The organism is Agrobacterium sp. MCAB5, from assembly GCF_052114365.1.
Classification (GTDB): Bacteria; Pseudomonadota; Alphaproteobacteria; order Rhizobiales; family Rhizobiaceae; genus Agrobacterium; species Agrobacterium tumefaciens.
Genome location: NZ_JBFREP010000007.1, coordinates 115,344 through 229,747 on the forward strand (window position 1 = coordinate 115,344; position 114,404 = coordinate 229,747).

104 protein-coding genes, 1 pseudogene and 1 riboswitch (2 of these 106 cut by a window edge) are annotated in these 114,404 nt (G+C 58.5%); of the genes and pseudogenes, 40 read left to right on the plus strand and 65 right to left on the minus strand.

Annotated features, from left to right (window positions below; genetic code table 11):
* Nucleotides 1–316, plus strand: the final stretch of a protein-coding gene (locus AB4Z23_RS16895) for an NAD(P)/FAD-dependent oxidoreductase (protein ID WP_421415124.1). The gene continues 788 nt to the left of window position 1, outside the view; only the last 316 of its 1,104 coding nucleotides appear in the window; its start codon lies off the left edge, out of view; its stop codon occupies nt 314–316.
* 12 nt (nt 317–328) lie between these two features.
* Here AB4Z23_RS16895 and AB4Z23_RS16900 read toward each other — a convergent pair whose 3' ends face one another.
* The 4 genes from AB4Z23_RS16900 to denD form a co-directional block, all read right to left on the minus strand.
* Complete coding sequence (locus AB4Z23_RS16900) at nt 329–1,303, minus strand: threonine ammonia-lyase (RefSeq protein WP_019566004.1); 975 nt, start codon at nt 1,301–1,303, stop codon at nt 329–331.
* A gap of 127 nt (nt 1,304–1,430) precedes the next feature.
* On the minus strand, nt 1,431–3,215 hold the full coding sequence (locus tag AB4Z23_RS16905) for an IlvD/Edd family dehydratase (protein WP_003516539.1): 1,785 nt from the start codon (nt 3,213–3,215) through the stop codon (nt 1,431–1,433).
* Nucleotides 3,216–3,224: 9 nt separating this feature from the next.
* The gene (locus AB4Z23_RS16910) at nt 3,225–4,127 is read right to left on the minus strand and encodes an NAD(P)-dependent oxidoreductase (protein WP_065662961.1); all 903 of its coding nucleotides are present in this window, start codon (nt 4,125–4,127) and stop codon (nt 3,225–3,227) included.
* Nucleotides 4,124–5,110 carry a D-erythronate dehydrogenase gene (denD, locus tag AB4Z23_RS16915; RefSeq protein WP_003516536.1) on the minus strand — a complete coding sequence of 329 codons (987 nt, stop codon included), beginning with the start codon at nt 5,108–5,110 and terminating at the stop codon, nt 4,124–4,126. The genes AB4Z23_RS16910 and denD overlap by 4 nt, the downstream gene beginning before the upstream one ends.
* 200 nt (nt 5,111–5,310) lie before the next feature.
* Here denD and AB4Z23_RS16920 point away from each other — a divergent pair, with 200 nt between their 5' ends.
* The 6 genes from AB4Z23_RS16920 to AB4Z23_RS16945 all read left to right on the plus strand — a co-directional run bounded on the left by AB4Z23_RS16920 (nt 5,311) and on the right by AB4Z23_RS16945 (nt 11,931).
* Nucleotides 5,311–6,756 (plus strand): FAD-binding oxidoreductase, encoded by a 1,446-nt coding sequence (locus AB4Z23_RS16920; RefSeq protein ID WP_038492498.1) that lies wholly within the window; start codon nt 5,311–5,313, stop codon nt 6,754–6,756.
* Between the two features lie 119 nt (nt 6,757–6,875).
* Entirely contained in the window at nt 6,876–7,592 is a 717-nt protein-coding gene (locus AB4Z23_RS16925; RefSeq protein WP_003516533.1) for a FadR/GntR family transcriptional regulator, read from the plus strand.
* Nucleotides 7,593–7,797: 205 nt separating this feature from the next.
* A complete protein-coding gene (locus AB4Z23_RS16930; protein ID WP_421415128.1) occupies nt 7,798–8,958 on the plus strand; it encodes a fumarylacetoacetate hydrolase family protein in 1,161 nt (386 codons plus the stop codon).
* Nucleotides 8,959–9,074: 116 nt separating this feature from the next.
* Nucleotides 9,075–9,605, plus strand: coding sequence for a TRAP transporter small permease (locus AB4Z23_RS16935; RefSeq protein ID WP_003516529.1), 531 nt, complete (start codon nt 9,075–9,077; stop codon nt 9,603–9,605).
* A gap of 4 nt (nt 9,606–9,609) precedes the next feature.
* Nucleotides 9,610–10,887 carry a TRAP transporter large permease gene (locus AB4Z23_RS16940; RefSeq protein WP_019566002.1) on the plus strand — a complete coding sequence of 426 codons (1,278 nt, stop codon included), beginning with the start codon at nt 9,610–9,612 and terminating at the stop codon, nt 10,885–10,887.
* 36 nt (nt 10,888–10,923) lie between these two features.
* On the plus strand, nt 10,924–11,931 hold the full coding sequence (locus AB4Z23_RS16945) for a TRAP transporter substrate-binding protein (RefSeq protein WP_003516523.1): 1,008 nt from the start codon (nt 10,924–10,926) through the stop codon (nt 11,929–11,931).
* Between the two features lie 105 nt (nt 11,932–12,036).
* Here AB4Z23_RS16945 and acs read toward each other — a convergent pair whose 3' ends face one another.
* Complete coding sequence (acs, locus tag AB4Z23_RS16950) at nt 12,037–13,992, minus strand: acetate--CoA ligase (protein WP_003516521.1); 1,956 nt, start codon at nt 13,990–13,992, stop codon at nt 12,037–12,039.
* 232 nt (nt 13,993–14,224) lie between these two features.
* Between acs and AB4Z23_RS16955 the strand changes: the two genes are divergently transcribed.
* Nucleotides 14,225–14,929, plus strand: a complete 705-nt coding sequence (locus AB4Z23_RS16955; RefSeq protein WP_003516519.1) for a DUF1013 domain-containing protein — start codon at nt 14,225–14,227, stop codon at nt 14,927–14,929.
* A gap of 108 nt (nt 14,930–15,037) precedes the next feature.
* Here the strand turns inward: AB4Z23_RS16955 and AB4Z23_RS16960 are convergent, their stop codons facing one another.
* On the minus strand, nt 15,038–15,697 hold the full coding sequence (locus AB4Z23_RS16960; RefSeq protein WP_421476960.1) for a YggS family pyridoxal phosphate-dependent enzyme: 660 nt from the start codon (nt 15,695–15,697) through the stop codon (nt 15,038–15,040).
* 193 nt (nt 15,698–15,890) lie between these two features.
* Between AB4Z23_RS16960 and leuS the strand changes: the two genes are divergently transcribed.
* From leuS to holA, 3 genes are read left to right on the plus strand one after another with little or no spacing between them, the layout of a single operon-like run.
* Complete coding sequence (gene leuS / locus AB4Z23_RS16965; RefSeq protein ID WP_421476958.1) at nt 15,891–18,521, plus strand: leucine--tRNA ligase; 2,631 nt, start codon at nt 15,891–15,893, stop codon at nt 18,519–18,521.
* A gap of 46 nt (nt 18,522–18,567) precedes the next feature.
* Nucleotides 18,568–19,059 carry an LPS assembly lipoprotein LptE gene (gene lptE, locus AB4Z23_RS16970; protein ID WP_003516512.1) on the plus strand — a complete coding sequence of 164 codons (492 nt, stop codon included), beginning with the start codon at nt 18,568–18,570 and terminating at the stop codon, nt 19,057–19,059.
* An 11-nt stretch (nt 19,060–19,070) separates the two neighbouring features.
* On the plus strand, nt 19,071–20,108 hold the full coding sequence (holA, locus tag AB4Z23_RS16975; RefSeq protein ID WP_003516510.1) for a DNA polymerase III subunit delta: 1,038 nt from the start codon (nt 19,071–19,073) through the stop codon (nt 20,106–20,108).
* Between the two features lie 86 nt (nt 20,109–20,194).
* On the opposite strand, the gene fdxA is transcribed toward holA, so the two are convergent.
* The 4 genes from fdxA to AB4Z23_RS16995 all read right to left on the minus strand — a co-directional run bounded on the left by fdxA (nt 20,195) and on the right by AB4Z23_RS16995 (nt 26,012).
* Nucleotides 20,195–20,533, minus strand: coding sequence for a ferredoxin FdxA (gene fdxA / locus AB4Z23_RS16980; RefSeq protein ID WP_003516508.1), 339 nt, complete (start codon nt 20,531–20,533; stop codon nt 20,195–20,197).
* Between the two features lie 158 nt (nt 20,534–20,691).
* Entirely contained in the window at nt 20,692–21,108 is a 417-nt protein-coding gene (locus AB4Z23_RS16985; protein WP_003516506.1) for an RNA-binding S4 domain-containing protein, read from the minus strand.
* A 3-nt stretch (nt 21,109–21,111) separates the two neighbouring features.
* On the minus strand, nt 21,112–24,198 hold the full coding sequence (locus AB4Z23_RS16990; RefSeq protein ID WP_421476956.1) for a helicase-related protein: 3,087 nt from the start codon (nt 24,196–24,198) through the stop codon (nt 21,112–21,114).
* Between the two features lie 461 nt (nt 24,199–24,659).
* Nucleotides 24,660–26,012, minus strand: a complete 1,353-nt coding sequence (locus AB4Z23_RS16995; protein WP_421476954.1) for a ubiquinone biosynthesis hydroxylase — start codon at nt 26,010–26,012, stop codon at nt 24,660–24,662.
* Between AB4Z23_RS16995 and tesB the strand changes: the two genes are divergently transcribed.
* The 6 genes from tesB to AB4Z23_RS17025 all read left to right on the plus strand — a co-directional run bounded on the left by tesB (nt 25,961) and on the right by AB4Z23_RS17025 (nt 33,476).
* Nucleotides 25,961–26,845 carry an acyl-CoA thioesterase II gene (tesB, locus tag AB4Z23_RS17000; protein ID WP_003516499.1) on the plus strand — a complete coding sequence of 295 codons (885 nt, stop codon included), beginning with the start codon at nt 25,961–25,963 and terminating at the stop codon, nt 26,843–26,845. The genes AB4Z23_RS16995 and tesB overlap by 52 nt on opposite strands.
* A 211-nt stretch (nt 26,846–27,056) precedes the next feature.
* The gene (locus AB4Z23_RS17005) at nt 27,057–27,407 is read left to right on the plus strand and encodes a P-II family nitrogen regulator (RefSeq protein WP_019565993.1); all 351 of its coding nucleotides are present in this window, start codon (nt 27,057–27,059) and stop codon (nt 27,405–27,407) included.
* A gap of 28 nt (nt 27,408–27,435) precedes the next feature.
* Nucleotides 27,436–28,785, plus strand: coding sequence for an ammonium transporter (locus AB4Z23_RS17010; RefSeq protein WP_003516494.1), 1,350 nt, complete (start codon nt 27,436–27,438; stop codon nt 28,783–28,785).
* Between the two features lie 217 nt (nt 28,786–29,002).
* Complete coding sequence (locus tag AB4Z23_RS17015) at nt 29,003–31,678, plus strand: DNA translocase FtsK (protein ID WP_421476950.1); 2,676 nt, start codon at nt 29,003–29,005, stop codon at nt 31,676–31,678.
* Between the two features lie 155 nt (nt 31,679–31,833).
* Nucleotides 31,834–32,508, plus strand: a complete 675-nt coding sequence (locus tag AB4Z23_RS17020; RefSeq protein ID WP_013636963.1) for an outer membrane lipoprotein carrier protein LolA — start codon at nt 31,834–31,836, stop codon at nt 32,506–32,508.
* Between the two features lie 164 nt (nt 32,509–32,672).
* Nucleotides 32,673–33,476: an exodeoxyribonuclease III gene (locus AB4Z23_RS17025; RefSeq protein ID WP_013636964.1), complete on the plus strand. Its 804-nt coding sequence runs from the start codon at nt 32,673–32,675 to the stop codon at nt 33,474–33,476.
* An 18-nt stretch (nt 33,477–33,494) separates the two neighbouring features.
* Here the strand turns inward: AB4Z23_RS17025 and AB4Z23_RS17030 are convergent, their stop codons facing one another.
* Nucleotides 33,495–33,950 (minus strand): cyclic nucleotide-binding domain-containing protein, encoded by a 456-nt coding sequence (locus AB4Z23_RS17030; protein WP_003516486.1) that lies wholly within the window; start codon nt 33,948–33,950, stop codon nt 33,495–33,497.
* A gap of 117 nt (nt 33,951–34,067) precedes the next feature.
* Nucleotides 34,068–34,751: a response regulator transcription factor gene (locus AB4Z23_RS17035; protein WP_003492637.1), complete on the minus strand. Its 684-nt coding sequence runs from the start codon at nt 34,749–34,751 to the stop codon at nt 34,068–34,070.
* A 286-nt stretch (nt 34,752–35,037) separates the two neighbouring features.
* On the opposite strand from AB4Z23_RS17035, the gene AB4Z23_RS17040 reads away from it, so the two are divergent.
* On the plus strand, nt 35,038–35,541 hold the full coding sequence (locus AB4Z23_RS17040) for a L,D-transpeptidase family protein (protein ID WP_041694570.1): 504 nt from the start codon (nt 35,038–35,040) through the stop codon (nt 35,539–35,541).
* 62 nt (nt 35,542–35,603) lie between these two features.
* Here the strand turns inward: AB4Z23_RS17040 and AB4Z23_RS17045 are convergent, their stop codons facing one another.
* Complete coding sequence (locus AB4Z23_RS17045; protein WP_003492641.1) at nt 35,604–36,173, minus strand: CarD family transcriptional regulator; 570 nt, start codon at nt 36,171–36,173, stop codon at nt 35,604–35,606.
* A gap of 541 nt (nt 36,174–36,714) precedes the next feature.
* Between AB4Z23_RS17045 and AB4Z23_RS17050 the strand changes: the two genes are divergently transcribed.
* Together AB4Z23_RS17050 and AB4Z23_RS17055 are read left to right on the plus strand one after the other, a co-directional pair.
* Entirely contained in the window at nt 36,715–41,475 is a 4,761-nt protein-coding gene (locus AB4Z23_RS17050) for an NAD-glutamate dehydrogenase (RefSeq protein WP_441360356.1), read from the plus strand.
* A gap of 106 nt (nt 41,476–41,581) precedes the next feature.
* Entirely contained in the window at nt 41,582–42,958 is a 1,377-nt protein-coding gene (locus AB4Z23_RS17055) for an MFS transporter (RefSeq protein ID WP_121556842.1), read from the plus strand.
* Between the two features lie 51 nt (nt 42,959–43,009).
* Here the strand turns inward: AB4Z23_RS17055 and phaR are convergent, their stop codons facing one another.
* A complete protein-coding gene (phaR, locus tag AB4Z23_RS17060) occupies nt 43,010–43,585 on the minus strand; it encodes a polyhydroxyalkanoate synthesis repressor PhaR (protein ID WP_003516476.1) in 576 nt (191 codons plus the stop codon).
* A 241-nt stretch (nt 43,586–43,826) separates the two neighbouring features.
* Here phaR and AB4Z23_RS17065 point away from each other — a divergent pair, with 241 nt between their 5' ends.
* The 4 genes from AB4Z23_RS17065 (at nt 43,827) to bfr (ending at nt 46,883) form a co-directional block, all read left to right on the plus strand.
* A complete protein-coding gene (locus AB4Z23_RS17065; protein WP_421476945.1) occupies nt 43,827–45,005 on the plus strand; it encodes an acetyl-CoA C-acetyltransferase in 1,179 nt (392 codons plus the stop codon).
* 127 nt (nt 45,006–45,132) lie between these two features.
* Nucleotides 45,133–45,858 (plus strand): acetoacetyl-CoA reductase, encoded by a 726-nt coding sequence (gene phbB / locus AB4Z23_RS17070; RefSeq protein WP_013636970.1) that lies wholly within the window; start codon nt 45,133–45,135, stop codon nt 45,856–45,858.
* 262 nt (nt 45,859–46,120) lie between these two features.
* Entirely contained in the window at nt 46,121–46,432 is a 312-nt protein-coding gene (locus AB4Z23_RS17075; protein WP_013636971.1) for a (2Fe-2S)-binding protein, read from the plus strand.
* Nucleotides 46,398–46,883 carry a bacterioferritin gene (gene bfr / locus AB4Z23_RS17080; RefSeq protein WP_003516472.1) on the plus strand — a complete coding sequence of 162 codons (486 nt, stop codon included), beginning with the start codon at nt 46,398–46,400 and terminating at the stop codon, nt 46,881–46,883. Before AB4Z23_RS17075 ends, bfr begins: the two co-directional genes overlap by 35 nt.
* A gap of 48 nt (nt 46,884–46,931) precedes the next feature.
* Here the strand turns inward: bfr and AB4Z23_RS17085 are convergent, their stop codons facing one another.
* The 14 genes and pseudogenes from AB4Z23_RS17085 to rplU all read right to left on the minus strand — a co-directional run bounded on the left by AB4Z23_RS17085 (nt 46,932) and on the right by rplU (nt 59,110).
* Nucleotides 46,932–47,444 (minus strand): RNA pyrophosphohydrolase, encoded by a 513-nt coding sequence (locus AB4Z23_RS17085; RefSeq protein ID WP_441360357.1) that lies wholly within the window; start codon nt 47,442–47,444, stop codon nt 46,932–46,934.
* A gap of 58 nt (nt 47,445–47,502) precedes the next feature.
* Nucleotides 47,503–48,702: a divergent polysaccharide deacetylase family protein gene (locus tag AB4Z23_RS17090; protein ID WP_025594653.1), complete on the minus strand. Its 1,200-nt coding sequence runs from the start codon at nt 48,700–48,702 to the stop codon at nt 47,503–47,505.
* Between the two features lie 63 nt (nt 48,703–48,765).
* On the minus strand, nt 48,766–50,091 hold the full coding sequence (locus AB4Z23_RS17095; protein WP_441360358.1) for a S41 family peptidase: 1,326 nt from the start codon (nt 50,089–50,091) through the stop codon (nt 48,766–48,768).
* The gene (locus AB4Z23_RS17100) at nt 50,081–51,487 is read right to left on the minus strand and encodes a murein hydrolase activator EnvC family protein (RefSeq protein ID WP_065660031.1); all 1,407 of its coding nucleotides are present in this window, start codon (nt 51,485–51,487) and stop codon (nt 50,081–50,083) included. The genes AB4Z23_RS17095 and AB4Z23_RS17100 overlap by 11 nt, the downstream gene beginning before the upstream one ends.
* A gap of 159 nt (nt 51,488–51,646) precedes the next feature.
* On the minus strand, nt 51,647–52,129 hold the full coding sequence (gene rlmH, locus AB4Z23_RS17105) for a 23S rRNA (pseudouridine(1915)-N(3))-methyltransferase RlmH (protein ID WP_003516464.1): 483 nt from the start codon (nt 52,127–52,129) through the stop codon (nt 51,647–51,649).
* A 158-nt stretch (nt 52,130–52,287) separates the two neighbouring features.
* Nucleotides 52,288–52,732, minus strand: a pseudogene (gene rsfS / locus AB4Z23_RS17110) (ribosome silencing factor).
* Between the two features lie 94 nt (nt 52,733–52,826).
* Nucleotides 52,827–53,411, minus strand: coding sequence for a nicotinate-nucleotide adenylyltransferase (locus tag AB4Z23_RS17115; RefSeq protein WP_075807713.1), 585 nt, complete (start codon nt 53,409–53,411; stop codon nt 52,827–52,829).
* A gap of 42 nt (nt 53,412–53,453) precedes the next feature.
* Complete coding sequence (locus AB4Z23_RS17120; RefSeq protein ID WP_421476943.1) at nt 53,454–54,740, minus strand: glutamate-5-semialdehyde dehydrogenase; 1,287 nt, start codon at nt 54,738–54,740, stop codon at nt 53,454–53,456.
* A complete protein-coding gene (proB, locus tag AB4Z23_RS17125) occupies nt 54,733–55,902 on the minus strand; it encodes a glutamate 5-kinase (protein WP_003516458.1) in 1,170 nt (389 codons plus the stop codon). Before proB ends, AB4Z23_RS17120 begins: the two co-directional genes overlap by 8 nt.
* Nucleotides 55,899–56,966 carry a GTPase ObgE gene (gene obgE / locus AB4Z23_RS17130; RefSeq protein WP_003516456.1) on the minus strand — a complete coding sequence of 356 codons (1,068 nt, stop codon included), beginning with the start codon at nt 56,964–56,966 and terminating at the stop codon, nt 55,899–55,901. The genes proB and obgE overlap by 4 nt, the downstream gene beginning before the upstream one ends.
* Before the next feature lie 168 nt (nt 56,967–57,134).
* Complete coding sequence (locus tag AB4Z23_RS17135; protein ID WP_003516454.1) at nt 57,135–57,725, minus strand: GNAT family N-acetyltransferase; 591 nt, start codon at nt 57,723–57,725, stop codon at nt 57,135–57,137.
* Nucleotides 57,722–58,354, minus strand: coding sequence for a GNAT family N-acetyltransferase (locus AB4Z23_RS17140; protein ID WP_003516453.1), 633 nt, complete (start codon nt 58,352–58,354; stop codon nt 57,722–57,724). Before AB4Z23_RS17140 ends, AB4Z23_RS17135 begins: the two co-directional genes overlap by 4 nt.
* Before the next feature lie 131 nt (nt 58,355–58,485).
* Nucleotides 58,486–58,755 carry a 50S ribosomal protein L27 gene (gene rpmA / locus AB4Z23_RS17145; RefSeq protein ID WP_003492686.1) on the minus strand — a complete coding sequence of 90 codons (270 nt, stop codon included), beginning with the start codon at nt 58,753–58,755 and terminating at the stop codon, nt 58,486–58,488.
* Nucleotides 58,756–58,795: 40 nt separating this feature from the next.
* Entirely contained in the window at nt 58,796–59,110 is a 315-nt protein-coding gene (gene rplU / locus AB4Z23_RS17150; protein WP_003516451.1) for a 50S ribosomal protein L21, read from the minus strand.
* Between the two features lie 328 nt (nt 59,111–59,438).
* Here rplU and AB4Z23_RS17155 point away from each other — a divergent pair, with 328 nt between their 5' ends.
* The gene (locus AB4Z23_RS17155) at nt 59,439–59,879 is read left to right on the plus strand and encodes a metallopeptidase family protein (protein ID WP_003516449.1); all 441 of its coding nucleotides are present in this window, start codon (nt 59,439–59,441) and stop codon (nt 59,877–59,879) included.
* A 21-nt stretch (nt 59,880–59,900) separates the two neighbouring features.
* Here AB4Z23_RS17155 and AB4Z23_RS17160 read toward each other — a convergent pair whose 3' ends face one another.
* A complete protein-coding gene (locus tag AB4Z23_RS17160) occupies nt 59,901–60,107 on the minus strand; it encodes a DUF1737 domain-containing protein (RefSeq protein ID WP_003505258.1) in 207 nt (68 codons plus the stop codon).
* Nucleotides 60,104–61,015: an HpcH/HpaI aldolase/citrate lyase family protein gene (locus AB4Z23_RS17165; protein WP_025594663.1), complete on the minus strand. Its 912-nt coding sequence runs from the start codon at nt 61,013–61,015 to the stop codon at nt 60,104–60,106. The genes AB4Z23_RS17160 and AB4Z23_RS17165 overlap by 4 nt, the downstream gene beginning before the upstream one ends.
* Before the next feature lie 109 nt (nt 61,016–61,124).
* Between AB4Z23_RS17165 and AB4Z23_RS17170 the strand changes: the two genes are divergently transcribed.
* The 3 genes from AB4Z23_RS17170 (at nt 61,125) to leuB (ending at nt 63,464) form a co-directional block, all read left to right on the plus strand.
* On the plus strand, nt 61,125–61,355 hold the full coding sequence (locus tag AB4Z23_RS17170) for a hypothetical protein (RefSeq protein ID WP_003516445.1): 231 nt from the start codon (nt 61,125–61,127) through the stop codon (nt 61,353–61,355).
* Between the two features lie 165 nt (nt 61,356–61,520).
* Nucleotides 61,521–62,126, plus strand: coding sequence for a 3-isopropylmalate dehydratase small subunit (leuD, locus tag AB4Z23_RS17175; RefSeq protein WP_025594665.1), 606 nt, complete (start codon nt 61,521–61,523; stop codon nt 62,124–62,126).
* Nucleotides 62,127–62,351: 225 nt separating this feature from the next.
* Nucleotides 62,352–63,464 (plus strand): 3-isopropylmalate dehydrogenase, encoded by a 1,113-nt coding sequence (gene leuB, locus AB4Z23_RS17180; RefSeq protein WP_003516442.1) that lies wholly within the window; start codon nt 62,352–62,354, stop codon nt 63,462–63,464.
* Here leuB and AB4Z23_RS17185 read toward each other — a convergent pair.
* From AB4Z23_RS17185 to cobA, 3 genes are all read right to left on the minus strand, one after another.
* Entirely contained in the window at nt 63,445–64,695 is a 1,251-nt protein-coding gene (locus AB4Z23_RS17185) for a cytochrome-c peroxidase (RefSeq protein ID WP_421476941.1), read from the minus strand. The two genes, leuB and AB4Z23_RS17185, sit on opposite strands and share 20 nt — an antisense overlap.
* A gap of 123 nt (nt 64,696–64,818) precedes the next feature.
* Nucleotides 64,819–66,135: a cobyrinate a,c-diamide synthase gene (locus AB4Z23_RS17190; RefSeq protein WP_421476939.1), complete on the minus strand. Its 1,317-nt coding sequence runs from the start codon at nt 66,133–66,135 to the stop codon at nt 64,819–64,821.
* Nucleotides 66,132–66,920, minus strand: a complete 789-nt coding sequence (cobA, locus tag AB4Z23_RS17195; RefSeq protein WP_111799159.1) for a uroporphyrinogen-III C-methyltransferase — start codon at nt 66,918–66,920, stop codon at nt 66,132–66,134. Before cobA ends, AB4Z23_RS17190 begins: the two co-directional genes overlap by 4 nt.
* A 59-nt stretch (nt 66,921–66,979) precedes the next feature.
* Here cobA and AB4Z23_RS17200 point away from each other — a divergent pair, with 59 nt between their 5' ends.
* Nucleotides 66,980–68,110, plus strand: a complete 1,131-nt coding sequence (locus AB4Z23_RS17200; RefSeq protein WP_421476937.1) for a cobalt-precorrin-5B (C(1))-methyltransferase — start codon at nt 66,980–66,982, stop codon at nt 68,108–68,110.
* Here AB4Z23_RS17200 and cobM read toward each other — a convergent pair.
* Genes cobM through cbiE form a run of 3 tightly spaced genes read right to left on the minus strand, consistent with a single transcriptional unit; the run spans nt 68,065 to nt 70,519 of the window.
* A complete protein-coding gene (cobM, locus tag AB4Z23_RS17205; protein ID WP_038492561.1) occupies nt 68,065–68,838 on the minus strand; it encodes a precorrin-4 C(11)-methyltransferase in 774 nt (257 codons plus the stop codon). The two genes, AB4Z23_RS17200 and cobM, sit on opposite strands and share 46 nt — an antisense overlap.
* Nucleotides 68,835–69,248, minus strand: coding sequence for a cobalamin biosynthesis protein (locus AB4Z23_RS17210; protein ID WP_421476935.1), 414 nt, complete (start codon nt 69,246–69,248; stop codon nt 68,835–68,837). Before AB4Z23_RS17210 ends, cobM begins: the two co-directional genes overlap by 4 nt.
* Nucleotides 69,242–70,519, minus strand: coding sequence for a precorrin-6y C5,15-methyltransferase (decarboxylating) subunit CbiE (gene cbiE / locus AB4Z23_RS17215; protein WP_421476933.1), 1,278 nt, complete (start codon nt 70,517–70,519; stop codon nt 69,242–69,244). Before cbiE ends, AB4Z23_RS17210 begins: the two co-directional genes overlap by 7 nt.
* Between cbiE and AB4Z23_RS17220 the strand changes: the two genes are divergently transcribed.
* Nucleotides 70,518–71,300, plus strand: coding sequence for a cobalt-precorrin-6A reductase (locus AB4Z23_RS17220; protein ID WP_421476931.1), 783 nt, complete (start codon nt 70,518–70,520; stop codon nt 71,298–71,300). The two genes, cbiE and AB4Z23_RS17220, sit on opposite strands and share 2 nt — an antisense overlap.
* On the opposite strand, the gene AB4Z23_RS17225 is transcribed toward AB4Z23_RS17220, so the two are convergent.
* The 7 genes from AB4Z23_RS17225 to AB4Z23_RS17255 are packed head-to-tail and all read right to left on the minus strand — an operon-like array spanning nt 71,267 to nt 79,549.
* Entirely contained in the window at nt 71,267–72,028 is a 762-nt protein-coding gene (locus AB4Z23_RS17225; protein WP_003516427.1) for a precorrin-3B C(17)-methyltransferase, read from the minus strand. The two genes, AB4Z23_RS17220 and AB4Z23_RS17225, sit on opposite strands and share 34 nt — an antisense overlap.
* Nucleotides 72,025–72,792 (minus strand): precorrin-2 C(20)-methyltransferase, encoded by a 768-nt coding sequence (locus tag AB4Z23_RS17230; RefSeq protein ID WP_025594680.1) that lies wholly within the window; start codon nt 72,790–72,792, stop codon nt 72,025–72,027. Before AB4Z23_RS17230 ends, AB4Z23_RS17225 begins: the two co-directional genes overlap by 4 nt.
* Nucleotides 72,789–73,421 (minus strand): precorrin-8X methylmutase, encoded by a 633-nt coding sequence (locus AB4Z23_RS17235; protein WP_421415165.1) that lies wholly within the window; start codon nt 73,419–73,421, stop codon nt 72,789–72,791. Before AB4Z23_RS17235 ends, AB4Z23_RS17230 begins: the two co-directional genes overlap by 4 nt.
* Complete coding sequence (cobG, locus tag AB4Z23_RS17240; protein ID WP_421476929.1) at nt 73,418–74,776, minus strand: precorrin-3B synthase; 1,359 nt, start codon at nt 74,774–74,776, stop codon at nt 73,418–73,420. The genes AB4Z23_RS17235 and cobG overlap by 4 nt, the downstream gene beginning before the upstream one ends.
* The gene (cobN, locus tag AB4Z23_RS17245; RefSeq protein ID WP_421476927.1) at nt 74,773–78,123 is read right to left on the minus strand and encodes a cobaltochelatase subunit CobN; all 3,351 of its coding nucleotides are present in this window, start codon (nt 78,121–78,123) and stop codon (nt 74,773–74,775) included. Before cobN ends, cobG begins: the two co-directional genes overlap by 4 nt.
* A gap of 5 nt (nt 78,124–78,128) precedes the next feature.
* Nucleotides 78,129–79,166: a cobalamin biosynthesis protein CobW gene (gene cobW, locus AB4Z23_RS17250; protein ID WP_441360359.1), complete on the minus strand. Its 1,038-nt coding sequence runs from the start codon at nt 79,164–79,166 to the stop codon at nt 78,129–78,131.
* Nucleotides 79,163–79,549: a DUF1636 family protein gene (locus tag AB4Z23_RS17255; protein WP_065688719.1), complete on the minus strand. Its 387-nt coding sequence runs from the start codon at nt 79,547–79,549 to the stop codon at nt 79,163–79,165. The genes cobW and AB4Z23_RS17255 overlap by 4 nt, the downstream gene beginning before the upstream one ends.
* A gap of 155 nt (nt 79,550–79,704) precedes the next feature.
* Nucleotides 79,705–79,919: riboswitch (cobalamin riboswitch) on the minus strand.
* A 127-nt stretch (nt 79,920–80,046) separates the two neighbouring features.
* Between AB4Z23_RS17255 and cobO the strand changes: the two genes are divergently transcribed.
* Nucleotides 80,047–80,664: a cob(I)yrinic acid a,c-diamide adenosyltransferase gene (gene cobO, locus AB4Z23_RS17260; RefSeq protein WP_035252400.1), complete on the plus strand. Its 618-nt coding sequence runs from the start codon at nt 80,047–80,049 to the stop codon at nt 80,662–80,664.
* 1 nt (nt 80,665) lies between these two features.
* Nucleotides 80,666–82,123 carry a cobyric acid synthase gene (locus AB4Z23_RS17265; protein ID WP_421476923.1) on the plus strand — a complete coding sequence of 486 codons (1,458 nt, stop codon included), beginning with the start codon at nt 80,666–80,668 and terminating at the stop codon, nt 82,121–82,123.
* Here AB4Z23_RS17265 and cbiB read toward each other — a convergent pair.
* Nucleotides 82,110–83,075, minus strand: a complete 966-nt coding sequence (gene cbiB / locus AB4Z23_RS17270) for an adenosylcobinamide-phosphate synthase CbiB (protein ID WP_113556101.1) — start codon at nt 83,073–83,075, stop codon at nt 82,110–82,112. The genes AB4Z23_RS17265 and cbiB overlap by 14 nt on opposite strands.
* On the opposite strand from cbiB, the gene cobD reads away from it, so the two are divergent.
* A complete protein-coding gene (gene cobD / locus AB4Z23_RS17275) occupies nt 83,074–84,120 on the plus strand; it encodes a threonine-phosphate decarboxylase CobD (protein WP_421476921.1) in 1,047 nt (348 codons plus the stop codon). The genes cbiB and cobD overlap by 2 nt on opposite strands.
* On the opposite strand, the gene AB4Z23_RS17280 is transcribed toward cobD, so the two are convergent.
* The 9 genes from AB4Z23_RS17280 to AB4Z23_RS17320 form a co-directional block, all read right to left on the minus strand.
* Nucleotides 84,102–85,379 carry an L-fuconate dehydratase gene (locus tag AB4Z23_RS17280; RefSeq protein ID WP_003516405.1) on the minus strand — a complete coding sequence of 426 codons (1,278 nt, stop codon included), beginning with the start codon at nt 85,377–85,379 and terminating at the stop codon, nt 84,102–84,104. The genes cobD and AB4Z23_RS17280 overlap by 19 nt on opposite strands.
* A gap of 36 nt (nt 85,380–85,415) precedes the next feature.
* Nucleotides 85,416–85,745, minus strand: a complete 330-nt coding sequence (locus AB4Z23_RS17285) for an L-rhamnose mutarotase (protein WP_421476919.1) — start codon at nt 85,743–85,745, stop codon at nt 85,416–85,418.
* Between the two features lie 11 nt (nt 85,746–85,756).
* Nucleotides 85,757–86,890, minus strand: a complete 1,134-nt coding sequence (locus AB4Z23_RS17290; RefSeq protein WP_421476917.1) for a mannitol dehydrogenase family protein — start codon at nt 86,888–86,890, stop codon at nt 85,757–85,759.
* On the minus strand, nt 86,887–87,897 hold the full coding sequence (locus AB4Z23_RS17295) for a zinc-binding alcohol dehydrogenase family protein (RefSeq protein ID WP_441360360.1): 1,011 nt from the start codon (nt 87,895–87,897) through the stop codon (nt 86,887–86,889). The genes AB4Z23_RS17290 and AB4Z23_RS17295 overlap by 4 nt, the downstream gene beginning before the upstream one ends.
* A 3-nt stretch (nt 87,898–87,900) precedes the next feature.
* Nucleotides 87,901–88,722: an amidohydrolase family protein gene (locus tag AB4Z23_RS17300; protein WP_113291815.1), complete on the minus strand. Its 822-nt coding sequence runs from the start codon at nt 88,720–88,722 to the stop codon at nt 87,901–87,903.
* A 4-nt stretch (nt 88,723–88,726) separates the two neighbouring features.
* On the minus strand, nt 88,727–89,740 hold the full coding sequence (locus AB4Z23_RS17305) for an aldo/keto reductase (RefSeq protein WP_038492598.1): 1,014 nt from the start codon (nt 89,738–89,740) through the stop codon (nt 88,727–88,729).
* Between the two features lie 120 nt (nt 89,741–89,860).
* A complete protein-coding gene (locus AB4Z23_RS17310; protein ID WP_003516397.1) occupies nt 89,861–90,802 on the minus strand; it encodes an ABC transporter substrate-binding protein in 942 nt (313 codons plus the stop codon).
* A 74-nt stretch (nt 90,803–90,876) separates the two neighbouring features.
* Nucleotides 90,877–91,899, minus strand: coding sequence for an ABC transporter permease (locus AB4Z23_RS17315; protein WP_003516396.1), 1,023 nt, complete (start codon nt 91,897–91,899; stop codon nt 90,877–90,879).
* Between the two features lie 8 nt (nt 91,900–91,907).
* Nucleotides 91,908–93,473: a sugar ABC transporter ATP-binding protein gene (locus tag AB4Z23_RS17320; protein WP_013637002.1), complete on the minus strand. Its 1,566-nt coding sequence runs from the start codon at nt 93,471–93,473 to the stop codon at nt 91,908–91,910.
* Between the two features lie 254 nt (nt 93,474–93,727).
* Between AB4Z23_RS17320 and AB4Z23_RS17325 the strand changes: the two genes are divergently transcribed.
* Nucleotides 93,728–94,420 carry a FadR/GntR family transcriptional regulator gene (locus AB4Z23_RS17325; RefSeq protein ID WP_013637003.1) on the plus strand — a complete coding sequence of 231 codons (693 nt, stop codon included), beginning with the start codon at nt 93,728–93,730 and terminating at the stop codon, nt 94,418–94,420.
* Nucleotides 94,421–94,463: 43 nt separating this feature from the next.
* A complete protein-coding gene (locus AB4Z23_RS17330; protein ID WP_081308926.1) occupies nt 94,464–95,996 on the plus strand; it encodes a UxaA family hydrolase in 1,533 nt (510 codons plus the stop codon).
* A gap of 94 nt (nt 95,997–96,090) precedes the next feature.
* On the opposite strand, the gene purH is transcribed toward AB4Z23_RS17330, so the two are convergent.
* The 4 genes from purH to htpX form a co-directional block, all read right to left on the minus strand.
* Nucleotides 96,091–97,707, minus strand: a complete 1,617-nt coding sequence (gene purH / locus AB4Z23_RS17335; RefSeq protein ID WP_173993392.1) for a bifunctional phosphoribosylaminoimidazolecarboxamide formyltransferase/IMP cyclohydrolase — start codon at nt 97,705–97,707, stop codon at nt 96,091–96,093.
* Nucleotides 97,708–97,860: 153 nt separating this feature from the next.
* Nucleotides 97,861–99,501 (minus strand): heparinase II/III family protein, encoded by a 1,641-nt coding sequence (locus AB4Z23_RS17340; protein ID WP_441360365.1) that lies wholly within the window; start codon nt 99,499–99,501, stop codon nt 97,861–97,863.
* A 151-nt stretch (nt 99,502–99,652) separates the two neighbouring features.
* Nucleotides 99,653–101,038, minus strand: a complete 1,386-nt coding sequence (locus AB4Z23_RS17345) for an RsmB/NOP family class I SAM-dependent RNA methyltransferase (RefSeq protein ID WP_421476912.1) — start codon at nt 101,036–101,038, stop codon at nt 99,653–99,655.
* Nucleotides 101,035–102,000: a zinc metalloprotease HtpX gene (htpX, locus tag AB4Z23_RS17350; protein ID WP_065662925.1), complete on the minus strand. Its 966-nt coding sequence runs from the start codon at nt 101,998–102,000 to the stop codon at nt 101,035–101,037. The genes AB4Z23_RS17345 and htpX overlap by 4 nt, the downstream gene beginning before the upstream one ends.
* A 119-nt stretch (nt 102,001–102,119) precedes the next feature.
* Here htpX and AB4Z23_RS17355 point away from each other — a divergent pair, with 119 nt between their 5' ends.
* Entirely contained in the window at nt 102,120–102,320 is a 201-nt protein-coding gene (locus tag AB4Z23_RS17355; protein ID WP_003516384.1) for a DUF1674 domain-containing protein, read from the plus strand.
* A gap of 62 nt (nt 102,321–102,382) precedes the next feature.
* Here the strand turns inward: AB4Z23_RS17355 and AB4Z23_RS17360 are convergent, their stop codons facing one another.
* The 8 genes from AB4Z23_RS17360 to hemE all read right to left on the minus strand — a co-directional run bounded on the left by AB4Z23_RS17360 (nt 102,383) and on the right by hemE (nt 111,129).
* Nucleotides 102,383–103,264: a ParB/RepB/Spo0J family partition protein gene (locus AB4Z23_RS17360; RefSeq protein WP_149910371.1), complete on the minus strand. Its 882-nt coding sequence runs from the start codon at nt 103,262–103,264 to the stop codon at nt 102,383–102,385.
* 31 nt (nt 103,265–103,295) lie between these two features.
* Nucleotides 103,296–104,090, minus strand: coding sequence for a ParA family protein (locus tag AB4Z23_RS17365; protein ID WP_111782518.1), 795 nt, complete (start codon nt 104,088–104,090; stop codon nt 103,296–103,298).
* A gap of 19 nt (nt 104,091–104,109) precedes the next feature.
* Nucleotides 104,110–104,727, minus strand: a complete 618-nt coding sequence (rsmG, locus tag AB4Z23_RS17370; RefSeq protein ID WP_421476909.1) for a 16S rRNA (guanine(527)-N(7))-methyltransferase RsmG — start codon at nt 104,725–104,727, stop codon at nt 104,110–104,112.
* 11 nt (nt 104,728–104,738) lie between these two features.
* Nucleotides 104,739–106,622 carry a tRNA uridine-5-carboxymethylaminomethyl(34) synthesis enzyme MnmG gene (gene mnmG / locus AB4Z23_RS17375; RefSeq protein WP_421476907.1) on the minus strand — a complete coding sequence of 628 codons (1,884 nt, stop codon included), beginning with the start codon at nt 106,620–106,622 and terminating at the stop codon, nt 104,739–104,741.
* A gap of 62 nt (nt 106,623–106,684) precedes the next feature.
* Nucleotides 106,685–108,016, minus strand: coding sequence for a tRNA uridine-5-carboxymethylaminomethyl(34) synthesis GTPase MnmE (mnmE, locus tag AB4Z23_RS17380; protein WP_421476905.1), 1,332 nt, complete (start codon nt 108,014–108,016; stop codon nt 106,685–106,687).
* Nucleotides 108,017–108,101: 85 nt separating this feature from the next.
* Complete coding sequence (gene rho, locus AB4Z23_RS17385) at nt 108,102–109,367, minus strand: transcription termination factor Rho (protein WP_013637014.1); 1,266 nt, start codon at nt 109,365–109,367, stop codon at nt 108,102–108,104.
* 185 nt (nt 109,368–109,552) lie between these two features.
* Entirely contained in the window at nt 109,553–110,098 is a 546-nt protein-coding gene (gene hemJ / locus AB4Z23_RS17390) for a protoporphyrinogen oxidase HemJ (RefSeq protein ID WP_026330887.1), read from the minus strand.
* Complete coding sequence (hemE, locus tag AB4Z23_RS17395; RefSeq protein WP_421415193.1) at nt 110,095–111,129, minus strand: uroporphyrinogen decarboxylase; 1,035 nt, start codon at nt 111,127–111,129, stop codon at nt 110,095–110,097. The genes hemJ and hemE overlap by 4 nt, the downstream gene beginning before the upstream one ends.
* Before the next feature lie 407 nt (nt 111,130–111,536).
* Here hemE and AB4Z23_RS17400 point away from each other — a divergent pair, with 407 nt between their 5' ends.
* The 4 genes in view from AB4Z23_RS17400 to coaE are tightly spaced (at most 31 nt apart) and all read left to right on the plus strand, a layout consistent with a single transcriptional unit that may run on beyond the window.
* Entirely contained in the window at nt 111,537–112,358 is an 822-nt protein-coding gene (locus AB4Z23_RS17400) for a pyruvate, water dikinase regulatory protein (protein ID WP_421476901.1), read from the plus strand.
* Nucleotides 112,359–112,389: 31 nt separating this feature from the next.
* The gene (locus tag AB4Z23_RS17405) at nt 112,390–112,989 is read left to right on the plus strand and encodes a Maf-like protein (RefSeq protein WP_421415195.1); all 600 of its coding nucleotides are present in this window, start codon (nt 112,390–112,392) and stop codon (nt 112,987–112,989) included.
* On the plus strand, nt 112,982–113,842 hold the full coding sequence (locus AB4Z23_RS17410; protein ID WP_421415197.1) for a shikimate dehydrogenase: 861 nt from the start codon (nt 112,982–112,984) through the stop codon (nt 113,840–113,842). Before AB4Z23_RS17405 ends, AB4Z23_RS17410 begins: the two co-directional genes overlap by 8 nt.
* Nucleotides 113,842–114,404 carry the 5' portion of a dephospho-CoA kinase gene (gene coaE, locus AB4Z23_RS17415; protein WP_441360361.1) on the plus strand. Its footprint extends 46 nt past the window's final position, so 563 of the gene's 609 nt are visible here — the first part of the coding sequence; it begins with the start codon at nt 113,842–113,844; the stop codon falls past the right edge of the window. The genes AB4Z23_RS17410 and coaE overlap by 1 nt, the downstream gene beginning before the upstream one ends.

Below are 114,404 nucleotides of genomic sequence, written 5' to 3' on the forward strand. Positions count from 1 at the left end.
CGGTCAGGCCCGTTTCGGGCCGGATGTGGAGTGGGTCGACACCATTGATTATGCCGTCGATCCCCGCCGCATGGAGGGTTTTGGCGACGCGATCCGCCGCTATTGGCCGGGCCTACCGGAACACGCGCTGATCCCGGCCTATTCGGGCATCCGGCCGAAGATTTCAGGACCCGACGAACCGGCCATGGATTTTCGCATCGACGGGCCGGAAACCCACGGACTTGCCGGTCTCGTCAATCTTTTCGGCATCGAAAGCCCCGGCCTCACCGCCTCGCTGGCGATGGCCAACGAGGTTGCGGCACGGCTCGAGGCCTGATCTCACCTGATCTCAGCCGAAACGGGACAGCGCGCTCGCCATGATCTCCGGATCGACATTGCCGCCGGAGGCAACCGCAATCACCGTTTCGCTCTCCAGCTCGTTGCCGTGAAACAGCGCCGCCGCCAAGGCCACCGCGCCGCCCGGCTCGACAACGACCTTCAGCCTGTTGAAGGCGAGAACCATGGCCCGCAGTGCTTCATCTTCGGTCACGGCAATGCCTTTTCCGCAAAGCCCAACCATAATCGGGAAGGTGATGTTACCGGGCTGAGGCGTGATGATTGCATCGCAGATCGAACCGGAAGTCGTTGCATTCCGCTGGATCTTGCCCGCTGCGAGTGAGCGCGCCACATCGTCGAACCGCTCGGGTTCTGACGTCCTGACCTTGTAGTTCGGCGCTTTCGCCGCAAGGGCAAGGGAGATGCCGGATGTGAGGCCGCCGCCGCCGCAGGGCACGAGAACCTCGGCCGCATCGATACCGAGTTCCAAGCCCTGTTCGGCGATTTCCAGCCCGACAGTCCCCTGCCCCGCAATCACCAGCGGTTCGTCGTAGGGCCTGATCAGGGTCAGTCCGCGCTCGCTCGACAGGCGGTCGCCAATGGCGTCGCGATCGTCATTCGCCCGGTCATAAAGCACCACTTCCGCACCATAGTCGCGGGTATTGTCGATTTTGATTTTTGGTGCATCGGACGGCATGATGATGACGGAAGGCACGCCGTGCAGACGAGCAGCAAGCGCGACGCCCTGCGCATGGTTGCCCGAGGAAAAGGCGATCACGCCACGGGCGCGCACATCGGCCGGCAGACCGGATACCGCCGACCAGCCGCCGCGAAATTTGAACGAACCCGTTCTTTGCAGGCACTCGGCCTTCACGAACAGCTTCCTCCCGGCAATCTCATCCAGAAAATGCGACGACAGAAGCGGTGTCCGCACCGCATGTTCGCCGATGCGCTGGCGCGCTGCCTCAATCATCGAAATATCTGTCATGCCCTGCCCCTGTAATGCGGATGTTGGGTGTACATTAGGAGGTCGCAATTAATAGTGAAACCGGCTGGACAAGAAAAATCCCCGGTCTTGGCCGGGGATCTTTCGTCATGCGCTTGCAAATGAATGCTCAGTGGTTGTGCCGGGGCATCTTCTCGGCAATCCGGCGGAAATCCGCGGCCCCTTCCAGAACCGCACCGTCCGAAAGCTGGGTCACCGATTGACGATAGATGCGCTGCCAGGGCGTGGCATCCGCAGGCACCGCAGGAATGCCATCGGCCTTTCGGGCAGCAAGCTCTGCATCCGGTACCAGCGCGTCGCACTTGCCTTGATTGAAGTCGATGCGGATCACATCACCGGTGCGAAGCCATGCCAGTCCTCCACCGGCGGCACTTTCTGGCGAGGCATTGAGGATCGACGGGCTGTCCGCGGTTCCCGATTGCCGGCCGTCGCCGATTGTCGGCAGGCTGGTTATGCCTTTTTTCAACAGCGCGTCCGGCGGCTGCATGTTGACGACCTCAGCCGAACCCGGCCAGCCGAGCGGTCCGGCCCCGCGAATGACGAGAATGGTGCGCTCATCGATATCGAGAGACGGATCGTTGATACGGGCGTGATAGTCTTCCGAACCATCGAAAACCACACATTTGCCCTCGAAAATCCCCTCTCGACCCGGCTCACTCAGATAACGCTGCCGGAATTCCGCCGAGATCACACTCGTCTTCATGATGGCGAAATCGAACAGATTGCCCTTGAGGACGAGGAAACCGGCCCGTTCCTTGAGCGGCTTATCGTAAGGAAGGATCACGTCGCGGTCGGTCGATTCCCGCCCGTCCAGATTTTCCGCCACGGTCTTGCCGGTCACGGTCGGACAGCTCCCATCAAGCTTGCCTGCCTTCAGAAGCTCCCACATGATGGCGGGCGTACCGCCGGCACGGTGATATTTCTCGCCCAGCCATTTTCCGGCGGGCTGGACATTGGCGATGAGCGGAATGTCATAACCGTGAACCTGCCAGTCTTCCTCGCGAAGTTCGACGCCCGCATGTTTCGCCATCGCCGCCAGATGCGGCTGGGCATTTGTCGAACCGCCGATTGCCGAATTGACGCGGATCGCGTTCAAAAACGCCTCGCGCGTCATGATATCCGAAGGCTTGATATTCTCGACAACCAGTTCGACGGCGCGGCGGCCGGTGCGATAGGCCATCTGGCCGCGTTCGCGGTAAGCGGCCGGGATTGCGCCGCAGCCGGTCAGCGACATGCCGAGCGCTTCGGCAATGGCATTCATGGTAGAGGCCGTGCCCATGGTGTTGCAGTGACCGACCGAAGGAGCGGATTCGAGCGCCGCCTGCAGGAATTCCTCGCGGGTGATTTCGCCGGCGCCGTATTTGCGGCGCATGCGCCAGATGACCGTGCCGGAACCAACCAGATCGCCGTCATGATATCCGTCGAGCATCGGCCCGCCGGATAAGACGATAGCCGGAATATCAACCGTGCTTGCCGCCATCAGCGCCGAAGGCGTGGTCTTGTCGCAGCCCGTGGTCAACACGACGCCATCGAGTGGATAACCGTAAAGCACTTCCACCAGGCTGAGATAGGCAAGATTGCGGTCAAGCGCCGCTGTCGGTCGCTTGCAGTTTTCGAACATCGGATGGGTCGGAAACTCGATGGGGATGCCGCCCGCATCACGGATACCATCGCGCACCCGCTTGACCAGTTCGACATGGACGCGGTTGCAGGGCGTCAGGTCGCTGCCGCTCTGCGCGATGCCGATGACCGGCTTGCCGGAACGCAGCTCTTCCGGCGTCACGCCATAATTCATGAAGCGCTCCAGATAGAGCGCCGTCATGTCGAGATGGTCAGGGTTGTCGAACCAGTCCTGGGATCGCAGCCGCCGCACGGGTGTCTTGTCGTCGCTCATGAGACCGCCTCAGCCCTGTTCCCGGTTGTTGAGTTTTTCGAGGTAAAGCAGGATACCGCTATGGTCGATATCGGCTCCACCATCGCTGACGAAATCATCGAACTCCCGCGTTACCTGCTGGGTCAAAGGCAACGTCAGGGACAAATCCTTCGCCGTCGCCAGCACCCCGTTCAGATCCTTGAGCTGGAACTTGGAGGGTCCGCCTGGCGCGAAATTGCGCTTCACCATGCGTTCGCCGTGCAATTCCAATATCCGGCTTTCGGCAAAACCGCCACGTATGGCGTTACGGAACCCTTCGCGGGATGCCCCGCCCGCTTCCACAAGCATCATCGCCTCGGCAACCGCGCCGATGGTGATGGCGACGATCTGCTGGTTTGCGAGTTTGCAAAGCTGGCCCGCACCGGAGGGGCCGACATAGGTGAGCCTGCCCATCGGCGCGAAGAAATCCGAAAGACCAGAGATCAGCGCCTCATCGCCACCGGCCATGATCGCGAGCGTACCCGCCGTTGCGCCCGGCACACCGCCGGAGACCGGCGCATCGACATGATGAATGCCCATTGCCCGTAGCCGGGAGGAGTGTTCGCGCGCAATAGGCGGCGCAATGGAGCTGCTGTCGATGACAACAGCGCCTTTTTCCAGCGCGTCCGCCACACCCGCCTCGAACAGCACCTCGCCCACGGCTTTGCCGTCGCTCAGCATGGTGATGACGATATCGGCACCCCTGGCGGCTTCGGCCGGCGATGCCGCGAGAACCGCGCCATCGGCAACCAGCGCTTCAGCCTTTTCGACGCTGCGGTTCCACACCGCAACCGAAAAGCCCGCGCCCAGCAGACGCCGGGCCATCGGACCGCCCATCAGGCCTGTGCCGATAAAGGCAACCGACCGCTTCTTCTCCTCCCCGCCGACACTCATTTCAGTGAACCTCCCAGTTCGTCCTCGATATGAACCTGAATGATCTCTTCGAAGGAGCTTTCAGCCGTAAAGCCAAGTTCACGGGCGCGCTTTGCTTCGAAACCGGGCGCCCAGCCTTCGCACATGCGCATGATCATCTCATTCGGCTCGCGGCGAATGAGGGCAACGGCCTTTTCGCCGGCAACCTTGCGCAGCGCTTCAATCTGTTCGCCAACGGTGGCGCTGAGGCCGGGCATGGACAGGTTGCGGCGCGGACCGACCTTTTCCACGTCGATCGTCGCGCCATGAAGAAGGAAACCAACAGCGGAACGCGGCGAAGCGTGCCAATGGCGAATGCTTTCCGGCACCGGCAGAACCGCTTCCTGACCAACCAGCGGCTCGCGCAGGATATTGGAGAAGAAGCCGGAAGCAGCCGCATTGGGCTTGCCGGGGCGAATGCAGATCGTCGGCAGGCGAATGCCGATACCGTCGAAGAAACCGCGACGGCTATAGTCGGAGAGCAGCAGCTCGCAGATCGCTTTCTGCGTGCCGTAGCTGGTCAGCGGCGTGGTGTGGAACTCATCCGGAATCGGATAAGGGAGCGGCGCACCGAATACGGCGATCGACGAGGTGAAGACCACGCGCGGCTTGTAACCGTCCTTGCCGTTGGCAATGCGGATGGCGTCGAAGAGATAACGCGTGCCATCGAGATTGATACGGTAGCCCTTGTCGAAATCAAGTTCGGCTTCACCGGATACGATGGCAGCAAGATGAAAGATCACATCGGGGCGGGCTTCGACCAGCTTTTCGGCTTCGCCCGGCGCGGACAGATCGGCTGCGCGCGCATCAACCGCACCGGAGAAGCCGGCGGGCGCTTCAGGCTGAAACACGTCGATAAGCGTGAATCTGTCAATCGACTTGCCGCCAAGCGATCCATCCTTGACGAGACGCTGCGTCAGCTTACGGCCAACCATGCCTGCAGCACCGATGATTGCGATATGCATATCTTCCTCCTCTTTGGCCCGGTCATTCTCCCGAGACCGAAAAAACATCATCGGCTCGTGAACCGATAAATTAGCTTGTAAGGTTGTCTGATAACCTTATATGGTTTGATTGAAAATAGTATTTTTTCACAAACCGGCAAAAGCAAGGGCGAAAGACCTTTGCCCGGATATTTTAGGGCGGATTGGACGGAGAGGGTGGAATGACGATCGTGAGCGAACACGATATCGAGGAATTGCGGTTCTCGCTGAAGAACAGGCTGGGCGAGGCATTGCTGCTGACATCGCAGGAAGACATGCTGCGCTATTGCCGCGACTGGCATGGCGACGTCACCAGTTCGGCGGTAGCCGTCATCCGCCCCCGTTCGACCAAGGAAGTCTCCGATACGGTTCGCGCCTGCGCTGAACTCGGTCTCGCCATCATCCCTCAGGGCGGCAATACCGGGCTGGTGCTCGGCGGCATTCCCGATGAGCCAAAGCGTCAGGTCGTGCTGAGCCTCGAGCGCATGAACGCCATCCGCACCATAGACAGCGACGATTTTTCGGCTGTCGTTGAAGCCGGCTGCATTCTGTCGGAATTCAAGGATGCGGTTCAGGACAAGGGAATGTTCTTTCCGCTGTCGCTCGGCGCGCAGGGCAGCTGCCGCATCGGCGGCAACGTCTCGACCAATGCTGGCGGCATCAACGTTCTGCGTTACGGCATGACCCGCGAACTGGTGCTCGGTCTCGAAGTGGTATTGCCTGATGGCACCATCTGGAATGGCCTGTCGACGCTGCGTAAGGACAATCGTGGCATTGACCTGAAGCAGCTTTTCATAGGCGCGGAAGGAACACTCGGCATCATCACGGCCGTGTCCGTAAAGCTCTACCCCAATCCAGAACATGTCGAGACGGCACTGCTCGGCCTCAATTCGCTGGATGACGCCATCAAGCTTTATCGCCGCGCCCGCCGCGAATGCTGCGACCTGATGTCCGCCTTCGAATTCATGCCGCCCGTCGCCTTCACGCTCGCAATCGAAGCAATCCCTGACCTTAAAATGCCGATCGCCGGAGATTATCCGGCCTATGTGCTGATGGAAATTTCCGGCTCGGGGCTAGTAGACACTGCCGACCTGATGGGACGGTTCCTCGAGGGCGTCATGGAAGACGGTCTGGTGCTGGACGGCGTCATCGCCTCCTCGCGAGCACAGGCGCAATCTCTGTGGCTTTTCCGCGAGGGCATGAACGAGGGTCAGGCGCTGCGCGGCAGCCATATGCGCACCGATATTTCCGTGCCGCTGTCAAAACTTGCGGCGTTCGTGGCCGAAGCAGAGGCTGAACTGGCGGAAAAACTGCCGGAATGCCTGGCGGTTTCCTATGGCCATGTCGGAGACGGCAACGTCCATCTCAATGTGCTGCCGCCAAACGGAGCAACGCCGCAGGAGCGCGAAACCTTCATCTACAAATCGAAAACCCTCGTCAACGAAGTCCTTGACCGTTACGTCGGCAGCATCAGCGCCGAGCACGGCATCGGCCGCCTGAAACGCTCCGATTTCGAAAGCCGGCTATCTGATGTGCAGCGCCGGATGATCACGGGTTTGAAAAATGCCTTTGACCCCGATTTGCGGATGAATCCCGGTTGCCAGATAACCCTGCAACCGGATAGCTAATCGAGAAACAGCAAAGGCGGCGGAATACGCCGCCTCTGAAAACCCCGCTGACGGCGAAGGAGGAAGTCGCCTGCCGCGGGAAAAAACGGACCAATCGTTTCTGTGGAACGGGAGCAATCATGACGCTGGAGTTCAGTCAGATACATCGCAACGATCATCTGCCCGGCCGGATCGCCGCGGAGATCGCCCGCGAAATCAATGATTCGAAACTCGGGCCGGGCGACAGGCTGCCGACGGAACATGTTCTGGCGAAAACCTTCGGCGTCAGCCGCTCGGTCATTCGTGAAGCGATCGCGCAATTGCGCAACGAAGGTTTTGTCGAAACACGGCAAGGCGTGGGCGCTTTCGTCACCGATCCCCGGCAGAGACTGTCCATTCGCATCGAGCGGTCCCGTCTGAACGATCCGGAAAATTTCCGCGATCTCTTCCAGCTTCGCATGCCGATGGAAATCGAGGCGGCGGGTCTGGCAGCACTCCACCGCAACCCGCAGCAGCTGGCGCGGCTGGCGGCGGCACTGGAAAAGATGCGAACGACCGACGACTGGTCGACGGAGGGCGTTGCGGCCGATCTCGACTTTCACCGTATTCTGGCGGAAGCGACGCAGAACGAATATTTCCTGATGTTTCTCGGCTTTATCGCAGAACGCATCAGCTCGGCTATCAACATCGCCTTCTCCCGTGCTATTTTCGGGGAAATCCTCGAGGTGACGATCGCCGAACACGTGGCAATCTTCGAAGCCGTCGAACGCGCCGATGCGACTGCGGCCAAGGATGCGATGCGCAAACATCTGCTCGGGGCAGCAAGCCGGGTCAATCTGGAACTGGATATCTTCTGAGCCGCAAACAGAAGCTTAAACGGCAAAGCTATAGGACAGGTTTCGCTCTTTCCGGCAATCCAGAGGCGAAAGACGATAATTTTGTCTGCGGTGCCGCTAGACTCGCTGTAAAAGTCATACTAAGAAGAATGAGATTAGGTTGTCAGACATCCAGACAATATGACCGCAGGAGGCGGCTGTCGGAGGGCTGAAGGGGAGGATATATATGACCGGCTCAAGGTCCATCGACGCTACCGCTATTTTGCCTGAAGACTTTGAAAACGCCCTGCTCGTCGGCCGCGTATGGTCGAAAAGCGAAGGCGGCCCCTGCCCCGTTCTGCTCAAAGGCGGCGTGCTTTACGACCTCACCTCTATTTCGCCGACCATGTCGGAACTTCTGGAAAAGACGGATCTGGTGGAGCTGCTTGCAGACACCGGCACATTCGTGGCGCTTGGCGCGCTCGAGGCCTTTCTGGATGGCTCCGGTGGTGAACTTCTCGCCCCCAACGATATTCAGGCCGTTAAGGCTGCAGGCGTGACCTTCGCCGACAGCATGCTGGAACGCGTGATCGAGGAGCAGGCCAAGGGCGATCCACTTCGCGCGCAGGAAATACGCGGACGGCTGGCGCCGGTTCTCGGCGACAATCTCAAGGGACTTGAGGCCGGTTCGGAAAAAGCAGCCGAAGTGAAGAAACTGCTGCAGGAAATGGGCCTGTGGTCGCAATATCTGGAAGTTGGCATCGGTCCGGATGCGGAGATATTCTCCAAGGCGCAGGCCATGGCCTCCGTCGGCTGCGGCGCGCTGATAGGCGTTCACCCGAAGTCGCAGTGGAACAACCCGGAGCCGGAAGTGGTGCTGGCCATTGCCTCCGACGGCCGTATCGTTGGCGCGACGCTTGGCAACGACGTCAACCTGCGTGACTTCGAGGGCCGCTCCGCCCTCCTGCTCAGCAAGGCAAAAGACAACAACGCATCCTGCGCAATCGGTCCCTTCATCCGCCTGTTTGATGGACGCTTTACCATCGAAGACGTGAAGAAGGCGCAGATATCGCTTCTGGTCGAAGGCGAGGACGGCTTCACCATGACCGGTGCAAGCGCAATGCAGGCGATCAGCCGCACGCCGGAAAACCTCGCTTCCCAGCTCTTGAACCGCAACCATCAGTATCCTGACGGCGCCGTCTTTTTCCTAGGTACGATGTTTGCGCCGGTAAAGGACCGCCATGGCCCGGGTCTCGGCTTCACCCACTCCAAGGGCGACCGTGTCGAAATCTCCACGCCCAAGCTCGGCAAGCTGATCAACTGGGTCACGACGACAGACGAATGCCCGGAATGGACATTCGGCACCGCGGCCCTCATGCGCAACCTGGCGAAACGCGGGCTGCTCTAGGCAATCCAGCAAAACTGCATCTCGGTTTTGCGCCCAGAATTGCGAAAACCCATAGGTGGAGCATTGAGGGCGATCCTTCGTCGAAAATGCTCCAGATATTTCTTCGGGAGGGGAAAATGCAAAAGACCATCAATCTCTTTTACCGGATTCTCGAAATCATTCTCGTCCTGCTGCTCGCCGGCATGTCGATCATGGTCTTCGTCAACGTTGTCATGCGTTACACGATGAATTCCGGCATCAATATCTCGGAAGAATTGTCGCGATACTTCTTCGTATGGCTGACCTTCATCGGTGCCGTACTGACCTTCCGTGAAAATAGCCATATGGGCATCGAAACTCTCGTGATGTTCCTGTCGCGCCGCGCCCGTGTCGTCTGCATGGTCTTGTCGAACATCATTATTCTGGGCTGTTCCGCCATCTTCTTCTGGGGAACATGGAAGCAGTCCGCCATCAACGCCAGCATGCATGCGCCTGTCACCAAGCTGTCGATGATCTGGGTCTACGGCATCGGCATGTTCACCGGCGGCCTGATGTTCATCATCGCTCTGGAACGCCTCTACCGTTATGTGACGGGCCGCGTGACAGAGGATGAAATCGCCCAGTTCGCCGGCGAGAACCTCACGATCGAACAGCTTTCGGAGCGCTGATACCATGACACTTTTCGTTTTTGTCGGCTCTCTTCTCGGAGCCATGGCGATTGGCGTTCCCGTCGCTTTCTCGCTGATGTTCTGTGGCGTCGTGCTCATGTGGTACATGGGCATGTTCAACACCGCGATCATCGCCCAGAACATGATCTCGGGCGCTGACACCTTCACGCTGCTCGCCATTCCCTTCTTCATTCTGGCTGGCGAACTGATGAACTCCGGTGGTCTTTCCCGCCGCATCATCGACTTTGCGATTGCGCTTGTGGGCCATATCAGGGGCGGTCTCGGCATCGTGGCGATTGTCGCGGCCATCATCATGGCCAGCATCTCCGGTTCGGCCGCTGCCGACACCGCAGCCCTTGCCGCGATCCTCATCCCGATGATGGCGAAAGCTGGTTACAACATTCCGCGCTCCGGCGGCCTCATCGCTGCAGGCGGCATCATTGCCCCGGTCATTCCGCCTTCCATGGCCTTCATCGTCTTCGGCGTCGCCGCAAACGTTTCGATCACCCAGCTTTTCCTTGCCGGTATCGTACCCGGCATTCTGATGGGCATTTCGCTGATCATCGCCTGGCTGATCGTGGTCCGAAAGGATAACATCAAGCCCCTGCCCAAGACCTCGGGCAAGGAACGTCTGGTTGCCACGGTCCGCGCCGGCTGGGCGCTTGGCATGCCGGTCATCATTCTGGGCGGCATCAAGGCAGGCATCATGACGCCGACGGAAGCCGCCGTTGTCGCTGCCGGCTACGCTCTTTTCGTCGGCATGGTGATCTACCGCGAACTGAAGCCGGCGGATCTGTTCCACGTTCTTCTGCGCGCTGCCAAGAGCACTTCGATCATCATGTTCCTTGTCTGCGCAGCCCTCGTCTCCGCATGGCTCATCACGGCTGCGAACATTCCAAACGAGGTCGCCGGTTATATCGAACCGCTGATCGATCGTCCGATGCTTCTGATGGTTGCCATGATGGTGCTGGTCTTCATCGTAGGAACCGCGCTCGACCTTACACCGACCATCCTGATCCTGACGCCCGTTCTGATGCCAATCGTCAAGCAGGCAGGCATCGACCCGGTCTATTTCGGCGTCCTCTTCATCATCAACAATGCCATCGGCCTGATTACCCCGCCGGTCGGTGTCGTGCTGAACGTCGTCTCAGGCGTCGGACGCATCCCGCTCGGCAAGGTCACGATCGGTGTCTGGCCTTTCCTCGTTGCAGAAACCATCGTTCTGGCGTTGCTCGTGGTTTTCCCGGACATCGTGATGGTTCCGTTGCAGTACCTTCGTTAATCGCCACTTCTCAACCAAAATCCAAGGGAGGATATTATGAGAAAGCTTCTTCTGACCACCACGGCCATCGCTTTTGCGGTGGGCGCCGCAGCCCCGGCAATGGCTGAATTCAACAGCCGCAACATCCGCGTTTCGAACGGCATCAACCAGGACCACCCGGTCGGCAACGGCATCAAGGCCATGCAGGCCTGCCTCGACGACAAGTCGGGCGGCAAGCTGAAGCTGACGGCATTCTGGGGCGGCGCTCTCGGCGGCGACCTTCAGGCGACGCAGGCCCTGCGCTCCGGCGTTCAGGAAGCGGTTGTTACGTCCTCGTCACCGCTCGTCGGCCTGATCCCGTCGCTCGGCGTCTTCGACCTGCCGTTCCTGTTTTCCAATGCCAAGGAAGCCGATGCCGTGATGGACGGCGCCTTCGGCGACATGATGAACAAGAAGCTGGAAGAACAGGGCCTCGTAAACCTGGCCTACTGGGAAAACGGTTTCCGCAACCTCTCGAACTCCAAGCACGCCGTGAACAAGTGGGAAGACTTTTCCGGCCTGAAGGTTCGCGTGATGCAGAACAACATCTTCCTCGACACCTTCCAGAACCTCGGCGCCAATGCAACGCCGATGGCTTTCGGTGAAGTGTTCTCGGCACTTGAAACCAACGCGATCGACGCACAGGAAAACCCCTATGTGACGATCGACACCTCCAAGTTCTACGAGGTGCAGAAGTACATCACCGAGACGAACCACGCCTACACGCCGTTCCTCTTCCTCTTCTCCAAGCCGATCTTCGACAGCTACACGCCCGAAGAACAGACGGCCCTGCGCGAATGCGCAGTCGTCGGCCGTGACGAAGAGCGCAAGGTCATCCGCGAACTGAACCAGAAGTCGCTGGAAAAGATCAAGGCTGCAGGACTTGAAGTGAACTCGCTGTCTGCGGAAGAGCAGGCACGTATCCGCGAAAAGTCGATGGTCGTCTACGAAAAGCACAAGGCTGAAATCGGTGCCGACGTCGTTGACGCCGTTCTGGCGGACCTGAAGAAGATCCGCGGCCAGTAATCCTGTCTGGATAAAATTAAAACACCCGGAGGTCAGCCTCCGGGTGTTTTTGTTTATGCGAATACAGAAAAGAAAAAGGCTGCCAAAGCAGCCTCTTCCAGAAAATCAGGACGCCGTGCGGTTTTGCCGGTTGGCGATGAGATCTTCGACCACCGCGGGATCGGCAAGCGTCGATGTATCCCCAAGCGCGCCGAAATCATCCTCAGCGATCTTGCGCAGAATACGCCGCATGATCTTACCCGAACGGGTCTTCGGCAGGCCTGGCGCGAACTGGATCTTGTCTGGCGTCGCAACCGGCCCGATCTCGTTGCGGACGTGCTTTACCAGCTCCTCGCGCAGCGCATAGTCGCCGCTCTGGCCCGCCATCAACGTGACATAACAATAAATGCCCTGCCCCTTGATGGCATGCGGGTAACCCACGACCGCCGCTTCCGAAACCTGATGATGCGAAACAAGTGCCGACTCGACTTCGGCGGTGCCGAGGCGGTGGCCGGAGACATTAAGCACGTCATCGACGCGGCCAGTGATCCAGTAATAACCGTCCTCATCGCGCCGGCAGCCGTCACCGGTGAAGTACTTGCCCTTATAGGTCGAGAAGTAGGTGTCGACGAAGCGCTGGTGATCCCCGTAAACAGATCGCGACTGGCCCGGCCAGCTATCAATGATGCAGAGATTGCCGTCGGCCGGCCCCTCCAGCACGTTGCCTTCGGCATCGACCAGCTGCGGCTGCACGCCGAAGAACGGCCTTGTCGCCGAACCCGGTTTCAGGTCCGTCGCACCCGGCAGCGGCGAGATGAGAATGCCGCCCGTTTCCGTCTGCCACCAGGTATCAACGATGGGGCTCTTGTCCTCGCCGACCACATGGTAATACCACTCCCACGCTTCGGGATTGATCGGCTCGCCCACCGTGCCGAGAAGCCGCAGGCTTTCGCGCGACGAACGCGTGACGAACTGGTCGCCCGCCCCCATCAGGGATCGGAGCGCCGTCGGTGCGGTGTAGAAGATGTTGACCTTGTGCTTGTCGATGACTTCCCAGAACCGTCCCTGGTCCGGGAAGTTGGGAACGCCTTCGAACATCAGCGTCGTCGCACAGTTCGCCAGCGGCCCGTAGACGATGTAGGAATGGCCGGTGACCCAGCCGACATCGGCGGTACACCAGAAGACCTCCCCGTCCTTGTAGTCGAAGACGTATTCATGCGTCATCGACGTATAAACGAGATAGCCGCCCGTGGTGTGCAGCACGCCCTTCGGCTTGCCGGTGGAGCCTGACGTGTAGAGGATGAACAGCGGATCTTCCGCCCTCATCTTCACCGGCGGGCAATCCGGTTTCACCGTGGCGATTTCCTGATGGTACCAGATGTCGCGGCCGGGCGCCCAGCCGGTCTTGCCGCCGGTGCGGCGCACGACCAGAACCTTGTTGACGATGACATATTGCTTGGCGGCAATATCGATCGCCTTGTCGGTATTTTCCTTGAGCGGGATCGGCTTGCCGCCACGCACCCCTTCATCGCAGGTGATGACGAAGGTGGACTGGCAATCGACGATGCGGCCGGCCAGGGCTTCCGGCGAGAAGCCGCCGAACACGACCGAATGAATGGCGCCGATGCGGGCGCAGGCGAGCATGGCATAGGCCGCCTCGGGTATCATCGGCATATAGATGGTGACCCGGTCGCCCTTCTTGACACCATGCTTCTTCAGCACGTTCGCCAGGCGGCAGACATAGTCATAGAGCTGATTGTAGGTGATTTTCTTATCGATATAGGGATTGTCACCTTCCCAGATGATCGCCGTGCGTTCGCCATGCGTCTTCAGGTGCCGGTCGATACAGTTGTAGGAGACGTTCGTCAGGCCGTCCTCGAACCACTTGATCGGCACTCTTCCCTTGAAGGACGTGTTCTTGACCTTGGTATAGGGCTTGAACCAGTCGATCCGCCGGCCGTGCTTGTCCCAGAACTTCTCGGGATCCTCGACGCTCTCCTGATACCATTTCTGGTAACGCTCATTGTCGATGAGCGTGCGGGCTTTCGCCGATTTGAGCACGGGGTAGATTTTGGCAGACATGAACTCCTCCTGGAACCAGATATGGCTTGATATGCGCGACCTTGAGACTCCCACCTCAGGCATGTGTTGAATTCATAGCAGTTCAAATGCACACGGCAATTAGACAAAGGCATTTGTTTCGCAAAGAATTGCAATTATGATGCAATCCGGTTATAGAGCGCCAATATCCCGGAAATCAGTGGTTGATACCACGCCCGCGACCCCGGCGCGGACGGACAGAAGGACTGTATCTATGGCTCAACAATTGCTCATGCCAAAAGCTACGGCTGTATGGCTGGTAGACAACACCGCGCTGTCGTTCGATCAGATCGCCACGTTCTGCAAACTGCATCCGCTCGAAGTCAAGGCAATCGCCGACGGTGAAGCCGCGCAGGGCATCAAGGGCCTCGACCCGATCGCGACCGGACAGCTTTCCCGCGACGAGATCGCCCGCGCTGAAGGCAACCCGAACCACAAGCTCAAGCTTTCCGAGCCAAAGGTTCGTGTGCCGGAATCCAAGCGCCGTGGCCCGCGCTACACGCCGGTTTCCAAGCGTCAGGATCGTCCGAATGCCATTCTCTGGCTGGTCCGCAATCATCCTGAGCTGAAGGACGCGCAGATTTCGCGTCTTGTTGGCACCACCAAATCCACCATCGAGCAGATCCGCGACCGCACCCACTGGAACTCGGCAAACCTCACCCCGATGGACCCGGTAACGCTTGGTCTCTGCAGCCAGATCGATCTCGATCTTGAAGTTGAACGCGCATCGCGCGGCCGCCCGCTGCCGACAGCAGAAGAGCTTGGCAACACGCTGCAGCCGGCAACGGCGACGGAAGGTCTGGATTACAACTTCCAGCGCGACGAAGAAGAAAAGCAGATCGACGCGGACGCCGTCTTCAAGAAGCTCAGCTCGTTGAAATCGGCTCCGAAGGACGAAGACGAGGACGATCACTACTGATCGAAAGTCTTTCCGTTTATGAAAACCCGGCCGTCGTGCCGGGTTTTTTTGTTTTCAGAGCTTCAGGGCACTTCCAGTAAACCGGCTATGCGCTTTACCGGAAATGCTCTAGCGGGCACCGAAGATTGCCGAGCCGACACGCACGCTGGTGGCGCCGAATTCTATCGCCGTCTCGAAGTCCCCCGACATGCCCATGGAAAGCTTCTCGAGGCCGCATTGTCTGGCAAGCTTCGCCAGAAGCGCAAAATGCGGACCAGGATTTTCATCCGCAGGCGGAATGCACATCAGGCCCTCGACCGACAATTTCAGCTCGTCCCGGCAAAAAGCCACGAAGGCGACCGTCTCGCGTGGATCGATGCCGGCCTTCTGTGGCTCCAGCCCGGTATTGACCTGCACATAAAAACGAAGGCTGCGGCCCTGTTTGACGCATTCCTCGGAAAGCGCACGGGCGATCTTTTCCCGATCAACGCTCTGTACGACGTCGAACAGCGCAACTGCATCCGCCGCCTTGTTGGATTGCAGCGGCCCGATCAGGTGCAGCTCTATACCCGATGTCTTTTCTTTAAGCGCAGGCCACTTGCCCTGCGCTTCCTGTACGCGGTTCTCGCCGAACACGCGCTGGCCGCTATCGATCGCCGGCTGGATCTCTTGCGCATCGAACGTCTTCGAGACGGCGACGAGAGAAACATCCGTCGCCTTGCGGTCGGACTTTTCCGCTGTCTCCGCTATGCGTTGCCTGACATCCTCAAGACGTGCTTCGATTTCCATCACAGGACCTCTATTTGAAACATTCTGAACGCTAACTAGACGCCGATTGCCTTGATGCCAAGCGGGTTTAGCACCATTTGAGGCACGCTGGCCAAGATTGAACGCCCGGAGGCCCCGCCAAACTTGACGCCCCGGTCGTTTCATGGTGAAGGTCAGCGCAAATTTTTCCCCTCGATACCCGGAATTCTAAACAATGGCCATCGAACGTTACAATCCTCGCGACGCCGAGCCGCGCTGGCAGCAGAAATGGAACGAAGACAAGGTTTTCGTGACCGACAACAGCGATCCGCGCGAGAAGTATTACGTTCTAGAGATGTTTCCCTACCCGTCGGGACGCATTCACATGGGCCACGTCCGCAACTACGCGATGGGCGATGTCGTTGCGCGCTACAAGCGCGCGCGCGGCTTCAACGTTCTGCACCCCATGGGCTGGGACGCCTTCGGCATGCCTGCCGAAAACGCGGCTATGCAGAACAAGGTTCACCCGAAGGACTGGACCTATCAGAACATCGCCACCATGCGTGGCCAGCTGAAATCCATGGGCCTGTCGCTGGACTGGACCCGCGAATTTGCGACCTGCGATGTGGAATATTACCACCGCCAGCAGGCGCTGTTCGTCGATTTCATGGAAAAGGGTCTGGTCTACCGCAAGCAGTCCAAGGTCAACTGGGATCCGGTCGACCATACCGTTCTGGCCAATGAGCAGGTCATCGACGGCCGCGGCTGGCGTTCCGGCGCGCTGGTCGAACAGCGCGAATTGACACAGTGGTTCTTCCGAATCACCGATTTCAGCCAGGATCTGCTGGACGAGCTGGACACGCTGGATCAGTGGCCGGAAAAAGTACGCCTGATGCAGAAGAACTGGATCGGCCGCTCCGAAGGCCTGTCGCTGCGCTGGCAGACCGTTGCTGGCACAGCGCCGGAAGGCTTTGCCGACATCACCGTTTATACCACGCGTCCCGACACCCTGTTCGGCGCATCCTTCCTGGCAATCGCCGCCGACCATCCGCTGGCAAGAGAGCTGTCGGAGAAGAACCCTGATATTGCCGAGTTCTGCGACGAATGCCGCCGCCATGGCACGTCTCTCGCAGCGCTGGAAACAGCGGAAAAGAAGGGTATCGATACCGGCGTCAAGGTCGTACATCCGCTGGACCCGACGTGGGAACTGCCGGTCTATGTCGCCAACTTCGTGCTGATGGACTACGGCACCGGCGCGATATTCGGCTGCCCTTCGGGTGACCAGCGCGATCTGGATTTCGCCCGTAAATACGATTTGCCGGTAGTGGCCGTCGTTGCGCCGGAAGGCCCCGACGCTGCCAGCTTCACCATTGAAGACGTCGCCTTCACCGATGATGGCGTGATGATCAACTCCGGCTTCCTGAACGGCATGAACACGACTGACGCCTTTGAGGCGGTCGTGCAGAAGCTCTCTGCCCAGACGCTGGGCAACACGCCGCAGGCCGAGCGCAAGGTCAATTTCCGCCTGCGCGACTGGGGCATTTCCCGCCAGCGTTACTGGGGTTGCCCGATACCCGTCATCCATTGCGAAGTCTGCGGCGTAGTTCCGGTTCCGAAGAAGGACCTGCCGGTCAAGCTGCCCGACGACGTGACCTTCGACGTGCCCGGCAACCCACTGGATCGCCACCCCACATGGCGTCACGTTGCCTGCCCGCAATGCGGCCATGACGCGCGCCGTGAAACCGACACGATGGACACATTCGTCGATTCCAGCTGGTACTACACGCGCTTCACCGCGCCTTGGGAAGATGAGCCGACGGATCCGAAGGCCGCAAACCACTGGCTGCCGGTGGACCAGTATATCGGCGGCATCGAGCATGCTATTCTCCACTTGCTCTATTCGCGCTTCTTCACCCGCGCCATGCGCGAGACCGGCCATGTCGGCGTCAAGGAGCCCTTCAAGGGTCTGTTCACGCAGGGCATGGTTGTGCACGAGACCTACAGCCACGGTGAAGGCCTGACCCGCGAATGGGTAGCGCCCGCCGACCTGCGCATCGAAGAGACTGACGGTGCCCGCCGGGCATTCCTCTTGTCCTCCGGGGCGGAAGTGAAGATCGGCTCGATCGAGAAGATGTCGAAGTCGAAGAAGAACGTGGTCGATCCGGATGACATCATCGCATCCTACGGTGCGGATACCGCTCGCTTCTTCGTCCTGTCGGATTCTCCGCCCGACCGCGACGTCATCTGGTCCGAAGCCGGTGTGGAAGGCTCAAACCGCTTCGTACAGCGCGTCTGGCGCATCATCGGCGAAGTCGCGACCGAACTGAAGAGCGTCACGCCGAAGCCCGCGAGCGAGGGCGAGGGCCTGGCAGTATCCAAGGCGGCCCACAAGACGCTGAAGGCCGTTCAGGAGGATCTGGACAAGCTTGCCTTCAACAAGGCGATCGCCCGCATCTACGAACTGGTCAACGCGCTCGCAGCTCCGCTGGCGGATGTCGCGGCTGGTGGCAAGCCTGATGACGTCAAGGCGGCGGCGCGTGATGCCGTCGAAATCCTCATTCGCATCATTGCCCCCATGACGCCGCATCTGGCCGAAGAATGCTGGTCGGCGCTGGGCAACGAGGGTCTCGTCGCCCAGACGCCGTGGCCAACTTTTGTACCCTCGCTGGTCGAGGAAAACGATGTGGTCATGCCCGTTCAGGTCAACGGCAAGAAGCGCGGCGAATTGACAATCGCGCGCGATGCGGATCAAGATGCGGTCCGAGCGGCTGCCCTTGCGCTGGATGCCGTCAAATCCATTCTTGCCGGTGGCGAGCCCAAAAAAGTCATCGTGGTTCCGCAGAGGATTGTGAACATTGTTGTCTGACGTTTTTTCGAGATGGAGCCGCGTTGCGGCAGCAGTTTCCGTCGTGATGATGGCCGGTCTTCTGGCAGGCTGCCAGGTCCGCCCGCTTTACGGCGAGGCTTCCGGAACCAAGGAGAGACTGGCGGCTGTCAGCATCTCGAATGCCGGCGACCGCATAACGCAGGAAGTGCGCAATCAGCTGATCTTCCTGGTGTCCGGCGGTGCGGGTGAACCGGCTACGGCTCAGTACAACGTCAAGTTATCCGTAAGCTCGAGCGCCACGTCCACGGAAGTCGAGAACTACGATCTGACGACCCGTACCAACAGCAATTATAACGGCCCTTACCCAGGCCGTGTTGTGATGAACGGTAATTACGTCCTGACGCGTATTTCCGACGGCCAGATCCTGCGCTCCGCGCGGCGTAGCGTAACGGCGCAGGTGGATCTGCCACAGCAGGAATTCGCCAAGATCAGGGCGATCCGCGACGCAGAAAACCGTGCGGCCCGGGAACTGGCTGAAATCATCCGTACCGATATCGCTGCCACCCTTGGCCGCTGAGAGCGGCGGCCGTGGCAGAGATAAAATCGCATGAATTTGAGCGCTTCGCCGAAAATCCGGCGGAGCGCTTTCGCGTTTTCGTGCTCTACGGCCCGGATCGCGGCCTCGTGTCGGAGCGGGCCAACCTCATCGCCAAAAAGACCGGCATTGACCCGGATGACGCCTTTGCATCGTTGAAGCTGAGCGCATCCGACCTGCAGGGCGATCCCGGCCGCCTTCTCGACGAGGTGAACGCCATCGGCCTTTTCGGTGGCGAAAAACTCGTCTGGATCAAAAGTGCCTCGGCTGAAAAGGCGCTGGTGGATGCTCTCCAGATTCTGGCTGAGACGCCGCCCGAAGCCAGCTTCCTCATCATCGAGGCCGGCGACATCAAAAAAGGCACGGGCCTGCGCAAGATCGCAGAACCCGCTCGCTCTATCGCAGCAATCCCGTGTTATGCGGATGACGCCCGTTCGTTGAATGCGTTGATCGATCAGGAACTGTCTGCCGACAATCTGCGCATTGCCCCGGCCGCACGGCAGAGGCTGATCGAGCAGTTGGGCGGCGACCGGATTGCCTCGCGCAACGAGATCCGCAAGCTTGCGCTCTATTGCCGCGGCGCAGAGGTGATCGAGGAAGATGATGTGCTGGCAATCATCGGCGATGCCAGCACGGTTTCGGCTGACGACGCCGTCGATGCCATCCTGAAGGGCGACAGAAACGCCTTTTTCCACGCGACCCAGAAGATCGTCTCGTCGAAGACGCCGATCTTTCTCGTGCTTCAGGGATGCCTCAAGCAATTTCAGTTGCTGGATCAGATGCGTGCCGAAATGGATGAGAAAAAGCAGCAGGCCGGGCAGGTCATGCAAACGCTTGGACGCCACATCCATTTTCGCAGGAAACCGGTGATCGAGAGAGCGTTGCGAACCTGGCAGCCAGCGGCGATCGCCCGTGAGATGAACCGCCTGCAAGCGGCCATATTGCAAAGCCGCCAGCGCCAAAGCCTGGAAGACAGCGTGGCGCTTTTGACCCTGCTATCGACCACATTGCAATCAGGCCGCGGCGGATAACTCGCTGAAGGTCGGCAAAAAGCCCTCACGCTGACGCTGCGAGGGCTTTTAAAATCATGATACCAAGGACACCAGTCGTTGAGAACTCAGTCGCCCTTACCAGGCTCGGCAGAGAAATAGAGCTCGAGCTTGCCTGTCACGCCATCCATTTCCTTGGCTTCCGGCAAGGGGTCGCGCTTGATGGTGATATTCGGCCAGATCGCCGCATATTCCGTATTCAGCTTCAGCCACTTGTCGAGACCCGGCTCAGTGTCAGGCTTGATCGCTTCGGCAGGACATTCCGGTTCGCACACACCACAATCGATGCATTCGTCAGGATTGATAGCGAGGAAATTTTCACCCTCGTAAAAGCAGTCGACAGGGCAGACTTCAACGCAATCGGTGTATTTGCAGCGGATGCAATTGTCGGTCACGACATATGTCATGATGAACTCCAGAATATGCAGGCCGGGTCTGTGGGCTTCGGAACACAAGCCGTCGCCCGGAATTCAGACAGGGCAATTTTGCAAGTGAGGTAATGCCTTTGCCTTCAGATAGCAAGGATAAACAATTCTGAAAAACCGCTAAGACTTGAAGGTTTATTCTATTCTTTGTTTCCGTCGCTGTCCGACAGGAACCTGTCGAGCGCCCTGCGCTCTTTTTTGGTGGGGCGACCGCTTCCCGGCTGACGTATCGCCTGCTCCAGCGGGCTCAGCCTGTCGGAAGGCTCGCGCGGCGGCGTCAGATCGTCGTAGAGAAGTTTGGCCTCTTCATAGGGTCCGCGCCGCTCGCCCCCGGATTTGACGACAAGCACCTTGTCCATGCGCTCGAAACCGATATCGAGCCTGTCACCGGCCTTTACCAGATGGCTGGGCTGGCGAATGGAGACACCGTTGACCTTGACCTTGCCCGACTGAATGTAACTCTGGGCAAGTGAACGGGATTTGGCCATGCGGGCAAAGAACAGCCACTTGTCCAGACGCTGACGCGTGCTTTCGAGTGGCTGTTCGTTGCTCCCCATAGCTTACTTCTTCAGCTGCTCCTTGAGAGCAGCAAGCTTGGCGAAGGGCGAATCCGGATCGATCGGCTTTTCCTTACGCGGCGGCTTGGCTTCGAAACGCTGCTGACCCTGCGGTTTCCCGCCACGGTCATTGCGGTCCGGCCTGTCCTTGCGCTCCCCGCGATCCTGAAGATCATTATTGCGGTTGTTGCCACGGTCGGGACGTCCGCCATCACGCTTGCGCTCGCCGTCACCGCCACGATTGGCAGCCTCGCGATTTGCTCCGTCACGATTATCGCGACGGCCTTCGCCACGACGTTCACCCTGTTCGCGTAGCGCCTGATCGCGACCCTCGCCACGGCCTTGACCGCGGTTGCCAGGACGGCGGTTTTCACCACGCTGGTTTTCGTTGCGACCACCCGGACGCCACAGAAGAACAGGCTTCGGCTCAGCAGCCTCGGCGCTTTCCGTCGGCGCAGCCTCGCTAACAGCAGCCTCTTGGCCCACAGCTTCCGCAACCGGCGCTTCTTCAGCAGCTTCGACAGTCGTCGTCTCGGAAACCTGCTCTTCCGAAGCCGGTTCCTCGTGTTCGGTCTCTGCGCTCTCGTCTTCCGTCACCGCTTCAGAAGCGGCCGGAGCGGCAGCACCGGTCTGGTTGGCGAGGAAGGCCTGCGCCTCTTCCGCCGTTACCTGATCGGCACGATAACCGAGACCCTTGAGGATTTCTTCCATGTCGTCGAGCGTTGCGCCGAGAATGGAAAGCATCGCGGTCGTCGTCGTGAAACGGCGGCCGTCATAAGCGCCTTCCGGACGCGGCTGCTGACCGGGCTTCCACTGCAACAGCGGACGGATGAGATCGGCCAGACGCTCGAGAATGTCGATACGCACGGCGCGCTTTCCGAGGAAACGGAAACCGGCGAGCTTGTAGAACATCCGCTCGAAGGTCGGGTCCGTCACGACAGAGGTGCGGCCGGCGGCCAGCACCGGAATGAGATCGCCGTAACCCGGCTTGCCGAGACCATCGTTCTTCAGCGCCCAGAGCAGCGTGACAAGCTCCGCCGGAGCGGGCTTGAGAAGCGCGGGCAGGAAGACGTGATAGGCGCCGAAACGCACGCCGTAGCGGCGCATGGAGGCACGCGCATCCTGATCCAGCGACTTCACGTCTTCGGTGACGTCACGGCGGAACAGGACACCGAGATTTTCGACCAGCTGGAACGCCAGCCCCTTCGCCAGACCCTGAAGGTCTTCGGCGCGCGAAATATCGTCCAGCGGCTTCAGCACGGTCGCAATCTGATGATTGACGAAACGTTCGACGCGCGCCAGCGCATGATCGCGGGCATTGCCGCTCAACTGCTCGTCGGCAAAGAGGATCACGCGCGGCTTCATGATATTGTCGCCTGCCGAAAGGCGGGCCACCGGTTCGCCCAACCAGCGAACCAGACCATCGGAGCTCAAAGCGAGATCACCGTTTCCGCTGGCGTGCAGACGCGCGGCACGCGCCTCGTATTCGAGCGCGAGCGCCTTCTGCGCAGCAGCCTGCACGGCCTTCTGATCCGGCCCTTCCATTCCCGGCACCGGCGTGAACCGGAACCCGGCCAACTGGCCGACGTGATGTCCTTCTACGAAGACATCACCATTTACACTGATTTCAGCTTCAAGCATCGCATTCTCTCTCAGGCGCCTCATGAGCACAGATGTCCTGCGATCAACAAAGCGTTTCGTCAACCTTTCATGTAGAGCATCGGACAATCGATCTTCGATTTCCCGCGTCTTTTCTTGCCAGTGTGTCGGATCGGCAAGCCATCCTGGGCGGTTCGATACATAAGTCCATGTTCTGATCTGCGCAATCCTTGCAGACAAGGTATCGATCTCTCCATCGGTACGATCGGCGCGGCGCACCTGTTCGCCCATGAAATCTTCGTTCACCGTGCCACGTTTTACGAGATCGAAATAGAGCGTTGAGATCAGATCAGCATGTTGAGCGGGCGCAATACGGCGATAATCCGGAAGCGCGCAGGCCTCCCAGAGTTTTTCCACCCGCGCCTCCGTCGTCGCCACGTCTATGATTTCAGGGTAGCGCGACAGATATTCGAGCGCCTGCTGGTCGATCGCCGGCAAGGCCCGTGACAGTCCCTGGATCGCCGGGGCGGCTTCGAGGCTCAGACGCAGATTGGTGATGGAGGAAAAATCGAAATTTTTCGTCCGCCATTGCAGCACCTTCACCGAGTCGAACTGATGGCTTTCGATACGCTCCACCAACTCGTCGTCAAATGGATCGACGCGCCCCGTCACGCCAAAGGTGCCATCGCGAAGATGGCGGCCGGCGCGGCCGGCGATCTGGCCGATCTCGCCCGGATTGAGATTGCGGAACTGATAGCCGTCAAACTTGCGGTCCTGCGCAAAGGCGACATGATCGACATCGAGGTTGAGACCCATGCCGATGGCATCAGTCGCCACGAGATATTCGACGTCGCCGGACTGGTAGAGCCCCACCTGGGCGTTGCGCGTACGCGGCGAAAGCGCGCCCATCACAACGGCTGCGCCACCACGCTGGCGACGCACCAGCTCGGCAATGGCATAGACCTCTTCCGCCGAAAAGGCGACGATTGCCGTGCGTTGCGGCAGGCGGGTTATCTTCTTCTGGCCCGCATAAAAAAGCTGCGACAGGCGCGGACGTTCGACCACGGTAATTCCCGGCAGCAGCTTTTCGAGGATCGGGCGCATCGTGCCCGCACCCAGAAGCAGCGTTTCCTCCCGCCCGCGCAGATGCAGCACGCGGTCGGTAAAGATATGCCCGCGCTCCAGATCACCCGCCAGCTGCACTTCATCGATGGCGACGAATGCGGCCGTCGTCTCGCGCGGCATGGCTTCCACCGTGCAGACGGAATATTTGGCTTTAGGAGGGGCGATCTTTTCTTCGCCGGTTATCAGCGCCACATTCGGCGCGCCCACCTTTTCGACAAGACGGGTATAGACCTCACGCGCCAGAAGGCGCAGCGGAAGGCCGATGACACCGTTGCCATGTGCCACCATGCGCTCGATGGCGTAATGGGTCTTGCCGGTATTGGTGGGGCCGAGAACGGCCGTGACACCGCGGCCGCTCAGGATCATGGGGCGAAAATTCAACGTACTATCCGTGAATCGACTTCATCTGCTTGCTGTACCGCCCGCCATTCACTGATACGGGCCGCACACGCACCACACATGGCAACGCCCGCCGACAAAGGCAATAGGCCATATCCGCAAAGTGGTAAGAGGTCCTTCCCCGGCGGAATTTTCCTTTTTGATTCAGATACTTGAAATATTAAAAAGAATCCGGCGAAACCGGAATTGATTCGGATACGGAACAGTCTGCGAACGAATCGAATACGAATCGCTGACTCCAATGGATTCAGCTTTTGTTCTCCGCAACATCTGGTTGGCAGATGCCTGCCCTATACCAGATTGTGAATCCGGGTAAGTCCTTGTCTGGATTCAGCTTTGCGGCACCGGCTTCCGGCGGAAAACACCGGAATCGACTGTCAAGCGGCAATCGCTGGAAAGCCGCTCCGGCACAGGCAGGAACGGCAGTATCAGAGCGCCTCGCCGGCAAGCAGGCGCGGCGCGCCGGCATCTGTCGTGCCGGCAGCCTGACCGATGAAATAGGATTTCAGACCCGGCAAACGATCGACCACACCCAGACCGAAATCACGCATGACGCGAATGGGACCGACATCATTGGAGAAAAGCCGGTTCAGCACATCCGTCGTCACACCCATCCGCAACGTGTCGAAACGCCGCCAGGACTGGTAACGGTCGAGAAGGTTGAGAGAGCCGATATCAAGGCCGAGACGGTCGGCCTCGACCACGGTTTCGGCCAGTGCCGCAACATCCTTGAAGCCGAGATTGAGGCCCTGACCGGAAATCGGGTGAATTCCATGCGCCGCATCGCCGGCAAGTGCAAAACGTGGCGCGACGAAGGAACGCGCCAGCGTCAAGCCCAGCGGAAAGGCGCGACGGGGACCGACGGGACGGACCGGACCGAGCTTGTGGCCGAACCGGCGTTCAAGTTCCTCCTCGAACACCAGATCGTCGGCAGCAACCAGCCTGTCGGCATCGGCCGTACGTTCGGTCCAGACAAGCGAGGAGCGGTTCCCTTTCAAGGGAAGCACGGCGAAAGGCCCCGACGGCAGAAAATGTTCCTCCGCGCAGCCCTCATGCGGCCGCTCGTGTTCAACGGTGGTGACGATCCCGGACTGATCGTAATTCCAGTGCACGGTTTTTATTCCTGCCATATCCCGCAAAGCCGAGCGGACCCCATCGCAGGCTATGAGCAGTCGCGCCTCAAGCGACGAGCCGTCGGAAAGTGAAATAGCCGTCGATTGCGGGCCGGCGGAAAAGCCGGAAACACTGAGACCATGGCGGATTTCGACGCCGAGGCGCTCACACAGGCCTCGCAGCGCACCCACCATCGCGACATTCGGGACCATATGAGCGAAGGGCCTGCCCTCCTCCACCGCGCCGTCGAATGTCAAAAACACCGGGCGAACCGGATCGGCGGTCTTCGAATCGGTGACGATCATCTTGTGGATCGGCTGGGCCTCCGGCTCAATCTCGTTCCATATGCCGAAAACGTCGAGCATGCGTGTGGCCGCCGCGATAATGGCGGAGGCGCGGACGTCCTTCTTCCAGACATCCTCGGGAGCGGCTTCAACCACCTGCACATTAAGATGTCCGGCTGCCTGCTTAATTGCGACAGCAACGGAAAGGCCGACATAACCGCCGCCTGCCACCACCACGTCCAGCATCGCGCTTCTCCTCAAATCTTGTGCACGCATCATCGGCGCACTATAGACCATGTGACGTCTTCCTACAGCCGGAGCAGGCCGAAAAAATGTCGCATCCCTCGCAAACGTCAGATCCGATGGCCAATCTGATCTCCACACTCGATCTCGAGAAGCTGGAAGAAAACCTGTTTCGGGGTGAAAGCCCGCAAATCGGCTGGCAGCGCGTTTTCGGCGGCCAGGTCATCGCGCAGGCATTGATTGCAGCTCAACGAACCGTGGATGATGATCGTTTCGTTCATTCACTGCATTCCTATTTCATGCGCCCCGGCGACCCGCTGGTGCCCATCCTCTACCAGGTGGAGCGCATTCGCGACGGTGCAAGCTTCTGCACCCGGCGCGTGGTCGCTATCCAGCATGGGAAGGCGATCTTCTCCATGTCGGCGTCGTTCCAGATCGTCGAGGACGGATTCGATCATCAGATAAGAATGCCGGATGTGACGCCGCCCGAAAGGCTGATGAGTGAAGATGAGATGCAGGCGGCCTTCCTCGCCAACGCACCCGCTTCGATCCGCAAATACTGGAGCAACAAGCGCCCGATAGAGATCCGGCCGGTTTCGCTGACCCACTATATTTCGAAGGAAAAGCTGGAACCGCAGCAGGATATCTGGGTTCGCGCTGTCGGCGATGTGCCGGACGATCCACGTTTCCAGTCAGCCATTCTCGCTTATCTCTCGGATATGACGTTGCTCGACACGTCGCTCTATGCCCATGGGACGACAATCTTCGATCCGGCCATTCAGGTGGCGAGCCTCGATCACGCCATGTGGTTCCATCGTCCCTGCCGGCTGGACGACTGGCTGCTCTACACGCAGGACAGCCCCAGCGCCTCGGGAGCACGCGGTTTGACCCGTGGCAATATTTTCACCAGACAGGGTGAACTGATCGCCTCCGTCGCACAGGAAGGTTTGATCCGCAAAAGGGCAAATGCTTAAATAATGCGCTTTTTTAAAAAATCGCACATTTAATAGACGAAAATTGCGCCACCCAATGCCCGTTTTTCAGACGCCTGTCATATAATTTATATATTTCAATAACTTAGAGGCCGCATCAAAACTGGCACGCCCCTTGAATGTATGTCCGTAGTCGCTGTTACTGATCTGCCAGCGCGAGGAGAGTCGGCTCCGTGCCGAGGACAAACAAAGGATGGGAAACCAGATGAAAATTGTGATGGCCATTATCAAGCCGTTCAAGCTGGATGAAGTGCGCGAAGCGCTCACCGGCGTCGGCATCCAAGGCCTGACCGTGACCGAGGTAAAGGGTTACGGACGCCAGAAGGGACATACCGAGATTTATCGCGGCACGGAATATGCGGTGAGCTTTCTTCCCAAACTGAAGATCGAGATCGCGGTTGCATCAGACGTCGTCGACAAGGCTGTCGAGGCAATCGCGTCGGCTGCAAAAACCGGGCAGATCGGTGATGGCAAGATCTTCGTCTACTCTATCGAACAGGCCGTGCGCATCCGTACCGGCGAAACCAACACAGAAGCGCTTTGAAGCACGGCTGACAGGGAGTTTTCTAGCTATGCAACTCAACAAGTTTTCAACGCTCGGCAAACTGGGTGCCGGTGTGGCAGCCCTGATGGCCCCGGCAATCGCCTTTGCGCAGGATGCCGCGCCGGCAGTAGCAGCGGCGGCCCCCGTTCCGGAAAAAGCCGATACCGCATTCATGTATGTCGCGACGATCCTCGTGCTTTTCATGATCATTCCGGGTCTCGCCCTGTTTTATGGCGGCCTCGTGCGCACAAAGAACATGCTCTCCGTTCTCATGCAGTGCACGGTCATCGGCGCGGTCATGATGCTCGTCTGGGTAATCTACGGTTACTCCTTCGCCTTCGGCGGCGGCACCGGCCCGTATTTCGGCGGTTTCGGCAAGCTGTTCCTGTCCGGCGTTTCGCTTGACAGCACCTCGGCAACCTTCTCCCAGGGCGTCGTGATCTACGAATACACCTTCATCGCCTTCCAGATGACCTTTGCGGCCATCACGCCTGCGCTGATCATCGGTGCATTTGCGGAACGCGTGAAGTTCTCGGCAGTCATCCTGTTCACCATCCTGTGGGCCACCTTCGTCTACTTCCCGATCGCTCACATGGTCTGGGACGCAAACGGCCTGATCTTCGGCATGGGCGCTCTCGACTTCGCCGGCGGCACGGTCGTTCACATCAATGCCGGTATCGCCGGTCTGATCGGCGCGATCATGGTTGGCAAGCGTACTGGCTTCGGCAAGGACATGATGGCCCCGCACTCCATGACGCTGACGCTGGTTGGCGCAGCCATGCTGTGGTTCGGCTGGTTCGGCTTCAACGCCGGCTCCAACCTCGAAGCATCTGGCGGTGCGGTTCTTGCAACCATGAACACCTTCCTCGCCACTGCAGCAGCCATCGTTTCCTGGTCGCTGGTTGAAAGCTTCACCCGCGGCAAGGCTTCCATGCTGGGCGCAGCTTCGGGCATGATCGCCGGCCTCGTCGCCGTAACGCCTGCGGCCGGTTCCGTCGGACCCATGGGCGCTATCGTTCTCGGCCTCATCGTCTCGCCGATCTGCTACTTCTTCGTCTCGGTTGTGAAGAACAAGTTCGGCTACGACGACACAGCCGACGTCTTCGGTGTCCACGGCATCGGCGGCATTATCGGCGCCCTCGGCACCGGCATCTTCACGTCTCCGCTGCTTGGCGGCACGGGCAAGGCGGACTTCTCCATCTCCTCGCAGCTCTGGACGCAGTTCGTTGCCGTCGCCATCACCATCGTATGGTGCGCAGTCGTCTCGGCAATCCTCTACAAGATCGTCGACGTGATCGTTGGTCTGCGGGTTCCGGTCGAAGCGGAACGCGAAGGTCTCGACCTTGCGACCCACGGCGAAGCCGCCTACCACTCCTGATATCCGGGAAAAGGGGTTCTCCATCCCCTCTCCCAAAAGAAGGCCCGCTTCGGCGGGCCTTTTCTTTGCCGCAAATCCGGAAGCGGCTTTTAAAAAACCGCATGGTTAACACGACATTAACCAGCAGGCTGTTAGTTTTCCCTGTCAATCCGGGATCTGGTCAACTGCCGGATCTTGCCGAAACCACAAAAACTACGGGTTCAGGGACATGGGCAGAATGAATTCTCCGACATTCGACGGTCGTCACACGCGTTTCGTGCTGACGGCGTTTTTCGTGCGGCAGGTCATGGCTCTTGCCGGTTTTGCCTTGCTTGCCACGATTGCGCTGGGGATTACCGCACTTGCCACATGGAACGTGGCGGACCCGAGCCTGTCCTATGCAACAGGCAACCAGCCCACCAATCTTCTCGGTTACGGCGGCGCAATCTTCGCCGATATCGTGATGCAGTTCCTCGGCCTTTCCGCAATCATCGCGCTTTTGCCGGTGATTGCCTGGGCGATCGCCCTGATCGCCGGTCGCAAGTTCAACCGGATACCCGCCCGCCTCGTCGCCTGGATCGCCGGCGCCATCGTCTGCGCCGCCTCGCTCGGCTGTTTTCCCGCGCCCGTGACATGGCCGCTGCCGAACGGCATCGGTGGCGTCATCGGTGATATGATCCTGAGGTTCCCAGCTCTCTTCATCGGCGCTTACCCCACCGGCACGATTGCGACGGTGCTGGGCGCTATATTCGCTGCTCCCGCCGCCTTGATGATGCTGTTTGCCGCCGGTCTCGTGGGACGCCCGGAAGATGACCTGGAACAGGAAGAACGCGCGCCGGTCGCAAACAAGGCCCGTGCCACCCGTCAGGTCGAGGAAGAAGACGATGACGAGGGCGAAGGCTTCTTCGCCAATATTCTCGCCTTCGGCGCAATCGCACATTACTGGTACATCTCGCAGGCCCGCCTTCGCCGCCTGTTCGGCCTGAAGTCGAAATCCCTGCACGGCGAATTCGAACACCCTTACGATTTCAACGAATATGAATTCGGCACGCTGAACGAACCCTCCCGCCTCAAGACGGCGATCAACCGCCTCGACCAGCGCGCGGAACCGTCTTTCGAAGAACGCGCCGCATCCCGTCGCCAGATGTCGCCTCCCTCCATCGCGCCCGATCATGATGCGGACGGGGACGACGAACCGTCGTTGGACGCAGACGGTCGGCGATTGCCCAACGGCATTCTCTCGGACGACCACAGCCTGGACGAGAATGACCCGAAGTTCGTGGCAAAACAGGCACCTGGGCGCGGCCAACCCAGAATAACCGCCCCTTCCGCACGCCCGAAGCCCAGCGAGCGCGTGGCAAGGGAAGCGCAGGCCTCCTTTATTGCCGCAGACGGTTTCCAGCTGCCCACCGTGCATCTTCTGGCGGAACCCAAGAACGTCGTTCGCGACCATACGCTGAACGAGGAAGTGCTGGAGCAGAATGCCCGCCTTCTGGAAGGGGTTCTCGAGGATTTTGGCGTCAAGGGTGAAATCATTCACGTCCGCCCCGGCCCGGTCGTCACGCTCTACGAACTGGAACCAGCACCCGGCATCAAATCCTCGCGCGTCATTGGCCTTGCCGATGACATCGCCCGCTCCATGAGCGCGATCGCCGCGCGCGTTGCCGTCGTGCCTGGCCGCAACGCCATTGGCATCGAGCTTCCGAACCAGACGCGTGAAACCGTGTTCCTGCGTGAACTGGTCGGCAGCCGCGACTTTGAAAACAGCAAGGCCAAGCTCGCCATGGCGCTCGGCAAGACCATCGGCGGCGAACCCGTCATCGCCGATCTTGCCAAGATGCCGCATCTTCTCGTTGCCGGTACCACGGGTTCGGGCAAGTCGGTCGCCATCAACACCATGATCCTGTCGCTGCTTTACCGCATGTCGCCGGAGCAATGCCGCCTGATCATGATCGACCCGAAAATGCTCGAACTATCGATCTATGACGGTATTCCGCATCTGCTCTCCCCCGTCGTTACCGATCCGAAAAAAGCCGTCGTGGCGCTGAAGTGGACGGTGCGCGAGATGGAGGAGCGCTACAAGAAGATGTCGAAGATCGGTGTGCGCAACATCGATGGCTTCAACAGCCGTGTGCAGCAGGCGATCGACAAGGGCGAAATCCTCACCCGCACGGTGCAGACCGGCTTCGACCGCCAGACCGGCGAGGCAATGTACGAGACGGAAGAATTCGACCTGAAGCCCCTACCCTATATCGTCGTCATTATCGACGAAATGGCGGATCTTATGATGGTGGCAGGCAAGGATATCGAAGGTGCCGTACAGCGCCTCGCTCAGATGGCGCGTGCCGCTGGCATCCATGTCATCATGGCAACCCAGCGCCCGTCCGTCGACGTCATCACCGGAACCATCAAGGCGAACTTCCCGACCCGCATCTCCTTCCAGGTAACGTCGAAGATCGACAGCCGCACCATTTTGGGCGAACAGGGCGCCGAACAGCTGCTCGGCATGGGCGACATGCTCTATATGGCCGGTGGCGGCCGCATTCAGCGCGTGCACGGTCCCTTCGTTTCCGACAATGAAGTGGAAGAGATCGTCGCCTATCTCAAGACGCAAGGCACGCCGGAATATCTGGAAGCGATCACCGAGGAAGACGATGAGGAAGGCAATGGCGGCGGCCCGGCCGGCGCCGGCAATTTCTCCGATTCGGAAGACCCCTATGATCAGGCCGTGGCTGTCGTGCTGAGGGACGGCAAGGCCTCCACCTCCTACGTCCAGCGGCGTCTCGGCATCGGCTACAACCGCGCCGCCTCGCTGATCGAACGCATGGAGCAGGAAGGCATCATCGGCCCCGCCAATCATGCCGGAAAACGCGAAATACTCGTACCAACGGAAGCAGACATCATCGAGCGGTAATGCCCGTCGCCCAAAAGGCTGTCGTGGTTTCGGGATAACGACATGCGTGAGGCGAAGACGGCAACCAAGCGGGGCGAAGAAGCGTTAATACACGCTTTCAACGTCATGAAGCCGCCGCCTTTATGCGGAAAATCGCTGCGATGAAGGAGAACAGAATGAACGACCTCACCACCGGCGAGATTGCCACCGCAAACACACCAGAGAACGGCGTGACGCGACGTGGCGTGCTGACGGCGTTTTCCATGGCTGCGGTCATGGCCGGCCTGTCGCCGCTCAACGCATTTGCTCAGGCTGCCGGTAACAGCGCGACCGCGCAGAAAATTGCCAATCACTTCTCGTCGGTCAAAACGATGATGGGAGAGTTTGTCCAGTTTGGCCCGCGCGGTGAACAGACCGGCGGCAAATTTTACATCGAACGGCCCGGCAAGCTTCGCTTCAATTATGAAGACCCCTCGCCCATGCGGGTCATCTCCGACGGCAAGAATGTCGTCATCGGCAACATGAAGCTGAAGACATGGGATTTGTATCCATTGTCAAAGACCCCGCTCAGCCTGCTTTTGTCCGACAAGATCGATCTGAGCAACCAGAAGGTCCGGAACGTGAAGGAAGAGTCGGACCTGACTACCATCGTACTGGGTGACAAGAGCGTGTTCGGCGATTCCACCATTACCCTGATGTTTGACCCGAAAACCTTCGATCTGAGGCAATGGACGACGACCGATGCCCAGAACAAGGACACGACTGTCATGATCTTCAACGTGCAGACGGGCGTTAACCTCGACGAACGCGTTTTCAACATCAACTACGAAGAAGTCCGCAAACGCGGCTAAAGGCCGGGCGGTCCACGGCGACAGTTCAAAAGGCGGCCCTGCGGTCGCCTTTTTTATTTTGCCGCTAAAATGCATTCCAGTTTTCATCGCGATGTTATAAGCCTGCGCCCCGGAAACATGTCTCGGAACAATCGGCTTCGAGGCTATAGAAGCGGAGCACATGCATGTCGTTTTCGATAACCACCTGGAACATCAACTCGGTCAGGCTCAGAATGCCGATCGTGGAGCAGTTTCTGGTGCGTTACAAACCCGACATTCTCTGCCTGCAGGAAACGAAATGCCCGAATGGCGAGTTTCCGATGAAGCCGCTGAAGGCGCTCGGTTACGAGCACGTCATCATCCATGGCCAGAAGGGCTACCACGGTGTGGCGATCGCTTCGAAAATTCCGCTGACAGAAGATCATCGTCAGGACTATTGCGGTATAGGCGATGCACGACACATTTCCGCGATTTTTCAGGTTGGATCGCGCCGCATACGGCTGCATAATTTCTATGTTCCGGCTGGCGGTGACGAACCCGACCGGTCGATAAACCCGAAATTCGGCCACAAGCTGGATTTTATCGAAGAGATGAAGGCGCTTCGCGCCGACGGCGTGCCCGGCACCTCGTCCATTCTCGTAGGCGATCTCAACATCGCGCCGCTTGAAAATGACGTCTGGTCGCACAAGCAACTGCTGAAGATCGTTAGCCATACACCGGTGGAAACCGACGGCATGCTCGATATCATGAAGAAGGGCAACTGGCTCGACCTGATGCGGCTGAACGTGCCTGATAGTGAAAAGATTTATACCTGGTGGAGCTACCGCGCCAAGGATTGGGAAGCCGCAGACCGTGGCCGCCGTCTCGACCACATCTGGTCGTCGCAGGATCTCGGCCCTTCGCTTGAAAAGATCGACATCTTGCGCGAAGCACGCGGCTGGAACCGGCCATCCGACCACGTTCCGGTTACGGCCCATTTCCGTTTCTGAAGCGCTGGCTCTTTAAAATCAGGAGAAGCGGTTCTGCAAACGGGCCGCGCCCGCCGCGAGTGCGGCGATGTTATCGCGAATGCGTGCCGACACGATATCGGCAACCTCGGGAAACTCCTCCACCAGCCGGTGAAAGAGAATGCGCGTTATCCGGATGACCTCGGAATCCTCCGCGGCAATGGCGGTGAACTTCCTCTCACAGAGCGTGAAAAGCGCCAGCTCCGAAAGCAGCGCCCCCTTGCCCGGTGTCGCCTGCAACGCGGGTTTTCCATCCCGCCCGGCCGTAAATAGCTCGAAATGGCCTGACGTCACCGCAAAGGCGCACTCGGCCGGGGAATGTTCCCGGAACAAAGTCTGACCCGCCGCCACGCGGCGGCGTTCCGCGCCGAAGGCGATCAGCCGCAACTGATCGTCGCTGAAGCCGGCAAACAACGGCACTTGCCCCAGAAGCATGATGTCATCCGTCAAGGCCATGTCGATTGCTACTCCAGAAAACCGCCTGCACCACTATAGCGGTTTTCGGATATCGGCCTTCAAAATACAAGATGTTAGAATATTCTGCGTCCTTTCGAACGCAGAAAGGGCGTTCGTTCAGGGAACGATCTTGTATCCGCCGTTCTCTGTCACCAGAATTTCGGCATTGGAGGGGTCTCGCTCGATCTTCTGGCGCAGACGATACACATGCGTTTCGAGCGTATGCGTCGTCACTCCCGAATTATAACCCCAGACCTCTTCCAGCAAGACGTCGCGGGTAACGACGGCGCTCCCGGCGCGGTACAGATAACGGATGATCGCCGCTTCCTTTTCCGTCAGCCGGATTTTTTTGCCGTCTTCAGTCGTCAGCAGCTTCTGGCTGGGTTTGAACTGATAGGGGCCAACGGTGAAAACCGCATCTTCGCTCTGCTCGTATTGACGCAGCTGCGCCCGGATGCGGGCCAGAAGGACGGCGAAGCGGAATGGCTTCGTCACATAATCATTGGCGCCCGCTTCGAGACCGAGAATAGTGTCGGAATCGGTATCGTGCCCGGTCAGCATGATGATCGGTGCCTTGAAGCCACCCTTGCGCAGCAGCTTCACCGCCTCGCGGCCATCCATGTCAGGAAGACCGACATCCATGATCAGAAGATCGACCTGGGCAGTCTTTGCGGTCTGCATCGCCTGCGCAGCGTTTGCGCCGCTCAGAAGCGAGAATTCCTCATAGGGAGATAGTTGCTCAGTCAGCGTCTCCCGAAGATCGTCGTCGTCGTCCACCAAAAGGATAGTGCGAGCCGTCATTCGGATTCTCAGCCTTTCTTACTTTAGCGCATCGGCCCAAAAATCGCCGTTGATTTTCGGAAAGCGCAATGCGTAGTTTAAAAGAGTTAGAGCATCCATTGTGCCTGCGAAATAAGGCACGGCGCTCTAATTGTCAGCCAATTCAGCGGTTTGCCGATAAAAGGTCAACCCATTGCCATGATATTACGAAGTGCTATGACTTCACGTTAGATAACCTGCAAAGCAAAATCTCGTGAAAAACATGAGCAGACAGTCCGTAAAGCAACATAAACGCGCATCGACGCTCATGGTTCGGCCGGCGCCTTTGAAAATAAGCCGGGCCATCGTTCAGCTCGGGCATCTCACCTTTCCCGCAGCGATCGGGCGCAACGGCCGCACCGTGCTCAAACGCGAGGGAGATGGAAAGTCACCGATTTCCGTCACGCGCCTGCTGCACGGATTTTATCGCGGCGACCGTAACCCCGCCATCGCCACGACATTGCCGATGCAACGAACGCAGCAATCCATGCTTTGGTGCGACGAGCCACGCAGCGCCAGTTACAACAGGTTGGTCAAGTCCCCTTTCGCACTGAGCCACGAGGAGATGATGCGAAAGGACGGCCTTTATGACGTTTGCCTCGTGCTCGATTGGAACATCACGTCGAGAAGTCGGAACCGCGGTTCGGCAATCTTCATGCACATGATCCGCCCGGGATATGAGCCGACCGCCGGCTGCGTCGCTCTCCATCCCCGCGACATGAGGCGCATTCTGCCTCATATGCGCAAGGGTACGAAAATTCGCATCCTGTAGATCAGGCACAAAAAAACCCGCCATTCTTGGCGGGTTTTTTTAAAAAAGGAGAAAGCCGGTGATTACGCGGCTTCTTCCTGAGAATCGTCCTCTTCGACGGCCTTGCCGCGCTTCGGACCCTTGGCAAGGTTGACTTCCACCAGGCGAACAGCCTCGGTTTCAGACATCTTGTTGACAGCAGCAATTTCGCGCGCCATGCGATCAAGAGCAGCTTCGTAAAGCTGACGCTCGGAATAGGACTGCTCCGGCTGGTTTTCCGCACGGTAAAGATCGCGCACAACTTCAGCAATCGCGATAAGATCGCCGGAATTGATTTTCGCATCATATTCCTGGGCGCGGCGCGACCACATGGTACGCTTCACACGCGCCTTGCCCTGCACCACTTTCAGCGCCCGCTCGACAAAATCGCCTTCGGAAAGCTTGCGCATGCCGATGCTCACGGCTTTAGCGACGGGAACTTTAAGACGCATCTTGTCTTTTTCGAAATCGATGACAAAAAGCTCAAGCTTCATGCCGGCAACTTCTTGTTCCTCGATGGCAGAAATGGTACCGACACCATGAGCGGGATACACAATCGCTTCACCGGTTTTGAAACCGTGATGTGCTGGAGATTTCTTCTGCTGGGTCGTCATTCGTTCTAAAAACTCCCTGTTACATACCCGGCAACGCCGGGGTTGGGTCGGTCAGGCCCTGATGAGACGGGGGAACCGTCAGGTGACTCCGCACTGGTCCAGCCGTGCACGCAAAAACACACCTTCCCGCATTGCGGGCTTCGATAACGTAAACGCTCGATATGTCACGGAAACCGCGTGCAAAAGAGGTGTTGCTTTCGTGGTGTTTTTGGGCACACAAATGCCACGCTGTGGATCAGTATCGTTGGTGTACCACAAAAATAGGCACAAATCAATAATTTGCTTCGACCGTGGCCGCAACATCACATGGCGGCCAAAGAACCACCTATAAATGGGCTACCGGAATACTGTCAAATGCTTCGTAACCGGTCCCTACCGTATAAGAAGCAAAAAAATTTCACTTCCCAACTGAAGAAACACGAAAGCCTCTTAAACTCTTCGTAATTACACGCCAATATCCGATTCGAATGAAAAGGCAAAATCCGCAAATTGACGGTGCTTTTTTACGTTAAAGTGTGATTTTTGGAGGAATCCACATCAAATGGGCTACAGAAATAATCCAAAACGCGAAAAACAGATCGAAAAAGCACGACAGCAGGCAATTGCCGAAAACGCGCCGTTTCTTGATCCGGGTATACTCTATGGAAGAGCAAGCGCCGACGACATAGAATATTATTCCGCCGAAATGTTGGCCGCAAGCGCGGCGCACAGTTTCGAGGCTCTTTCGCGCTGGACTGGAGACGCGCCCCATATCAGCATCGCCCAGGTGGAGGGCGTCACCCCGCGAGATATTCCGGTAACGGTTCTGACGATTATCGGCCGCAATATGCCCTTCCTCTACGATTCCGTCATGGGTGAGGTCACAAGCAGCTATCGCGGCCTCTATCTCGCGGTCCACCCCATTCTGGTGCCGGATGCAACGGCGCAGGCGGGTTATCGCCTTGCGGAGCCTGATGACGATCCCGCCGGGAATATCAGCCTCATCCAGCTGCACATCGCCCCACTGACCCAGCAAGCCGCAACGGCGCTGGAAGAAAGATTGCGTTTCGTGCTGGCGCAGGTTCAGTCCGCCTACAGAGACTGGCGGCCCATGCTGTCGAAACTCGACGAAGCCCTAGACGAATTGTCAAAACGCGGCTCCTCGCGGCGCAAGACCGAGCGCGCGGAAGCCGTCGAGTTTCTCAACTGGCTTCGAAACGACAATTTCACCTTCCTCGGCATGCGCGACTACACCTATTCCGGAACGGGAAAGAACGCGAAAATCGAACGAGGTGACGGCGTCGGCCTCGGCAGTTTGAGCGATCCGGATGTGCGCGTGCTGCGCCTTGGCAAGGACGCCGTGACGACGACGCCTGAAATCCTCGCCTTCCTCGACGGTCCGGATTTCCTCATCGTCACCAAGGCAAATGTGAAGTCCATCGTGCATCGCCGCGCTTATATGGATTATATCGGCATCAAGCGCTTCGACGAGGATGGCAATGTCATCGGTGAATTGCGCATCGTCGGCCTTTTCACCGCCACCGCCTATACGCGTTCGGTAAAGCACATCCCGCTGCTACGTGCCAAAATTGCGGATGTCGAGCGGCATTTCGGTTTTGATCCGAACAGCCACTCCGGCCGCATTCTGCAGAACACGCTGGAAGCCTATCCGCGCGACGATCTCTTCCAGATCGAAACGGATCTTCTGATCCGCTTCATCGAGCAAATCATGGAACTGAGCGACCGGCCACGCGTGCGCGTCCTCGCACGTATCGACCGTTTCGACCGCTTCGTCTCGGCCATCATCTTCGTGCCGCGCGAGGAATACAATTCCTATGTGCGCGAGAAGATCGGCGACTATCTGAGCAAGGTCTATGACGGGCATATTTCCGCCTATTACCCGGCCTTCCCCGAAGGCGCTGTCGCCCGCGTCCATTTCATCGTCGGCCGCACGGAAGGCAAGACGCCGCGTATCGCGCAGGACAAGCTGGAGGATGCCGTCAGCGATATCGCAGCACGCTGGATAGACCATTTCGTTGCCCTTTCCGAACCGGGTGCACCGGTGCTGGAGGTGGATCAGGCCTATCAGGAAGCCTTCACGCCGGAAGAGGCGATTGGCGACATGGCGGATATTCTGGCCACCGTGAAGGGTGAGCAGGTCCGCATCGAATTTTACCAGCAGGAAGGCCAGTCAGCTGAGACGCTGTCGCTGAAGATCTTCCATCGGGATGGCCATCTGCCACTGTCGCGCCGTGTGCCGCTGCTGGAAAACCTCGGTTTCAACGTCATCAGTGAGCGCACCTTCGACATCGGTGTCATCTCGGATGGCGACAAGCGCGATATCGTGCTGCATGATATGGAACTCGCCGTCGGCAAGGGCGTGACGCTGGATCTGCCGCAATACGGACAGAAACTCGAAGAAGCATTCCTTGCTGCCTTCTCGGGCAAGGTCGATAATGACAACTTCAACCGGCTGATCCTCGCCTGCGGCCTTACCGTGCGCGAAGTGTCCGTCCTGCGCGCCTATGCCCGTTATCTGCGCCAGACCGGAATCGTTTATTCCCAGGAGCATATTTCCGAAACGCTCTTTAAATATCCGGCCATTTCACGGAATATTTTCGCGCTGTTCAAGGCTGGCTTCGATCCTTCCATCGACGAGAAGAAGCGGCTGAAGAAACTGGCGGAGATGCACAAGACGATCGAAGCGGCATTGAGCGGTGTTCCCAATCTCGACGAAGACCGCACCTTGCGGCGTTATGTCAACGCCATCGACGCCACGCTTCGTACCAACTACTTCCAGAAAAACACAGATGGTACGCCGCGTGACCTGTTGGCGTTCAAGTTCGATCCCAAACATCTGGACGGCCTGCCCGATCCACGTCCTTTCCGCGAAATCTTCGTCTACGGAACCGAAGTAGAAGGCGTGCATCTGCGCTTTGGCAAAGTGGCGCGCGGCGGTCTGCGCTGGTCGGATCGCGGCCAGGATTACCGCACGGAAGTGCTCGGTCTCGTCAAGGCGCAGCAGGTCAAGAATGCGGTGATCGTTCCCGTTGGCGCCAAGGGCGGCTTTTTCCCGAAGAACCTGCCTGTTGGCGGCTCCCGCGACGAGGTCTTCAATGCAGGCCGTGAAGCCTATAAGACCTATATCCGCACTCTTCTGTCCATCACCGACAATATCGTCGACGACGCCGTCGTACCGCCGGCCGATACGTTGCGGCTTGATGGTGACGATCCCTATTTCGTCGTCGCCGCCGATAAGGGGACAGCGACATTCTCCGATACGGCAAACGGCCTCGCCCACGACGCCGGCTTCTGGCTGGACGATGCCTTTGCATCGGGTGGTTCCGCCGGTTACGACCACAAGAAGATGGGCATCACCGCGCGCGGCGCCTGGGAAACGGTAAAGCGTCATTTCCGCGAAATGGACACCGACATCCAGACCACGCCCTTCACAGTGGCGGGTGTCGGCGACATGTCCGGCGACGTTTTCGGCAACGGCATGTTGCTGTCGGAAAAGATCAGGCTGATCGCAGCCTTCGATCATCGCGACATCTTCATCGATCCGGATCCCGATACCGACAAATCCTTCGCTGAGCGCAAGCGGCTTTTCGAATTGCCACGCTCAAGCTGGCAGGATTACGACCGTTCGACGCTCTCTAAAGGCGCAATGATCATCTCGCGTTCCGAAAAATCGGTAACGCTGACGCCGGAAGCCGTCGCTGCCATCGGCATCGACAAATCCGTTGCTACACCCTTCGAGATCATGACCGCCATTCTGAAGGCGCCAACCGATCTTCTGTGGTTCGGCGGCATCGGCACCTATATCAAGGCGGCGGTGGAAACCAACGCCGAGGTGGGTGACAGGGCGAACGACCCCATCCGCGTCAACGCCACCGAGCTGCGCGCCAAGGTCATCGGCGAAGGCGCCAATCTCGGCATTACCCAGAAGGGCCGTATCGCCTATGCGCTGGCGGGTGGGCGTTGCAATTCCGACGCCATCGACAACTCGGCCGGCGTGAATTCCTCCGACGTCGAGGTCAATATCAAGATCGCCCTCGCCTCCGCGGTCAATAGCGGTCGCCTGACGATGCCGAAGCGCAACCAGCTTCTTGCCTCCATGACGCCGGAAGTGGCGCAGCTGGTGCTGCGCAACAACTACCTGCAATCGCTGGCAATCTCGCTGACGGAGCGGCTTGGGCTTGCAAACCGGGAAGAACTCGGCCGCCTGATGAGCGCGCTGGAGGCAACCGGCCAACTGAACCGCAAGGTCGAAACCTTGCCGAGCAATGCCGAGCTCAGCGAAAGATATGCCACCGGCAAGCCGCTGACCCGGCCGGAAATCGGCGTGCTGCTTTCCTATGCCAAGCTGACGCTGTTCGACGCTCTGGTGGCAAGCCCGCTGCCCGACGAACCCTATCTCCAGCATCTGCTCGCAGACTATTTCCCGGCCAAGATGCAGAAGAACTATGCAGACGATATCAAGGCGCATCGCCTGCACCGCGAAATCGTTGCGACAGCGCTCGCCAATGCCGTGGTAAACCGCGGCGGCCCTGGCTTCGTGCAGAAACTCGCCGATGCGAGCGGCCTCCTGTCGGCCGATGTCGTCAAGGCAGCGGTGATCGTGGAGGATGGTTTCGGCCTCAAACGTCTTTGGAGCGAGGTCGACGCGCTTGACGGAAAGATCGGCGGAGAAGTCCAGAACGGACTTTATGCCACGATCACCCGCATCTACTCCGATGCAAGCAGGCTTTATCTGCAAACCGGGAGCGTGGGCGCTGGAACGAGCGACATGGCAACCGAAATCGAGCGCCTGAAAACTGCCATCAAGACGCTATCGCCGGCAGCGGCGAAATATCGCCGCGAGCTTGGGGTCACGGAAATCGACGGTGTTCCCTCTGGCCTTCTGGAGGAGCTGGATACGCTTTCCCTGCTGGTCTATGTGCCAGAGATCATGCGTATCGCCGAAAATGCGGGCACGACGCTTGCCCGCGCCGCCGAAAGCTACGCCACGGTCTCCTCGACCTTCCGTGTCGCGCGGCTGCTGGATGCCAGCCAGCGCATCACGCCGGCCGATCACTACGAGAGCCTGGCTCTTCTTCGCAGCCAGGACCAGATCGCCTTGTCGAGACGCCGGATCGTCATCTCGGCCCTCACCGAGTATGCGAAGGAAAAGGACCCGGTTCAGGCCTGGTATGCGGCCGACCGCGTGCGCGTCAATCGCATCGTCTCGGAACTCGGTGCACTGAGCGAAAGCGGCGATACCAACCTCGCCCGCCTGACAGTGGCGGCGGGGCTGCTTGGTGATATCGTTCAGACGCGCTGATCGACCATTCGACAAACGCCATCCGGGTGACTGGCCCGGATGGCCATAAATGAAGCGTTTGCGCCGGCATCACGCATTTTATCCCCCATATCCGATAGGACGATGAATGACTGTCCCCTCCCCAAATGCGGAAACAGTGGTTGCCAAACGCGGCATCTGGGGCTGGGTCATGTTCGATTGGGCGGCACAGCCCTTTTTCACGGTCGTTACGACCTTCGTTTTCGGACCCTACTTTGTCGCCCGCCTCACCGATGATCCTATTTCGGCGCAGGCGACATGGAGCAACATGGCGACGGTCTCCTCGATCATCATCGCCCTCTTCTCGCCCATCCTCGGCTCCATTGCCGACCAGTCCGGCGCGCGCAAACCGTGGATCGCCTTTTTTGCCGCCATCAAGATCGTCAGTCTTTTATTCCTCTGGTTTGCAGCACCGGGTTCGCCGATCATCCTGCCCATCGTCTGCATGATATTCGCATCCATCGCGGCGGAGTTTTCGATCGTCTTCAACGATTCCATGATGCCGCGACTGACCAATCCGCAGAATGTCGGACGCATTTCCAATCTCGCCTGGGGGCTCGGTTATCTCGGCGGCATGGTGGTGCTGATTGCCGTGGTGACGCTTCTGGCCGCAAATTCAAAGACAGGGCTGACTATCGCCGGTATCAAGCCGCTTTTCGGTCTCGATCCCGCAACCGGCGAGGACGCCAGAATAACCGGCCCAATAGCCGCAATCTGGTATTTGCTCTTCATTCTGCCGATGTTTCTGCTGACCCCGGATGCGGACAGAGGCCTACCCTTCGGAGCGGCGATCCGCTCTGGCCTTGCGGAGCTCAAGACAACCCTGCGCGAACTTCGAGACAGACCCGTCCTGTTGCGGTTCCTGATTGCACGTATGCTTTATCAGGACGGCGTCAACGGCGTGCTCATCCTGGGTGGGGTATTTGCGGCGGGAATGTTCGGCTGGGCGACGATGGAAATCGGCCTCTTCGGCATCCTGCTCAACGTCGTCGCCATCGTGGGTTGCTTTGCGGCCGGGCGCGTCGATCAGAAACTTGGCTCGCGGATCACCATCCTCATCAGCCTGGTTCTTCTGCTCATCGCGACGGTCGGCATCGTCTCGACAGAAAAGGCCTCGACACTGTTTGGCTGGATCCAATTGCCGACAGCGGATAATGGCGGCATCTTCGCAACCGGCGCGGAAAAGGCCTATCTGCTCTATGGCATATTGATTGGCCTCGCCTTCGGTCCGGTTCAGGCCTCGTCGCGTTCCTATCTGGCGCGCAACATCACCATTGCCGAGGCGGGACGCTATTTCGGCATCTATGCGCTATCGGGCCGCGCCACCAGTTTCATGGCGACGCTGTCCTTTTCAATAGCAACCTACCTTAGTGGCTCCGCACATATCGGCATGGCCACCCTCATCGTTTTTCTGGGGTTGGGGTTTGTTCTGTTGCTACGCGTCCCGGAACGGGCGGCAAACTGAAGAACCGGAGAGAGCATTTGAGGGGTCTCACCCGAAATGCTCAAGCCTCCGTCAGAGCTGGTCGAGCTTTTGCTGCAATGCGCGCAGCTGCGACTTCAGCTCATCGATTTCGGATGCATTCGGCTTGCGCGTTTCCTTGGGCGCCTGCGGCATTGCAAAAGGTGTGAACCCCTGCATTGCCTGCCGGAACAGTTCGGTATTGCGGCGGATCTGCTCTTCCATCATTTGCAATGGAGCCTGGAAATTCCGGGCAAGCGACCCGTCACCGAACGCCTTGGCCATATGCTCCTGCATCTGGCTCTGCTGATCGGAAAAGGTTTTCATCGAATGTTCGAGAAATGTAGGAACGACCATCTGCATCTGGTCACCGTAATAGGAGATCAACTGCCGCAGAAACGCCGTTGGCAAAAGCGTATTGCCGGTTTTGGCTTCCTGTTCAACAATGATCTGCGTCAGAACCGCATGGGTGATGTCTTCGGATGATTTAGCGTCCTGAACCTTGAAGTCCTCGCCGCGTTTAACCATCTGCGCCAGATCATCCAGCGTCACATAGGTGCTGGTTCCGGTGTTGTAGAGCCGCCGGTTGGCATATTTTTTAATGATTGTTTCGCCGTCGTGTTTTGCCATGCCCGCCTCCTCGCGATGATGGTATTTTCTTGTTTTTTGGTGTTATTGCTCTTCCCGCGCGAAGTGTATGCGCAAAACAAGCCCCGTGACAAATGTTTTGTGCATCGCAACAGTTTGTTTTTTGCGCAGCAATTTTCCGCAAGATTCCGGCTTGATTTAGCAACATCTTTTAAAGCAACTTTCGGCATTTGACTTGTATTCAAAGCTTTGCCAGTTTCCGCCCGCAAGTGAGGAGAAACAGATGACGCCTTCAATCGTGATTGCCAGCGCTGCGCGCACTGCCGTCGGTTCTTTCAATGGTGGCTTTGCCAATACGCCCGCCCACGAGCTTGGGGCAACCGTCATCAACGCCGTCCTGGAGCGCGCCGGTGTCGCAGCCCATGAGATCGATGAGGTCATCCTCGGTCAGGTGTTGACGGCAGGCGAAGGGCAGAACCCGGCGCGCCAGGCGGCGATGAAAGCCGGCATTCCGCAGGAAGCAACCGCCTTCGGCATCAATCAGCTATGCGGTTCCGGCCTGCGCGCCGTCGCACTCGGCATGCAGCAGATCGTTACCGGCGATGCGGCCATCATCATTGCCGGCGGTCAGGAATCCATGTCCATGGCGCCGCATTGCGCCCATTTGCGCGGTGGCGTGAAGATGGGCGATTTCAAGATGATTGACACCATGCTGAAAGACGGCCTGACGGATGCCTTTTACGGCTACCACATGGGCATAACCGCCGAGAACATCGCCCGGCAATGGCAGCTTTCCCGTGATGAACAGGACCAGTTCGCTGTCGCATCGCAAAACAAGGCCGAAGCCGCGCAGAGCGCCGGCCGTTTTGCAGATGAGATCGTGGCTTTCACGGTCAAGGGCCGCAAGGCAGATATTATCATCGATGCTGACGAACATATCCGTACCGGCGTCTCGCTGGAAACCATGGCAAAGCTGCGCCCCGCCTTCGATAAGGAGGGCACGGTAACGGCCGGTAACGCCTCCGGCCTCAATGATGGCGCGGCTGCCACACTTTTGATGTCGGAGCAGGAAGCGGCAAAGCGCGGTATCAAACCGCTGGCGCGCATCGCCTCCTGGGCGACGGCGGGTGTCGATCCGCAGATCATGGGAACCGGCCCCATCCCCGCCTCACGCAAGGCGCTGGCCAAGGCAGGCTGGTCGATCGGCGATATCGGCCTCGTTGAGGCCAACGAAGCCTTTGCCGCCCAGTCCTGCGCTGTCGTGCGTGAGCTTGGTCTTGATCCTGATATCGTCAACGTCAATGGCGGTGCGATCGCCATCGGCCATCCGATTGGCGCATCCGGCGCCCGTGTGCTGAACACGCTGATTTTCGAGATGCGCCGTCGCAACGTATCGAAGGGCCTCGCGACGCTCTGCATCGGCGGCGGCATGGGTGTTGCCATGTGCATCGAGGCGCTCTGAAAACCGCCTTGCGGCCTTCCAAAAAGCAATTCCGGTTCAGCGGCCAATAGGGTAGAAGCGGTCTCCCATTGGCCGCATTTCTGTGGCCGTTGAGCACGGCTAAAACAGTTCAGGAAATGGAGGCCATATGAGCCGGGTTGCGTTGATTTCGGGCGGGACAAGCGGCATAGGCGCAGCAATAGCCCGCGCCTTGCAGGCAGCCGGCTACCAGGTGGCCGTCAATTACGCCTTCACGACCGATAGGGCAGAGGCCTTCCAGAAAGAAACCGGCATCCCCGCGTTTCAATGGGACGTGCGAGACTATGATGCCTGCGTAAAAGGCATAGCCCAGGTTGAAGAGGCCTTCGGCCCCGTCGAGGTTCTCGTCAACAATGCCGGCATCACCCGCGATGCGATGTTTCACAAGATGACACCGCAGCAATGGCGCGAGGTGATCGACACCAACCTCACCGGCGTCTTCAACATGACGCATCCCGTCTGGCCGGGTATGCGCGACCGCGGCTTCGGTCGCATCGTCAATATTTCCTCCATCAATGGCCAGAAGGGCCAGGCGGGCCAGGTCAACTATTCAGCCTCAAAGGCTGGCGATATCGGCTTTACCAAGGCGCTCGCCCAGGAAGGCGCAAGCCGCAACATTACCGTCAACGCCATCTGCCCCGGTTACATCGGCACGGAGATGGTGAGGGCTATACCGGAGAAAGTGCTGGCCGAGCGGATTGTGCCGCAAATCCCGGTCGGGCGCCTAGGCGAACCGGAAGAAATCGCGCGCTGCGTCCTTTTTCTCGTGTCGGACGAGGCTGGTTTCATAACCGGCTCCACGATGACCGCAAATGGCGGACAATATTTCGCCTGAGATCGGGACCCCTTCTAACGGGAAGGAAGCAGGTAAACTTTTCGTGATATCCGCCCTGATAATATCGCCACGCACAAAAACTTGATCGAAAAATACCGCAATATAGGAACTGCTAAACTAATGAAAATACGACAGTTTTCGTATAGTTTAGAATGAATCCAGAGTTCACTTTCGGATATCCTCGGAGGTTTTTCTTGACAGTGGGTGTCCTGTTTTGGTTTAAGAACGAAAACAACGTGTTGCGTCATACAGGCAGTCGATCATGCTGGTTTGCAGCTGCAATTACATCACCGACCACGATATCCGGGACGTCATTAACGAGCTCCTCGATGAGGACTGTTGGCAGCTTATCGTTCCGGCAAAAGTGTATCATGCCATGGAAAAACGTGGCCGCTGCTGCGGGTGTTTCCCGACTGTCGTCGACCTGATCATACAGACAACCGAAGAATATCACGCCCGTCGCCACTCGACGGAAGCAGATGTTTTTGATTTTATGTCCCGCTTGAAGCGATTCCATGAAGAGAACAGGAGAGCGGACATTGAAAGGCGACACAAGAGTCATCGAGCGGCTTAACGAAGCCCTTTTTCTAGAACTCGGTGCGGTAAACCAGTATTGGCTTCACTACCGACTTCTGAATGACTGGGGCTACACCAAGCTTGCAAAGAAGGAGCGTGCGGAATCCATCGAAGAGATGCAGCACGCCGACAAGATCATCGATCGTATCATTTTCCTGGAAGGTCATCCCAACCTCCAGACCCTGGCTCCCCTGCGCATCGGTCAGAACGTCAAGGAAGTGCTCGAAGCCGATCTGGCGGGCGAATATGACGCACGGACGTCCTACAAGAAATCGCGCGACATCTGTTCCGAGGCCGGAGACTATGTCTCGATGAAGCTGTTCGAAGCACTGCTGATCGACGAGGAAGGTCACATCGACTTCCTTGAGACCCAGCTCGAACTGCTCGGCAAGATCGGTGCGGAAAAATACGGCCAACTCAACGCCGATTCCGCCAACGAAGCAGAATAAGCTTTCGCAATCGACCAAAGAAAAGGCGGCCAGTGGCCGCCTTTTTTATTACTTGCCGGCAAGGTGCCGGAATTCCGCAACCACTTTCTCGTAGACCGCGCGCTTGAAGGGCACGATGAGCTCCGGCAGGCTTTCCATCGGCTTCCAGTCCCAGGCGTCGAATTCAGCCGTATGCCCTGTTGGAGGTGGGTCAATCTGGATTTCGCTTTCGTCGCCATCGAAACGGAAGGCAAACCAGCGTTGCGCCTGCCCGCGATACTTGCCTCTCAGGCCGATGCCGATCAGTTCGGGCGGCAGATCATAATGGATCCAGTCGCTCGCTTCCGCCAGCAACGTCACCGTTTTCATCCCCGTCTCTTCGTAAAGTTCGCGAATGGCGGCCGTCAAAGGCCGTTCACCGTCATCGATGCCGCCCTGCGGCATCTGCCACAATTGCGATGAACCGTCATATTCCGAATTGCCTTCCCTGATGCGCCGGCCGGCCCAGACAAGGCCTTCGGCGTTCAGAACCATAATCCCCGCACAGGGACGGTAAGGCAAATCTTCTGCTTTGATTGTCATTGGAAACCCGCACTGTCTGCGCGCCGAAAAGGCGCTAAGGAATGGCCGCGCAGAAGGTTTACTGCCCCGCCTGCTGCGAAACAAGCGCAGAAACACCAACGATCTCGATACCGCGGCCGCCCGCCTCCCGCGACCACTTCGAGATTGCAGCGATGCTTTCGTCAAAAGCCGAGGCAACGCCAATCGCCTGACCGTTACGTCGCGCGATCCGCTCCAATTCGTCCAGCTTGCGCAGGATAGTGGCTTCGGTGACCTCACCGTCAAGCAGAACATCGGCAAAGCCCTGCGGCGCGGAAATGGCTTTGGCAATCCCGCCGCTCAGCGACTGCGCCGAAGAGGCATCGTCCAGAAAAAGCAGCCCGCGCTTGCCGATATCGCGCATGACCGGCTCCAGCGCCGCCTGCTCGGAAAGGAAACGCCCGCCGAGATAATTCATGATGCCAGTATAATTGGTAATTTTCGCCATGGAGCGATGCAGCCGGTCGATATTGACCTTCGCGGGATCGCCCGCCAGCAGCGTGTCCGGGCCGGGATTGGTGCCGGGATACCCGAAGGGCTCCAGCGGTATCTGGAGAAGGATTTCATGCCCCTCACGGCGTGCTTCCTGCATCCAGCGCTGCAGGCTGTTGCCGCTTGCAGCAAAACCGAGCGTCACCTCCGGCGGCAGTTCCCGGATCGCCTTTTGCGAACCCGTCTGGCTGAGGCCGAGACCACCGACCACGATCGCCACCCGGGTGCCGCGTGCGCCGGACCATGGCCGGGCATATTGCTCCATCGGCCGCAAACCATCGGCACCGACGACGGGCAATCTGCCGAATGCGGTTTCTTCCAGCAATGCATCATTCGGCCGCGTGGCCATGCGCGGATCCTGACCGTAGGTCTGGCCGCTCATCAGCACCGGTCCGTCGCTGTCACGGGGGCGAGGAGAATAGACCGATACCACATTGCCATCCGGCATCGTCGCCCGATTTATATTGGCGCCGGAGCGGCCGCTTTCCGGCTTCAGACCAGCCGTGTCGTTGGGATCCGCCACATCGGCTGCTGCTGTTTTCGGAGCATCTTCGGGGAGCTGGGGCTGGGTGTCCGGCCCGGAAGCCGTCTTCTGCAGATTGCCGGGCGACAGGGCCGTATAGACGGAAAGCCCGCCGATCGTCAGAACTGCAAGCGCGGACAGAACCATAATGACGGAAAAGCGCCGGTTGATACCGGCGCTTTTTTTCTGTCGACCCAGAAGCGGTTTTCGCAGGTCAGAAGGCAATGAACGATCCGTCCAAACGGTTAGGCAATCGAGAAAATGCGCCGGCTGGCCGGCGCATCCATCTTACTGCTTGTTGACCACAGCCTTGTCCGGGTTCGGCGGGAACGACGGATCGGTCTTGGCACCGCGCAACAGATCCAGCGCATAATTCAGCTGGATATCGTCCTTGGCTTCCGGCGGAACGTAAGCGGAAGAACCCGAACCTTCGTCCGTTTCGCTCTGGCCCTTTATATGGCCGGTCAGGCTGGATTCACCTTCGGTCGTAACACGGCCCTGCAATTCCGGCGGCAGCGGCTGTTCGACCTTGATATCAGGCGTAATGCCCGTGCCTTGGATCGATTTGCCAGACGGTGTGTAATAAAGCGCCGTGGTCAGACGCAGCGCGCCGGCCTCGCCGAGCGGGATGATCGTCTGGACCGAGCCCTTACCGAAGGAGCGCGTGCCGACCACAGTCGCGCGACGCAGATCCTGCAGCGCACCGGCGACGATTTCAGACGCCGAAGCAGAGCCACCGTTGATGAGCACGATAACCGGCTTGCCATCGGTCAGATCGCCAGCCGTTGCATTGAAGCGACGGGTCTCGTCCGGGTTACGGCCACGGGTCGAAACGACTTCGCCACGCTGGAGGAAGGCGTCGGAAACATTGATCGCCTGATCGAGCAGACCACCGGGGTTGAGACGCAGATCGAGCACGTAGCCCTTCAGCTTGTCAGCCGGCACATCCGTCTTGATCTTCTTGATCGCCTTTTCGAGATCGTCATAGGTCTTCTCGGTAAATGAGATGACGCGGAGATAACCGACATCGCCCTCGACACGGGACTTGACCGCACGTACGGCAATGACATCACGCATGACGGTGAATTCGAGCGGTTTGTCGGCGCCCTGGCGGATGATCGTCAGCTTGATCGGCGTCTTGACCGCGCCGCGCATCTTCTCGACCGCCTGCTCCAGCTTCAGACCGCGAACCGGCATACCGTCGATTTCCGAAATATAGTCGCCAGCAAGAATGCCTGCGCGCGAAGCCGGCGTGTCGTCCATCGGCGAGATGACTTTGACCAGTTCATTTTCCATGGTCACTTCAATGCCGAGACCGCCGAACTCACCCTTGGTCTGGGTGCGCATGTCGTTGGCGTCCTTGGCATTCATGAAGCTCGAATGCGGATCAAGCGAGCTGAGCATGCCGTTGATGGCATTTTCGACCAGCTTCTCGTCATCCGGCGGCGTCACATATTGCGCACGCACCCTTTCGAACACGTCGCCAAAGATTGACAGTTCCTTATAGGTCGAAGGCCCGGCCGCCTGTGCCGGCATGCTCGCCGAATAAATCACACTCATCGCCGTGGCGCCCATAAGCCCACCGATAAGGAGAAGCGAAACCTTACGAATCATTGTGCGCCCTTCCGGTATTTTTTGCGGTCCACCAAGGTTGGGAATCAACCGGCACACCATCTTTCCTGAACTCAATGTAGAGCGTTGGCCGGTCGGTTTCCAGCGCCAATGCTGCTGCACTCGCTACTCTTTTTGCACCCATGGAGGCGATTGGCTCTCCGGAGAACACAAACATTCCCTGTCGTGTCCTCACATTGTCCATTCCCGTCATGACCACATGGTATCCGTCACCCGTATTGAGGATGATCATTCGGCCGTAACTGCGAAAATCTCCGGCAAATACAACAAAGCCGTCTGCGGGTGCCGTCACGATGGCCTCAGGTCCGGTCGCGACGACAATTCCCTTGGAAAAGTGGCCCGTACCATCCGCATCGCCGAACCGGCGCAACACATCTCCAGCCACCGGCAGGTCCAGCTTTGCCTTCAAACTCGCGAAGGGATATGCGGGCGCAATACGGTTTTTATCGGGCATTCCCGCCTCGGCTGCGGCACGCTCCTTCTCACGTTCCGCTTCGGAAAGACGGGCCACGCGCTGCTCTTCCGCACGCGCCCTTTCCATGGCTTCCCGCACCGAACTGATCTCACTTTCAAGCGAACCGACCAGACCCTCCAGGCTGGTCGCCTTGCTTGCAAGCTCCTCGGATCGCTTGCGTTCCGCCTCCAGCGCCGCGGCCGTCTGCGAATTTCTGCGGTCGTTTTCAGCAAGCAGCAGGTCGAGGCGTTTTTCCTCTTCCAGACTTGCCGTCATCATACCCGTAAGATCGTCCTTTTCGCGAGCGATTGCCTGCCTGACGTCGGTCAATTCTTTGAGAGCAGAAACCAGCTTGTCGGTCTCACCGCGAATGCCGGGCACGACGGCGCCGAGAAGAATGGCGCTGCGCACCGAGGCCAGCGCATCATCAGGCGAAACGAGAAGGGCGGGGGGAGGGTTTCTGCCCATACGCTGCAGCGCCGCCAGAACCTCCGCCAGCACGCCACGCCTCTCGCGCAGGGATGCCTTGACGCCATCTTCGCGGACCGAAAGCTTGGCCAGACGATCCTCGCCATCGCTGATCTTGGTTTCCAGTGCCTTGCGGCGCGCAGCAGACGCTATCAGCTCGTCGCGGATACGGGCGCTATCCTGATTAAGGGAAGCAATGCTTTCCTCGAGATTTCGGGTCTTGTCTTCCGAAAGTCCGATGCTGTCGACCAGCTCTTCCAAATCCTGGCGGTTCTGATCACGGCGCTTTTCCAGCGTCTGAAGCGCCTCCGGCGACGAATCACCCTCACCAGCAGGCGCAGCACCCGCATCATCGCGCGAAAAGGCGCGTTCAACGGGGGAAATCCCCAGGACAAGGACAGCGAAAACCGCGCCCGCAAGGGCAGCGTGGCGTTTTCGTTGAGACCTCTTGTCCATTTGAACTTTCTTTGATGCCGAAGCAGGAGCGCCGATATTAGGGATTTTGCCCCAATCTTCCAAGAGGCCAGAAACAGGCTGGCTTCAAAGCCTTCACGCCTTTCCGTCTCGCGAAGCTTCATGTTGAAATTGAGACAATTTTCCACATGAAGATCACGCTCAAACGCGATGATAGGGATGACCGGAGAGGATGGTGACGGCGCGGTAAAGCTGTTCGGCGATCAGAATACGAACGATCTGGTGCGGCCATGTGAGCTTGCCGAGATTAAGAACGGCCGCCGCTCTGTCGTAAAGTGCAGGATCTAGCCCGTCGGCGCCACCAATCGCGATCACGAGGTCGCGCTTGCCGCTATCACGCAGATCGCCAAAAAATGAGGCAAAGGCCGGACTATCCAGCGCCTTGCCGCGCTCGTCCAGCAGCACGAGCACGGTACCATCAGCCAGATGTTTTTCCAGCATCGCCGCTTCTTCGCGCTTGCGCGTCTCCGCGTTCGATGCCCGGCTTTCCGCGACCTCAATCACGCGCGAAAACTCCAGCCCGATCGCCGGGCCGGTCTTGGCAAGGCGTTCGATATAACGGGTCGCAAGATCCTTTTCCGGGCCGGATTTCAGCCGTCCCACCGCAAAAATCGAAATCCGCATCGCAAACCTGCATCCATCGTGACCCAACAGGGTCACGCTCTTAACAGCATAGCCTACGGATTCCTATGCGGCCGGCTTGCTTTCCGACCACACACATCGACCCGAAATCAAAAATGATATTCGGGAGGCCCGATGTGCGACGTCAAAGGCTCACCGCATCAATGCAGCGTGTCTTCCGGCATTTCCGGCGTCGCCCACATTTTTTCAATGTTGTAGAAGACACGGATTTCCGGACGGAACACATGAACGATGATATCGCCGGTATCGATCAGCACCCAATCTCCGGTCTCGAGACCTTCGACGCGGGCGCTTCCAAACCCTTCATCCTTCATATCCTTGAGAAGATGCTCGCAGATCGCCGAGACATGCCTGTTCGATCGCCCGGAGACCACCACCATGTAGTCCGCAAGCGCCGATTTTCCGGCAATGTCGAGAGATACGATATCTTCAGCCTTGGAGTCCTCGAGGCTCGCGAGGACGGTTTCGAGGGCGTGGTCGGCGGCATCGGCGCCACTGTCCTGACCCTTCGGGATAGCAACAAATGCTCTTCCCTTGGCGTGTACTGTTGTCAGAGGTTTTCCCTTTCCAAGAATGACAAAACAGGCACTGGCGACGCGAATCTGTGCGTCACCAGATTAAGGTGGCACCAAAGCATTAACTTTTCAAGATATGGAGCCTTCAACGGCTGTCGCATACATCATTTGTGATTATTGCGGAGCGCCGTCGAACTGAGCGTCGAACGCGGACCATGGATAAAGACCCAGGCAGGCGCCTTTTTTTTCCACAAAACACCCGCATCATCCTCATCGATCCGCGCCTGGCTATAGGCCTGCGCCATAGTGGAGGAGAGGTAGGAGAGGGTGGAACCCGGCCGGTCGATCACCGCAATCGGAAAGGTCTCGGCAATCCTTCGCCATTGTTGCCAGCGATGGAAGCTTTTCAGATTGTCGGCTCCCATGATCCAGATGAAGCGAACATGCGGATTTTTTGCTTTCACCTTGGCAAGCGTATTGGCCGTGTAGCTGATCCCCAGCGATTTTTCAAAAGCCGTCACCTTGATGCGGGGATCGCTGACCAGCCTTTCGCAGGCAGCGATACGATCCTCCAGAGACGCCAGTTCCGAGCGGCTTTTCAGCGGATTGCCTGGCGTCACCATCCACCAGAGCTGGTCTAGACCCAGCCTGCGAAGCGCTATTTCGGCAACAAGGGCATGGCCGGCATGCGGCGGATTGAAGGAGCCGCCGAACAGCCCGACGACCATGCCGCGCTCCGCATGCGGCATGGTGAGATAACGTCTGTCGAGGCGTGTTTCGACCAGCAACTATCAGGTCCGCGTCTGACCGGTGCCATGCACGCGGTATTTGAACGACGTGAGCTGCTCGACACCAACAGGGCCGCGTGCATGCATCTTGCCCGTAGCGATGCCGATTTCCGCACCCATTCCGAATTCACCGCCATCGGCAAATTGCGTGGAAGCGTTATGCAGCAGAATGGCCGAATCGAGTTCGTTGAAGAAACGCTCGACCACCGCTGGGTCCTCGGCGATCACCGCCTCCGTGTGGTTGGACGAATAGGTGCTGATGTGGTCGATCGCGCCGGAAATACCGTCCACGACAGCAACCGAAATGATCGCATCGAGATATTCGGTGCGCCAGTCATCTTCCGTTGCGGCTTTCAAGCCCTCGACAACATTACGCACGGCCTGCGAACCGCGCACTTCACAACCGGCCTCGATCAGGCCCTTGACGAGCGGTTCAAGATGTGTGGCAACAACAGCGGCATCCACCAGCAGCGTTTCCGCCGCGCCGCAAATGCCGGTGCGGCGCATCTTGGCATTCACGACGATGCGTTTCGCCATCTCGAGATCGGCCGATCCGTCGACATAGATATGGCAAATACCTTCCAGATGCGCAAAGACCGGAACCCGTGCCTCAGACTGCACCCGCGCAACCAGGCTTTTGCCGCCGCGCGGCACAATCACGTCAACCGCGCCATTCAATCCACCAAGAAGCGCGCCCACGGCAGCGCGGTCGGTGACCGGCACCAGCTGAATGGCATGCTCGGGAAGGCCGGCAATCTTCAGGCCCTCGACGAGACAGGCATGGATAGCACGCGATGAATGTTGCGAATCCGAGCCGCCGCGCAGGATGACCGCATTGCCCGCCTTGAGGCAGAGCGCGCCGGCATCTGCCGTCACATTCGGGCGGCTTTCGTAAATCACGCCGATGACGCCAAGCGGCGTGCGCACGCGCTCGATCTTCAGACCGTTCGGGCGATCCCAGGCGGCAATAACTTCGCCAACCGGATCAGGCAGCGCGGCAACCGAGCGGATGCCTTCGGCGATGCCGGCGATCCGCGCATCGTCAAGCGTAAGCCTGTCGATGAAGGAAGCGGCAAGGCCGCTATTATCCGCCGCCGCCAGATCTTTCCTGTTGGCGGCAAGGATCGTTTCCCTCGACGCCTCGATGGCGGACGCCATGGCGAGAAGCGCACGGTTTTTCTGATCCGTACCTGCGATGGACAACGGTCGCGAAGCAGATTTTGCCTGTGCACCGATGGTCATCATCAGTGCATCAATATCATGGCTCTGCTTCACGGCCTGTTCAGGCATGGACCTCATCCTTTTCAGTATTTTTAACTTTCACGGCGGCACCCGTCATTACCAGATCGTCGCGATGGATCATCGCCGCACGCCCCACATAGCCAAGTATCGCCTCGATCTCGTTGGACTTGTGACCGATGATAAGACGCGCCTCTTCCGCATCGTAGCCTGCAAGGCCGCGCGCGACCTCTCGGCCTTCAACGCCGATAATGGCAATCGCATCGCCGCGTCCAAAATTGCCCTTCACCACCCGCACGCCCGCGGGAAGCAGGCTTTTACCGGCATAGAGCGCTTTTTCCGCACCCGCATCCACATGAATCTCACCTGCCGGCTGCAACTGACCGGCAATCCAGGTCTTTCGCGCCGTCACCGGTGTGCCTGATGGCGCAAACCACGAGGAGCGGGCGCCGTTTTCGATGGCCTTCAACGGATTGAGCGTCTTGCCGGAAGCGATGATCATGCCGCAACCGGCAGCGGTCGCGATCTTGCCGGCATCGATCTTGGTACGCATGCCGCCGCGTGAAAGCTCGGAAGCCGCACCGCCTGCCATGGCCTCAATCTCGGGCGTAATATCTGCAATCGTCTCAAGGAACTTCGCATCCGGATCAAGATGCGGCGGAGCCGTGTAAAGCCCGTCAATATCAGACAACAATACCAGAAGATCGGCACCGGTCATGGTGGCCACGCGGGCGGCCAGACGGTCATTGTCGCCGTAGCGGATTTCGGTGGTTGCCACCGTGTCGTTTTCATTGATGATCGGAATGGCACCGATCTTCAGCAGCTGGTTGATGGTGGCGCGCGCATTGAGGTAACGGCGGCGCTCCTCGGTGTCGGACAGCGTCAGCAGAATCTGGCCAGCGACGATCTCATGCCGCGACAGGCTTTCCGACCACGCCCGCGCCAGAGCGATCTGACCAACGGCCGCCGCTGCCTGGCTTTCCTCCAGCTTCAATGCGCCGGAGGGCAGACCGAGCACCGTGCGGCCGAGCGCGATGGCGCCAGAAGACACCACCTGAACATCTGCGCCGTTTTTCTTCAGCGCAGCGATGTCCTCGCAAATGGCGTCAAGCCAATCTTTCTTGAGCCCGCTTTTCCGGTCCACCAGAAGTGCCGAACCGATCTTGATGACGATCCGGTGGTGGCTACCCAGCGGTTTGCGGGTGAGGCTCATAGGCGATCGTCCTCTTCCTCGGCCTCGCTATCCACAGGCATTGAGCGGTCGGGAAGGGCGGTCTCGCCGCCATTGCTTGCCGAGACGATGATATCGCGAAGGGCGCGCAGCGCCTCCGTCATACCAATGTGGGCAGCGGCAGACAGAAGGAGCGGAGGACGGCCGCAGGCCTTCTCCAGTTCCTTTGCCTTCTTTTTCAGTTCTTTTTCGTCCAGCACGTCGATCTGCGAAAGCGCCACGATTTCCGGCTTGTCGGTCAAGCCGCCGCCATAGGCATCCAGCTCGGCTTTAACAGTCTTATAGGCCTGCCCGACCTTTTCTTCCTGCGCGGAGACGAGATGCAGAAGCACACGGGTGCGCTCAACGTGGCCGAGGAAACGGTCGCCGATGCCCACACCCTCATGCGCACCTTCGATCAGGCCGGGAATATCGGCCAGCACGAATTCACGGCCGTCAATGGTCGCGACGCCGAGGTTCGGATGCAGCGTGGTGAAGGGGTAATTGGCGATCTTCGGCCGCGCGCGCGTCACGGTCGCGAGGAATGTCGACTTACCTGCATTTGGCAGACCAACGAGACCGGCGTCAGCGATCAGCTTCAGGCGAAGCCAGAGCGTCTTTTCTTCGCCCGCAAGGCCCGGATTGGCATGGGTCGGCGCCTGATTGGTCGAAGACTTGAAATAGGCGTTGCCGAAACCGCCGTTACCGCCAGCGGCAAGACGAAAACGCTGGCCTTCCTTTGTCAGGTCGACGATCAGCGTCTCGTTGTCTTCCTCGAAAATCTGCGTGCCGACAGGCACTTTCAGAACCACGTCGGAACCCTTGGCGCCGGTGCGGGTCTTACCCATGCCGTGCTGTCCGATCGAGGCCTTGAAATGCTGCTGGAAGCGGAAGTCGATCAGCGTGTTGAGACCGTTGACCACCTCGATCCAGACGTCGCCGCCGCGTCCGCCATCGCCGCCATCAGGGCCGCCGAACTCGATGAATTTTTCGCGTCGGAAGGAAACGGCGCCCGCGCCGCCATCACCGGACTTGATATAGATTTTTGCTTCATCGAGAAATTTCATCGGACTGCCGTTCTGTCGGTTTGCGGGCACATCAGCTCAAGGCGTTGTGCCAAACAAAAATATCGTCGTTTCGAATACAAGCGCTTCTCCACAAGGTCAAAGACTATCGTGCGGGAGGCGCCTGCGTGAGACAAGGCCGGTTTGCGGCAACCGGCCTTGTTTTGATTGTCAGCCGTGCTGCGGAACGAAATCCTCAGCCGTGATCGCCGTATCGATATGCGCCACCATCGCAGCACGCGCCGTGGCGTAAATCTGGTGGCAGCCGGTCACCCGGAAGCCCAGTTTTTCCTGCACGCGCAGCGAAGCCGGATTATCCGCAAACACACCGGAATGGAGAACCACACCGGGCATGCGGCGGAAGAACCGCTCGACCACGGCGGCCACCGCCTCGGTCATGTAACCCTTGCCCCAGTAGAACCGGTTCAGCCAGTAGCCGAGATGCCACTCGCCATGCCGCAATTCGACCGAGACGACGCCGATGAGTGTATCGTCACCGCTTGTGATGGCGAAATCCCAATCGGGCAGCGTGCCTGAAGTACGCAGGACCAGCCATTCCAGCGCATCCTGTCGATGATAGGGCGCGGGAACACGGGCCAGCATCCTGGTCACGGCAAAATCGCCAAGCGATTCCGCAATGCTGCCGGCATCGGAAAGCCGCTGCGGACGCAGCACCAGACGCGACGTCTCGATGACCGGGCAGGGGCCGGGCGGCGCGACCGTCGCAGTTGCACGGTGACGGGTAAGCTCGATCGTGCTCATCCCATGTCCCCCCAGCTCTTCAGCGAAACCCAGGTCTTGCGGTCCAGCCTGTACCATTCTACCGGTACCATGCCGCCCAGTGCCAGCGAACCGACCATGCCGGAGCCCTGGAACTGGAAACCGCACTTCTGGATGACCCGGCGCGAGGGGATGTTGGTGACCCGGCAGCGGGCATCGATCTGGTCGATTTCACGCGTGCGGAAGGCCATGTCGATCAGCGCATGCGTGGCTTCGGTCATGTAGCCCCGGTTCCAGTAGGGTTCCCCCAGCCAGTAACCGATTTCCAGCGTCTTTTCGTCTTCCTGCGGTTCAAGCGCGCAGCAACCCAGAAACTCGCCATTGTCCATGCGGGTAATCGCATAGACGCACTTGCCGATCTCGCCAGCATTGGTGCGTCGCACGAAGTCCGCGGCGTCTTTGGCCGTGTACGGGTGCGGCATACGCGACACCATGGTCGCGATATTGGCATTGTTGGCAAGATGGGCAAGGGCGTCGATGTCTTCTTCGTGAGGCTTGCGTAAAACCAGCCTCTGCGACAGTAAAACGGGGCAATCGCTCCTCGACCGATCGGGCCTCGGCCGCTCTTCGGGTGACCGTGATTGGTCAACCCTCAACAATTCAGCTTGCATGGTTCAGTCCCTCCTGGGGGTTAAAGAAAAAGGGGAGTTGGGTGGTACCCCATCTCCCCTGTTTTCTTGACTGAACCTGATACGTCTCAGCCGGGTCGATGGGACACCGGCTGCATATGACGCTTACCGGCTTATTCTGCGGCTTCCGCTTTCGGGGCCACGGATACGAATACGCGGCCGTTGGCCTTCGTACGGAAGTTCACGTTACCTGCGGTCAGTGCGAAAATCGTGTGGTCCTTGCCGATGCCAACGTTGGCGCCCGGATGCCACTGGGTTCCGCGCTGACGCAGAATAATGTTGCCTGGAATGACAGCTTCGCCGCCGAACTTCTTTACGCCAAGGCGCTTGGATTCGGAATCGCGACCGTTACGCGATGAACCGCCAGCTTTTTTGTGTGCCATTGGAGTTCTCCTTTAAACCTTGTTTCCCGTGTCGCGCCGATCAGGCAGCAACGATGTCCGTGATGCGGACGACAGTGTGATGCTGACGATGGCCGCGCGAACGCTTGGAGTTCTGACGACGACGCTTCTTGAAGGCGATGACCTTCTTGCCGCGATTGTGCTCGACAACTTCAGCCTTGACGATGGCACCCTTGACAAAGGGAGCACCGAACTGAGCGTCGGCGCCTTCGCCGATCACGAGAACTTCGGTGAATTCTACGGTTGCGCCTGCCTCTGCTTCCAGCTTTTCGATGGTCAGCACGGCATCGGCCGCTACGCGGTACTGCTTACCGCCGGTCTTGATGACTGCGAACATTTGTTATCCTTTCATGTTCGTTCCGGCTCTGCCCGCCAAAGCAAGCTGGCCGTCTTTTTATCAGTCGGAGTAGCGGAAATCCGTCAGGACTGAATGCCCTTTTGAAAGTCTGCCGGTGAAGCCGCCTTTGAGGGGCGGAATAAACAGAAGGCGCAATACGCCATCAATTTGGGTGCGAATTACGCGAGACATCAGTTTATGTCAAGATGACGGATGTTTGAAAAGTAACTCTAACGCCAAGAATTTCATGCTTTTTTGGCAAGCGAAGCAGTCAGGTCTCGAAATTTGCGCAGCAAGTGTTTATATGGGCCTTCAACAAGGAGCAGAAATGGCCCGCATAGACCAGACCGACGATTGGCGGGACCGCCATGCGCCGACACTTTCCGCCTTCGAGTCGCTTGCGATCGAGGCATATGGCCACCTGCCAGAAGAATTCCGTGCGTTGACCAAGGATCTCGTCATCGAGATCTCGGATTTCCCGACAGACGAAGTGTTCGAGGACATGGCGCTCGAAACACCGTTCGACCTGCTGGGATTGTTCGAGGGGCGCGGTATCTCCGAACGTTTCACCATGGAAACCGGCGAGATGGTGAACCGCATCACGCTTTATCGCCGCCCCATTCTCGACTACTGGGCCGAGAATGAGGAAACGCTGGGCGACATCATCACCCATGTCCTCATCCACGAGATCGGCCATCACTTCGGCCTGTCGGATGACGACATGGAGCGGATCGAGGAAAGCGCCGACGAGGCCGCGGCGGAGCGCTGAGCCTGCCGACAGCCACGCTTCTTATTGCTCGCCGAGCTTCATATCCGGGTGGTATTCCTTGCCCTCGACCACCTTGGTCACGGCCTGGCCGCAATGCATGACACCGCTTGCGGCGTTGAAGGCGTAGCTGGGCGAACCGGCAAGTTCCCACCCCTTGTTCAGAGCTTCGGTGACCCGGTGACAGAACTTCGCGTCATCGGGACCTGTAATGAAACGATAGACCTTCACGTCTTTTGCGCCTTTCGTTGTGTGATGATATCGGCCATGGCAACCAGCCTTTCGGCTTGGCTCACATGCAGCCGTTCGATCATCCGCCCGTTCATGTTGATGACGTTCAATTCCACAGATTCGGGTTTTGCGAAAGCGTCAATAATCGCCCTGGCTTCAGCGACAGCGGCCTCATCGGGGCCGAAGTGACGATTGGCGGGCTCGATCTGGGCCGGGTGGATCAGCATCTTGCCATCGAAGCCCATGGCGTGGCCCTGCTCGCACTCGGTGCCAAAAGCCGCGATATCGCGAAAATCATTCGACACGCTATCGATGACATCAAGCCCATAGGCGCGGGCGGCAAGCACCACCTGCATCATCCATGGCACGAGGTAGGTTCGCCCGGGCACGGAAGGAACCCGTGTCTCCTTGCGCAGATCGTTCAGTCCGAGGACGAAAGCGGCAAGCCGTCCATCCGGCGTATGGGCAGCGTCAGCAATGGACGCTGCGTTCAACACACCGAGCGGCGTCTCGATCATCGCCCAGATTTTCAAGCCCTGGGGCGCATCGGCCTCCGCCAGAAGGTCGGCCACATCGTGAATATCGGCGGGCTGCTCTACCTTCGGTAATAATACCGCATCCGGCCGGCAGGAAAGCACGAGCTTTAAATCCTCCATACCATCCGGCGTTGACAGCGGATTGATACGGATAATGATCTCGCGTCCCGCAAAGGGCGTATCCGAAAACAGCCTGCCCAGATTCTCTCGCGCTTCGCCCTTCACATCGGGTGCAACGGAATCCTCCAGATCGAGAATAACCCCATCGCAATCGAGATCGCGGATTTTTTCGAGCGCCCTGACATTGATGGCCGGAACCGACAGCAGCGAACGGCGCGGTCTCACAGGAATATTTTCGAAAAAATTAGTCATGCCGCACTTGTGTCAAGCTTTTGTGACATCTGCAACACGACAATCCACTGAATCCTCTTGCAAGCCGGAAGAAGAAGGCCCACATTCGTCTGGAAAGAAAGGTTGAATCATGCAAGGCATCCGTTCATTTTTCATTGCCGCATCCGGCATCGCACTTCTGGCTTTGGTGGCTCTTTTTACCGCCTCGCTTACGGTCGCTTTTATCGGCGTGCTCGCCGTTCTCAGCGCTGCCCGTCTGCTTTCGGCGCGTATGAAGCCGGCACCCATTCCGGTCAAGCCCCGCAACCAGCGCGATATGCGCGTCTGGAACGACGGCAAAGGCACGATCATCGATCTCTGAGATCGTTAATCCTGTTAAAATGCGAGAACGCTGCACGCGGCGTACCGAAGAATGCGGGTTTGCGCTTCTAAAGCGATCCGTTTTGCAGTATTTCCCGACAGAAAATATCCGGCGGGCGTCAGTCCACGCCGGATTTTGTGACCAGGGAAACACGGGAAGCGACAGATGGAAAAATTCACCAAGCTGACGGGCGTTGCTGCGCCCATGCCGGTCGTCAATATCGACACCGATATGATCATTCCCAAAGACTATCTGAAGACCATCAAGCGCACGGGTCTTGGCACCGGCCTTTTTGCCGAGTCGCGTTATCTTGAAGATGGCTCGCCCAATCCAGATTTTGTGCTGAACAAGCCCGCTTACCAGAACGCCCAGATCCTCGTCGCGGGTGACAATTTTGGCTGCGGCTCTTCGCGCGAACATGCACCATGGGCGCTTCTCGATTTCGGCATCCGCTGCGTGATCTCCACCAGCTTCGCCGACATCTTTTACAACAACTGTTTCAAGAACGGCATCCTGCCTGTCGTCGTCAGCCCCGAGAATCTCGAAAAGCTGCTGGACGACGCCTCGCGCGGCTCGAACGCCGTTCTGTCCATCGATCTGGAACGTCAGGAAATCAGCGGCCCTGATGGCGGCACGATCACCTTCGAGATCGATGAATTCAAGCGCCATTGCATGCTGAACGGCCTCGACGACATCGGCCTGACACTGGAGCATTCCGGCGCCATCGACACGTTCGAAAAGGCAAATGCCTCGGTCCGCCCCTGGGCCTGACCGCACTTCTATCCTCTTTTAAAAGCCGATCCCGTACAAAACCGTACCGGATCGGCTTTTGCTTTGCTTGAAAAGCCGTTGAGGCGGGGATAAGAAGCCCCCGATCCCGTTCGGCTGGCGACGTGACTTGTGAGGCGGCAGGACGGAAACGAGTTTGACGCCGCGCTCGCCGCAATCGAAAACCCTTTATGATGGTTTCCGGCGCGCCGCCCAAGGAGGGTTCTCATGACAGTCCGCACGCTTTTCCTTCTGCCCGGTGACGGTATCGGCCCCGAGGCCATGGCCGAAGTCCGCAAGCTGATCGACTATATGAACAGCGCGAAAAATGCCGGCTTCACCACGCAGGAAGGTCTGGTCGGCGGCTCCGCTTATGATGCCCATGGCGTCGCGATTTCCGACGCAGATATGGAAAAGGCCCTTGCCGCCGATGCGATCCTGTTTGGCGCCGTGGGCGGCCCGAAGTGGGATGGCGTTCCCTACGAACATCGCCCGGAAGCCGGCCTGCTTCGCCTGCGCAAGGATCTCGAACTTTTCGCCAACCTGCGCCCCGCCATCTGCTACCCGGCACTTGCCGAAGCCTCCTCACTGAAGCCGGAGCTGGTAGAGGGTCTCGATATCCTCATCGTCCGCGAATTGACGGGCGGTGTCTATTTCGGCGAGCCCAAGCAGATCATCGACCTCGGCAACGGCCAGAAGCGCGGTATCGACACGCAGATCTACGACACCTTCGAGATCGAGCGCATCGCCAGCGTCGCTTTCGAACTGGCACGCACGCGCGATAACCGCGTCTGCTCCATGGAGAAGCGCAACGTCATGAAATCTGGCGTTTTGTGGAACCAGGTTGTCACCGAAACCCACGCTGCGAAATACAAGGACGTTCAGCTGGAGCATATGCTGGCCGATGCCGGCGGCATGCAGCTGGTGCGCAAGCCCAAGCAGTTCGACGTGATCGTGACCGACAACCTCTTCGGCGACATGCTTTCCGACGTCGCTGCCATGCTGACGGGCTCGCTCGGCATGCTGCCGTCGGCATCGCTTGGTGCGCCGGATGCCAAGACCGGCAAGCGCAAGGCCATGTACGAGCCGGTGCACGGTTCGGCACCTGACATTGCCGGCAAGGGCATCGCCAACCCCATTGCCATGATCGCGTCATTCGCCATGTGCCTGCGCTATTCGTTCAATATGGTTGATGAGGCAACGAAGCTCGAAACTGCAATTGCGAACGTGCTCGACAAAGGCATCCGCACCGCCGACATTATGTCTGACGGTTCCCGTCAGGTCAGCACCTCCGAAATGGGTGACGCGGTTCTCGCAGAATTCAAGGCGCTTTCGGCGTAACACTCACCGAAACCGGTTGGGCAGGCGGCACGGTCGCTTGCCCATCTTCCTTTGGCAAAAGATGTTCATATCTTTTGTCAGTCAGCGTCTTCAAAAAGGCAACGATGGCGTCCACCCGCTTGTCGTCCAGCGCCGGTGCGGAAGTCAGCTCTGTCATGGCGATATTATCAGGCACTTCCGGCGCATCCCAGGTTTTACCCGTTTCAGGGTTGATCTGCCGGCTGGGTTTCTTGCTTTTATATTTCACGTAAAACAGCACCACCGTGCGCAGATCCTTAAACACGCCATTGTGCATGTAGGGACCAGTGATGGCGACGTTGCGAAGAGTAGGCACCTTGAACTTGCCGCGCTGAGCCGGATCGCCGGCCACGGCGGGATTTTGCGCCAATCCGAGATCGACCGCATCCGGCTTGGAGCCGTTGGCTGCCCTGACCGACGTGTTGGCCGGAACACCGATGTTGAAATATTTGTGGTTGGTGAAGAGGCCGTCTTCCAAACCCTTGGCGCCACGGATTTCATGGCAGGTATTGCAATTGGTGAACTGCGTCGAGGAGATAAGAACCCGGCCCAGCTCCTCCTGATCGGTCAGCTTTTCTTCGCCGCGCAGGAAACGGTCATACCTGGAATCGAAGGTGGAGAATTCATCGGAACGCTCGAAGCTCGCCAGCGCCTTGGTCATCGCAGCAAAGGCGCCTTCGTCACTCTGGAAAACATCGTTGCCGAACTGTGTGCCGAACGCCGCAACATAATCAGGGTTTTCCTTGAGCCGTTTGACGACAGAGGCTTTATCCGGCATGCCCATTTCGATCGGGTTGAGCGGTGGTCCACCCGCCTGGTCTTCCAGCAGGGAGGCACGACCGTCCCAGAATTGCCCACCGACATACTCTCCCGCAGCGTTCCTGCCGAAAGGCGGCGTGAACCGGGCATAGGCTGCAGTCGGCGCATTGCGGTCGCCCAGCGAAATCCCGTCATCGCCGAGAGAGACGTCCCGGCCGACCTTGTCGCTTTCGCGCGCATCGGAAAAACCGGCCGCCTGCATATGGCAGGTGGAACACGCCATCGTGCGGTTCATGGAAAGATTGGCATCATCGAACAGCGCCGCGCCGAGTTTTTCAAGCGTTGCATAATCTTCGCCGCCGTGAGCCTGCATTTGACCAGCACCGATCTCGAGCGGAACCGGTATCATGGCCACGGCAAGGGCGGCAGAAATGAATAGGCGCAGTCTTTTCATTGAAATAGCGTTTCGGAAACTCGGGACGACAGTGGTTATATAGCACTTACCTATCGCACCAGACTACAAACTTTCTCAGCCCGCTCCACTTTGACGCAACCCCGCATCCGGACGCCAAATTGCTTACCCGGCTTTGGCTATCGCGTGGAAGAAAGTGCCTGAAACAAGATCCCGCCTGCCACCGGAGGGGCCGAGCGGACGACCCTGCCCGTCAGCGATCTGAGCGAAAGGCTCATCGTGACCCGGATCGATGACACGCGCATAGTGAAACTCGTGGCCGCGCAGAACCTCGCCCGCTTTGCCCAGCGGCCCATCTGCCACGATTGCAGCCTGCCGGTAACCGAGGTTCATCTTGCGCGTGGCGAAACTGGTGGCATGTGACAGAAGCCCGGTCATGGCATGGGTGACGCCATCGGCATCTTCCAGCGCCGCTCCCAAAACCATATAGCCGCCGCACTCGCCATGCACCGGCTTCGTCTCGGCAAAACGGACAATCCCCGCTTTAAACCCGGCAGCATCGGCAAGCCTTCCAGCATAAAGTTCGGGATAACCACCTGGCAGCCAGCAAATGTCGCAGGTCTCATCGGGCACCTCGTCGGCCAGCGGTGAGAAGGGCACGATCTCCGCCCCCGCTGCATGCCAGTGGTTCTTGAGGTGCGGATAAAGAAAGGTGAAAGCCGCGTCGTCTGCAAGCGCGATGCGCTGGCCGGGCGGCGCAATCGCTGCCTCCACCGAGCCGGGGGGCACATCTACAGGCGCAGCGAGCGAAAGCAAGGCATCGAGATCAATGGACCTTTCCATCGCATCCGCCAGCCGTTCTATATGCGCGTCGATTTCCGGATGTTCGCTGGCCTGCACCAGCCCCAGATGCCGTTCCGGCAGGATGAGTGACGGATCACGCAGGACGCATCCTGCGACAGGCAGACCGATTTTTTCGATGGCCTCCGTGCACAGCGTCCGGTGTCTTTCGCTGCCAGCGCGGTTCAGCACCACCGCCGCCATGGTGACAACAGGATCATAGTGGGCAAAACCATAGGCAACAGCAGCGGCTGTCTGCGATTGACCCGACACATCCAGCACCAGCAGCACGGGAATGCCGAACAGCCGGGCCAGATCCGCCGCAGAACCGGTGCGGTTTTCCGCCACGGGGATACCGTCGAACAGGCCCATGGCGCTTTCGATCAAAACGAGGTCGGCACCATCAGCCTGTTGCAACAAAAGGTGTCGAAGCAATTCCGGCTGCATGGCCCAGCTGTCGAGATTGAGGCCGGATGTGCCGGTGGCGAAGGCATGGAAGCCGGGGTCGATATAATCCGGCCCCGTCTTGATGCCGCGCACCTTTATGCCGCGCCGGGCAAAGGCCCTGAGCAAGCCGATTGTTACGCTGGTCTTGCCGGAACCAGAGCGCGGTGCGCCGATGATGATCGCCCGTGTGGTCATAAGGTGGGCACCCCAAGTCGGTCGCGCATCGAAACGATCTCGCCAATAACGATCAGCGCCGGCGCCTCGAATTTTTCCCGTTTTGCATCGTCAGCTATGCTTTCCAGTGTGCCGATGAAAATCCGTTCTTGCGCGGTCGTTGCCGACATGATGACGGCGACCGGCGTCTTGCCCGAACGACCGCCCTGCATCAGAAGACCGGCGATCGAGCCTATGTTCTTAAGCCCCATATACACGACGATGGGCTCCAGCGTTTTCGCCAGTGCCAGCCAATCCAGATCCTCTTCGGTCCCGGCGGCATGGCCGGTGGCAAGCGTGACAGCGCGGCTGATACCGCGCATGGTGGCGGGAATGCGCGCTGAAGCAAGGGCTGCAAGCGACGAGGTCATGCCCGGCAAGATACGAAATGGGATGCCGGCGCGGACAAGCGCCTCCGCCTCTTCGCCGCCACGCCCGAAAATAAACGGATCGCCACCCTTAAGCCGCAACACCTTCTTACCCTGTCGGGCGAGATCAATCAGCGAGGCAGTGATGTCGTCCTGCGTTGCCGACGGCTTGCCGCCGCGCTTGCCGGCAAACACGATTTCAGCCTGGGGCCCGAGGGAAACGACATCGTCGCTCACCAGCGCGTCGCGCACGATCACATCGGCCTGCGAAAGCGCGAGCGCCACTTCGAGCGTCAGATAACGCACATCGCCCGGACCCGCGCCTGCGAGCCAGACATGCCCGGCCTCAAAGACCGGACCTTTTGCGGCGATGCTGTTCAAAACCTGCGCTATCGACATTCTTCTCGGCTGCTTTTTTAACGATGACGGAAATAGCCGTCCCGGCTATAGGAATTCATATGGAAATGGATGGAAAGACCCTTCGCCGCGGCTGGACCACGGGCACTTGCGCGGCAGCCGCCACGAAGGCGGCCTGCGCTGCCCTTCTGACCGGCGAGTTTCCTTACCCTGTCGAAGTCGAACTTCCAAGCGGCGTGAGGCCGGCATTTTCTCTCGCCACCGAGGAAAAAGGTGAAAACTTCGCAAGAGCCGGCGTCGTCAAGGATGCAGGCGACGATCCCGACGTGACCCATGGTGCGCTGATCGAAAGCACCGTGCGACGGGGAAAGCCCGGCAGCGGCATCACCTTCAAGGCTGGAAAAGGCGTCGGCACCATCACCCGGCCTGGATTGCCCCTGCCGCCGGGCGAACCCGCGATCAACCCCGTACCGCGCAAGATGATCGAAACCGCCATTCGCGAAGTAGCCGGAGACGATGCAGATTTCGAAGTCGAGATTTCCGTTCGGGACGGCGAGAAAATCGCGGAAAAGACCCTGAATGGCAGGCTCGGTATTGTCGGCGGCATTTCCATCCTTGGCACCACCGGCATCGTCATCCCGTTTTCCTGCTCGGCATGGATCCACTCCATCTGGCGCGGCATCGATGTGGCGCGCGCCACCGGCTGCACCCATCTGCTCGGCGCGACCGGCAACACCTCCGAAAAGGCAGGGCAGGCAGTTTACGGCCTGCCGGAGACCGCACTGATCGACATGGGTGATTTTATCGGTGGCATGCTGAAATATCTCCGCAGCCACCCTGTCGAGCGGGTCACGATTGCCGGCGGCGTCGCCAAGATGACCAAGCTCGCCCAGGGCATGCTGGACGTTCATTCCAAGAAAGGCCTGGCGGATCTTGATGCGCTGGCGGTACTCGCAACCGAGGCTGGCGGAGATGAAAATCTTGCCCTCGCCATTCGTCAGGCCAACATGGTTGCGCACGCCTTTGAGCTGGCCGAACGCGCGGGGATAGACCTCGGCGCGATCGTTGCGGAAAAAGCCTGGGTAACAGCGGCTGCCGCTTTGAAGGTGCCCGGCATCGAGCTTGATATTCTGGTGTTCGATCGTCAGGGCACGCTCAAGGGACGCACCGCCTCCACGCCGTCGCATCAGCCCTTCGCATCTTCCTTCGGGGAGCGGAACCGCCGGACATAATCGGTACTATAAAGTGCGCTCTCGCGAAAATCCGTCGAGGCAAGCCCATGCCCGACGAAGATCAGCGCCGTCCGCTCCACCGGTTCGGCCGCGAGTTTTCCTTCGATGTCGAACAACGTGCCGCGAATGACCCGCTCATCCGGCCAGGAGGCGCGGACGACTATGGCGACTGGGCAATCGGAACCATAAAGCGGCGTCAGTTCTTCCACCACCTGGCCGATGGCATGGATGGCGAGATGGATGGCAAGTGTCGCCCCCGTCGCACCGAAGGCTTTCAGCGTCTCGCCCTCGGGCATTTTCGAAGCGCGGCCCGAAATACGGGTCAGAACAAGGCTTTGCGCCACTTCCGGCACCGTCAATTCCCGCTGCAGGGTGGCAGCGGCAGCAGCGAAAGAGGGCACACCTGGAGTCACGGTATAATCGAGACCCAGCCGTTCCAGCCGGCGGATCTGTTCACCCATGGCGCTCCAGACGGACAGATCACCGGAATGCAGCCGTGCCACATCCTTGCCGGCCTTTGCCGCCGCAACGAATTCCGCCTCGATCTCATCAAGCGACAGTGCTGCCGTATCGACAATGCGTGCATCCGTTGGGCAATACTCGATCAGCGCCTTCGGCACCAGCGAGCCGGCATAAAGGCAGACCGGGCAGGCAGCGATAAGATCGCGCCCGCGCACCGTGATGAGATCGGCGGCGCCCGGACCGGCGCCGATGAAATGAACCGTCATTGTTGTTCTCCATGTTCGATGGCGCGGTCATTTCGCGCGTCGTTCGTCGTGGCGATGGCTACCGTCACATCGCCAACCACGAGACGCGCCGCGACCAGCCGCGCATTTTCTCCGGCGGCAGCAAGTGCCGCCGCTTCACTGACGCTGGGCGTCCCGGCATGATCAAGGCTTGCCTGTGAAAATGTCATTGTTTTCGAAGCAGCCGCCTCGAGCTGTTCCTTCGATACGATTTCAAGCGGCAGCGCCAGACGTTTCGCCGCTTCCGCAAGACCAGCTTCTTTTGCCTTGAGCGGCGCAGTCGCCAAGCATTCAACGGTCATACCAAAAGCAAGCTCGGCAGCTTGCACTGCTGCGATAATTGCATCCGAACCCGTGCCTTTGCGACAGCCTATGCCAGCGACAGTCACCATGGCTTGACCCAACTCCATTGTGTCACCGGCATCGCCGGACGCCAGCCCGACATGGAGCCGACAGCAACAACGCGCGACACATCGAGACGGATCATCGAACCGCCGAACCTGGCATGGGCCGCAAGCAGCACCGCTTCCATTTCAAGCGTCACCGCATTGGCAACCAGCCGCCCGCCTGGCTTCAAGGCCTCCAGAGCAGCCTCAAACACGCCCGTTTCGCTGCCGCCACCACCAATGAAGATCGCATCCGGTTGAGGCAGGCCTTCAAAAGCCGCAGGTGCTGCACCGATCATGACTTCAAGCCCCGGAACGCCAAATGCCTCGGCATTGCGGGCGATACGTTCGGCTCTTTCCGGATGCTGCTCTATGGCGATGGCACGGAGCGAGGGGTGCGACAGCATCCATTCAATACCAATCGAACCCGAACCGGCACCGATATCCCACAGCAGCTCGCCCCGGCGCGGAGCCAGCGATGAAAGCGTCACGGCACGGATTTCACGCTTGGTGATCTGCCCGTCATGTTCGAACAGGCTGTCATCCAGCCCCTGCACAAAAGGCAGGACGCGTGCGCCCTCAGCAGCAACGACATCGATAGCCACGACGTTCAAAGGATCGATGTCGTCAAAGGTAAAATCGACCGCCCTGATTTGCCGCCGCCTCTCCCGCTTTCCGCCCAAAGCTTCGAGCAGGACAAATTCCGACTGGCCGAAACCGGATTGAGACAGCAATTCCGCAATGAGAGCGGGCGCGCGCTCATCAGAAGTAAGCGCGATGATCCTCACTCCGGGATGCAGATGCGGTCGCAAAAGATCGATGGAACGCCCGTGCAACGACACGCATTCGGTCGACTGCAAGGCCCAGCCAAGCCGCGCCGCGGCCTGGGAGAAGGCGGAAGGTGAGGGATAGCAGACTGTCTCCTCCGACGGTATCCGCCGCAGAAGCGTGACGCCGGCGCCATAAAAGAACGGATCGCCGGAGGCGAGCACGCAGACCCGTCTACCGCGCAACGCCACGACATCGCTCATCTCCGCATCGAACGGCACCGGCCAAGGGCGCGCCTCACCACGAATGGCTGCAGCCGCCAGTTCCAGATGGCGTTTGCCACCGAAAACAATCTCGGCCGCCTCTATTGCCGCCACGGCATTCCGACCGAGCCCATCCAGCCCATCTTCGCCTATGCCGACGATGAAAAGCCATGGCTTGCCTTTCTTTTCAGTGGAAGCCTTCTTTTGAGTGGAAGCGTTGCCCGTTCCGGAATATTCAGACGTCATGACACGCTCCATACTCATCCTTGGCGGCACGGCGGATGCTCGCATTCTGGCCGGCAAGCTGGCGGTGGACTCCGGCTACCGAATCCTGCTCTCCATGGCCGGTCGTACGCTTTCGCCAGTGGAACAGCCGGTGCCGATGCGCAGTGGCGGGTTCGGCGGTGCTGCGGGTTTGGCGGATTTCATCCGCACCGGGAATTTCGATATTCTGGTCGACGCCACCCATCCCTATGCGGCGAGGATTTCCGCCAATGCCGTGGAGGCGGCGAGACTTGCCAAAGTTCCGCTTGTAGCACTTTCGCGCCCCGCCTGGGAGCGCCAACCGGATGACAAATGGCAGAGGGTCGATACCATCGAACAGGCTGTTATCGCGCTCGGCGATGAAGGCAAGCGGGTGTTTCTGGCGCTCGGCCGGCAGGAACTTCTTCCTTTCGAGGCCGCACCCCAACACAGCTATCTCATTCGCAGCGTTGATCCGGTAGAGCCGCCGCTGAAGGTGCCGGATGCTCGCTATATTACAGCGCGCGGCCCCTTTGCGCTGGATGAAGAGATCCGCATGCTGGAGGAAAACCGTATCGGCACTGTGGTTTCCAAGAACTCCGGCGGCAACGCCAGTTACGGCAAGATCGAAGCGGCGAGGCGGCTTGGCCTGCCGGTTATCATGATCGAGCGGCCGCCACAGCTGAACGCCGCAATCCTCGATGGCGCGAACGTGCCGGATATAGCGACTGCGCTCACCGCCATCCGCCATCAGCTTTCTCTTCTCGAAAAACGCGGCGAGTAAACCAGCGGATCTTTGTCCGAACGCTCGATAAGACGGGTTTCCACCGAACCGACGATGATGCAGGTGGCCATATCCGCCATGTCGCTCGATGCTTCAGACAAAGGCACGACCCGGATGCGCTCATCCGCACGGCCTGCCGCACGGCCAAAGATCACCGGCACCGAGCCGGGCAAATGTGCCCGCAAAAGATCGAAGGCGGTGCCAAGCTGGTGCGGGCGCGCCTTGCTGACGGGATTATAGAAAGCCATAACGAATCCGGCTTCCGCAGCCGCGATCAGTCGCTTTTCAATAATGCCCCAGGGCTTCAAATTGTCCGACAGCGAGATGGCGCAGAAATCATGCCCGAGCGGCGCGCCGGCTCGTGCGGCAACCGCAAGCATGGCCGTCACGCCCGGCACGACCGAGAAGTCTATTTCGCGCCACTCGCGCGGGCCATGTTCAATCGCCTCGCAAACAGCCGCCGCCATGGCAAAAACGCCGGGATCGCCGCCCGAAACCACGCAGACCTTGCCGCCCCCGGCTGCAAGCCGCAGAGCCTGTTCGGCACGGGAGATTTCCTCGCGATTGTCAGAGGCATGGCGACGTTGGTCGGGTCTGAGCGACAACCGATCGAGATACGGAATGTAACCGAAGAAATCCTCCGACGCCTCAACGGCGGCGAGCGCCTCCGGTGTCACCTGCGCAGAACTGCCAGGGCCAAGGCCGACAACGACCAGCCTGCCGGTCATGGCGCTTCACCGCCAGCGGGTCTGGTTTTCCAGCCAGGTACCAGAACCAGCGAAAAATAGGGGGCGGGCGATGCGTCCCGCTCAATCAGCGGCACCGCATGGCTGTTCGCCATGGTGCCGCGCTCGACATACAGCGCTTCATTAAGCTTGCCGGCCTTTTCCAGCGCCCGGCGGATCTTCGGCAGGTTGCGCCCGACCTTCATGATCACGGCGCCATCCGTGCCGGACAGACGCTCTGTCAGAACATCTTCGGCCAGCGTGCCGGGAAGCACGCTCAAGATATCGTCACCCTGCACCAGCGGTAGACCGGCCATCGACCAGCAGCCGGACATGGCGGTAATGCCGGCAACGACCTCCGCCTCATAGGAAGGCGCAAGCCGCAGATGAAGATGCATATAGGAACCGTAAAACAGCGGATCGCCTTCCGACAGCACGGCGACATTGCGCCCGGCATCGAGATGGGCAGCAATATCCATGGCCGACTGATCGAAAAATGCGGCGATCGCACCGCGATAATCCTCGCCGTTTTTGTCGCTCTCGACGGTTACCGGATAGACCAGCGGCATTTCCAGTGTGCCCGGACGAATGAAGGCCTCAACGATACCGCGACCATTGCCGCTGCTGCCTTTCTTGCAGAAGAAGGCGAGGACATCGGCATTTTCGATGGCGCGCACGGCTTTCAGCGTCAGAAGCTCTGGATCGCCGGGGCCGGTGCCGACGCCCACGAGTTTACCCCTGGAATTTTCGAAAAGAGCCGCGCTCACAGACCTGCCCTCGCAACGGCGTTGACGGCAGCGGCCGTCATGGCCGATCCACCCATACGTCCCTTGACGATGGCATAGGGAATGCCTAGCGAACTAGCCTCCAGCGCATCCTTCGATTCCGCCGCACCGACAAAACCGACCGGCATGCCGATAATGGCAGCTGGACGTCGAGCGCCCTTTTCAAGCATCTCCAGAAGATAGAACAGCGCTGTCGGCGCGTTGCCGATAGCAACGAGAGCACCGTCCAGCTTTTCCGCCCAGAGATCGAGTGCGGCGGCGGAACGGGTATTGCCAATCGTTTTCGCAAGCTCAGGGGTGCGCGGATCGCGAAGGGTGCAGATCACGTCATTATTGGCCGGAAGGCGGGCGCGGGTCACGCCGTGGGCGACCATTTCCGCATCGCACAGAACGGGCTTGCCCGCCAGCAAAGCACCACGTGCCGCGACAACGAAATCCGGAGAAAAACGGAAATGGCTGGCCGCTTCCACCAGCCCGCAGGCATGGATCATGCGAATGGCGATATCCGCCTGATCTTCGGTAAAGGCGGACAAATCCGCTTCCTCGCGAATGATGGCGAAGGAGCGCTCGTAAATCGCATTGCCGTCGCGAATATAGTCATGGTCGGTCATCGGTCATCCTGTCGAAGCGCGGCAACGATTGCCTCCTTACCCAGACGGGCAAGCAGGTCGGCAGCGTTTTCCCCGGGCTTATGTTCTTTTTCGTAAAGACGGGCAAGCCGCGAAAGCGCCGTCCTCTGTTGCTCGAATGGTAAAATACCGTCCTGCGGGTCGCAGGCGCGGCCCGAAAACGAAAAGGCCAGACCATCGGCGGTGCCGGAAAAGGCCAGAAGCGACGGGGCAGGATGCGCGCAACCCTTTCCGCAGCCGGAGAGATGCAGTGTGAAGGAGCCATCGAGCATGGAAGCTAGTTCCCGCGATGCAAAGGCCGCCAGATCATGTGTGGGAAAGAAAGCCGAAGCGCACCCCGGCGTGCCGGGACAGACAGCGATGGAAGATCGCGCATCACCTGCCCGTGTGATGAAACCGGCACTGTCCGCAATTTGCATCAGCGCATCGCAAGCATCCCGCGACCCGAAAAATAGCAGGCTATGATTGAGCGACGGCCGCAATGTTTCGATATCAAATGCGCGCGCCAGTCCACAGAGCCGCGACAGATCGGAAGCACGAACTTGCGCGAAAGCAGGAGTGATAACGGCAGCAAAGGTACCACTACCGGCCGCCATCAGCCCCAGGGGAGAGGAAGGCGCAGGCATCTCGCCTTGGCTCTCGCTATCTACCAGGCGGTCTCCGCAAATCGCCTTTATCGTCCGCAAATCCAGATCGCGGCCACGGGCAAGCGGTCCTTTGCCGGCCAGATGGACGAGCAGCAACAGGACAACATCCGCCGCCTTGTCGGCCTCAACAAATCCCGCGCGCAACGCCTTGCTCTCCGGACCTCCGACAAGCAATTGCCAGAAAACTCGATGATCGAGCCGCACCGCCTTCAGACGGATATCGGCCAGCAAATCGCCCATGGAAAGACGGCCGCCCCCATCGATGATGACGGACATTTTTGCGGCGAGCTTTTCGTGCAGCGCCAGCGCGGCAGCCTCTCTGCGAATCTCATCCGCAATAGCACTGCCATCGGCGATTTCCCGATCGTCCCGACCGGAAAGAGGTGAGGTCTCGACTGCCAGTCCGTCGCGAAGCGGCAAACCAAGCGCCAGAACATCATTCTCCAGGTCGCAGGCGCTTTCCCGCGTCAGGCCGCGAAATTGCAGGCTGCCGCGTGCCGTGATGTCGATCACCCCGTTGCCGTGTCGCTCAGCAAGTTCACAAAGCGCGATCATATCATGGGGCGCAATATCCGCCTCGAATGCGATGCGCGACAGGTAGCCGTCACCGGTCAGCATCGGGGTCGACAAGGCCGGACACGTGCCACGGCGGCCAAACGGCTGGACCGGATCGGAAGGGGCCATCCTCATGCGCCGACCCTTTCAGAACGGGGCAGGATCAGCATTTCAAGTTCCGCATCCACCGCATTGCGGCGGCTGTGCCACAACCCGCGACGACGGGCGGATAAAAAGCGCGTCGCCATGACCTCCGCCGCCTTCGGATTTTCCCGCAGGATGAAATCGCGCACGTCCTCATTGCCGAAATAGGCGTCGTAAAGCGCCTCGATCAGCGAGGAAGATACCGCATGGGTGGTTTCCGCAAAACCGATCAGCCGGTCAACCGTCTCGGCAAATTCCGCCGCCCCGCGCGGGCCGTGCCGCATCTGTCCGGCAATGAAGCGCGGATTGACGGCGCGGGCCCGAACAACGCGCGTCAGCGCCTGCGAAATGGATCGCGCGCGCGGACGCGCGGGATCGGTGGTATCCAGCGCCACAATATCGGCAACGCCGCCAAGGAGTGCTTTTGCGGCGGAAAAACCACCGATAAAGGCGACATCTGACGAGCCGTCGAGAAGATCGCGGCCCGGATCGTCACCGGTGTGAATGAGAAGATCGGCCCGGCGCACCAGCTCGACAAAACCGGCATCCTCGAAAATCTCAAGCCCATCCGCACCGCCAAAGGCATGGCTTGCCGCATCCAGATACGCCTGGCCCAGTTCCTCGCGTTCTTCCCATTTTCCGCTGGCGAGTTTTTCCTCTGTGCCCGCACCATAGGTGCCGGGTGCGGAGCCGAAGATGCGTGCCGGTATATGCCCGAGTGCCGCCGCTTCTTCCGCCAGCGGATTGTCACCCGGCGCTTCATCCCGCCGCGCGACGGCCTTGGCAGCGGCGTCTAGAAGAGCGATCAACGCCGGAAACATGTCGCGGAACAGGCCGGAAATCCGGAATGTGACGTCGACACGCGGCCGCCCGATACTCGCCGGCGGTAGAACCTCGATGCCTGTGACGCGGCCCGTCGCCGGGTCATGGATCGGTCTCGCTCCCATCAGATGCAGCGCCTGCGCCACATCCTCGCCGCCATTGCGCAGGCTGGCGCTGCCCCAGAGATCAAAAACCAGATGTTTCGGCCAGTCGCCATGGGATTGCAGATGGTGCCGAAGCACTTCTTCGCCCGCCATGCGGCCCAGCTCGAAAGCCGTCGGCGTCGGCATGGTGCGCGGATCGGCAGCATAAAGATTGCGGCCCGTCGGCAGGACATCGAGACGCCCGCGCGCGGGTGCGCCGGAAGGACCGGGGACAATATGGCGGCCATCGAGCGCGGCAAGCAGCGCTGTTTTTTCCGCCGCAGCACTTTCAAGCCTCAGAAGATCGGTCTCTCCTTCGGGGCTGCGGCCAAAAACATGCTGGCCATCCTTGATGGCGAAGTCCTTGAGATCGCAGAGGAAGGCGTCGATGCGCGACAGCGCCGCATCGGCATCGTCCTTTGCACCGACACCGGCATCCGCCGCAAGACCGGTTTCCAGCGCCTTCTCCACGATCAGTTTCGCCAGCCGGTCGCGGCGGCGGCGGTCGAGCCCATCCGCCTGCGCATATTCGTCGACGAGCTGTTCCAGAGCCGATTGTTCCGGCGAAAGCCCGGCATCTACCAGCACAGGCGGAACATGGCCGATCGTGACGGCAGCGATCCGCCGTTTGGCAACCGCCGCTTCACCCGGATTGGAAACGATGAACGGATAGATCACCGGCAAAGACCCGGTGACGATTTCAGGAAAACAATCGCGGGAAAGCGCAACTGTCTTGCCGGGCAGCCATTCCAGCGTGCCATGCGCACCGACATGCACAATGGCATGCGCCCCTGCGACACGCTGCATCCAGGCGCCGAAAGCGACCAACGCATGACGTGGCGGCAGGGCAGGGTCATGGTAATCCACCCGCCGATCCTCATTTCGCCCACGATCCGGTGCCAGGGCCACGAATATCTGGCCGAAACGGGCGACGCGAAAACGGAATGCGCCGTCGGCTAGTGCGTCGTCCTGTTCGGCCGAACCCCACGTGCTATCCACGGAGGCGGCAACCCCTTCAGGCAAACCCAAAAGAAAATCACGGTAGTCTGAAAGTCCGACAGCCGCTTCCTGCTGCTCGACACAATCCAGCAAAGCCCGCGCCGTTTCGGGAATATCCGAAACCACATATCCTGCCGCGGCCAGATCGCGCAGCATTTCAAGCACGCTTTGCGGCACATCGAGACCAACGGCATAACCCGTGCGCCCCGGCGCAGCACCGGGATAATCCGGCATCAGAATGACGATCCGCCGTTCCTGTGGCGTGGACTGTTTTAATTGCAGAAAGGCAGCGATTCTGTTTGCCACCTGTTCGACGCGATCAGCCTCCGGTACATTGATGAGGCTGATACCGCCATCAGTCCGCACCTGCTTGAATGAGATTGCGCCAGCAAGAATCCGGCCATCGAGTTCCGGCAGGACCACATGCATGGCAAGATCGGAAGGGTTGAGACCGCGCGCATTTTCCGCCCAGCCGTCCCGTCGCGTCGTCGCCATAACCACCTGAAACACCGGCACGCCGAGGCGGTCAAACAGGGTTTTACCGCTGTCGTCCATCTGGCTGGCAAAAGCCGTGGCGGCAACGATGGCGGCGGGCTGGAGTTCGGGCAGTACGGTTTCGAGAAAGCGAATTGCCTCCCCATCCTTGAGGCCGCTGACGAAAATCGGCAATGGCGCAAAACCGCGCTGAGAGAGCGCGTTAAAAAGCGCATCCACGGGCGCCGCATCGGCCGCAAGAAGCATGGAGCGGTAAAAGAGAATGGGAAGGACAGCTGCACCGGCGGGAAAACCGGCGCAGGCTTCCGCCTGATCCACGACGCCTTTACCCGGCCGGTAAAAGCCGGCTTTCGGCAGCGGTTGAGCCTCGATATCTGGCCATGCGCCACCACTTACAAGGGCAGCAAGACCAATGGCAAGCCGGTCCATATTTTCCCGCCCACCCTCGCGGAAGAAGGCGAGGACGGACGCCAACGTCTGGCGATCAACAGTCGAAGCTGCTTCGAGCTTTTCGTCTCTCTCACTGCATTCACCCGGCAGGAGCATAAGTTTTATGCCACGTCGCCGCGCCATCGTGCTGAGCTGATCGACGCCATAGCGCCAGCGTTCCGCGCCGCCGAGAATCCGGATAAGGATGACACGGGCATGTTCGGCCGTCTTTTCAATCCACAGATCGACCGACATCGGATGCCGAAGCTCGGAGAGGTTGGCGGCAGACAGGGACGGAAGCGCGCCCTCTGCCTGCCGCCATGCCTGTTCCAGCCCGGCAAGATCGCTTGCCGAAAAAGACAGCATCACCACATCCGATCGCGGCTGGTTGAGATCAACCGGCTCGATCAGGTCGTCCAGAGACGAAGATGTGTTGGCGAGAATGTGCATTTCTATCAGGCGGCCAGCATCTGTTCGATCTTTTCGCGGTTGAGGCCCTTTTCGCCTATGACGACGAGGCGGCTGCGGCGCTCTTCACCGGCCGCCCAGGGACGGTCATAATAATGGTTGACGCGGCTACCGACTGCCTGCACCTGCAGGCGCATCGGCTTGGTAGATACTTCGACGAAACCTTTGATGCGCAGAACATTTTCCGCAGCCGCTGTCTCAGCGATACGAGCCGCCAGCGCTTCCGGATCGGTCACGGCCGGCAGGTCGATGACGAAGCTGTCGAAATCGTCATGTTCGTGGTCGAGTTCACCATCGTGATGGGTGCGGCGGTTTTCGATATCCTCTTCAACCGCAAGACCGAGGCCGATCAGCACGGCCGGATCGATGACGCCATTCGAGGCGACGACGATCTTTGCGGCCGGCGGCAAATGCTCGAGAATATGAGCCTTCGCCTTTTCCAGACCGGCGCTATCGAGCAGATCCGCCTTGGTCAGCACGATAAGATCGGCACAGGCGATCTGGTCCTCAAAAACCTCTTCGACCGGATCGTCGTGATCGAGGGCTTCGTCATTTGCGCGCTGGGCGGCAAGGGCTTCCATGTCATGCGCCACCTGACCCTCGGCAAGGGCAACGCCATCCACAACAGCCACCACAGCGTCAACCGTCACGCGGCTCTTGATGGCCGGCCATTGAAATGCTTGCACCAGCGGCTTGGGCAGGGCAAGGCCGGAGGTCTCGATGAGGATATGCTCCACCTTCGGCTGCCGGCTCAGAATCTGCTCGATGGCCGGCTGGAAATCATCCGCCACCGTGCAGCAGATGCAGCCATTGGCCAGCTCGACGATGTTTTCCTCCGGGCAGCTCTCAATGCCGCATCCCTTGAGGATATCACCATCGATGCCGATATCACCGAATTCGTTGACGATGATGGCAAGCCGCTTGCCATCAAGCTTTTCGAGGAGACCGCGCAGCAGCGTGGTTTTTCCAGCCCCCAGAAAGCCAGTGACGATGGTGCAGGGAACGCGGTCCAGAAGGGTGCTCATGATCTCTCCTCGGTAAAATCGAATGGGGGAATGCGCGCCACCATGCCGCGCTTCAATGTGTCGGGACGGCCGCGCCAGGGCATCAGGCCATCTGCGGAGGCGGCCAGCATTTGCGCGCCCGTGAGCAGGTCTTCCGCATCGTTGGGCGTCAGCCCGCCGAATACATAGGACCAGCCATCGGCACCGCGCAGCACGGCACTGAGGCCGCGTTTGCAATTGGCAAGGCAATTGACGGAGCGAACATCGATGCCGGAGTCACGCGCTTTTGCGATGGCAGCTTCCGCAAGGATGGTGCCGGGGCGCGGCTCCGCATTGGGATCGGTGTCGTCGCGACAGCTTCGGCAGACAAAAACGACCACGCCGGAAGCTGTGTTGACTTCCATTGTTCCGTCCGCACAAGAAGATGTTGTGGTAATATCCAAACCGTTCCGCTTTCCGCGCCTTTAAACTCGTCGGGGTGCGGATGTCGAAAACAGCGCACTGAAAAGCGCGGCTGCAAATCAATTCGACCGGCTGACCGGAGCACCCCGCCCGGAAGACGTTTTTTCCTGAAACGGCAGGTCTCCTGGCTTGCGGCTTTAAAACACCCTGCACCACCTTCCCGGGCCAATTTTATGGTCCAGTGGCTTCATAGTGCGGGCTTACCGCTTACAGTTGCGGGGGCAGCCACGGAATGACCCGTTATGGGGTGGAACCGTGTTCCCTCTTAGCTTTTCCCGTTGCCGGGAAAAGACCGTCAGTGCCTTACCCTTAGGCTGAACGGGCGTGACGGTCAATGCTGCCGGCTTGTCGATTGCCGGGTGCGGCAAATTGAGTATAGTCGCCGCTCCGAATGGCCGGGGCATACGGTCCCGCGCCTCTGGACGAGAAGGAAAACGCGATGACACGCGATATCAGCGACAGCGAAGCCGAACGCCACCGGCAGAAAATGGTCAACCGCAAGACGGTTCAGGATGCCGAAGTCGCGGAAAAGACCATCGAAAAAGGTCTGCTGATGATCAATACCGGCCCTGGTAAAGGCAAATCCACGGCCGCTTTCGGCCTTGCCCTGCGCATGCTCGGCACAGGGCGGCGGGTCGGCGTCGTCCAATTCATCAAGGGCGCTTGGTCGACGGGTGAACAGCAGGCCCTGACTTTGTTCGGCGACAGGGTGGAATGGCGCACCATGGGCGAGGGGTTTACCTGGGACACGCAGGACCTCAAGCGCGATGTCGCGGCGGCTACAAAGGCCTGGGAGGAAGCGAAAGCACTGATGGCTGACGAGACGATCGGATTGCTGGTTCTCGACGAACTGAACATTGCGCTCCGCTATGATTACCTGCCGCTGGAAGAGGTCGTCGAAACGCTTTCCAACCGTAGATCCGATCTGCATGTCATCGTTACCGGCCGCAACGCCAAACAACCGTTGATCGACGCTGCCGACATGGTGACGGAAATGACCCTCGTCAAACATCACTTCAAGGCGGGCGTAAAGGCGCAGGCCGGGATAGAATACTGACATGACTGCACGTGTGCTGATGTTTCAGGGAACCGGCTCGGATGTCGGCAAATCGCTGATGGTGGCTGGCCTTGCCCGCGCCTTCGTCAGGCGTGGCCTGTCCGTCATGCCGTTCAAGCCGCAGAACATGTCGAACAATGCGGCGGTCACTGCCGATGGCGGCGAGATCGGTCGCGCGCAGGCGCTGCAGGCGCGGGCAGCAGGCGTTCCGCTGTCGGTTCACATGAACCCGGTGCTTTTAAAGCCGCAGAGCGAAACCGGCGCACAGGTCGTCGTACAGGGCAAAATTGTCGGCAATGCCAAGGCAGCCGATTATCAGCACATGAAAGCCGGGCTGATGCCGCGTGTGCTGGAGAGCTTCGAGCACCTGAAACAACAGGCCGATCTGGTGCTGGTGGAAGGGGCGGGAAGTGCTTCCGAAATCAACCTCCGCGCCAACGACATCGCCAATATGGGTTTTGCCCGCGCCGCAGATGCTCCCGTGATCCTGATCGGCGATATCGACCGGGGCGGGGTCATCGCCAGCCTCGTGGGCACAAAAACCGTTCTCGAACGCGATGATGCCGCGATGATAGAGGGCTTCATCGTGAACCGCTTTCGCGGTGACCCTATGCTGTTTTCAGACGGCATGCGGATGATCGCGGAAAAGACCGGCTGGGCGTCCATCGGGCTATTGCCGCATTTTTCCGATGCTGCGAAATTGCCGGCGGAGGACGCCCTTGGGCTTACCGGCCCGGCGCAACAAAAGCCCGGCGCGAAAATCCGCATTGCCGTGCCGATCCTGCCGCATATCTCCAATTTCGACGATCTGGATCCGCTCGACATGGAGCCGGATGTGGAGCTGATCCGAGTGCGGCAGGGCGAGACCATTCCCGCCGATTGCCGGCTGGTTCTGCTCTGCGGTTCGAAATCCACCATAGCTGATCTCGCCGCGCTGAAAAATGCAGGCCTCGACATCGACATCAAGGCACATGTGCGCCGCGGAGGTTATGTTCTCGGTCTCTGCGGCGGATACCAGATGCTTGGAAAAACCGTTGCCGACCCTGACGGCATCGAAGGACCACCAATGACGGTCGATGGGTTGGGCCTGCTGGATGTGACGACGGTTTTGACGGGCGACAAGAGGCTCGTTTCCGTCCAGGGACAGAGTTTCGACGGAATTCCCTTATCCGGCTATGAAATGCATGTTGGGGAAACGACGGGTGCCGCGGGCAACCTGCCATTTTCGACCATTGACGGACATGCCGATGGCGCAATTTCGCCCGATGGCCGCATCCTAGGCACCTATATCCACGGCCTGTTTGCGGATGACCGCCAACGCGGGGCGTGGCTTGAGCGGCTTGGTGGGCAGGGCACTGAATTGAACTATGATGCGCAGGTGGATGCCGTTCTTGATCGCCTGGCGGCCCATATGGAGAACCACCTCGATCTCGACAGACTGCTTTCTATAGCGCGATAAGGATTGCCAGCAATCCGAACAGCGCGATCAGCAGGAAGTCTGCGATCCTCGCCAGCCTGAGCGCTGTGCGAATATCGCCAGCAACCAGTGTCGCTCTTCCGCCTTCGCCCATGAAACGAGCCTCGATCATCTGCCCGCCATAGGAGCGCGGCCCGGCCAGCGCAAAGCCCAGTGCCCCGGCCAATGCCGCCTCCGGCCAGCCGGCATTGGGAGAGCGGTGATGCCGCGCATCGCGGCGTATCGCGGCAATTGCCCCTTTCGGTGATGCACCCTTCACGAAAAACGCGGCGACCACGAAAAGACCGCCGCTCAGTCTCGATGCCGGCAAATTGACCAGATCGTCCAGCCGGGCCGACGCCCAACCAAAGGCCTCATGGCGTGGCGAGCGATGACCGATCATGCTGTCGGCCGTGTTGATTGCCTTATAACCCGCACCGCCTGGCAGCCCCAGAAGACCAAGCCAGAGGGAAGGGGCGACAATGCCGTCAGAGAAATTTTCAGCCAGGCTTTCAATCGCCGCCCGGCAGATTGCCGCCTCATCCAGCGCCTGCGGATCGCGCCCGACGATCATGGAGACAGCTTTGCGCCCGCCGTCAATCCCCTCGCGTTCCAGCGCAATGGCGACGGCCTCCACATGCTGTTCCAGACTTTTTTGGGCCGGAAGCGACGCCCCAAGCACCGCAACAAGCAACAGACCAAGGGGCAATAAAAGCAGAACCGATTGCACTAACCATGCAACAAGCACCGTCAGCGCCAGAAAAACGGAAAGCGCCGCGACGCCTGCAGCCTTGCGCTGCGAAAATGAAGCACTCTCCCGGTTCCATTTTTCGTCCAGCAGCGCGATAAGCGAACCGATCCAGGTGACGGGATGACCGATGCGTTTGAACAGCCAGTCCGGATATCCAGTCAGGCGTTCGATCAAGAGCGACAGGAAAGCGAGAGCGAAGAACATGGGCGATAAGGTACCGGAAAAAGCGCAGGCTGCGATCCGTCACGGCGGCAATCTCGGCAAGGCGCGTCTGATGTTTCCTGAAGCGCCGGAACCGTGGATCGACCTGTCGACCGGGATCAATCCGCACTCCTACCCGCATTCTCCCGTTCCCGCCAGCGCATTTGCCCGCCTGCCGGAGCCTGACGCGGCCGAAGAATTGAAAAGGCTGGCTGGCGCCTCTTTCGGCGCACCATCCACGGGGCATGTGGCACTGTCCCCGGGCACCCAGATGCTGATGCCATTGCTGGCTCACCTGGCACTCGAACGCGGAGCGAAAAGCGGAGCCGTGCTCTCCCCCGCTTATGCCGAACATGCCCGAACCGCGCGCATGGCCGGACTGACCGTGACCGAGGTAGACCATATCGGTGATCTGTCAGCTTACGACTATGCGGTGGTGGTCAATCCCAACAACCCCGATGGTCGCGTCACTGATCGAGAAGCTTTGTTGTCGCTGGCCGAGGCGATGCGCCGCAAAGGCGGCCTGCTCGTCGTAGACGAGGCCTTTATCGAGACAGGACATACGGAAAGTCTTGCAAATGTCGCAGGGCACGACGCGCTGGTGGTACTGCGATCCTTCGGCAAGTTCTATGGCATGGCAGGGGTCCGGCTCGGTTTTGCGCTTGCGCATCCCGACATCGCTGCCGAGCTGGAGGCAAGGCTTGGCCCCTGGGCAGTATCCGGGCCGGCGCTCAATATCGCGACGCAGGCTTTAGCGGATAGGGAATGGCAATCAGCCATGCGCCTCCGGCTTGCGGCAGAAGCACAGCGTATGAGTGAATTGCTGGAAAAAGTGGGCCTGAAGATTGCCGGCGGTACGTCCCTGTTTACCCTGGTGCGGGACCACCGGGCCAAAGAACTGTTCGATCACCTTGGCCTGCACGGCATTCTGGTGCGCATTTTTGATGAAAGGCCGAACGACATGCGTTTCGGCCTTCCCGGCAGCGAAGCGGAGTGGCAGCGCCTCATGGAAGCGCTGTTATCCTTCAATCATCCCTTGAACGTGTAGGTCGCAATAGAATCCGGCTTCATTTCAATGGAGAAACCGGGCAGCTTCGGCGGCATGTACGCGGCATTGCGAATATCGCAGGGTTCGATGAAATGCTCGTGCAGATGGTCGACATATTCGATCACGCGGCCTTCCTTGGTGCCGGAAACCACGAGATAGTCGATCATCGACAGATGCTGCACATATTCGCAAAGGCCGACGCCACCGGCATGCGGCCAGACCGGCAAATTGTATTTGGCAGCAATCAACAAAACCGCCAGCACCTCGTTGAGACCACCCATGCGGCAGCTGTCGATCTGCACGACGTCGATTGCACCTTCGGCGATGAACTGCTTGAACATGATACGGTTCTGGCACATTTCGCCGGTTGCCACCTTCACGGAGCCGATGGCTGCACGGATCTTGCGATGGCCGGCGACATCGTCCGGGCTGGTCGGCTCTTCAATGAAGAAGGGCTTGGCGAAGGCAAGTTGCTTGACCCATTCAATCGCCTGATCCACTTCCCACACCTGGTTGGCGTCGATCATCAGATAACGGTCGGGGCCGATCACCTCGCGGGCGATGGTGAGGCGGCGGATATCGTCTTCGAGATCACGGCCAACCTTCATCTTTACATGGTTGAAACCGGCATCTATCGCTTCCTGGCAAAGACGGCGCAGCTTGGCGTCGTCATAACCGAGCCAGCCGGCTGATGTGGTGTAGCAGGCGTAGCCTTCGTTCTTCAGCGTCTCGATACGTTCCTTTTTGCCGCTTTCGGCTTTTTTGAGGATCGCAAGCGCATCGTCCTTCGTCAGCACGTCAGTCAGATAACGGTAATCGACGATATCGGCGATTTCTTCCGGGCTCATATCGGCAACAAGCTGCCAGACCGGCTTTCCCGCCTTTTTGGCCAGCAAATCCCAGACAGCATTGACGACAGCGCCGGTGGCGAGATGCATCGCGCCCTTGTCCGGGCCGATCCAGCGAAGCTGGCTATCACCAGTCAGGTGGCGCCAGTATTTGCCGGGGTTCTCGGTCACCGTCGCCAGATCGGTTCCCACCACCAGATGGCGCATCGCCTTGATGGCCATGCAGCAAATCTCATTGCCGCGGCCAATGGTGAAGGTCAGCCCGTGGCCTTTCAGTTCCGGTTCGTCGGTGTCGAGAATGACGTAAGCCGCCGAATAATCCGGGTCGGGGTTCATCGCATCCGAACCATCAAGGCTCTGGGAGGTCGGAAAACGCAGGTCGAAAACTCGCAGATCAGTAATTTTGGTCATGGCCGTTTACTCGCGGTCAGTGTCAAAGGAAATCGTTCAGTCGTGGTGGAAGGTTTCTTCCATCATTGCCCACCACTCGCCTTCCTTGCGGCTTTGGAGTGGTTGCTGGCAGGGAATGGTGAAAGACCACCATTCCTGGTTCTTTGGGCTTGCCGCCATCTTCGCCATATCGGCGCTGAAATCGGTGCCGTGATATTCCCAATATCCGAACAGCAGATTTTCCGGTTCGCGCAGGAAGATCGTGTAGTTGCGGATGTTGCAATCGCTGATGAGCGCCAGAATTTCGGGCCAGACGGCGGCGTGCAGTCTTCTATATTCCGCAATCATGTCCGGTTTGACGCCGATGACCATTCCCATGCGCTGCATACAAAACTCCGTTATTGCTTGATGGTGGCGAGCGCCGCACGCAGTTTCTGCTGCGGCACGTTTAACCCCAGACGTTCCGCCGCTGCGATGACCGGGACAAAACGACGGCGTTTCTTTTCATCGTGATTGCCTGAAATGTCCGCGAGCCGGTGGGCGAGAAAGGGGTTCAGGAAACGCTCCCGCACAGCACGGATATAGGCTTGCGCTTCTTCCCCCATGCCTTCTGCGGCAAAGACCGGCAGAACCTCGTCCCGCCAGAGCGTTTCCAGATCTCCCGAAAGCGCATCGTCGGCCATTGCCTGCCGCACCGTCTCGTCTTTCGCACGGGCATCCCGCAACCATCGCTCCGCCAGATAGGAATGGCCAAGATTGAGCAGGAACAGCTTCAGCTTTTCATAGCGGTCGAGATCATCAGTCAGCACCACCGCAGGGTGGTTGCAGGGCAGAACAAGGCCCTCCTGCTTCTCGATTGCCCAAAGCGCATAGGGCTCGGCAACTGCGCCAACCGGATCGATCGGCTCGGAAACGATGCGGTCTACAAGGCTGTTGGCAAAACGGCACTTCTCATTCAGGTAGAAGCCGAAACCCGCCGGCAGCTGCCATTCGTCGGCAAGCTGGCGAACAACCTCTTTCAACCGGTCCCCGTTGCGCGGAACAAGCTCGCAAGGAAAGATCGATATAGGGGCTTCCGGATTGGTCTGAAAACGTTCCAGCAGCAACAGGCAGAGCTTTGCAGGAAAACTCTTTGGTACAAGCGTGAAGTCGTCGGCAAGACCCGGCCCGTCGAACGAATCCAGCTCATAACCGCGGTCACCCGTATTGGACAGAATGACCCCTGCCCCGCAGGCGATGCGCCGCACCTCGGCCCAGTCGGCCGCCGCCGTCAGCGCGCGCGCGACAGCCTTACCTGGAATTTCCTCATCCACCTCTTGCCCATCGCGAATGCCGCGAATGCGCACCGGATAGGGCGTGCCATCGTTCAATGCTGCCACACGCTTCAGGCTCTCCGCATTGCCGGTCGTCTGGACGATTGCGATGCGCCCGAGGGCCTCGCCTTTTTCCAGCGCCTGCGAAATGAACAAATCCGCATGGGCCAGAAGAAAGCGGCTGGTACCGAATTGCAGGATGGGTGTGTCGGTCGTCATGCGACTTCCACCATGCCCTTGATGACTCCGGCTTTCGGATCGGTCAGCCCGGCGAATTTGGAAGGCACATCGGCAAGTGTCATGCGGTGAGTGATGAGTGCCTCCGGTACCTTGCCTTCCCGCAGCGCCTGCAGCACCCGCTCGAAATCCTCCGGCGTGGCGTTGCGGCTGCCGAGCAGCGTGGTTTCGCGCTTGTGAAACTCCGGATCGTTGAAGGAGATGTCGCTGGCAACGATGGAAACCAGCACATAGGAACCACCGTGGCCGACGAAGGAAAAGCCACGCTCCATGGCTTTAGGATTACCGGTCGCATCAAAAACGGCATCGAAGAAATCGCCGCCAGTGATATCCGACAGACGATCCTTGTCGCCCTCGCCAAGCGTCACCGTATGGGCAACGCCGAGATGGTCCTTGCAGAAATCCAGCCGGTCGGTGCGCCCGTCAATCATCGTCACCTCACCGCCATCGAGAACGGCGAAAACCGCAACCGCCATGCCGATCGGACCGGCACCGACGATCAGGACCTTCTGACCCTTTTCCACCGACCCACGACGCACGGCATGCGCGCCAATCGCCAGAAATTCGGTCATTGCCGCCTGATCGAGGCTCAAGCCCTCCGCCTTCAGCACGAATTGCTGCGGAACGCTCAGATATTCGACCATGCCGCCATCGCGATGAACGCCAAGCACACCGATGTTGCGGCAGCAATTGCTCTTTCCTTTGCGGCAGGCGCTGCACTCACCACAGGAAATATAGGGTATGACGGTAACGACATCGCCCGCCGAAAGATGGCTGCCTTCCGGCGCCTCTTCCACCGTGCCGGAAAGCTCGTGGCCCATGATGCGCGGATAGGAAAGATAGGGCTGATTACCGGTGAAAATATGCAGGTCGGTGCCGCAGACACCAATGCGACGAACACGCACCAGCACTTCACCTTCGCCACGGGCGGGCTTTGGTAGTTCCTTGGGGACAAGTTGACCGGGGGTCTCGCAGAAAATCGCCAGCATGCATCACCTGTTGGGAAGGGAATAAAAACGAACGGCGTTGCCGCCAAAGACGGCCGCATGGTCGTGCTCAGGCACGATTTCGCGGCAGAAGTCCAGCCATTCCTGATAGTCGCCAGCCAGCCGCAATACCGGCCAGTCACTGCCGAAGATCACGCGTTCGCCGCCGAACAGTTCCAGAATGGTTTCGGCATAGGGCCTGACGGCTTCAGGTCTCTGCTCGCCACGCTCGGTCAACAGGCCGGACAGCTTGCAATGGAGGTTGGGAAGGGTCGCCAAAGCTGCCATGTCCCTGCGCCAGTCCCCATATTGGCCCGTGGCGATAAGCGGCTTCGCCCCGTGATCGATGACAACAGGCAATTGCGGATGGCGGCGCGCGAAAGCGAGAAGATGCGACAGATGCGGCGGCAGGACCAGCGCATCGAACACCAGTGCATGTTTCACCAGCGCATCCACAGCGGCATCGAGCGCGGGATCGTCGATCCAGGTCACATCTTCCATGCCTTGCAGCATCGGCCGTACGCCCTTGAAGGCCGGATGTTTTGCCCGCCGGGCGATTTCCGCCGCAGCGTCCGCGGACTTCATGTCCACCCAGCCGACCACGCCCTTGATGAAATCGGTGCTTCCAGCCAGATCGAGCATGAAATCCGTATCGGCCGCACTTTCCATCGTCTGCACCAGCACGGTTCCGGAAACTCCGGCCTTTGCCAGCAGAGGAGACAGATCCTGCGGAAGAAAATCCCGGTAGATGGCAGCCAGAGACGGCGGCGGCCATTGCCCGGCACGATCCTTCATCAGCCAGAAATGCTGGTGGGCATCGATGATCATCGCTTCAGGCCTTTGTGCCGGGCACAGGTGCGCCTTCGGAAATCAGGCCACGCTTTTGCAGCTCCGACCAGAATTCGTCCGGAACAACCTGTTCGAACCATTCGATGTTTGCGGCAAGTTGCTGCGCATTGCGCGCGCCGGATACGACCGTGACCGAAGCCGGATGCCCGAGCGGAAACTGCAGCGCAGCCGCCTGCAACGAAACACCAACGTCGTCACAAACGCCCTGAAGCGCATCCACCCGCGTGATGATGTCGGCAGGCGCATCGGCATAGTTGAATTTGCGGTTGCCTGCCAGAATGCCTGAATTGAAAGCACCGGCGACCACGATCGCAACGCCGGTTTCCGCGCAGCGGTTCATGAAGGCAAGGCTCTGCTGCTCCAGAAGCGTATAACGGCCGGCAAGCATGGCAACGTCGATGTCGAAAACATCCATGGCGTCGCCGACGATTTCCCACTCGTTGACGCCGAGGCCGATAGCACCCGTCGACCCTTCCTCGCGCAGCTTGCCGAGTGCCCGGAAGCCGCCGCCAGTGGTCAGCTGCTCCCAGTAGTGCTGGTGCTTTTCGCCATGCGTGAAAGAGCCGATATCGTGCACATAGAGAATATCCGGCTTCAGAACGCCGAGCCGCTGCTGGCTCGCTTCGAAGGAGCGCAGAATACCGTCATAGGAATAATCATAGACCGGGCGGAAAGGCAGCGGCGCAATGTAGGCGTCCTCTTCCGGGCCCACAGTTTCATCGGGAACCATGACGCGACCGACCTTGGTGGAGAGGGTGTATTCGCTTCGGTCATGCTCCGTCACCATGGTTCCAAGACGACGCTCCGAACGCGTGTAACCATAAAAAGGTGCGGTATCGAAATAGCGAATGCCGCTTTCCCATGCCTTGTCGAACGCACCTTTGGATTCCTCGTAGGGCGTAACGCGGTAGAGATTACCCATCTGGGCGCAACCAAGGCCCATGACCGTGACTTCAACGGCACGGCGCGGCAATTTACGTGTATCGGAGACTTTCATCGCAAGGGCTTCCTGATTATTCGGTAGAGCGGATGTTGAAAACCGTATGCGGTATTGACTGAAATCCCGCTTCTGAAATTTGTGAGGCGCGCCACTCAATGAGCGGCGCGCCGGCATACGTTAATAAAGAACGTTCTTGGCTTCCGGCTTCTCGATATTGTCCTTGGTGACAACAACAACGCCGGTGTCGACGAACTTTTCGACCTTTTCCTTGCTGATGAGCTTGGAAACGGTCTGGATGCCCTTTTCGCCCATCTGATACGAACCCTGAACGACGATGCCGGCCAGCGTGCCGTCCTTGACGAAGCCCTGAAGGTCCTGGTTACCGTCAAAGCCGATGCCGACAACCTTGCCTGCCTTACCGGCCTGGGCGAGCGCGCGGCCTACACCGATTGCGGTGGGTTCGTTGGCGCCGAAGATGCCCTTGAGATCGGAATTGGCGGCCAGAACGTCGGTTGTCTGGTTCAGCGCCGTCGCCATCTGCGACTGCGAATAGAACGGACCTACGATCTTAAGGTTGGAATGCATCTGGATATAGTCGGTGAAACCGCCAACGCGTCCGATTTCCGAACCGGCACCGGCGACGTAGGACATCACGGCGATCTTGCCTTCCTTGCCAACCTTGTCGATCAGCGCCTGAGCAGCCAGTTCGCCGGCTTTCTTGTTATCGGTCGCCAGGAAGGACTGATAATATTGCTCGGAACCCTTGGCGAGCTGCGAGTCGATCAGAACCACGGGAATGCGGGCTTCCCAGGCTTTCTTGACAGCCGGAACAAGCGCATCAGGATCGGAAGGAGCAAGAACGATACCCGAAACCTTACGGTTTACAGCGTTTTCAACCATGTTGACCTGATCGGCGATGGCCGATTCAGAAGCCGGACCCTGGAAGGTCATGGTGTTGCCGGCAGAGTCCTTCATCGCCGCATCGGCGCCCTTCTGAACGTTCTGCCAGAAGGTGGAATTGACGGTCTTGACGATGACGGCGATTTCGCCGGCCTGCACGGTGGAGACGCTCCACAGCGCGATTGCGGATGTCAGAAGGGCGGTCGTAAGCTTGTTCATTTCTTCCTCCGTGATGTCGGCATACCGGGCCTCCCGTGCCGATCTTGTTTGCGGATAGGGTCCGCAGCCCTGTATCAGCGGCGGTTGCGCAGCTGGTCGATCCAGACGGTGACCAGAATGACAAGACCGATGATGATCTGTTGCGTGAAGGCGGACACGCCATTCATATTGAGACCGTTGCGCAGGATGCCGATGACGAAGGCACCGATTGCCGTGCCTGAAATCGTGCCCACGCCGCCGATGAGCGATGTGCCGCCGATAACGGCGCTGGCAATGGCATCCAGCTCATACATCACGCCCTCATTCGGCTGGGCTGTGACGAGGCGCGACATCAGCACGCAACCGGTCAACCCGGCGAGCGTACCGGACAGGATGTAGGTGAAATTGGTGACGCGTGCGACGTTTACGCCGGACAGACGCGCAGCATCCGCATTCGAACCGACGGCATAGATGTGACGGCCAAGGATGGAGCGGTTGAGCATGAAGGAAACAGCCAGCGCAATCACCACCATAAGGATGACGGGGTAGGGGATGCCCGGAAACACCACGTTCGGAAAACCGTCATCACCAATATTGACGATGCGGAAGAGGGCGCCGTTGCCGAGTTCACCGAAGGATTCGCCGAGGCCGGAAACCGCTCGCGCGCCGGTGATCTGTAGTGCCACACCACGGGCGATCAACATCATGCCGAGCGTGGCGATGAAGGGCGGCAGCTTGAAACGCGTGACCATGAGGCCATTGATAAGACCGCAAAGCGACCCCGTCAGAATGCCAAGCAGCATGCCGACCGGCACCGGCATACCCAACTCCTTCACCGCAAGCGCAGCAACGACACCGGCCAGAGCAAGCACCGAACCAACGGAAAGATCGATGCCGCCGGTGATGATGACGCAGGTCGCACCAATGCCGAGAAGGGCGATGGAGGTCACCTGAAGCGCAATGGTCATGGCATTGTTGACGGAGAAGAAGGCGCTGCTGGTGGCGGAAAACACCATAACCAGCACAACGAGACTGCCAAGAGCCGCAAACTTCTGGATGATGTCCTTCTGGCGGTCGCTGAAAGCGAAGCTCTTCTTGGGTTCTGCAATATTAGCCATGTCGTTCCTCACTGCGCGGCCCGGCCGTAACCGGACGCGTACCGCATGATTTCTTCCTGATTGGTCTTGGCGGTCTCAAGCACGCCCGTGATCCGGCCCTGGTGGAAAACGGCGATACGATCCGTCAGTCCCAGAATTTCCGGCAGTTCCGAACTGATGAGAATGACGCCGATGCCCTGTGCAGCCAGCTCGTCCATGATCTTGTAGATCGCGAATTTTGCGCCGACATCGATGCCGCGCGTCGGCTCGTCGAAAAACAGCACGCGCGACTGCCGGAACAGCCATTTGCCAATGATGATTTTCTGCTGATTGCCACCTGAAAGCAGCCGCACCGTCTGTTCGATCGAAGGGGTACGGATGTTGAGGAGATCGACGTAACGTCTGGCGACATCGTCGTGCTTCTTGAAGTCGATCAGCCCGAAGCGGTTGGAGACCTCGCCGATATTGGCAAGCGTCGTATTGGCCGCAACCGACATCTTGATCGCAAGACCATCGCTTTTGCGGTCTTCGGACAGATAGGCGATACCCTCTTCGATGGCATCTCGCGGGGAACTGATGGAAAGCTCCCGCCCGTTGAAGACGACCTTGCCAGCATCCAGAGGATCGGCACCGAAGATCGCTCGTGCAACTTCCGTGCGACCCGCACCCATCAGTCCGGCAAAGCCGAGAATCTCACCGCGCCGCAGCGAGAAACCGACATCGTGGAACACGCCCTTGCGAGTCAGCCCTTCCACCGAGAAAATAACATCATCCGTAGGGCGCGACGTGCGTTCCGGGAACTTCTCCTCTAGCGAACGCCCGACCATGCGCGTGACGATATCGTCAACGGTGATCGATGCAAAATCGTCGGTCGAAATATAACGCCCGTCCCGCAAAACCGTCACGCGGTCGACGATTTCGGCCATTTCATCGAGCCGGTGGGAAATATAGACGATGCCGACGCCAGAAGCCTTGAGATCGCGGATCACCTTGAACAATAGCCGCGTTTCCTGCTCGGTCAGCGAGGAGGTCGGCTCATCCATGATGAGGACTTCAGCATCCAGGGAAAGCGCCTTGGCAATTTCGACCATCTGACATTGAGCGACCGAGAGGCCGCGGACAATCTGGTCAGGGTCGATATCGACGCCCAGCCGATCGAGACAGCGCTTTGCATCAAGCCGCAGCTTCTTGCGGTCGACGAGGAAACCACGGCGCGGCTCGCGGGCGAGATAGATGTTCTCGGCAACGGAAAGATGCGGAACGAGGTTGAGTTCCTGATGGATGATGGCGATGCCGGCGGCTTCGGATTCCAGCGGCGATGCGTATTGCACTTTGACGCCCTTGTGCAAGATAGTTCCGTCGCTTGGCTGGTAAACGCCGCTGATGATTTTCATCAGGGTGGATTTTCCGGCACCGTTTTCGCCGCAAACAGCGTGAACCTCGCCGCTACGCAAGTCGAAATGCACATTCGACAACGCTTTGACGCCCGGAAATTCCTTGCTGATGTTTTCGAGACGCAGGAGGCCTGAACCAAGGCCGCGCGCCGTCTCCTCAGGCGAAAAATCGCCTCGAATTGTCGATGCGCCCTGCGACATCAAGAAACCTCCACCCGCGCTCCCCGCTCCACCGGGGGCAATAATGAGCCAAATGGTTAGGCCGCTTTTTTAAAATGGTCAAGCCAATTAGCCCAAAATTTGAATCCCGCATCTGGTACACGCAAAATCATCTCAAAAGACTTCTTGAAATAACACTTTAAATTCATGTATTTAAGTAATTTCTTGCGTATTGATGCGCTTGGCGCTACGGTAAGGCCAAATTCAGATAACAGACAAGGTTCGTCAGAAAACACATGAATGGTCAGGCCAAAATAGCGGAACCACGCAGGCTTTATCAGCAGATTGCGGACCAGATACGCGAGCTGATCGATCTGGGAGAGTTTCTGCCTGGAACACGACTTCCCGCCGAACGGGAACTGGCACAGAAGCTCGGGGTTTCGAGACCATCACTGCGCGAGGCACTGATTGCGCTTGAAATCGACAACACAGTCGAAATCCGCATGGGTTCCGGTGTCTATGTGTCCACCGAGGCCCTTCAGACAACCCACAACACCAAATCCTTGGGCGACAGCCCCTCCGAATTGATGCAGGCGCGCGCAGCGCTGGAAGGCGCGACAATCGTACTGGCAGCGAGCCGCATGACCGATGAAACGATTGCAAACCTTCGCCAGATTCTCAACACGATGCAGCAGGAAATCGAGGCCGCGCGCAAACCTCTCGATCAGGACCGGCTTTTCCACGTCACCATTGCCGAACAATCCGGTAACAGCGTTCTGGCCCGGCTGGTGGCAAACCTCTTCGATGAGCGCCACAGCCCGATTTCGGCACAATTGCGTGTGAAATTTGAGGATCGCGATACCTGGACCCACGCCCTGCAGGAGCACGAAGCGATTCTGGCGGCCCTGGAGTTGAAAGATCCGCTGCTGGCGCAGGCGGCCATGCATACCCATCTGGAAGGTTCCAAGCGACGCTGGGTAGACGGCTGAATTCAAAACATAGCAGGCAATGTACCGGGGAGGAGAAAAACCCGTGAGTGAGAATTCCGAGGCAACCATTTTGCTGAACGCCAACGACAATGTCGCGGTGGCACGCCGGTCGATACCGGCCGGTGGTGCGACGGGCAGAGGCGATCTGACAGCCCGGGAGCTGATCGGACGCGGCCACAAGGTGGCCCTGACGTTTATCAGATCCGGAGACGAGGTCCTGAAATACGGACAGGTGATCGGCATCGCGACACAGGATATCGAGCCTGGCCGGCATGTGCATCTGCACAATCTCGCCATGGTGCCTTCCGAACATACGCATCAGTTCAGTGTCGATATCGAGGAAAAAGGCATGCTGCCCGAGGGCGAGCGCCGGACCTTCAAGGGTTTTGACCGGGGTCTCGGTGGCGTTGGCACACGCAACTACATCGGCGTCATCGCATCCGTGAACTGTTCCGCCACCGTGTCGCGTTACATCGCCGATTATTTTAACAAGCAGGGCGGCCTTGACGGGTTCTACAATGTCGACGGCGTCGTGGCACTGACCCATGGCGGCGGCTGCGCGCTCAATACGAAATCGGAAGGTTATCGTCTTCTGATCCGCACCATTCAGGGTTATGCCCGCCACCCGAATTTCGGCGGTATTCTGCTGATCGGCCTCGGCTGTGAGACCAACCAGATCGCCCCCATCCTCGAACATTACAAGATGGAGGAGGGCGAACGGCTGCGCACCATGACGATCCAGCAGCACGGCGGCACACGCAAAACGATCGATGCCGCCATTGCCGAGATCAAGGCGATGCTGCCAATGGTCAATGCTGCCCAGCGCACTGAACAGCCGCTTTCAAAACTGAAGGTCGCGCTAGAATGCGGCGGTTCGGATGGTTACTCCGGAATATCGGCAAACCCGGCCCTGGGATATGCATCAGATCTCATCGTCCGCAACGGCGGTACAACGGTTCTTGCCGAAACGCCGGAGATTTACGGCGCTGAACACCTGCTGACGAAGCGCGCCGTCACGCCTGCTGTTGCCGAAAAGCTGTTGCAGCGCATCGACTGGTGGCGGGATTATACCGCTCGCAACGGCGACGAGCTGAACAACAACCCATCCCACGGCAACAAGCTTGGTGGACTAACCACCATTCTTGAAAAATCGCTGGGCGCAGTGGCCAAAGGTGGCTCCATGCCACTGAAGGCGGTCTACGAATTCGCGGAAACCGTTACTGAGCAGGGCTTCGTCTTCATGGATACGCCTGGTTACGATCCTGTTGCCGTCACCGGCCAGGTCGCCGGCGGCTGTAACGTCATCTGTTTCACCACCGGCCGCGGCTCCGTATCGGGATTCAAGCCGGCACCCTGCATCAAGATCGCCACCAATTCCGAAATGTACGAGCACATGAAGGAAGACATGGACCTCAACTGCGGCGAGATCGTTACCGGCGCGGAAACCATCGAGGAATCCGGCAAACGAATTTTCGAGCACATTCTTGCAGTCGCTTCGGGAGACAAGACCGTCAGCGAGATTTACGACTACGGCGACAATGAATTTGTGCCGTGGCAGGTGGGCGCGGTTACCTGACCCGCTTCCAATACGTGCATCAGACTGTCCCACGTGAAACAAAAGGCCCGGAAATCACTTCCCGGGCCTTTTAAATTCTGTGCGCCGTTTCTGCTTAATGGCGGAAGTGACGCATGCCGGTAAAGACCATCGCCACATTGTGCTCATTGGCCGCATCGATCACGTCCTGGTCGCGCATGGAACCACCAGGCTGAATGACTGCGGTGGCACCTGCTGCAATAGCTGCAAGCAAACCATCGGCGAAGGGATAAAACGCTTCAGAAGCCACGGCAGAGCCCCGCGTCAGCGGCTCAGCAAGGCCGAGTGCCTTGGCCGCATCTTCCGCCTTCTGGGCGGCGATACGGGCGGAATCCACCCGGCTCATCTGTCCGGCGCCGATACCTGCCGTCTGGCCGTCCTTGGCATAGATCACCGCATTGGACTTCACGTGCTTGGCAATCTTGAAGGCGAACTTCATGTCGTCAAGTTCCTGAGGTGTCGGTACACGCTTGGTGACCACCTTCAGTTCCAGATCCTCCACCATGCCGTTGTCACGGCTCTGAACCAGAAGACCGCCGGAAACCGTCTTGGCCGTAATGCCGGCCGCGCGCGGATCTGGCAGGCCACCGGCTGCCAGCAGGCGCAGATTGGGCTTGCGGGCGATAATGGACTTTGCCTCTTCCGTCACATCGGGTGCAATGATGACTTCGGTGAAGAGCTTGACGATCTCTTCTGCCGTTTCCGCATCGAGCGTGCGGTTCAAGGCGATGACGCCGCCAAAGGCCGAAACGGAATCGCATGCCAGCGCGCGCCGGTAGGCTTCTGCAAGTGTTGGACCCGTCGCAACACCACAGGGGTTGGCGTGTTTGATGATCGCTACAGCCGGCGCATTTTCCGGCAGGAATTCCGCTACCAGCTCGTAGGCTGCATCCGTATCATTGATGTTGTTATAGGAAAGCTGCTTGCCCTGAAGAAGCGTCGCCGTGGAAACACCGGGGCGCTTTTCGCCGGTCAGGTAAAAACCGGCGCTCTGGTGCGGGTTCTCGCCGTAACGCATTTTTTCCTTCAGCGCACCGCCGATGGCACGGTAATCCGGCGTCTCGATCGCCAGCGCCTCGGCAAACCAGTTGGAAATCACCGCATCATAAGCGGCGGTGCGGGCATATGCCTTGGCGGCGAAGGTCTGGCGCAGCGCGTAGGAGGTTTGACCGTCATCGGCCTGCAGGGCTTCCACCAGCGCAGGGTAGTCGGACGGATCGGTGACAACAGTGACATAGGCGTGGTTCTTGGCCGAAGCGCGGATCATTGCCGGGCCGCCAATATCGATATTCTCGACCGTCGTGGGGTAGTCGCCACCCTTGGCGCGAACCTCCTCGAAGGGATAGAGATTGATGACGGAGAGATCGATCGCCTCGATACCGTGAGCCTTCATTGCCTCGACGTGATCAGCATCATCCCGGATAGCCAGAAGTCCACCATGCACGTTGGGATGCAGGGTCTTGACGCGACCATCCATGATTTCCGGAAAATTGGTCACATCGGAAACATCCGTTACCGGCAGTCCCGCGTCAGCGATGGCCTTTGCCGTGCCACCCGTTGACAGCAGCTTGACGCCAAGTTTGGACAGGACAGTCGCCAGCTCGATAATGTCCGTCTTGTCAGAAACGGAAAGAAGGGCTGTACGGATTTTGACTTTATCGGGAGCGGGGATTTTTTTGGAAACGACAGCCATCGGGCATACTCCGTTTAACGGGGAGGACAGGCTGGACTGGGATTGATCCAGCAATTGCCGCCGCGTTAACACAGCTTGCCATATTAATAAACAGCGGGGACGCGGAACGGCGAAAACTATGGCGGTTTTTGCCTGAAACTCGCCAGGAATCCTCTACGCCTTGCGTTCGATGATCCAGCGGATTTCCCGAGTATTCGCCAGATTGAATGGCAGCTCGATCTGCTGCGAAGGCCGCATGCCGGATGCATCCGCCATAAAAACATCCTCGGTCACGAAAAGCTCCAGTCCCGGCGCCGAAAACAGCCAGGTCGTTCCATCCGCTGCCTCCAGATAAACCGACTCCTCGTCCTGTTGGTAAAGCTGGATGTGGGGGTGGATATGGAATCGCGATACCGCCGATATGGATTGCAATTGCGCCTTCACCACATTCTCGTCGGCCCGAAGCAGATCACGGCCCTTTATCTTCGTACCGACAACATTCAGCTCAATTTCCCGATCGTGATAGCAACCGAAATTCTGCAAATAACCGTCATGCGACGCCCACAGGACATCATTGCCATTTGCATCCGTTCCGCGGCGGCTCTCCACCTGACTGACACCGGAAACCATGATCGGCCCGAGCAGTCTCGAGCGGGACAGTCTGCAAGACGACGTGTCGGCCAGCGTGACCGTTGAATGGGCCGCCGTCGAGCGGCTCGCTCGCTGATATTCGGGTGCTGCGTTTTTCGGGAAGCCCGAATTGACGATGAACCGGCTCTTGCCACAGGACATCTCAAAGGACAGGCAGCCCGAATGGGCGTTACGCGAAAGCTCCGCGGAGCCTGGATGACCAGTATCGACGATGACGACCGTCTCATCGGTTGCAAGACGATGATAATTGACATCCGGCAGCATTTTGGACGGCCGGCCGGCTGTCTCATCATAACGAAGTACCGACACAAGTTCATTGGCAAGCGTGGCGGTGGCGCCATTGAACAGCGCCAGATCGCCGCCTTGGTGGCGGAAAAACCGGATGGCCGGAAACATCCTGTCAATCGCCGGCACCAGCCCCGAGGGCAGATCGTGACCGAGATTGATGTAGCTTTGCCTAAGCGGCAAAAGATCGAGCAGCAAATCCAGCATGACCCGCGGATTGCGGGAAACATGCCCGCCATCTGGAAGAATCTGGCGTTCCATTTCCTGCGCCAGCTTCATTCCGTGCCGAGTAATATGGGACAGGCGGGTCGGCATGGCGATGGACGCTACGGCCAGCGCAATCCTGATCCGCAGCCTCGCTTCCCCATCCGGCGCATGTTTGACGATCCTGTCGAGATAACGCACGTGAAACGCAAGACTTTTCAGGAAACGACGATAAAAACCCGCATCGGCCTCATGTAAAACGACGGGAGAATGGGACAGCCAGGCAATCAGCCTCTGTGCCGCGATCTCCGGAGACCAGGCAATCCCCGCAACCCGCTTGCCGTGTATAGTCATCCATTCGGCGACGATACGGCGCGCCCGCTTGCTGGCCTCACTCGATCTATCGGAACGGATATGCCGCAGCCAGCCGAATGCATGCAGCCGCTCTTCAAAAACCACCGAGGGATAGTCCACCTGAAATGGCGATAGACCGCCGGTTTCGACGACGCGACCGGCGAGCGCAATCCGGCCCCGCAGCAATTCCTCGGCAAAATACGGATCGATTGCCCTCAGATCAGTCGGCGCCGCCACCAGACCATCGGGAACGCGATTGGCAAACCGGGATATGCGCAGGCGCAAAGGAGCGAGGCCCACACACAGATGACGATATGCCATCCGCGAGAGAAGACCGGCGGCATTGATGCTGCCTGCAAAGGACCCTGACAAGCTGTGTTTCCCGTTTCACATGTTTTGTTTTTATGAGTGAACCGTGATGATCGGAACGTATCGGCAATTATCCAATGATTCGCGGAAGCTTGGCTTTTTTCTACTTCTTACGCAAGACACTGCTAAAAAACCCGTCGATGCCGCCGAACATATCCGGCGTTGTACGAAGATCGCCTTCGGCAGTGACGGCGGCTTCCATTCCTGGCCAATCGTCCTTGCGAACGGCAACACGCTCGAAGTCCGGGTTTTCCGCCAGGACCTGTGCAATCATCGCTTCCCCTTCAGAGGGATCGAGCGAGCAATTGGAAAACACCACAATGCCGCCGGCTCCCACCAGCGTGAGCGCGTGTCGCAACATCTGGCCCTGAAGAGCGGCAAGCTTGGCAATATCATTCTCGTCCTTCGTCCAGCAGACATCGGGATGTTTACGCAACGTGCCGGTAGACGAGCAGGGGGCATCCAGAAGAACGGCGTCGAAAAGCTGTTCCGGCTGGTACTTCAGCATATTGGCTTCAACGGTTTCGGCGTGAAGACCAAGCCGGTCGAGATTTTCCCTGAGGCGGCGAAGACGATTGCCGGACTGGTCCAGGGCAGTCACCTTCGCGCCGGCAAGCGCGAGCTGGGCGGTCTTGCCGCCCGGAGCTGCACAGAGATCGGCAACACGTTTGCCGGAAATATCGCCCATCAGCTTCACTGGCATGCTGGCCGCGAGATCCTGAACCCACCAGGCACCCTCGGCAAAGCCTTCAAGCGCGGGAATCTGGCCTTCAAATTCACCGAGACGGACACTGCCATTCGGCAAAACCGTACCGCCCAGCTTTTCCGCCCAGACAGCCGGATCCTTCTTCACCGTGAGATCGATGGAAGAGGGCGTCAGCTGCGCTTCGGAAATCCGTTTGGCAACCTCATCTCCGTAAGCCGAAACAAGCCGAGCGTAGAACCAGTCCGGTAGCACGGGCACATCCGCGATCGCCTTTTCGATTTCTGCTTTTTCCCGGCCCAATCGCCTGAGGACGGCATTCACCAGCTTGGCAAAACGTCTGTTGCGCGGATCGCGGTGTGCCTGTTCCACGGCAAGATCGACCGCAGAATGATCGGGAACATCGAGGTGAAGCACTTGCGCTGCGCCAACGACAAGGACGTGATGAAGCGACCGGGCGCCCTGCGGCAACGGTCCGTCAAGCAGCATCGACAAGGCGGCTTCGATACGCGGAAGGTGGCGAAGCGCGCTGTTGACGATCGCTCTCACCAGCGCCCGGTCCGCGAGGGATAGCGCGCGATAGACGGGATTGCCGTTTTCGCTGTCCAGCATACCGTCCAGCGAGGTTTTCTTTTCCAGAACGGCCGCCAGAATGCGGGTTGCGGCAACGCGTGCAGCAAGGCCGGGTTTATCCTGGAAAGACGAAGGGCCGTCTTCGCGGCCCCTTGCATGGTCCTGTCCCGGTTTTTTAGACCGCGACGGCTTATTTTGAGTATCGGATGTCAAGACCACGGTCCCTTGCGCTCGTTTTCTTTGCCTCGTCCCCAGCCCGTATTGGGAACGGAGCCTGATTTGCGCTGAGGTCTATCACCCGATGGCGTTCGCGTCGATCCTCGCGGGGAAAACTCCTGCGCCATGGCGTGAAGTGCCGCCACCCGGTTTTCCGTATTCGGATGCGTAGAAAACAGGTTGTCCATGCGCTCACCGGACAGGGGATTGATGATGAACATGTGCGCCGTCGCCGGGTTACGCTCCGCATCCTCATTATGAATGCTCTGCGCCATGCCCGAAATTTTCTGCAGTGCCGAAGCAAGCCACAGCGGATTGCCGCAAATTTCCGCGCCCCGGCGGTCCGCAGAATATTCGCGGGTGCGGCTGATGGCCATCTGCACAAGCATCGCGGCGAGCGGCGCCACGATCATTGCAACAAGTACGCCGATAAAGCCCAGCGGATTATTGTTGTTTTCACGATTGCCACCAAAGAAAAACGCGAAGTTGCCGAGCATGGAGATGGCGCCTGCCAGCGTCGCGGTCACAGTCATCGTCAGCGTATCGCGGTTCTGCACATGGGCCAGCTCGTGCGCCATGACACCAGCCACTTCTTCAGGGGTGAGGCGCTCCAGCAGGCCGGTCGAGGCGGCGACAGCGGCATTCTGCGGGTTTCTTCCCGTCGCGAAGGCGTTCGGCTGCGGGCTGTCATAAATATAAACCTTAGGCATCGGAAGATCGGCATTATGCGAGAGATCGCGGATCATGTGGAAAAATTCAGGCGCATTCGCCTCATCGATCTCGCGTGCGCGATAGGCCGACAAGACCATCTTGTCCGAATTCCAGTAGGAGAAAAGATTCATACCAGCGGCAATAAGCAAGGCAATCATCATGCCGCCCTTACCGCCGATCAGAAAACCGACACCCATGAACAATGCCGTCATGAAGGCCAGAAGCATTGCCGTGCGCATCATGTTCATATGTCAAATTCTCCTTGTTACCACTCAGGAAATATTCCGGGGTTTATAAAGCCCATCTGTTTATATAATCTGGTGAACGGCAAACATATTTCAATATCCCGTCATAGGGAGGATTACTCATGCAGGATGCGGATAATGACAACGGCGCGGAAATGCTCAAGCGGCTTTCGCCGGCGGCGGAACGTGCGTTGAAGGAAGCGGAAGAACGGCGCAAACAACAGGCGGATCTTCAATTGCCGCAGGAAACCGGCGGTCGCGGCGGCGCGGAACCTGTTCGTTTCGGTGACTACGAAATAAACGGCCGCGCTATCGACTTTTGAGCACCACGGCATAAAAATACCCGCTAAACGCGGGTATTTTATCAATTAAAACAGATACTTGCTTATTTTTTCTCCAGAAGCCGGCACACGGCTTCCAGCTGCTCTAGCGTGCGGTATCCGATGCGGATTTGTCCCGATCCGCCTTTGTGGCTAATCTTCACGTCCAGACCGAGAGCATCCGACAGGCTGCGTTCAAGCGCGACCGTATCGGAATCCTTCTCAGCCGAAGGCCGCTTCTCCAAGACGTCACCCTGCGACTTGATGTCGTTTTGCGCCAGGCGCTCGGCATCACGCACCGAAAGACCCTTGGAAACGATAGTCCGAGCCAGACCTGACGGATCGGAAGTGGAAACAAGCGCGCGCGCATGGCCAGCGGAAAGCGAACCGTCCGCCAACATGTCCCGAACCGGATCGGGAAGTTTCAGAAGACGAAGGCTGTTTGCAACATGGCTTCGGCTCTTGCCGATGATTTCACCGAGGTCGTTCTGAGTGTAGCCATGTTCGGCGATCAACTGCTCATAGCCCATCGCTTCTTCAAGCGGATTGAGATCGGAACGCTGGACGTTTTCGACGATAGCCAGCTCCAGAGCCGTGCGGTCGTCTACATCCCGAACGATGACAGGAACGTCCGTAAAACCGGCCAGCTGTGCCGCGCGCCAACGCCGTTCACCAGCGATTATCTCGTAACGGTTGACGCCAATCGTTCGCACGACCACAGGCTGAACAATCCCGTGCTGACGAATGGATGAGGCAAGATCCTGCAACTCATTTTCGTCAAAGTGTCGACGTGGATTTCTCTGGCTGCGAGCGATGAACTCGATCGGGATGGCGCGATCCGCACTAACGGCGCGCTGCGGTTCACCCACCGGCACAGGCTGATCCATTTCGCCGATCAACGCCGCGAGACCGCGTCCGAGTCGACGCTTGGAAAGATCATCACTCATAAGATATTACTCCATATAGTCCGGCAAAACGTCAGGCCGCCTTGCGCAGACGCTCTCTCTGGATCACTTCGGAAGCCAATTGCAAATAAGCCTGGCTGCCAGCGCATTTCAGATCATAAAGAATTGCCGGTTTACCATAAGACGGCGCTTCGGAAACCCGAACATTGCGCGGAATGAGAGTGTGGTAAACCTTTTCTCCCAGATGCATCCGCACATCGGAAACCACCTGCTGGGCAAGATTGTTGCGCGCATCGAACATCGTGAGAACGATACCCTGAATATCAAGCTGCGGATTGACGGAGCCGCGTATCTGGCTAACCGTATCCAGCAACTGGCTGAGGCCTTCCAGCGCAAAGAACTCGCACTGCAACGGTACCAGCACCGAATGGGCGGCGGTCATGGCATTCATCGTCAAAAGATTGAAAGAGGGCGGGCAATCTACCAAAATATAGGAATAGTCTCTCGCTTCCTGCGTCTCCATGGCGGCACGCAAAAGAAAGACGCGGTTGGCAACATTCGCAACCTGCATCTCAAAGCCCAGAAGATCCATCGTTGACGGGACGATATCGAGGTTCGGAACTGCTGTCGGAACCGCAACTTCGGAAACGGTATGATCACCCACCAGAAGATCATAGGAAGAAAGCTTGCGCTCTTTGCGGTCGATTCCCAAACCTGTGCTGGCATTACCCTGCGGATCAAGATCAATGATCAGCACCCGCTCACCAATAGCCGCCAATGCAGTAGCCAGATTGATGGCCGTCGTTGTTTTGCCAACGCCACCCTTCTGGTTCGCGACTGCGATAATCCGGTTTTTTTCAGAAGTCATACCGCACCTGACCAGCTCGTCAGTGCCTCTTAGTGAGGTTACTGATTTCAAGAACAACAGAATCTGCCTCAATGGCACTCTGGTGTTTTATCAGATCAAACTGCCAGCGGCCATGCGCTTTCTGCAGTTCGGATTCATAATCCCTGCCTTTATTGAAATATGCCTTGAGATTTGGATTATTCTGCGCCCACGGGTGAATATATTCAAAAAGTAAATTCATCTCGGCGAGGGCTCTCGCCGAAATCGCATCGCAATTTTCAACGGTTTCAGGCGCTTTTTCAATTCTGACTAGATGAACCGCGCCTCTTGCGCCGGTTTCCTTCAGCGCAATTCGCAAAAACGCAGCCTTTTTATTGTTGCTCTCTACCAGATCGACCCAACCATCACCCAGTTCCGCGAGAAAAATCGCTGTAATGACGCCCGGAAAACCGCCGCCGCTTCCCAGATCAATCCATTTTTGCGGTTTAGGGGCGAGCTGAAATATCTGTGCACTGTCCGCCACATGCCGGCTCCAGAGCTCAGTGAGAGTCGAAGGCGCAACCAGATTTGTGGTTTTGTTCCACTTCTTGAAAAGCTCGACGAAATGTTCGAGCCTCTCCTGTGTTTCACGTGAAACACTCTGGCCGTTTATCTTCATGGTCCGACTCGCTATTGGTGCATGCGCAATTTTTCACTTCCTGATGCGGAGCCTTTCCGCAGAAGTGCGAGAAGCAGCGATATCGCAGCAGGTGTCATACCGTCAACACGCGCAGCCTGGGCAATGTTCTCTGGACGTGCCTTTTCCAGCTTTTGTTTCAGTTCGTTGGAGAGACCGGACAAAGACTGAAAATCGAAATCATTGGGGATTTTTCTGTCTTCATCTCGCTTGATATCGACAATATCCGCGCTTTGGCGCTGCATATAGACAGCGTAACTCGCTTCGATTTCCAAAACCTCAGCGACCTTGGTATTAAGCGCCCGTAGCTCCGGCCAATGAGTGGTAAGAGTTTCCATCGTAATATCGGGGTAGGCGAGCATTTCATAAACCGAACGACGCTGACCGTCCTGGTTGAGTTTCAATCCCTGTTTAGCTGCCTGGGAGGGGCTGATGGAAATGCTCTTCATCAGCTCGCGACCCCGATCCAGATCGGAGATAAAATCTGCGAAGCGTTTTTGGCGGTCATGACCGATAATGCCGGCCATCTGACCAATAGGTGTAAGTCGCAGATCAGCGTTGTCAACGCGAAGTGAAAGCCGATATTCCGCTCTCGACGTAAACATGCGATAGGGTTCGCTGACACCCTTGGAGGTGAGATCGTCGATCATCACACCAATATAGGATTCGGTACGACTGAAATGAATGGGGTCTGCATTGCCTGCATATAGCGACGCATTCAACCCGGCAACCAGACCCTGGGCGCCCGCCTCTTCATAACCCGTCGTGCCATTGATTTGCCCTGCCAGGAACAATCCCGGAATTTTCCGGCATTCCAGAGAAGGCTTCAGCTCACGCGGATCGACATAGTCATATTCAATCGCGTAGCCGGGCTGAATGATGTTGACTTGCTCAAGGCCGGGGATGGTGCGGATAAACTGCTCCTGAACTGAGGCAGGAAGCGACGTCGAAATTCCATTTGGATAAATTGTGTGGTCATCAAGGCCTTCTGGCTCCAGGAATATCTGGTGACCGTCCCGTTCACCGAAGCGTGTAATCTTGTCTTCGATCGACGGACAATAGCGCGGGCCAACACCCTCGATCTGTCCCGAATACATCGCTGACAGATGAATATTATCCTGAATGATCTTGTGTCCCGCCGGCGTCGTCCGGGTTACGCCGCATTCGATCTGTGGATTGACAATGCGATCCGTCATAAAGGAGAACGGAACGGGATCTTCATCGGCCGCTTGCCGATCCACAGCGTTCCAATCGATCGTGCGACCATCAAGCCGGGCAGGGGTGCCAGTCTTCAATCGCCCCATGGCAAGGCCGAGGCGGGCAAGTGTTTCGGAAAGACCGACAGACGGTTTTTCACCAACCCGGCCTGCGGGAATCTTTTCGGAGCCGATATGAATAAGGCCGCGTAGAAAAGTGCCGCTCGTCAACACAACAGCACCACAAGGAATCCGGCTACCGTTCGCCATTATAACGGCAGATACCCGATCATTGGTCATGTCAATATCGAAAGCATCACCTTCAATAATGCTAAGGTTTTCAATCGCATTGATTTCCCGTTGCATGGCTTCGCGATAAAGTCGCCGATCAGCCTGCGTGCGCGGCCCGCGGACGGCGGGGCCTTTTTTGCGATTGAGCATACGGAATTGAATTCCCGCTGCATCAGCAACCCGGCCCATCAAACCGTCCAGCGCATCAATTTCGCGGACCAGGTGTCCTTTACCGAGACCACCGATTGCCGGGTTACAGGACATCACCCCAATAGTCTCTCGCTTATGGGTAACGAGAGCGGTTTTAGCGCCATGTCGTGCAGCGGCCGCCGCAGCTTCGCTGCCGGCATGTCCACCACCGATAACAATGACATCAAATGACTGGTGCATATCCCTGCGCCTTATCCCAAATCATCGGCTTTGCCGTATTGGCCACCAATGTTTCACGTGAATCATTTTCCTATGCAGAATTCCGAGAAGATCACGCCCAGCAAATCTTCCACATCGACGCGACCCGTAATGCGTCCAAGCGATGTTGCTGCGAGTCTCAAATATTCCGACCTTATCGCAAGGTCCATGGTCTCGGAATTGAGCGCATCACTAACATAGTTCAGCGTCTCTTCAAGTCGTTTTTTGTGCCGGGCGCGGGCAGGGACCAATGTCTGTGCAACACCAACCCTGCTTTCAATCTCTCGCTTGATCAATAGACGCAATTCGTCGAGACCGACTCCTTCCCTGGCGGAAATGGCGAGATCAAAAACAGCGTCAACTGTAGAAGAGGAAATCGCGGTTTTTGTCCGTAGATGCAAATGGCGAGCATTTTCCAGCGGAATGATGGATTGTTTCGGAGTCGAATCGTTATCTTGCAATATCAAAATAAGATCCGCGGTTTCCGCTGTTAGAACGGCTCGCCTTACACCTTCCTTTTCGACCACATCCTGCGTCTCCCGAATTCCGGCCGTATCGAATATGCGGACCAGGTAACCGTCGAGATTAATATCAACGCTCAGCACATCTCTGGTCGTACCAGCAATGTCAGTGACAATAGCAACGTCACGGCCGCTCAGAGCATTAAGAAGCGTGGACTTGCCAGCGTTAGGCTCTCCCACCAGCGCCACCTTGAACCCGTCACGAATAATCTCACTGCTTCCGCCGTTCTGGAGATGGCTGGTGATTTCGCTATGAAGTTGCATCATCGCGTCCCACACCTGCGCGGCAACTGAATCCGGCACATCTTCCTCGTCGGCGAAATCCAGCTCCGCCTCGATCAGGGCACGAGCACGCGTCAACCGGCCTGCCCAGCCATCGTAGAGCGCTGACAGCTTACCAGTGCTCTGCTCAACCGCCAGACGCCGCTGCATCTCCGTTTCAGCCTGCAGCAGATCCGCCAGACCTTCGATCTCGAGAAGATCCATCTTGCCGTTTTCAAACCCTCGGCGGGAGAACTCGCCGGCATCCGCCGGCCGAAATCCTTCGAGCAGTTCGAGCTCGGCAAAAATTGATGCGACAACCGCGCGGCTTCCGTGGCTGTGGATTTCGATGCAGTTCTCACCCGTGAAGGAATTTGGTGCAGGGAAAACGATCATCAGCGCCTGGTCGATGATCTCATTGTTTCGGTTTCGAATCGAACATAGAACCGCCTGCCGCGGTGCGGGAAGGTCACGACCGGTCAACGTGACAAAGGCTTCGAAAGCGCCGGGCCCACTGATCCTGATAATTGCGACGCCGGCCGGCAATGCTCCACTGGAGAGCGCATAAATGGTATCGGCGGAAGCTGGCATCATTCACCTCGGTTAAAACAGTCAAGCCGCATCCGAATGAACGGATGCGGCTTTAAAGCTTTGTCGATGGGACCGGTAAAACTCCGGATCAGGTATTCATCGATTCGAAGAAATCCGAATTGGTCTTGGTCTGCTTCAACTTGTCGATCAGGAACTCGATGGCATCCATCGTTCCCATCGGCGCGAGAATGCGGCGAAGCACGAAAATCTTCTGGAGATCCTGACGCGGCACGAGCAGGTCTTCCTTACGTGTACCGGACTTGAGAATATCGAGCGCCGGGAAGATACGCTTGTCAGCGACCTTACGGTCAAGCACGATTTCCGAGTTACCCGTACCCTTGAATTCTTCAAAGATGACTTCGTCCATGCGGCTGCCGGTGTCGATCAGCGCGGTCGCGATAATCGTCAGCGAACCACCTTCTTCGATGTTACGTGCGGCACCGAAGAAACGCTTCGGCCGCTGCAGCGCGTTGGCATCCACACCACCGGTCAGGACCTTGCCGGAAGACGGAACGACCGTATTATAAGCTCGGCCGAGGCGGGTGATGGAATCGAGCAGGATAACGACGTCGCGGCCATGTTCGACAAGGCGCTTGGCCTTTTCGATGACCATTTCGGCCACCTGGACGTGGCGTACAGCCGGTTCGTCGAAGGTTGACGACACCACCTCACCCTTGACCGAGCGCTGCATGTCGGTGACTTCTTCCGGACGTTCGTCGATCAGAAGAACGATCAGGTAACATTCCGGATGGTTAGCCGTGATGGAATGCGCGATGTTCTGCAAGAGAACAGTTTTACCGGTACGCGGCGGCGCGACGATCAATCCACGCTGGCCCTTTCCAAGTGGCGCGACCAGATCGATCACACGCGACGACAGATCCTTCGATGTCGGAAGCTCCAGCTCCATCTTGAACCGCTCATTCGGATAAAGCGGCGTCAGGTTATCGAAGTGAACCTTGTGACGGATCTTTTCAGGATCGTCAAAATTGATCGTGTTGACTTTGAGAAGCGCGAAATAACGTTCGCCTTCCTTGGGTCCACGGATCGGCCCCTCGACAGTATCGCCGGTCTTCAGAGAGAAACGGCGAATTTGCGAGGGCGAAATGTAGATATCGTCCGGACCCGGCAGATAATTTGCATTTGCGGACCGTAGAAAACCGAAACCGTCCTGCAGGACTTCAACGACGCCTTCGCCGATAATTTCGATGTCCTGGCTCGCGAGAACCTTGAGGATTGCGAACATAAGCTCCTGCTTGCGCATGGTGCTCGCATTTTCAACTTCCAGGGATTCAGCAAAAGTTAGCAAGTCGGTAGGCGATTTGCTCTTAAGTTCCTGAAGCTTCATTTCAGCCATGAAGGAAAGACCGTTTGATAATGTAATGTCGGGGGAGGGCGTGTTCGCGAATCAGATGCTGAGGGAGAAGCCGCAGATGACTGAATAATTCACATGCCACGAGATGAGTGGTCCGAAAATAGCGATTGAATAGGGCTACTGCAAGAGGAAAGCACGAATTCCGCGAAATTTATCGGTGCGACCTCTTAACCGAAGGGTTTCACAACCACAAGTATGACTATGAGGATCATCAGTACCGTCGGAACCTCGTTCATCAACCGCCAGTGACGGGCAGGCCTGATATTTTCATCCCGGGCGAACCGTTTGGCACTGCGGGTGAAATAGACATGGGCGATGGTTAGAAGCACCACCAGCGCGATTTTCGCATGTAGCCAGCCGCCGGAAAAACCATAAACCGACCATGCGAGATAAAGCCCCAATATCCAGCTTATCATCATCGCCGGGTTCATGATGACCTTGATCAACCGCTGTTCCATCACCTTGAAGGTTTCGGATTGCTGCGAACCGGTGGGTGCATCGGTGTGGTAAATGAACAGGCGCGGCAGGTAAAAAATCGCCGCCATCCAGGAAATCACCGCGATGATATGAAGCGCCTTGATCCACAGATAGAGATCGGCCGGATCGGCGTAAAACAACAGCGCGACAAAAGCGGCAAAGACACCGAGCGCCATACCTGCGCGAAGGGCAGCCCTGTTTCCTGAGCGGGCGGAGGTCTGCTTCTCGCCGCTCATGCCCCGGCTCCGCCGGCACGCACCCGCTGCACCAGCCTTGCAACGTTTTCCGGATCGGCCTGCGGCGTGATGCCATGGCCGAGATTGAAGATCAGCGGGCCCTGTCCCAGAGCCTGCAGCACAGCGTCGATACCGTCCTCCAGAGCCTTGCCACCCGCCACCATCAGCATGGGGTCCAGATTGCCCTGTACCGGGCCTTCCTTCTGCAAGTCCCTTGCGAAACCGAGTGGCACCGACCAGTCGAGCCCGATGGCGTCTGCGCCCGTTTTGCGGCGATAATCCTTCAAAAGATAACCGGCCCCCTTGGCGAAGGCGATGATCTTCGCGGAGGGGCGGCGAGCGCGCACCGAAGCGAGGATACGGGCGACGGGTTTTACCGCATATTCCTCGAATTCCTTCTCGCCGAGCACCCCGGCCCAGGAGTCGAAAATCTGCACCGCATCGGCCCCGGCATCAATCTGCGCCACAAGGTAGTCGGCGGAAACCTCAGCCAGCAAGGCAAGAAGCTTTTCCATGGCTGCCGGCTCCCGATAACCGAACAACCGCGCCGGCGCCTGATCAGGCGTTCCGTGGCCGGCAATCATGTAGGTTGCAACCGTCCAGGGCGCACCGCAAAAACCGAGAAGCGTCGTCTCATCCGGTAAGGTCTGGCGCAAGCGTGAGACGGTTTCGAAAACGGGCGAAAGATGCGCAATGACATTGCTCGCATCCAGCCTGTCGATGCCATCCGCGTCGATCGGATCCATGGCCGGACCCTTTCCCTCGCTGAAGGAAACATTGCGATCAAACCCATCCGGTATCACCAGAATATCGGAAAAGAGGATAGCTGCATCAAGACCGAACCGGCGAATGGGCTGAAGGGTCACTTCGGTTGCTAGTTCGGGATTATAACAGAGATCGAGGAAACTGCCGGCGTTCTTTCGCGTTTCCCTGTACTCCGGAAGGTAACGCCCTGCTTGCCGCATCAGCCATATGGGCGGAGGTGTGACCGTCTGCCCGTTCAACACCTTTAAAACCTTACGCTCGCTCATGCCACCCAACTTCCAAAAAATAAAATCTAAGAGATTTAAAAGATTTTCTATTTCTTAGAGTCGGTGAGTAGCAAGGATTAAAATCTTTCCAGTCGATATGCCGCGGTCGGGTGTAAGCGCCAAGACCTGAACACGGCGTTTCATCGCTTCATCGCAATAAATGGGATAATAGATATTTATATAATAGTTTCAGCTATTTAAGTTCTATCCTCTGAAGCCGTTGCCTGTGGATCATCTGTGGACCGTTTTGAACAAGTTCAGAGTTTCCAGACAATTCACAGGCATGCCTGATAGCAAGGACGCCACTTGCGGATTGTGGAAAAAACCCACTTTATCCACGAGGCGGCTCGGCCCGCGGAATAATTCGGAAGTTTGTCCCGGTTTATCAACAGCGAGAGAAAAACAGCGTGGAGAACAAAAAAAGTTTCTTCCATTTGCACCTGATTTCGGACTCAACCGGAGAGACTCTCATATCGGCCGGTCGTGCCGTCTCGGCGCAGTTCCACGCTTCGATGCCGGTGGAACATGTTTATCCGATGATCAGGAACCAGAAGCAGCTCGCCCAGGTGGTGGATCTGATCGACAAGGAACCGGGCATCGTTCTTTATACGATCGTGGATCAGCAACTGGCCGAGTTCCTGGATTTGCGCTGTCACGCGATCGGGGTGCCCTGCGTCAACGTGCTCGAACCGATCATCGGCATTTTCCAGACCTATCTCGGCGCACCTTCGAGACGGCGGGTCGGGGCGCAGCACGCGCTGAACGCGGATTATTTCGCGCGGATCGAAGCGCTCAATTTTGCGATGGACCATGATGACGGGCAAATGCCGGAAAGCTATGACGAAGCCGATATCGTCATCATTGGGATCAGTCGAACGTCGAAAACACCGACAAGCATCTATCTCGCCAACAGAGGCATAAAGACCGCCAATATACCGGTCGTTCCAAACGTGCCGTTGCCGGAAAGCCTTTATGCCGCCACCCGTCCTTTGATCGTCGGTCTCGTCGCGACATCGGACCGCATATCGCAGGTACGTGAAAACCGGGAACTCGGCACGACCGGTGGATTTGACAGCGGGCGCTACACGGATCGCGCCACCATCATGGAAGAGCTGAAATATGCGCGTGCGCTCTGTGCCCGTAACAATTGGCCGCTGATCGATGTTACACGCCGCTCCATAGAGGAAACGGCCGCGGCAATCCTTGCCCTTCGCCCGAGGACACGATAATCCGGATCGCACGATTTGGAGCAGATAGTCGATGAAACAAGAGTTGATCCTCGCCTCGTCCAGCGCATCCCGTCAGATGTTGATGCGTAATGCGGGGCTGACATTTTCGGCGATCCCGGCGGATATTGACGAGCGCGCGCTCGACGAGCAGCTGGAAAAAAATGGCGCAAAGCCGGAAGAGGTTGCGCTGGAACTGGCCAAGGCCAAGGCGCTCTCGGTAAGTGCCCTGCATCCGCAAGCACTCGTTCTTGGATGCGACCAGACGATGGCGCTCGGTGCCCGGGTGTACCACAAGCCAAAAACCATGGCCGAAGCCGAGGGACATCTGCTCTCATTATCCGGCAAGGTTCATCGATTGAACAGTGCAGCCGTTCTTGCCCGCGGGGGTGATGTCGTATGGCAGACGATCTCCAGTGCTGAACTTTCGGTGCGAAATTTGAGCGCCGAATTCGTCTCCCGCCACCTGCAACGCGTGGGTGAAAAGGCCTTGAGCAGTGTTGGTGCCTATCAGCTCGAGGGCGAAGGAATCCAGCTATTTACTTCGATAGAGGGGGATTATTTCACCATTCTCGGCCTGCCGCTTCTGCCTCTCTTAATGAAACTGCGCGACATGGATGTCATCGATGGCTGATTCACGTGAAACATTAACTATAAACGCCTTCGTTGTCGGTTATCCCATCAAGCACTCCCGCTCGCCGATCATCCATTCCTACTGGCTGAAGAAATTCGGGATACCCGGCTCCTACAAGGCCATTGAGGTTGCCCCCGATGACTTCGCCGATTTCATCACGGCACTAAAGGAACAGGGACCTGGTGCAGCGGTGGGTGGCAATGTCACCATTCCGCACAAGGAAGCGGCCTTTAAGTTGGCGGATAGTCCCGACGAGCTGGCGGAGGAACTGGGTGCAGCCAATACCGTCTGGATGGAAGAGGGCAGGCTGCATGCCACCAACACGGATGGCTATGGCTTCGTTTCCAATCTCGATGAGCGCCATCCCGGATGGGAGAAAACCGACCGGGCGGTGGTGTTCGGAGCCGGCGGTGCAAGCAGGGCCGTCGTTCAGTCGCTGCGGGACCGCGGCATTGCCGAAATCCATGTCCTGAACCGCACGGTCGAACGTGCCCGTGAAATGGCCGACCGTTTCGGTGCACGGGTTTTTTCTCATCCTCAGGGCGCGCTTCATGAAGTCATGCAGGACGCCGGGTTGTTTGTGAACACGACATCGCTGGGTATGGACGGAACGGAAGCGCCCGAGATTGATTTTTCGCCGCTCGCTGCAAGTGCTGTTGTAACCGATATCGTCTATGTGCCGTTGAGAACCCCCATCCTCCAGATGGCGCAGACACAGGGTATTGCGACGGTCGATGGGCTTGGCATGCTCCTTCATCAGGCAAAACCCGGCTTTAAAAAATGGTTCGGCAAAACGCCGGAAGTTGATGACACTCTTCGTTCCCTCATCATTGAGGATATGGAGAAACATTGATGATCGTCATCGGTCTCACCGGCTCGATCGGAATGGGAAAAACGACCACGGCAAAACTGTTTGCCGCGGAAGGGATACCGGTTCTCGATTCTGATGCGGTTGTGCACGACCTGTATTCAGCAGAAGCCGTGCCGATGATCGAAGCCGCCTTTCCGGGCACGACCATTTCCGGCACGGTCGACCGTCTTGAACTCGGTAACATCCTCAGGGAGAATCCGGCTAATTTTAGCAAGCTGGAAGCAATCGTCCATCCGCTTGTTCGTGAAAGACAGGAAGCTTTTCTCCGTAAGGCGAGAGAGGAAAATCAAAATTTCGCCGTTCTCGATATCCCGCTGCTGTTTGAAACCGGCGCGGAAACGAGGGTCGATAAAATAGTCGTTGTTAGTTGCGCGCCGGAAATACAGCGCCAGCGGGTTTTGTCCCGTCCCGGAATGACGGAAGAGAAATTCGAAATGATATTGGCCCGGCAAATGCCCGATGCCGAAAAGCGCCGGCGGGCCGATTTTATCATCGATAGCGGAAATGGTGTCGAAGCCGCACGGGATCAGGTAAGAGAAATTCT

Excerpts from the sequence above, each read along its gene's own strand:
- AB4Z23_RS16900 (WP_019566004.1), bottom strand. The coding sequence starts at position 1,303 with ATGACAGATATTTCGATGATTGAGGCAGCGCGCCAGCGCATCGGCGAA.
- AB4Z23_RS16905 (WP_003516539.1), bottom strand. The coding sequence starts at position 3,215 with ATGAGCGACGACAAGACACCCGTGCGGCGGCTGCGATCCCAGGACTGG.
- AB4Z23_RS16910 (WP_065662961.1), bottom strand. The coding sequence starts at position 4,127 with ATGAGTGTCGGCGGGGAGGAGAAGAAGCGGTCGGTTGCCTTTATCGGC.
- denD (WP_003516536.1), bottom strand. The coding sequence starts at position 5,110 with ATGCATATCGCAATCATCGGTGCTGCAGGCATGGTTGGCCGTAAGCTG.
- AB4Z23_RS16920 (WP_038492498.1), top strand. The coding sequence starts at position 5,311 with ATGACGATCGTGAGCGAACACGATATCGAGGAATTGCGGTTCTCGCTG.
- AB4Z23_RS16925 (WP_003516533.1), top strand. The coding sequence starts at position 6,876 with ATGACGCTGGAGTTCAGTCAGATACATCGCAACGATCATCTGCCCGGC.
- AB4Z23_RS16930 (WP_421415128.1), top strand. The coding sequence starts at position 7,798 with ATGACCGGCTCAAGGTCCATCGACGCTACCGCTATTTTGCCTGAAGAC.
- AB4Z23_RS16935 (WP_003516529.1), top strand. The coding sequence starts at position 9,075 with ATGCAAAAGACCATCAATCTCTTTTACCGGATTCTCGAAATCATTCTC.
- AB4Z23_RS16940 (WP_019566002.1), top strand. The coding sequence starts at position 9,610 with ATGACACTTTTCGTTTTTGTCGGCTCTCTTCTCGGAGCCATGGCGATT.
- AB4Z23_RS16945 (WP_003516523.1), top strand. The coding sequence starts at position 10,924 with ATGAGAAAGCTTCTTCTGACCACCACGGCCATCGCTTTTGCGGTGGGC.
- acs (WP_003516521.1), bottom strand. The coding sequence starts at position 13,992 with ATGTCTGCCAAAATCTACCCCGTGCTCAAATCGGCGAAAGCCCGCACG.
- AB4Z23_RS16955 (WP_003516519.1), top strand. The coding sequence starts at position 14,225 with ATGGCTCAACAATTGCTCATGCCAAAAGCTACGGCTGTATGGCTGGTA.
- AB4Z23_RS16960 (WP_421476960.1), bottom strand. The coding sequence starts at position 15,697 with ATGGAAATCGAAGCACGTCTTGAGGATGTCAGGCAACGCATAGCGGAG.
- leuS (WP_421476958.1), top strand. The coding sequence starts at position 15,891 with ATGGCCATCGAACGTTACAATCCTCGCGACGCCGAGCCGCGCTGGCAG.
- lptE (WP_003516512.1), top strand. The coding sequence starts at position 18,568 with ATGATGGCCGGTCTTCTGGCAGGCTGCCAGGTCCGCCCGCTTTACGGC.
- fdxA (WP_003516508.1), bottom strand. The coding sequence starts at position 20,533 with ATGACATATGTCGTGACCGACAATTGCATCCGCTGCAAATACACCGAT.
- AB4Z23_RS16985 (WP_003516506.1), bottom strand. The coding sequence starts at position 21,108 with ATGGGGAGCAACGAACAGCCACTCGAAAGCACGCGTCAGCGTCTGGAC.
- AB4Z23_RS16990 (WP_421476956.1), bottom strand. The coding sequence starts at position 24,198 with ATGATCCTGAGCGGCCGCGGTGTCACGGCCGTTCTCGGCCCCACCAAT.
- tesB (WP_003516499.1), top strand. The coding sequence starts at position 25,961 with ATGTCGCATCCCTCGCAAACGTCAGATCCGATGGCCAATCTGATCTCC.
- AB4Z23_RS17005 (WP_019565993.1), top strand. The coding sequence starts at position 27,057 with ATGGGAAACCAGATGAAAATTGTGATGGCCATTATCAAGCCGTTCAAG.
- AB4Z23_RS17010 (WP_003516494.1), top strand. The coding sequence starts at position 27,436 with ATGCAACTCAACAAGTTTTCAACGCTCGGCAAACTGGGTGCCGGTGTG.
- AB4Z23_RS17015 (WP_421476950.1), top strand. The coding sequence starts at position 29,003 with ATGAATTCTCCGACATTCGACGGTCGTCACACGCGTTTCGTGCTGACG.
- AB4Z23_RS17020 (WP_013636963.1), top strand. The coding sequence starts at position 31,834 with ATGAACGACCTCACCACCGGCGAGATTGCCACCGCAAACACACCAGAG.
- AB4Z23_RS17025 (WP_013636964.1), top strand. The coding sequence starts at position 32,673 with ATGTCGTTTTCGATAACCACCTGGAACATCAACTCGGTCAGGCTCAGA.
- AB4Z23_RS17030 (WP_003516486.1), bottom strand. The coding sequence starts at position 33,950 with ATGGCCTTGACGGATGACATCATGCTTCTGGGGCAAGTGCCGTTGTTT.
- AB4Z23_RS17035 (WP_003492637.1), bottom strand. The coding sequence starts at position 34,751 with ATGACGGCTCGCACTATCCTTTTGGTGGACGACGACGACGATCTTCGG.
- AB4Z23_RS17040 (WP_041694570.1), top strand. The coding sequence starts at position 35,038 with ATGGTTCGGCCGGCGCCTTTGAAAATAAGCCGGGCCATCGTTCAGCTC.
- AB4Z23_RS17045 (WP_003492641.1), bottom strand. The coding sequence starts at position 36,173 with ATGACGACCCAGCAGAAGAAATCTCCAGCACATCACGGTTTCAAAACC.
- AB4Z23_RS17050 (WP_441360356.1), top strand. The coding sequence starts at position 36,715 with ATGGGCTACAGAAATAATCCAAAACGCGAAAAACAGATCGAAAAAGCA.
- AB4Z23_RS17055 (WP_121556842.1), top strand. The coding sequence starts at position 41,582 with ATGACTGTCCCCTCCCCAAATGCGGAAACAGTGGTTGCCAAACGCGGC.
- phaR (WP_003516476.1), bottom strand. The coding sequence starts at position 43,585 with ATGGCAAAACACGACGGCGAAACAATCATTAAAAAATATGCCAACCGG.
- AB4Z23_RS17065 (WP_421476945.1), top strand. The coding sequence starts at position 43,827 with ATGACGCCTTCAATCGTGATTGCCAGCGCTGCGCGCACTGCCGTCGGT.
- phbB (WP_013636970.1), top strand. The coding sequence starts at position 45,133 with ATGAGCCGGGTTGCGTTGATTTCGGGCGGGACAAGCGGCATAGGCGCA.
- AB4Z23_RS17075 (WP_013636971.1), top strand. The coding sequence starts at position 46,121 with ATGCTGGTTTGCAGCTGCAATTACATCACCGACCACGATATCCGGGAC.
- AB4Z23_RS17085 (WP_441360357.1), bottom strand. The coding sequence starts at position 47,444 with ATGACAATCAAAGCAGAAGATTTGCCTTACCGTCCCTGTGCGGGGATT.
- AB4Z23_RS17095 (WP_441360358.1), bottom strand. The coding sequence starts at position 50,091 with ATGATTCGTAAGGTTTCGCTTCTCCTTATCGGTGGGCTTATGGGCGCC.
- AB4Z23_RS17100 (WP_065660031.1), bottom strand. The coding sequence starts at position 51,487 with ATGGACAAGAGGTCTCAACGAAAACGCCACGCTGCCCTTGCGGGCGCG.
- rlmH (WP_003516464.1), bottom strand. The coding sequence starts at position 52,129 with ATGCGGATTTCGATTTTTGCGGTGGGACGGCTGAAATCCGGCCCGGAA.
- AB4Z23_RS17115 (WP_075807713.1), bottom strand. The coding sequence starts at position 53,411 with ATGCCGCATGCGGAGCGCGGCATGGTCGTCGGGCTGTTCGGCGGCTCC.
- AB4Z23_RS17120 (WP_421476943.1), bottom strand. The coding sequence starts at position 54,740 with ATGCCTGAACAGGCCGTGAAGCAGAGCCATGATATTGATGCACTGATG.
- proB (WP_003516458.1), bottom strand. The coding sequence starts at position 55,902 with ATGAGCCTCACCCGCAAACCGCTGGGTAGCCACCACCGGATCGTCATC.
- obgE (WP_003516456.1), bottom strand. The coding sequence starts at position 56,966 with ATGAAATTTCTCGATGAAGCAAAAATCTATATCAAGTCCGGTGATGGC.
- AB4Z23_RS17135 (WP_003516454.1), bottom strand. The coding sequence starts at position 57,725 with ATGAGCACGATCGAGCTTACCCGTCACCGTGCAACTGCGACGGTCGCG.
- AB4Z23_RS17140 (WP_003516453.1), bottom strand. The coding sequence starts at position 58,354 with ATGCAAGCTGAATTGTTGAGGGTTGACCAATCACGGTCACCCGAAGAG.
- rpmA (WP_003492686.1), bottom strand. The coding sequence starts at position 58,755 with ATGGCACACAAAAAAGCTGGCGGTTCATCGCGTAACGGTCGCGATTCC.
- rplU (WP_003516451.1), bottom strand. The coding sequence starts at position 59,110 with ATGTTCGCAGTCATCAAGACCGGCGGTAAGCAGTACCGCGTAGCGGCC.
- AB4Z23_RS17155 (WP_003516449.1), top strand. The coding sequence starts at position 59,439 with ATGGCCCGCATAGACCAGACCGACGATTGGCGGGACCGCCATGCGCCG.
- AB4Z23_RS17165 (WP_025594663.1), bottom strand. The coding sequence starts at position 61,015 with ATGACTAATTTTTTCGAAAATATTCCTGTGAGACCGCGCCGTTCGCTG.
- AB4Z23_RS17170 (WP_003516445.1), top strand. The coding sequence starts at position 61,125 with ATGCAAGGCATCCGTTCATTTTTCATTGCCGCATCCGGCATCGCACTT.
- leuD (WP_025594665.1), top strand. The coding sequence starts at position 61,521 with ATGGAAAAATTCACCAAGCTGACGGGCGTTGCTGCGCCCATGCCGGTC.
- leuB (WP_003516442.1), top strand. The coding sequence starts at position 62,352 with ATGACAGTCCGCACGCTTTTCCTTCTGCCCGGTGACGGTATCGGCCCC.
- AB4Z23_RS17185 (WP_421476941.1), bottom strand. The coding sequence starts at position 64,695 with ATGAAAAGACTGCGCCTATTCATTTCTGCCGCCCTTGCCGTGGCCATG.
- AB4Z23_RS17190 (WP_421476939.1), bottom strand. The coding sequence starts at position 66,135 with ATGACCACACGGGCGATCATCATCGGCGCACCGCGCTCTGGTTCCGGC.
- cobA (WP_111799159.1), bottom strand. The coding sequence starts at position 66,920 with ATGTCGATAGCGCAGGTTTTGAACAGCATCGCCGCAAAAGGTCCGGTC.
- AB4Z23_RS17200 (WP_421476937.1), top strand. The coding sequence starts at position 66,980 with ATGGAAATGGATGGAAAGACCCTTCGCCGCGGCTGGACCACGGGCACT.
- cobM (WP_038492561.1), bottom strand. The coding sequence starts at position 68,838 with ATGACGGTTCATTTCATCGGCGCCGGTCCGGGCGCCGCCGATCTCATC.
- AB4Z23_RS17210 (WP_421476935.1), bottom strand. The coding sequence starts at position 69,248 with ATGGTGACTGTCGCTGGCATAGGCTGTCGCAAAGGCACGGGTTCGGAT.
- AB4Z23_RS17220 (WP_421476931.1), top strand. The coding sequence starts at position 70,518 with ATGACACGCTCCATACTCATCCTTGGCGGCACGGCGGATGCTCGCATT.
- cbiE (WP_421476933.1), bottom strand. The coding sequence starts at position 70,519 with ATGACGTCTGAATATTCCGGAACGGGCAACGCTTCCACTCAAAAGAAG.
- AB4Z23_RS17225 (WP_003516427.1), bottom strand. The coding sequence starts at position 72,028 with ATGACCGGCAGGCTGGTCGTTGTCGGCCTTGGCCCTGGCAGTTCTGCG.
- AB4Z23_RS17235 (WP_421415165.1), bottom strand. The coding sequence starts at position 73,421 with ATGACCGACCATGACTATATTCGCGACGGCAATGCGATTTACGAGCGC.
- cobG (WP_421476929.1), bottom strand. The coding sequence starts at position 74,776 with ATGAGGATGGCCCCTTCCGATCCGGTCCAGCCGTTTGGCCGCCGTGGC.
- cobN (WP_421476927.1), bottom strand. The coding sequence starts at position 78,123 with ATGCACATTCTCGCCAACACATCTTCGTCTCTGGACGACCTGATCGAG.
- cobW (WP_441360359.1), bottom strand. The coding sequence starts at position 79,166 with ATGAGCACCCTTCTGGACCGCGTTCCCTGCACCATCGTCACTGGCTTT.
- AB4Z23_RS17255 (WP_065688719.1), bottom strand. The coding sequence starts at position 79,549 with ATGGAAGTCAACACAGCTTCCGGCGTGGTCGTTTTTGTCTGCCGAAGC.
- cobO (WP_035252400.1), top strand. The coding sequence starts at position 80,047 with ATGACACGCGATATCAGCGACAGCGAAGCCGAACGCCACCGGCAGAAA.
- AB4Z23_RS17265 (WP_421476923.1), top strand. The coding sequence starts at position 80,666 with ATGACTGCACGTGTGCTGATGTTTCAGGGAACCGGCTCGGATGTCGGC.
- cobD (WP_421476921.1), top strand. The coding sequence starts at position 83,074 with ATGGGCGATAAGGTACCGGAAAAAGCGCAGGCTGCGATCCGTCACGGC.
- cbiB (WP_113556101.1), bottom strand. The coding sequence starts at position 83,075 with ATGTTCTTCGCTCTCGCTTTCCTGTCGCTCTTGATCGAACGCCTGACT.
- AB4Z23_RS17280 (WP_003516405.1), bottom strand. The coding sequence starts at position 85,379 with ATGACCAAAATTACTGATCTGCGAGTTTTCGACCTGCGTTTTCCGACC.
- AB4Z23_RS17285 (WP_421476919.1), bottom strand. The coding sequence starts at position 85,745 with ATGCAGCGCATGGGAATGGTCATCGGCGTCAAACCGGACATGATTGCG.
- AB4Z23_RS17290 (WP_421476917.1), bottom strand. The coding sequence starts at position 86,890 with ATGACGACCGACACACCCATCCTGCAATTCGGTACCAGCCGCTTTCTT.
- AB4Z23_RS17295 (WP_441360360.1), bottom strand. The coding sequence starts at position 87,897 with ATGCTGGCGATTTTCTGCGAGACCCCCGGTCAACTTGTCCCCAAGGAA.
- AB4Z23_RS17300 (WP_113291815.1), bottom strand. The coding sequence starts at position 88,722 with ATGATCATCGATGCCCACCAGCATTTCTGGCTGATGAAGGATCGTGCC.
- AB4Z23_RS17305 (WP_038492598.1), bottom strand. The coding sequence starts at position 89,740 with ATGAAAGTCTCCGATACACGTAAATTGCCGCGCCGTGCCGTTGAAGTC.
- AB4Z23_RS17310 (WP_003516397.1), bottom strand. The coding sequence starts at position 90,802 with ATGAACAAGCTTACGACCGCCCTTCTGACATCCGCAATCGCGCTGTGG.
- AB4Z23_RS17315 (WP_003516396.1), bottom strand. The coding sequence starts at position 91,899 with ATGGCTAATATTGCAGAACCCAAGAAGAGCTTCGCTTTCAGCGACCGC.
- AB4Z23_RS17320 (WP_013637002.1), bottom strand. The coding sequence starts at position 93,473 with ATGTCGCAGGGCGCATCGACAATTCGAGGCGATTTTTCGCCTGAGGAG.
- AB4Z23_RS17325 (WP_013637003.1), top strand. The coding sequence starts at position 93,728 with ATGAATGGTCAGGCCAAAATAGCGGAACCACGCAGGCTTTATCAGCAG.
- purH (WP_173993392.1), bottom strand. The coding sequence starts at position 97,707 with ATGGCTGTCGTTTCCAAAAAAATCCCCGCTCCCGATAAAGTCAAAATC.
- AB4Z23_RS17340 (WP_441360365.1), bottom strand. The coding sequence starts at position 99,501 with ATGGCATATCGTCATCTGTGTGTGGGCCTCGCTCCTTTGCGCCTGCGC.
- htpX (WP_065662925.1), bottom strand. The coding sequence starts at position 102,000 with ATGAACATGATGCGCACGGCAATGCTTCTGGCCTTCATGACGGCATTG.
- AB4Z23_RS17355 (WP_003516384.1), top strand. The coding sequence starts at position 102,120 with ATGCAGGATGCGGATAATGACAACGGCGCGGAAATGCTCAAGCGGCTT.
- AB4Z23_RS17360 (WP_149910371.1), bottom strand. The coding sequence starts at position 103,264 with ATGAGTGATGATCTTTCCAAGCGTCGACTCGGACGCGGTCTCGCGGCG.
- AB4Z23_RS17365 (WP_111782518.1), bottom strand. The coding sequence starts at position 104,090 with ATGACTTCTGAAAAAAACCGGATTATCGCAGTCGCGAACCAGAAGGGT.
- rsmG (WP_421476909.1), bottom strand. The coding sequence starts at position 104,727 with ATGAAGATAAACGGCCAGAGTGTTTCACGTGAAACACAGGAGAGGCTC.
- mnmG (WP_421476907.1), bottom strand. The coding sequence starts at position 106,622 with ATGCACCAGTCATTTGATGTCATTGTTATCGGTGGTGGACATGCCGGC.
- mnmE (WP_421476905.1), bottom strand. The coding sequence starts at position 108,016 with ATGATGCCAGCTTCCGCCGATACCATTTATGCGCTCTCCAGTGGAGCA.
- rho (WP_013637014.1), bottom strand. The coding sequence starts at position 109,367 with ATGGCTGAAATGAAGCTTCAGGAACTTAAGAGCAAATCGCCTACCGAC.
- hemJ (WP_026330887.1), bottom strand. The coding sequence starts at position 110,098 with ATGAGCGGCGAGAAGCAGACCTCCGCCCGCTCAGGAAACAGGGCTGCC.
- hemE (WP_421415193.1), bottom strand. The coding sequence starts at position 111,129 with ATGAGCGAGCGTAAGGTTTTAAAGGTGTTGAACGGGCAGACGGTCACA.
- AB4Z23_RS17405 (WP_421415195.1), top strand. The coding sequence starts at position 112,390 with ATGAAACAAGAGTTGATCCTCGCCTCGTCCAGCGCATCCCGTCAGATG.
- AB4Z23_RS17410 (WP_421415197.1), top strand. The coding sequence starts at position 112,982 with ATGGCTGATTCACGTGAAACATTAACTATAAACGCCTTCGTTGTCGGT.